Source organism: Porphyromonas somerae (assembly GCF_022845615.1).
Classification (GTDB): domain Bacteria; phylum Bacteroidota; class Bacteroidia; order Bacteroidales; family Porphyromonadaceae; genus Porphyromonas_A; species Porphyromonas_A somerae.
The window spans coordinates 1,267,905-1,383,247 of record NZ_AP025559.1; the positions used below are offsets into that span (position 1 = coordinate 1,267,905).

Sequence of the window (115,343 nt, forward strand, 5' to 3'; positions counted from 1 at the left end):
TCATAATGGTGGGGTGGATAGGCACGCTCGAGCTGGCAACGCACCAAATAGTCAACACAGTGAGTACCCTTGGCTTCCTGATGTTTTATGGAATGTCGGCAGCGGTGATGATCCGTGTAGGTCACTTCTATGAACTCAAGAAGAGTGACGAGATCAGAGGTGTGGTAAAATCGGGTTTTAAGATTCAGATAAGTATGGCACTGACACTCATTGTGCTACTACTCACTTTTCGCACCTACATTCCACACATATTCACCACAGATGAGTCAGTTATCAAGCTAGCATCAATCGTGATACTTCCACTAGCAGCCTACCAAGTGACAGATATGCTTCAAATCTTATTTTCCAATGCACTCAGAGGGATGCAGGATGTAAAGTTTACAGCGTGGGCAGCTTGTTTTTGCTACCTCGTCTTAACCATGTCAGCAGCTTATCTCTTTGGCTTTACTTTCGAGTGGGGAATCATAGGTATTTGGTGTGCCTTTTTTGTAGGCTTTACCTCCCTTGCCCTACTCCTCATCTCCCGATACTTTAGAGTACTTCGTCAGCTAGACAAGGACATCAAGAGCCAAGGTATAAAATGATACCGACTCTGCACCAGCATCAATTAGAGCTCTACCAGCATTGACTAGTGTAGCACCCGTGGTGAGCACATCATCTACCACGAGTATTCGCTTACCACTCACCTTACTCTTCTGCGGTGAGTAGAAAGCTCCTTGAATCTGTTGCCACCTTGCCTCTTTTCCCCTATGCGTTTGGGTACCACGCCTTCCACCTCTAGCTAGTAGAGTTTCATCAATAGATAAGGAGTAGACCTCAGCTAGTCCTTTGGCAATAAAGGTAGACTGATTGTAGCCACGTCTATGCAATCTCTTTTTGAGCAGAGGAACTGGCACAATTACGGTTACGTCCAAAAAGTGCCCTGCATCATAATGTTGCTGTGCGAAGTGCTTTGCAAGATAATAACCAGTTTTGGGGAAGCCATTATACTTTACATTGTGAATGAGTGTACGTACAACACTAGGATTGCTAAAGATAAGATCGGTTTGGAATTCAGTGAATGGCACCAGCCCTTCCAACCTCTCTTGTGCATCATAATAACTCTCCATGCCAAAGTACTTAGGAAGTGCATCGAAGCACTTTGGACACAAAAAGATATCCTTACCCTCTAACCGGCAACCACAATCCACACAATAGGCAGGATATATGAAATTGATGAGGTCATCAAAAAGCATATCACGAGATTTCAAGACGGTCAATCACCTCCTCGTATATATCCGATGGGTACCCTCTCCGATAGGCAGCATCCACAAGCCGCATCCGCAGGTCGTACTCATTTTTGGCCTTCGTTTTGTATCTTGCCAGTTTAGGGGACAGATACTCCTCTAAAGCCGAAAACCAATCGTCGTAAGGTATAGCACTGAGTGCTTTTTGGATCAGCGAAGAGGGAACTCCCCGCTCTTGAAGCTCAAATCGGATCAAGATGGGGCCCTTCTTGAGCATCGTTAGCTTATCCCTCACATATCGCTCGGCATACCGCTCTTCGTCGATAAACTTCTCACTCTTTAATTGGTCGATTATCCGCTCTATCTCCGAAGGCTCAATCTCACCATCGGACCAAGTCAATAGCTTTTCAGACACCTCCTTAGAGGTCTTTTCATATCTTGAAGTATATCTCCCCGCTTTTATCAATAGTTCTTTAAGCGCATCAGCCTCCATATCACGTCACAATCAAATATCGAGTTTTCCCATTAAAGTCCTCGATGAATTCAACTTTTCTATCACTGAACAGCTCCGTCAACTCCCTAACGCAGAGAGGATTGATTTCAAAGGCGAGTACCTTACTATTATTATATAGCTCATGAATCCGTCTATAAAAGAGAATCGGATCGTCATCGGGCACAAATAGAGCCATCTCAGGCTCTGTATCAAGCACATGCGGCTCCATTTCCATACGCTCCTTATTGAGTACATAGGGAGGGTTGCTCACCACCAAGTCGTACTGTTGGTGCTTAGGACTAAAGTGGCCATCAAACAGATCGGCTCGCTGTAAATCAATCTCCAAGCCATAGCGATGAATGTTTTTCTCTGCCACAGAGAGGGCATGGGGACTTAGTTCAATAGCCTCCACCTTGGCACCACTCTTCGCCATAAAGAGGGCGATCGCACCACTACCAGTACACAAATCTATGGAGGTAGCACCAGAGAATAGAAATCCCCTACTCCTTATTATATAGCATAGCTCTTCCGTCTCTGGCCTAGGTATCAGTACGCCACTACTCACATAGAGATCCATTCCGCAGAACGAGGTGTGTCCGAGTACATACTGCAGGGGTTCGTGAGCCAATAATCTGGAAAGCCAACCCATGAGCAAATCAATCTTTTGATTAACTTTGCCATCACTAACCACGAGCATAGGATAGGGTTGCCCAAAAGCCTCTTCGAGAAGGATACGTGCGATATACTCCGCCTCCTCCTGAGAGTAGTAGCTACCCAGTTCCGTAGCTAGCCATTGCTTGGTGGTTTGAAACTCATTCATTGGCACAAAGATAGCAGAAAAAAGTGGAAGATATACAATATATGCAGTTGGCGATCTACCTAGCCAGCAGAGGTGAAAACTTTAAGGTGAATAGTAATCCAAAGGTGGGTGCCGTATTGGTATACAATGATACAGTTATTGGTCAGGGCTACCACATCAGGCAGGGCGATAACCACGCAGAAGTAAATTGCATCGCTAGTGTGCCCCAACGACTGCGGAACTTGATTTCCCAAAGCACCATGTATGTAACACTAGAGCCCTGTGCCCACCAAGGCCGTACCCCCTCTTGTGCTAAGATGCTAGTGGAGCAAAAGGTAAAAAAAGTAGTGGTGGGTACCCTTGACCCCTTCCCAAAAGTTGCTGGAAAGGGGTGTGAAATACTGAGAGAAGGTGGAGTGGAGGTCTCTGTAGGATTACTAGAGGAGCAGTGCAAAGCGGTTGCTAAGATATTTATGACCAATCAACTACTCAGAAGACCGTACATCACCCTCAAGTGGGCTGAGAGTAGTGATGGCTATATTGACTACCATCGAAGTGCAAGTGAACCAGCAGCCAAGATATCCACTCCATACATTCAGCTACTTACGCACAAGTTGCGTGGCGAGCACGATGCGATACTTATTGGGAGGGGAACAGCAATTATGGACCAGCCTAGGCTGAACAACCGACTATACCCTGGGCTTCCTTCGCCCAAAGTGTATGTCATAGACAGCCATAGAGAAAGTGATGCTTTACTCACGCCCAAAAGTGATTGGCATTTGATAAAAGGCACCGATGATCTCAGCCAAGTGGTAAGTAGTCTCTACGACCAAGGGATTACATCGCTCTTGGTAGAGGGAGGGGCTAAGATCATACAGTCATTTTTACGTGCCAACCTTTGGGATACCATCCGAAGAGAGGTAGGAACCATTCAACTGGGGGCTGGAGTAAAAGCCCCCCAACTACCCTCTAGCCTATCTCCCAGTCACATAGATTATATAGATCGCCACCAGTTAATATACTATACCAAATAACGATAGAAAATGGTATCTTTGCAGATAGGATAAAGCGGAGGTGAAGTTGAGTGTAATAAATACGAAGTGGACGAATGATAAATAGATTACTAATAAGGATAAAGGTTTTGCAAGTGCTATACAACTATTATCAAGTGAAGCACATTGGTATACCAGGGGCTATTGGATTGCTGAGGTATGCATTAGACCAGTCTTACAACCTTTACCTCTACCTCACTGGACTCCCTTATGACTTGAAAGAAGCTGCCGCCTTCAGGCTGGCGAAGGAGGAGGATAAGTTTGGCAAAGACGAGAGCGTGGTGAAGTTGCTCAATCACATTATTGACAATCCTGTCACACAGGTGATTGGTAGCGACCTAGACTATATCCAAGCTCGTGAACAGGCATTTACGCCCAACCATAGCGTAGAGGACTTTATCAAAAAGCTACTCAACACTCTTATTGACCAGCGTGAAGAGCTACTTCAGATCAACTGGGATAACTTTGACGAAGTAAAGAAAGCGTGGAGAGCCTTTTATGGTGAAAACATCCTTCAGAGCGAGCTATTTGCAGATATTCTAGAGGAGACGGATACCTTTAGAAACGACGATATAGCCATTGTATTTACCTTCGTTACTAAAGTATATAATGGTCTTTCGGAGAAAAAAGCCTACTCCGAACAGCTGAGACCCCCTTACGCCTCTGAGGATGATGAGGACTTTGGTCCAACGCTCTTGGAGCACGCCATTGTACATGGGGAGGAGTACCGCGAGCTACTTAGCAAGTACTTCAAGAATTGGGACAAGGAGCGGGTAAGTGAAATTGACTACATTATCTTACAGCTTGCAGTGAGCGAGGCGATAAAGTTCCCCACAATAGATACCAGTATCATTCTCAATGAATACCTCAATCTAGCTCACTACTACAGTTCTGAAATCAGCCATACATTTATCAATGGCATCCTTCATGAGCTATTTACCGACTTGAAGAATGAGGGAAAAATACTAGGCAATTAACTATAAAACAAAGGAAAATATGAAACTAATGACATTACTACAAGCACCAGCTGGTGCAATGGGTGGAGGAATGAGCACCATCGTCATGATCGTGCTGATGATCGCAATCTTCTACTTCTTGATTATACGCCCTCAAAGCAAGCAACAGAAAAAGCTGGAGGCAGCCCGTAAGGCCATGAAGCCTGGCGATAAGATTATGACCTCTGGTGGTATCTATGGCATCATCAGGGAGATCAACCCTGAAAATGGACAGGTAACCATTGAGGTGTGGGAAGGTGTGAAGATGAAGGTGGATATCAACCAAGTATTTGCTCTCCCTGATAATAGCACCAACAAAAAGTAAATAACCTTGAGCTTTTGATGGCTCATTTAGCAATTCCAATCAATAATGGGATTTTGGAATAGTATCAAGTCACTGAAACCTGTCTCCTACTTCTCAAGAGGTAGGAGATGGGTGATTTTGCTTTTTTGCTTTCTACTCTCATTTATCCTTTGGTTATTTCAAGCGCTAAATGACAACTATACTAAGCGGGTTACGATGGCTGTAGAAGCCCCGACCCTTCCCCTGAGGTATGCTCTAGATGAGACCAAGGGTATTCCCAAGGAGATTGAGATAGCTATTACAGCTTGTGGCAATGAGCTAATGAGCTATACTTTTAGGCAATGGTTTGCCGCCAAGCCGATCCTTAAGTTGGCTATTGACACGCTCCAAATTTTGCCCGAGGGCGGATATATCAGTATCGGCAGGGAAGAATTGATCCGCCAGATTAAAAACACCAACGATGTTTTTAATGAGCACTTCAACAACTCAAATGACGCTCACATTGCCCTCTTCCCTGACTATATCTCATTTTCATATGCTCCTCTTATTGAGGAAAAGGTAGGCGTCTTCTTTGGTGGTCAAGTAGACCTTGGTGAGGAGAGTAATAGGGTATTGGTTTCCTTAACTATGGAGCCAGAGGAGGTAAGTGCCTTTGGGCTGAACACTTCCATTGATAGCCTAAGGATGACTCAGGGATTGATCAGTACAGAGCAGTCTCCTCTAGCAGTAACAAAAGAAGGAATTAGTAGCTATCGGGTAGCCTTAATAGCACCCAATGGAGTGAGGCTAACCCCTGACTCTGTAACGGTAACCACTGAGGTGGCACCGCTTAAATACAATTCTTTTATTGCCACCAATATTATGGTTCGTAATCTAGAAGAGGGCTATAATATTCGACTATTCCCATCTAGCATCAAGGTATCTTACCTAGCATTAGATGACGTAAAACTATCGGATATATCTGCACAGATTCACCCATATGTGGATGTAGATGAGATTACGGAAGGGACTAAAAAGCTAAAGGTGAGGCTTCCAATGGTACCTAAAGAGCTACATATGATACAATTGGAGCCAGATGCGGTGGAGTATATAATTGAAAAAGAGTGATGCCAAAGGTCATTGGAATAGCGGGGCAAGTAGGTGCTGGAAAAAGCCTTGTGCTACAAACACTTAATGTGCTGTATGGGATCCCCCTATTTGATTGTGATAAAATAGCTAAGGAAAGCTACTTTATCCCCTCAGTAAGAGAGGAGATAATTGACCGCTTTGGGGTGGATCCGATTAAGGGAAATGGGAAACTGGCAAAGGAAGGAATAAGCAAACTTCTGGCTAATAAACAGACAAAGGAGGACCTGGAAAGGATTGTTCACGGCACCGTAAGGGAGCAATTTGGACTCTGGAAAGGCCAGCAAGCAAGCAAGTGGGTAGCCCTAGAGAGTGCCATACTTTTCACCTCCAACATGTACCAGCTTTGTGACGTAACGATTGCTGTAAAAGCCGAAACGCCCATTCGAATGAGCAGGCTACTAAAGAGAGATCCCTTTCGGAGCGAAAAAGGGTTTGAGCTACTAGAAAACCTACAGAGGAAGGAGACGACAAGACAAAATGATGAAGCGGATTGGCACATTGATAATAGTGGCAACACCTCAATCATAAGAGAATTAGAAGTAATTTACCATCAACTTGATAATATAATTCAACATAAACAATGAAGCTAACAGACATTATTTCTATATCAGGAAAATCGGGATTGTATAAGCTGATTAATCGCACTCGAATGCCTTTCACTGCGGAAGACTTGGAAAGTGGTCGGAGAATGCCTCTCTTTGCTAGAGACAACATCGTTTCCCTAGCCGATATTTCAATTTATACCGAAGAGGGCGAGAAGCCACTAGGAGAGGTATTTGAGGAGATAAAGAGCAAGCACCCCGAGACCATAGAGAATGAATCGGAAGTACTAGGAAGCTCTAGTAACTTACGTAGCTTTATGGAGGAGGTGCTTCCAATCTACGACAAAGAGAAGGTTCACGATAGCGATATTAAGAAGCTGATAAAGTGGTATAACCTTCTTAGAAAAGCTGGCATGGAGACTTTTGTACCTAAAGAGGATCAGGACTCATCTGAGAATAAAGAATAATAATCTAAAGGAAGTCAGTCTCTAGTCGATCAGAGACTGGCTTCTTTCAGAATTAAAAACAAGGCAAGGCACAAATGGAGGAACTGAAGCACGAGTGTGGTATAGCAATGGTGAGGCTACGCAAGCCATTGACCTACTATCAAGAGAAATATGGCACGTGGAGGTATGGACTAAATAAGATGTACCTCTTAATGGAGAAGCAACATAATAGAGGACAAGATGGAGCAGGTATCTCTTGCGTAAAGCTCACTGCTCCAACGGGTGAGGAGTATATGTACCGAGAAAGAGCTCTGGGAAATACAGCCATCACCGAGATTTTTGCCTCTGTAGAGCGACAAATCCAATCGTTCGGTAAGGAGAAGCAGGGAGACCCCAACTTCGCTCAGGCACACATCCCTTATGCTGCTGAATGCTATATGGGTCATCTGAGGTATGCCACACAAGGCAAGCAAGAGATACAATACGTTCACCCAATGCTTCGAAGAAGTAATTGGAGAGCAAAGAGCTTGTCACTATGTGGTAACTTCACGCTCACCAGTGTGGACGATATATTTGACTCAATCACTTCAGTAGGGCAACACCCAAGAAGCAACTCCGATACCCATATTCTGCTTGAACAACTAGGGCACCGTCTGGATCGAGAGGTAGAGCATAAGTTTAGGGAAAGTAAGGCAAAGGGACTAACAGGGATGGATATCACTCACGATATTGAATCCCGCCTTGACACGACTATCCCCCTTAAGGAGTGTGCCCCTCTTTGGGATGGGGGCTATACTATGTGTGGACTCACGGGTAGTGGGGAGATGTTTATGCTCCGCGACCCTTGGGGCATTCGTCCTGCCTTTTACTACTATGATGATGAAATTGTAGTATGTGCTTCGGAGAGAGCTGTGATACAAACGGTCTTGAATGTCTCTGCAGATTCGGTTCATGAGCTAGAGCGTGGCAACGCCCTTACCATCAATAAGACGGGCTCTGAGATCAAGGTCTCCAACATACTTCCGCCTAAGGAAAATAAAGCTTGTTCTTTTGAGAGGATATACTTCTCAAGAGGGTCGGACAAGGATATCTATAAGGAGCGTAAAAAACTTGGCGAACAGCTTATTCCAGATGTGCTTAAGGCTATAGATAATGATATTGACCACTCAGTCTTTTCTTTCATACCAAATACGGCAGAGACCTGTTATTATGGCATGATTGAGGGTATGGAGCGTCACTTCAATCATTGGAAAGCGGAGGAAATACTAGCCAATCCTCAGATGACTAAAGAGGAGATATACGAGCTTCTAGACAAACGAGTTCGGGCTGAGAAAGTGGTGATCAAAGATATCAAACTCCGCACATTCATTTCGGAGGGGGCGAGTCGTACAGACTTGGCACAGCACGTCTATGATATTACCTACGACACCGTAGAAAAGGGCGTGGACAACCTGGTGGTCATTGATGACAGTGTTGTCCGTGGTACCACACTCAAGGAAAGTATTATTCGTATCCTTGACCGACTTCACCCTAAGAAGATAGTGGTGGTATCCTCAGCACCTCAGATTCGATACCCAGACCACTATGGTATTGATATGAGTAGGATGCGAGAGTTTGTTGCTTTCTTGGCGGCAATTGACTTGCTTCTCGAAAGAGGTATGGCATATATTATACACGATACCTACCGCTCTATCATAGAGAGTATTCACTCACCACTGATTGAGGAGCGAAACTTTGTGAAGGATATTTATGCGCCATTTACGGTTGAAGAGATCAACACAAAGATCGTTGAGCGGCTTCGTCCTTCCGATATCAATGCCGAAGTTGAATTGGTTTTTCAGTCTCTTGAAGGGTTGCACAAGGCAATTCCGAATCACCCAGGAGATTGGTATTTCAGTGGTGACTACCCCACTCCAGGTGGCGTGAAGCTAACGAATATGGCTTACAAAGCATTTTACGAAGAAGATTTCAGGAAACAATAAAATAAGACTATGGAACGAAAAGGTATACTCCTACTAAGCGATGGTAGCAAGTACGAAGGCACGGTAATAGGGGCAGAGGTCCAAGCTAGTGGCGAGGTGGTATTCAGCACAGCGATGACTGGTTACACCGAGAGCCTCACTGACCCATCGTACTCTGGACAAATATTGGTCACCACTTATCCTGTCATAGGAAATTATGGGTTTCCCTCTGAGGAAAAAGACCCAGAGACAGGTCTTACTAAGTTTCTTGAAAGTGATAAAATACATCCTGCGGCTCTGATTATGCACGACTATACGGATGAGTATAGTCATTGGAATGCTGTTGAAAGCCTTGATAGTGCCTTAGCACGACATGGAGTGGTAGGACTTACAGGTATTGATACAAGAGAGCTAACCATAAAGCTACGTAACAGCGGGCCACTTCTGGGCAAAGTGCTTCTTGATGAAGTTAGAAAGGATAATAGCGAGTTTATTAGTACCGATGAGATCAACTTAGTAGATAAGGTTTCTACTAAGGAGGTCAAGGAATTTACCAGTTTCGGAAGTAAAAAGGTGGTATTGGTAGACTGCGGCGTAAAGGAGAATATTATTCGTCACCTGATTAAACGAGGTCTTAACGTCACACTAGTGCCATGGGACTACGACTTTACCCAGTTGCAATACGATGGGCTATTTATCAGTAATGGTCCAGGAAATCCACTACTCTGTACCACCCTTGTAGAAAGGGTTCGAGACATTCTCAACAAGGGAGATAAGCCAGTGGCTGGCATCTGTATGGGCAACCAAATCATTGCCCAGGCCATTGGTGCTAAGGTGGCAAAGATGCCCTTCGGACATCGGTCTGTCAACCAACCTGTACAGCTTTGTGGTACAAATAAATGCTATATCACTAGCCAAAATCACGGCTTTGCTGTAGATGATAGTTCGCTACCTGAGGGATGGCACACTTATTTTAGGAACCTCAATGACGGCTCTAATGAAGGACTTATCCACGAGTCTGGGAAGTACTTTTCCACACAATTCCACCCCGAGGCTAATGGAGGTCCAGAGGATACGGTATTTATTTTCGATCAGTTTGCCGACTTAATCAATCATGGGAAGTTGGTTACTCCTACTTCGGAGGAAACAAAACCAATTAATAAGTATTCTAAGATCCTTGTACTCGGCTCGGGTGCTCTGAAGATTGGAGAGGCGGGAGAGTTTGACTACTCTGGTTCGCAAGCTCTAAAGGCATTGAGAGAGGAGGGCATACACACCGTTTTGGTCAACCCCAACATTGCAACGGTACAAACCTCAAAAGGGGTAGCCGATACTGTATACTTCCTACCTGTGACCCCCTACTTCCTTGAAAAGGTCATTGAGAAAGAACGTCCTGATGGTATACTACTCGCCTTTGGTGGGCAAACCGCTCTCAATTGTGGAGTGGCACTCTACAATAGCGGTATTTTAGAGAAGTACAATATTCAAGTTGTTGGAACTCCCGTCCAAGCCATTATGGACACGGAGGATCGTGAACTATTTGTAAAGAAGCTGGACCAAATCAAGGTCAAAACAATCCAAAGTGAAGCTGTAGAGACTATTGAGGCAGCTCGAAAGGCAGCACTACATGTGGGATATCCCGTTATTATACGTGCTGCCTACGCATTAGGGGGTCTTGGTAGTGGCTTCTGTGACAATGAGGAAGAACTAAACGCCTTGTGTGAAAAAGCCTTCTCCTTCTCTCCTCAAGTGTTGGTGGAGAAGAGCTTACGCGGGTGGAAAGAGATTGAGTATGAGGTGGTAAGAGATAGATACGACAATTGTATCACCGTCTGCAACATGGAGAACTTTGACCCCCTTGGCATTCACACTGGGGAGAGTATAGTATTAGCTCCTTCACAGACCCTCACCAATTCTGAGCATCAAAAGCTAAGAAGCATTGCTATTCAGATCGTACGCCATATCGGCATTGTCGGTGAGTGCAATGTGCAGTATGCTTTGGATCCTGATAGCGAAGACTATAGAGTAATTGAGGTCAATGCACGTCTGAGCCGTTCTTCGGCACTCGCCTCGAAAGCAACAGGGTACCCCCTAGCATTTGTTGCAGCAAAGCTAGGCCTTGGCTACGGCCTTTTCCAGCTTAAAAATGCAGTAACTACCACGACCTCAGCCTTCTTTGAGCCAGCATTGGACTATGTAGTCTGCAAGATGCCAAGATGGGACTTGAGCAAGTTCCATGGTGTATCTCGTGAGATCGGTAGTAGCATGAAGTCCGTAGGAGAGATCATGAGTGTCGGTCGCACGATTGAAGAGGTCATCCAAAAGGGACTTCGCATGATCGGCCAAGGGATGCATGGCTTTGTTGAGAATAAAGAGTTGGTCATTCCCGACATTCCTAAAGCTCTTAGCCAGCCTACAGATAGGCGTATATTTGTCATCAGTAAAGCTTTCAGACTTGGATATACGGTAGAAGAGATCCATGACCTCACTAAGATTGACCTATTCTTCCTCTATAAGCTTCGAAAGATTATGGATACTGCAGAGCAACTTGAGGCTCTGTCAGGCATAGCTGAAATATCTCCTGAGCTATTGAGGAGAGCTAAAGTGCAGGGCTTCTCTGATTTCCAAATTGCAAGAGCTCTATTTGGCACGGATATAGATGATATTGAGGTAAAGCAGGCTGCCGTAAGGGAATACCGCAAAAAGCTAAACATCTTGCCTGTAGTAAGGCAAATCGACACGCTTGCTGGTGAGTATCCTGCTCAGACCAACTATCTCTATATGACCTACGACGGAAAACAGCACGATGTCACCTTTGAAAATGGTGAAAATAGCATCGTTGTGCTAGGGTCAGGAGCATATAGGATAGGTAGTTCAGTAGAATTTGACTGGTGTGGTGTTTCAGCACTGAATACGATTCGTAAAGAAGGGCTACACTCCATCATGATCAATTACAATCCAGAGACGGTTAGTACCGACTACGACCTCTCTGATCGCCTATACTTTGACGAGCTTACATTTGAGAGAGTGCAAGATATTTTGGACCTTGAGCGACCACGAGGCACCATTCTATCTACTGGTGGGCAGATCCCTAATAATCTAGCGATGAAGCTAGATGCTATTCAAGCTCCAATCCTAGGCACTCAAGCAAAATATATCGACAATGCCGAAGATCGTCACAAGTTCTCTGCGATGCTGGATCGACTTGGCATAGACCAGCCAGCTTGGAAAGAGCTCACCACTCTTGAGGATGTTGAGTCCTTCGTAAAAGAGGTCGGGTATCCTGTGCTGGTTCGCCCATCTTATGTACTCAGTGGAGCTGCGATGAATGTCTGCTCCAACGATGAGGAGCTAGAGCGCTTCCTAAAGCTTGCTGCAAATGTATCGCAAAAGCACCCTGTTGTGATCTCCAGCTTTATTGAAAACGCTAAAGAGATTGAGCTAGACGCCGTGGCAGATAAGGGAGAACTCATTGCCTATGCCATTAGTGAGCACATTGAATTTGCTGGAGTCCACTCGGGAGATGCTACCATTCAATTCCCTGCTCAAAAGCTCTATATTGAGACCATCCGACGCATTAAGCGGATTGTGCGGATGATAGCTCAAGAGCTACATATCTCAGGGCCATTTAATATCCAATTCCTAGCAAAGGAAAATGATATTAAAGTAATTGAGTGTAATCTTAGAGCCTCCCGAAGTTTCCCATTCGTGAGCAAGGTTTCCAACTACAATATGATTGAGTTGGCAACTAAGATAATGATTGGCTCACCATACGAAGCTCCTCTTAAGAATGCTTTCGACTTAGATCACGTTGGTATCAAAGCCTCTCAATTCTCCTTTACTAGGTTGCAAAAAGCCGACCCTGTACTAGGAGTGGATATGACTTCTACTGGCGAAGTAGGATGTATTGCACGTTCTTCCGACGAAGCGATACTACAAGCAATGCTCTCTGTGGGTCATCGGATCCCTAAAAAGGGAGTACTGATGAGTACTGGTGGCGTAAAACAAAAAGTGATGCTACTAGACTCAGCTAAACTTCTAAGAGATAAAGGCTATATCATCTACGCAACAGAAGGCACCCATCGTTTCTTGATGGAAAATGGAGTGGAGAGTACATTGTGCTACTGGCCTAGCGAAGAGGGTACCCCTCAGGCTCTAGAATTACTCCATAGTGGAGATGTAGACTTGGTGATCAACATCAATAAAAACCTTACTCCTGGAGAGTTAACCAATGGTTATAAATTGCGTCGTGCCGCTATTGACCACAATATTCCGCTCATTACTAATGCCCGACTTGCTAGTGCTTACATACACTCATTCTGCACCATTGAAGAAGATAGCATTAGCATCTCACCATGGTCAAGCTTTGTGCAGTGATGAACTTCACTATACGACGAAAAGGGTCTCGCCAATAGCGAGACCCTTTTTTTTCAATGGTAATGCAACTAATTAACAGTCACATCACTTGAAGTTATCAGCCACCTCAGTAGCCAACTCTTCATCGATCAAAACACGACCACAGTACTCGCAGGCAATAATCTTCTTATGCGAACGAACATCTATCTCGCGCTGTGGAGGAATCAGATTAAAGCAACCAGAGCAAGCATCACGCTGAATGGGGGCAACAGCGACCCCATTGTGTGTAGATTTGCGGGTTCGCTTAAAAGCAGCGAGCAATTGAGGGTCAATCAACTCTTCTAATGACTTAGCATTAATTCTAAGCTTCTCTTCCTCTGCCTTAGTATCGGCGATGATAGCGTCTAGCTCCTTCTTCTTTACTTGAAAAACCTCCTGGACCTCCTTGATATCTGCAGTTAGTGCGCCGATATCCTCTTTGATATACTGGTTATCCTCTTGATATTCACGGATAGCTTTTTCGTACTTAAGAATATCTAGCTCCAGGTTTTCGAGTTCCTTAGAGATGGCATCATACTCCTTGTCGTTACGTACATCATTAAGATGCTGCTTGTACTTCTCGACCATTCCTTCGGCAGTCCTGATGCTCTCCTTAGCCTTCTCAATATTATGCTTATTTTGATCTATTTGATCTTCATAGCGCTCCTTTCTTTTGTGCTTGCCCTCTAAGTCATCAGCAAGCTCTTCCACTTCCATTGGAAGCTCTCCTCGCATCGTTCGGATACGATCAATTTCAGAGGAGACAATTTGCAACTGATATAGAGCCTTTAGGCGCTCCTCCACCGATATTTCCTTTGGACTTTCTTCTTTTTTCTTAGCCATAACTATTACCACATTATTATGAGATATAATGCACGGGATTGACACACGATTCTGCACTATAGATTGCAAAGTTACCTTTTTTTTCAGACATAATCTCTTTTAGCAACTCTTTCGTCAACAATTCCGATTCATAGTGCCCAATAGTCATAAGGAGTATCTCCCCCTCCGCATCATAATAATCATTATACTTCGCCTCCCCAGTAATAAAGATATCGGCTTTTTCTTCGATGGACACAGGCATCAAAAAGTTTCCAGAGCCCCCACAGTATGCCACTCTCTTTATCTTTTCGGTCAGAGGCTTGCTATGAGCCACATGAGTAATTGGCTGGAAAGCCTTCATCAGCTCTACCACTTCACCTATTGAGCGTGGACTAGGCAAATCACCAATCACCCCTGCACCCACGTTAGGATATCCCTCGATAGGTGACAAAATCTTTACATTTTGAAGCCCCATCTTACGCGCCCAAAATATATTCACCCCCTCATCATCATTATCCAATGAAGTATGTGAGGCATAGAGCACGATGTCATGCTTAATTGCCTTAATGACTACACGATTGATGTAGTAATCTGGAGTAATACTTTTCACGCCACGAAATAGTGCTGGATGATGCGTCACAATAAGATTACACCCTTTTGCAATAGCTTCGTCCACTACAGCTTCAGTCGTGTCAATTGCCACCAACACCGCCCGGAGTTCCTGAGACGTATCGCCACATTGCACGCCACTATTATCATACCCTTCCTGCTGAGATAAGGGTACCCTCTCCTCCAAATAATCTAGTAATTCTCTTATCTTCATTTTATTCCTCTTTCATTTAAGGCCGCCACATATTTCCTAGCATTCTTCTGATGCTCAGGGTACGTAGAAGCAAAGCTATGATACCCACTAAAATCCTCCTTCGCACACATATATAGATAGCTATGGTCCGATGCCTTCAATACACCGTCAATAGCCTCCATCGTAGGAATACGTATCGGCCCTATAGGCAATCCCTTATGGAGATAGGTATTGTAAGGACTATCCACCTTTAGATGCTTATGTAAGATGCGACGGAGGCTAAACTCTTGCAGTGCAAATTTTATCGTTGGGTCAGCTTGCAAAGGCATCCCCACCCTCAACCTATTAATGTATAGACCAGCGATCATTGGGTACTCGTCCACCTTAGCACTTTCTTCCTGTACGATCGAAGCAAGAGTGATCACCTCATACGGAGTAAGCCCCAGTGAGTCGGCTTCGGCTCTACGCTGGGCATTCCAAAACTTCTGGCTCTCCTCAGCCATACGCTTTGTGAGGTCTGCTGGCGTGATATCCCAATACAGCTCATAGGTATTTGGAACTAAGTAATAAACCAACGTAGTATCAGGGATATTCAAGCTACGAAGCAAAAGGGTATCATTCATCGCCCGTGCCACCTCCAAGCTATCTATCATTAGCTGACTTCCCATCCTCCGATACAATTGACTTGGCAATCGATACGAATTGAAGTAAAGCGAAATAGGCGTCTGCATACCATGTACCAAGCGGTTATAAAGTGCTTGCACCGTCATCTTTGGTTCAATCGTATAGCTCCCCACCTTAGGGGCATTACTAGCACGCAACCCTAGATGTAGCTTTAGATCCTCCAAGAGCGGGGCATCTGTAGCAGCCGCAATGGTATCTAGTACATCACTCCATTGAGCATCGGGGTATACAAATATCCGTACCGCTTTGTCGCTAGAAGTATTGAAAGCTGGTTGCCTAGTAAAGCGATAATAGGCGGTGCAGAGACCTACCACTATCAATAAGAATAGGGCTCCAATCCCCAAAAGCAGCTTATGAGGCTTCTTCATCCCCTACCTTATCTGCTAAATAGACTAAAGAAACCACCACCTTTCTCATTATCCTCGTCCTGCTCTGCTAGAGAGTTATGATGAGCAATCGCCTCCTCAATAGTCATCTTAGTTTTGCACAAGTGGAGATTATCCGCCTCCACCTCAAGCCCCTGATTTGCAGCATCGAGTGCTTTATCCAGTTCATTTCTCCTTAGATAGCTTTGAGCTGCCTTATTGAGATAAAAAACATACTGTGCTAAGTCTCCATTCTTACCACTATCTGCTATGATATCCTCTACCACTTCAATATGCTTCTCATAATCTCCAAGGGCAAAATAGATGTTTTCTAGGCTAAACTTAGTGCTTGGCTTCTCTGGCAATTCATTTATGTGTGCCTCTATAAATTCAAGGCCCCTCTTTCTATACAACTCTTTTTGCGCCTCATCCTTTTCTTGCGAATGTAGAGAGATATAGACCTGTGCTAGCTCTTTGATGCTATTCACTTTGCGGATACCCTTTTCAATACACTCCCGATAAAGCTTTTCCGCCAAGTCATAATTTTTCATTTCCAGAGCTTTCCTAGCTTGGATATAGAGGCCGTTATTGTGGCTTGTTGCTCCTGGCACGCCATTATCCATCTGTGCCGATAACTCCTCCAGCATAGCAGTAGCTGAATGGCTACTAGGGTAAGCATAAAGAATATTCTGAAGCACCATCTTGGCCCTTATAAAGTCTTCTTCATTCACCAAGTCCATAGCGATAGCCAATAGACCACCAATGGTATTAGGCCTGTGAATGCTCTTCGCGGCAGGACCTTTGTGATTTGAGCCCCTAAAATAGACCACCTTAATCCCTTCTCCAACCATATTAAGCAGATCCCTATCCACGATATCTCCACGATTATAGAAATACCGCTCTCCAGTCTCCACATCATCAATAAAACCAAATTGATAGCTTGGCTTCAGATCCACAATCGCTCCAATCGCAGGCACCTCCTGATCCAAGTCTTGACCCTCGCTCATGATCTCATCAAAGACCGATTGTACCTTCTCCCTCAACGCACGCAATCTTAGCCTATCTTCCTCCGATCTGCGCCAAGTATTGGCCAATGAGGGGTCTCGCTTCGCTAGAGACTCTATCGGGATCTTATCGCCAGGCTTATATTGTCTGAATGATCGCTTGCTAACCTTCTGAGAATCGACTGAAGCCCCCTTTTCAAAAGGTAGCACACGCTTCCAAGACCCCTGCTCAGACTTCATTGAGGGGTAGCCCTCTGAATGAGTAGACGCCCGAGGGGTTGATAGACTCTTTACCGGCTCCTTCGAAAAACTTCTAATAGCCTCATCGCGCACCCCAATCACATTCCCATCCTCACTCTCAATAACAATAAAGTCATTATTAAGCTTAACTATTTTACCACCAATTTCCACGTCATTACTCTGCGTGAGGTAAATGGTCTGACCAACACTAAATAAATCACTAATAAAATCAATCATCCTACTTATTATTCTACTAAATTCAAAAACACTATAAAATCAGCTAGATTGACAAATATAGCGATTCACCGTGGCGAAACAAAAATATTTCAAGTTAAACCTAGTTAAAGTGTACAGAAACAGGGGTTACGCATTAGAAAAGACTTACCACATGGTTTTTATCGGGGGGGGCTATGTGTAGGGACCTCGGCAGAGGTCCGACCTAAATAGGCACAGGTCAAGGCACATTGTGCCGAAGACCTGTGTATAGATAGATGTAAAATACCCTTACGACCCTGGCCGAGGGGTCGGACAACCCCATCTCTAGGTCTGACCCCTCAACCGGGGCGTGGAGGTGGTGAATATGCTCTCGCACATTTGATCAAATGTGTTGAGACTTTAAACGAAGGATGAGATGCAAGGCCTGAGCATGAGGGCAAGGTGCACGCAGGGCACCAAGGCCCCACCAAGGGCGCTGGGAGCGTACTCACGTACGTGACTTAGCCCGAATCCCGAAAGCAACACCGCAGATCGCCTTCGTGCAACTGTCTTGTCCTAGAAAAAGTTGACTCATAGATAGATTTTTATGAGTAAGTTTGTAAAAAGGAGTCAACTCCAGAAGATTTATTTTGACCGAGTTATTCACCTCTATTTTGAGGAAAACTTAGGTTATACCCAGATTTCACACCTTGTCCCTATTGGAAGGACTACGATCCTGGAGTGGGTTCATAGGTACCTAGATTCTGGGTTAGACGAAGTTATAGAGATGAAGGCGAAGAAAAAGAAGAAACAAGAAGAGCACCGCGGATATCGCAGGTATTATTATTCGGATGTGGCGTCAGGCGGGGCGTCAGGCGGGGCGCCTGAGAAAAGCTCAGTTGATTTAGAAAGAAGGGTTCAAGAGCTTGAAAAACAGCTTTTTAGGCAGACTGTTTTGACAGATGCATTGAATGAATTAATCAATGTGGCAGAAGAGAATTTCCGCATCCAAATAAGAAAAAAAGCTGGCACCAAACGGTAGATCGCTTGCACGCACAGGATCTGAAGAAATATACAATACAGCTCCTTTGCGACCTGTTTGGTGTAAGTAAGCAAGCCTATTACAAGCGAAAAAAGTCAAAACTTCATGCCAATATGGCACTTGAAGAGATGGCTGTTGAGTACGTTCTTGAGACCCGAGAGAAAGCCCCTGGCATGGGCGGTAAGAAGCTGTGGCATATGTATAAGCGAGAGTTTAAGGAGGGGACTCCACTAGGGAGAGACCGTTTTCTTGACACTCTAGACAAGCACGGCTTGAAGCTAAGGCAACGTAAAAGAAAGCCGAGAACCACCAACTCCAATCACGGTTTTAAGCTCTATGGTAACCTCGTAAAAGATATGATACCAGAAAGAGCTAATCAGGTATGGGTGAGCGACATAACGTATATCCCCATCCATTATGACGGAGTACATCATAAGTTTAGCTACCTATCCGTGATCTTAGACTCATACTCAAAAGAAATTGTCGGGTGGAGCCTAGGCGATAGCCTAGACACTAAGTACCCTATTGAAGCTCTAAATCAGGCACTTAAGAAACTTAAATCGAATGGTAAAGCTAACGATAAGCTCATTCATCACTCAGACAGAGGCTGCCAGTATGCCAGCCACCAGTATGTGGATATTCTTAAAAAGAATGACATAGATATAAGTATGACAGAAACCCCAGATCCCAAAGATAATGCACAAGCAGAGAGGATCAATAACACTATAAAGAATGAGCTCTTAAAAGGCAAACGTTTTAAAACCATCAAAGAGGCAAAGGCTGAATTAACCTCAGTCATAGAGTTTTACAACACAAAAAGGCCTCACATGAGTCTCGACTATATGACACCTGTTGAAGCCTCAAAGTGCAAAGGGAAAATCCCCAAGAGGTGGAAAAGCTATAGAGAGGAGTACCTTGAAAATCAAAAAATAGGATAGGTGCCCAAGTTTTGGTACCTTTAGTCCTGTGAGGGGTTTCCTTACGGGCTACGCCCTCCAGTCAACCCCTCACAGGACTAAAGGCTAGAAAGTCAACATAAAGCAGGATTAATAACAACGTAACATTAACCGAGTCAACCTTTTTCAGGAAACCACAAACACTCTCAATATAATCAATCGACCCTTGTGGTCGCACAAGCTCATCCAAGTGCGACCACAAGGGTCGAATAATATTTACCGACACCTATCCCGCCGGTCATCGGCTCTGCGAGCCTCGACCAGGGGCTAGCTGAGTGGCACCCTGCTGGGTGCTCCGCTACTCCACTTTCAGTTGCTCAATCGCATCACCGATGGCCTGCTTTACTTCAGGTTCGGATTCCACATTGTACGCCACCTCTAGGTCGGGAAGATAGGTACGGTACATCGCCCAACTTATCCACTCTGCAGCACGCTTCCGCACAGCCAGAGAGGCATCGAATATCAAGCCTTGGATCCACCGCTTAGCATCCCAAGAGTTGTGCTGCATTAGCCAATTGATCGCTGCTAGCTTTGCCTCCTCATCGCCATAAAGGAAGGTTTGAAAAGCCTCCCCCTCAGCCTGACGACGCTCCTCAGTCATCAATAGCTCCTTGCCGAACTTGCTTGGGTCTATAAACTTAGCTGGAAGCTCCGATGCCATCTGCCTTGGCGAAACCTTATGAACCAACCGAGAGAGCATCCACTGCATTCCAGGAGTTGCCTCAGGGTGCCCCACCACCGAAGCAGTCCACCCCTTACCATACTGTGCAATATAGAGGAAACTCTTGCCATTAGTCATATCGCTAGGAGCATTTCCCTCCACATGCACATCACTCTCCATCGTTGCATAAGAGTGATAAGTAACTTCACTTCCTTCACGAGGTAGCACCACTGGGCCTTCATAATACATTATATATAAGGTGTCTTGCTCCGCCACCTCAGGGAATAACTTCTTTCCCTCATCCGTCAGCGTCACCTTTGCAATCCCCCGACCCCGATTGTCGTGCTCAATATCGTGTGCCTCAGCACCACTCATCGCCAGACAAGCGTAGTTAGGCGTCTCCGTGATCAGGTAAGCGCCAGCACAAATCCCCACATAGCCACCGCCATTGGCCACAAACTCCTGCACCATTCGAAGGCCCTCACCACCCATGTTGAGATACTGACGGCTACCCCCTCCACCAGGCACCACCAACACATCCACATCGGCAAGAGCCCCCTCATTGATCTGCTTAGTGGTCAGCAAACGGCACTCCAGCGAAGGGTCCATCTCCACCGCTGCCTTTGCCTCCCAGACACAGGTTTCCGAACCTCCATGCCCCTGAAAAACCGCTACCCGAATCACCTCCTTCGGAGCAGCCTCCTTTTCCACATCACTACCACACGACAGCAGACATAAGCAAGCTATCACAGCCAAGAGAGAATAAAGTCTTTTCATATCTTCATATTTTAGTTCAATAAAGTTACTACGCAAATGTAACTAAATCCCCCTCCACCACAAAACCAATACCTCCCTCCAAACTCATCTTAGTTTTAAGAGAATGGCACTTCGTGCAACATTCTCGATAAGGCACCCCGATAAAGAACCTCCGCGAGGAGGTCCTTTACGCCTTATCCAAAACGCCTTATCGGACAAGTCGGACAGGTCGGACAAGTCGAGAATGTTGCACGAAGTGCCATTCTCAAGATGAGTTTGAAAAAGAATTGATCCGACTCGTCTGACCTGTCCGACTCGTCTGACCTGTCCGATGAGGTACCCCAAAAGAAACTGTGAAATAAAGTGAAAAACTACCCAAAATAGGGCTTCGCAACCACCCCCTCACAACCCACTGATTTCCAACACCCTACAAGAGCCTCCATTGAGATGCAACAAAGCAATCGCTTAGTTGCAACAAACCGATCGCTTAGTTGCAACTCGCCGATCGCTTAGATACGGTCTCAGCAAACGCTTTGATACGGTCTCAACCACCACCCTCCTAACCCATTGGTTTATAACACTATACAACAACCTCCTCATTTCACCCCACCTTCCCCTCTCTCCCGACAAATATTAACCTATTTTAAGCACTCAAGCACTTTATCCGCGTCGCTAACGAAATACAAGAGACTGTTGCACGAAGTGCCATTCTCGATAAGGCACCCCAAAGAGAATACCCCGAAGGGGTTACACGGTCTAATAACCCAAGCTTCCCCCGAAGGCGAGCGGCAGCGAGCCTGAAGGAGAAGCTTGGGCATCGAAGACGCCACAACCAATCTACCCCGAAGGGGTTGCATATCCACATTATCGTATGGAAGTGCAACCCCTTCGGGGTAGTTAACTTTGGTCTATTCCTCTACCCAACCTTCTCCACGGCAGGTACGCTTCGCATACCTGCCGTGGGGGAAGGCTGGGTTAATACACCATGAAAGCCCTTCGGGCTACCTTCATTTGGCGCCCCCCAAAAAAAAGGACCTAGCAGAGGTCCTTCACGCCTTATCCAAAACGCCTTATCAGACAGGTCGGACAAGTCGAGGCTGTTGCACGAATGATTTATACAAGCTATTGAGGATAATGGGGTAAGGACCTCGGCAGAGGTCCGTGTTAAATAGGCACAGGTCGGAGGGGCAAAGCCCCGAACGACCTGTGTGTAAGAGCATATTCACCACCTCCTTGACCCCGGCTGAGGGGTCAGACCTAGATAAGATTGTCCGACCCCTCAACCGGGGTCGAAGGGGTGTTTTGCACATCGTTATACACAGGTCTTCGGCACTACGTTCCTCGACCTGTGCCTATTTAACACGGACCCCTCAGCCGGGGTCCTCCCCTATAGACACACCTATGAAAGCCCTACGGTAAGGCTTTCCTAATGCGTAACCCCTGAGGAATTCATTAATATTTAGGTAGTGGATGGACAAAAAAAAGGGTATATTTGTGAAGTGGAGGGTGTGTGCAGTGTTTTTATAATGAGACTTTGAGGAGATGCAGTATCCCAATCTATCTGAGTATGTGAAGGCCATCGCCAATGCAGGCGATAATCTGGCAGAGTTGAAGCATCTGGTGCCAGTGCCCGATGAACATGGAGAGCCCTACAGAAGTAGCGGTGCCTTTGCCGTGGTCTTTAAGATGAAAGACCCCAAGACGGGCCAATTCTATGCCCTCAAGTGCTTCACCGAAGAGCAGGAGGGGCGTGCCGAGGCTTACCAAAAAATAGGTGCTGAACTGGAGGGCATGCGGAGTGGCTACTTCACCTCAATAAGGTACTACGAGCGAGAGCTCTTTGTGGATAGCAGCGTCTCGAGTGAAAGTGAGTTTCCAGTCCTCCTGATGGAGTGGGTCGAGGGGCAGACGATGGAGAACTACATCGCTAAGTACTACCAAGATAGTTACAAGATGGGGCTCCTTTGCCACCTCTTCTGCAAGATGGCATCCTGGCTACGGAGCCAACCCTTTGCCCACGGAGACATCAAGCCCGATAACATCATGGTGGGAGAGAAGGGGGAGCTCACCCTGATCGATTACGATGGTATGTTTGTTCCGAGTATGGCGGGGCAGAGTTCACCGACACTGGGGACACAGGACTTCCGGCATCCCTTGCGAAAGGCTAAAGACTTTGATGCCACCATCGATGACTTCGCTCTCGCCTCCATCGCACTCTCTCTCAAAGCGATCACCTTGAATCCCAACCTGCTTGATCGTTTTGGTGCTCCCGACCGTCTTCTCTTTAGTGCCAATGACTATTTGGATCTCTCTGCGAGCGACGCCCTGAGTGCCGTTTGGCAGTTAGTTGCAGACCAAGAGCTAAGCAAGCTACTCTCCCTCTTTCTATTGGCTCATACCGAACAAAACCTCGCTGCCACCTCCTTTTCGCTATTCTCCACCACCAGACCGGAGGAACCTGTCATCGAAATCCTTTCAACCAAGGTAACCTACCAAGACCTGAAAGAAGCCTATACCGATGAGTATGGCGTAAAATTCAGCTCAGATAGGAAAAGACTACTCAGAGCACCATACGGCGACAAGATTGAATCATACGTAGTCCCTAATATCGTAACAGTCATCTGTGATAGTGCGTTTGAAATGTGCGAGAGCCTAACTTCCATAACACTACCAGAGGGACTGAAGACAATTGGAGGCGCCGCGTTCTGGAATTGTAAATGCCTGACATCCATAACACTACCAAAGTCTCTCACCAATATTGGGGAGAACCCATTTTTGTGTTTACAACTAAAAATCAACAATCTTTCCCCCCACTTCTGTATAGAAAACGATGTCTTATTCACAGCAGATAAGACTCACCTTATTTCCTACTGCTCCTCCAAGACCATTTACTCTGTCCCAAGTACTGTGGAAACAATTGGAAACGAAGCGTTCAGCTGGTGCGAGAGCCTAACTTCCATAATACTGCCAGAGGGGCTAGAAGCAATTGGAGATGGTGCGTTCAACAGGTGCGAGAGCCTCTTTTCCATAACACTACCAGAAGGACTAAAAACGATTGGAACTAGTGCGTTCGACGGATGCGATAGCCTCACTTCAATAATACTAACAGATGGGCTGGAAACAATTGGGGAACAGGCGTTTGCACGGTGCAGTAGCCTCACTTCCATAACACTACCAAAAGGACTAATAACAATTGGAAATAGTGCGTTCCAATGGTGCAGTAGCCTCACTTCCATAACACTACCAGAAGGGCTAAAAACAATTGGAAATAGGGCGTTTTCTGAGTGCAAAAGCCTCACTTCCATAACACTACCAGAGGAACTAAAAACAATTGGGGAACAGACGTTTGCACGGTGCAGTAGCCTCACTACAATAACACTACCAGAAGGGCTGAAAACAATTGGAAAATGGGCGTTTTCTGAGTGCAAAAGCCTCACTTCCATAACACTACCAAAGTCTCTTATCAATATTATAGGGGATCCGTTCAATGATTTACAACTGAAAATCAACAATCTTTCCCCCCACTTCTGTATAGAAAACGATGTCTTATTCACAGCAGATAAGACTCACCTTATTTCCTACTGCTCCTCTAAGACCATTTACTCTGTCCCAAGTACTGTGGAGACAATTGGAGACAATGCGTTCCGTGGGTGCGAGAGACTAACTTCTATTACACTGCCAGAGGGGCTAAAGACAATTGGAGACAGTGCGTTCAGTGGGTGCGAGAGCGTGACTTCCATTACACTGCCAGAGGGGTTGAAAACAATTGGAATGAGTGCGTTCGAAGGGTGCAAGAGACTGACTTCAATAATACTACCAGAGGGACTGAAAACAATTGGAATGAGTGCGTTCGAAGGGTGCAAGAGACTGACTTCAATAATACTACCAGAGGGGCTGGAAACAATTGAACACGGTGCGTTTGAAGGGTGCAAGAGCCTCAAATCCATAACACTACCAAACGGGCTAAAAACAATAAAAAACGGCGTGTTCTACGGGTGCGAGAGCCTGACATCTATAACACTACCAGACGGGCTGGAAACAATAAAATACAGGACGTTTGAAGGGTGCAAGAGCCTTAAATCCATAACACTACCAAACGGGCTAAAAACAATAAAAAACGGCGTGTTCTACGGGTGCGAGAGCCTGACATCTATAACACTACCAGACGGGCTGGAAACAATTGGGGAACAGACGTTCTATGAGTGCAAAAGCCTCACTTCAATAACACTACCAGAAGGGCTGAAGACAATTGAACGCATTGCATTCTTGGGGTGCGAGAGCCTCACTTCAATAACACTACCAGAGGGGCTGGAAACAATTGGGGAACAGGCGTTCTCTGAGTGCAAAAGCCTCACTTCAATAACACTACCAGAGGGGCTGAAGACAATTGAACGCAGTGCATTCTGGGGGTGCGAGAGCCTCTCTTCAATAACACTACCTGAGGGGCTGGAAACAATTGGGGAACAGGCGTTCTATGAGTGCAAAAGCCTCACTTCAATAACACTACCAGAGGGGCTGAAGACAATTGAACGCAGTGCATTCTGGGAGTGCGAGAGCCTCTCTTCAATAACACTACCAGACGGACTAGAAGCAATTGGAGATAATGTATTCAAATGGTGCAGAAGCCTCACTTCAATAACACTACCAGAGGGGCTAAAAACAATAAAAGGCGGAGTGTTCTGTGGGTGCGAGAGCCTGACATCTATAACACTACCAGATAGGCTGGAAACAATTGGACATAGTGCGTTTGCAGGGTGCAAAAGCCTCACTTCAATAATACTACCAGAGGGACTAAAAACAATTGGGGAACAGGCGTTTGCAGGGTGCAAAAGCCTCACTTCAATAATACTACCAGAGGGACTAAAAACAATTGGGGAACAGGCGTTTGCACGGTGCAGTAGCCTCACTTCCATAACACTACCAAAAGGACTAATAACAATTGGAAATAGTGCGTTCAAAGAGTGCAGTAGCCTCACTTCCTTAACACTACCAGAGGGACTGGAAACAATTGGAGACCGGGCGTTCAACGAGTGCAAAAACCTCACTTCAACAACACTACCAAAAGGACTAAAAACGATTGGAAACTTTGCGTTCTTTGCATGCAATAGTCTCACTTCCATAACACTACCAGAGGGACTAAAAATAATTGGAAGCCACGCATTCTATAACTGCGAGAGTCTCACTTCAATAACACTACCAGAGGGACTGGGAACAGTTGGAAAAAGTGCATTTTATGATTGTACCAATCTAGATGATTCAACACGTGAAGAATTGAGAGCGCGCTTTGGAGACAGAATTTTTGAATGGTAGTAATATGATTATTATAGCGAATAAACGAAGGAAAACAGAGGGGTTGCTGAAGGAGTACCCCTATGCAATCATTGCCGATGTGACCAGCAAGGCGGAGGGAGAGTTGGTACACCTTAGCCCTTTCTATCCATACGGGGATATTCCAATCCCCTTCTCCGCCCCTGAGACAGGGGCTTCAGTGGAGGGAATTTGGCAAGGGCTCAAGGTCTTTGAAAATGCTGGCATTGACCTTGAGGTGATCCACAATATGAGTATGAAGGGATTGAAGCGGACAGTACGCCGATTCGGTCCTCCCTTAGGACATCAAAAGGGGCTACACAGCGACGAACTGCTGGACTATATGACTGCACGGCGAGAGATCTATCTACCGACCTATCGCTGGATGTTGGAGCATAAGGTGATGCACATTATCGAGCGACTAAGGAAAGCTAATCAAGCCGGCAAGAGCATTATCCTACTGGACTACAATAGTAGTACCGATGTGGACAACCCCAAGAAACCTTTATCTCACGCCTACTTAGTAAAGGCGTATGTAGAGGGGCTCTACCCCTATGAGGATGCTTTGGGCATAGACAAAGCGGCACCAACCAAACCTACACAAAGACAGATAATACAACGCTCCCTATTTGAGGATAACCAAGAAGAATAATAATTTATGAATAAGCGAAGCAACTGGAGGGATTTTAAGGCGGTTTTGGACCAGTATGGGATTACAAAATTGTATCACTTTACCGACCGAGATAACCTAGACTCGATCATCCAAAATGGAGGTTTGTACTCGTGGAAGGATTGCGAGGAGAAGGATATCAATATCCCCAAATCGGGAGGTGGCGGACAGGGGTCGATCTCCTGGCAATTGGATGCTCGTAAGGGTCTGGAGCACTATGTGCGTGTGAGCTTTACGAAGGAGCACCCAATGATGTATGTGGCGATGAATGAAGGACGAATCTCCAACCCTGTCATTCTAGAGATTGATCCAGAGGTGATCTATGATGCCAACACTCTTTATGCCAACCGAAATGCAGCAAGTAATGGGGTCCACTATGGTGGCTCTCTAGAAGACTTTAAGGAGATCCACTTCAACTCGATCAAGGCAAGAAAGCACTTTGACCTTCCCATCGATGAACAACCCTACTTTCAGGCGGAAATATTGGTGAAGAACTTTATCCCGATCAAATACATCACCAACATATCCAACTTTGGTATCCCAATACCAGCACAGCCCAAGAAGCTCCAAAGCAAGAATGCCTATACGGCACGTATTACACGCGAGAATCCATCGGCCTTTATATTCCTCGTGGACCACAGTGTATCAATGCGATGCATTACCACATTCAATGGTGAAGAGATGACACTCTCGGAGGCGGTAGCTCGTATCGTGAATAACCAGATCAATGAGTTGGTGGAGCGGTGTGTCCGTGCCAATGAGACACGGCACTATTTCGACATCGCTGTAGTGGGATATGGCGAAGAGGCTTATAGCGGTTGGAATGGCGCCCTTGCCGGAAGGGGATTTGTCACCCCCGAGGAGGTGCGATTCAATGAGTATAAGAAAATAATGGTGAAGGAGAGTGTCCGCACCAGAGGGGGAATGAAGGAGATAGAGGTGGAGAAGAAGCAGTGGATGGAGGCACGCCACGATGGTCATTGGACTCGCATGGATAAGGCCTTTAAGCACGCTGAAGGGCTATTGGATGATTGGCTGGCACAGCACCAGACGGAAGATTGCTACCCCCCTATCATCATCAACATCACTGATGGTGAATACAATGGTGCTTCGCGAGACGAAATGCAACAACTTGCCAATCAACTGAAGTCGAAATTTACCAACGATGGCAACGTGCTACTGTTCAATATCCATATTGTTTCGGGAAGAAGTGAAGCCATCATGTTCCCTGCTACGATCGGCGAAATGCGTGGAAATGGGTATGGGGAGTCGCTATTTGAGATGTCGAGCCTCCTTCCTCTGAACTACAATGAGCAGATCCGACAGCTATTCCAAGATAAGGATGAAGATATTCGCTACCGCGCAATGGGAGTGAATGCGGGAATGGAACAGCTGGTGAAAATGATGAAAATAGGCACGCTCTCTAGTGCTATGGTACAGCAATCTCTATGAAAAAGGATAAAAGAGCCGAGCAGAAAAGACGACTGAGACGGAGAAGAAATTTAGAACGTTGGAGGTACAGGACATTGGTTAGCTCAGCCCCTAGCTTACGCCTAGCTACGGTGGCGAAGTTTAATGAGCAATCCCCCAATGAAGACTTCGCAACTAGTGGGAAGGGCTTCATCGCACTCTCGGATGGAGCTGGCGGTTGTGGTCTTTATGCCGATAAGTGGTCGCAATATCTAGTTGGAGAACTGAGTAGAAAGCAGCCGATTACTAGCTTTGAGCAATTGGATAATTGGGTGGAAGGTATCTGGGAGCCGTTTTATAATAGGTATGAGGCAAAGGCTAAGGAGGGCGACGCGATGTTGCTCAATAAGTTTTACAGCGAGGGGTCATGCGCCACACTGGTGGCAGCATGGCTCGTGGATAAAAAGAAGTGCCACTGGATGGCTTATGGCGATAGCCTCCTATTTCACTACGATAAAAGCTGTGGAGAGCTTTGGCACTCCTTCACAAAGCTGGGAGACTTTGATCGCCCACCCTACCTAATCAGTTGTAAAGACCCATTGGTGGCAGAGGGCTTCAAACATGGCGTGATTGAGGTAAAAGAGGAAAGCCTCATCTTTGCTTGTAGCGATGCCCTTTCGGAATTGGTGCTGATGATGTACCAAGTCTCAAAGTGGGATGAGTATCAAACGGAGCTGGAGGCATTGGTGAATGAGCAGACTTCGGTCAGCCCGATGGTACAGGTGGCTAGAGAGATGAAATTGGACTTCTGGAAGGATCTGCTGGAACCTCTCTATGAGTCTGCTAGATCCAATAATTCATTTGCCCAACTGATGAGGAGGTGGTATGACCAAGGGCTGGTGGAACTGGACGACTACACGGTGGTATTTATGACGCCAATGACACCTCTCTAAAGTCTACATAAATTAGGTGTGTGCAGTGTTTATATAATGAGAGTTTTAGGAGGTGCAGTATCCCAATCTATCTGAGTAGCCACCATTCGAGGATCGCAGAGCCGATGAATGGTGGTAAATAAGGCATCCAAAACCCTTGACCCCGGCTGAGGGGTCTGACCTAGATAAGGTTGTCCGACCCCTCAACCGGGGTCGCAAGGGTATTTTACGCATCGTTACACACAGGTCTTCGGCACTGCGTGCCTTGACCTGTGCCTATTTAGCACGGACCCCTCAGCCGGGGTCCCTTTTCATAGACACCCGACTAAAAACCATATGGTAAGGCCTTTCTAATGCGTAACCCCTATAATATCTGGGTGGAGGGGTGGTTAATCTTGTGGCTATTTGGTACCTTTGTTGAGAGTAGTAACGCAATAAATAAAAACTATATGAGCTATCAACACCCCGAAAACTCTGGTGATTACAAAGGGCTACAGGTGAATAGTGGTGTGAACCATGCCCCGATTGTCAACCCCTATTTCAAACCACGCCGTCGCCGTCTGCTCTCTACAGATGAGTATGTGGAGGGCATTTTGGCGGGCGATAGAGCGATGCTTTCGCAAGCGGTGACGCTGGTGGAGAGTCGTTTGCCCGAACATCGACAAAAGGCACAGGAGGTGATTGAGCGATGCCTCCCTTATTCTGGAAAGTCGGTACGCATTGGCATCACAGGCGTTCCAGGAGCCGGTAAGAGTACCTCTATTGATGCCTTCGGGATGCATGTGGTAAAAGGAGGACATAAGTTGGCAGTACTTGCCATTGACCCCTCGAGCGAGCGCTCCAAGGGGAGTATCCTAGGTGATAAGACGCGTATGGAGCGACTTTCGAAGGAGGAGGATGCCTTTATCCGCCCTAGCCCTTCGGCTGGCTCGCTAGGCGGTGTAGCACGTAAGACTCGCGAGAGCATTATCCTCTGCGAGGCGGCTGGCTTTGATACCATCTTTGTGGAGACGGTGGGTGTAGGTCAGTCGGAGACGGCGGTGCACTCGATGGTCGACTTTTTCCTATTGATACAGCTGGCTGGCACTGGCGATGAACTACAAGGGATTAAGCGTGGAATTATGGAGATGGCCGATGGCATTGTGATCAACAAGGCTGATGGCGACAATATTAAGCCGGCAGAGCTAGCGGCACAGCACTTCCGCAATGCACTGCACCTCTTTCCACCAGCAGAGAGTGGTTGGACACCCGAGGTGCTCACCTACTCTGGGTTTTACGACCTACGGATCGACGAGGTGTGGAGCATGATCGATCGCTTCATAGCCTTTGTAAAGGATAATGGCTACTTCTACCGCCACCGCAATGAGCAGACAAAGTACTGGATGTACGAAAGTATCAATGAAGCCCTTAAAAACAGCTTCTACTCCAATCCTGCAATCCAAGAGGAGCTTCCTAGGGTGGAGCGTGCGATTTTGGAGGATAAAATGAGTTCGTTTGTGGGGGCTAATAAGCTACTCAATCTATTTTACGAAGGTCTGAAACTAGAAGATGAATAATAAGTCACTTTACCTGGTATTTGCCTTATCGGCATTGGTGTTGCTCTTCATTGAGCGGATTCACATTCCCTTCCTTGAGAGTGTTTGCCAAGTATTCATCTGCGGTGGTGCTTTTTACTATGTATTCCGCAGCTATCGCGAGAAAAAGGCGGTGACCCTCTTGATGTGCCTCATGGCACTGGTTGGTCTGCTCTACAATCCCGTGGTGCCTATCAGAGTGGACCATGTCTACTGGATCGTGGCACATATCATCACCATGGCGCTCTTCTACTTTATTTCGCTCAAAACGCCTATTGATGATACTATTATCACCCGAAAAGAGGAGGACGAGGTACCAAAGGAGTAACTTTGGGAGGAAAATGTGTATCTTTGTAGTTGGTAAAAGAATAAGAAACAAATATTTATTAGGTGACAATGGCACAGAAAGAGATTGACAATATATTTAAGAAGATTATATCGCACTGCAAGGAGTATGGTTTTGTATTCCCCTCATCGGAGATATATGATGGTCTAGGGGCAGTATACGACTATGGTCAGAATGGTGTAGAACTCAAAAACAATCTCAAGAGGTACTGGTGGGATGCCATGACCCTACTCAATGACAATGTAGTAGGTATTGACTCGGCCATCTTTATGCACCCAACGATCTGGAAAGCCTCGGGACACGTGGATGCTTTTAACGACCCACTGATTGACAATAAGGTGTCGAAGAAGCGGTATCGTGCTGATGTGCTGATTGAGGAGCATCTAGATAAGATTGAGGTGAAGATCAATAAGGAGATTGAGAAGGCTCGCAAGCGTTTTGGCGATGCCTTTGATGAGGCTCAATACCGTGCAACGAACGCAAGGGTAATCAGATACCAAGAGGAGTATGATGGGGTGCACAGCAGGTATGTAAAGTCAATGGAGGATAACGACCTCGCAGCCCTCAAGCAATTGATTGTGGATTGTGAGATTGTGGATCCTATTAGTGGCTCTAAGGAGTGGACCGATGTACGTCAGTTCAACCTAATGTTTGCCACAGAGATGGGCTCTACGTCGGAGGGTGCTATGAAGGTATATTTACGTCCGGAGACAGCTCAGGGTATCTTTGTCAACTTTCTCAATGTGCAGAAGAGTGGCCGCATGAAGGTGCCTTTTGGTATTGCACAGATTGGTAAGGCCTTCCGTAATGAAATTGTGGCTCGCCAATTTATCTTCCGTATGCGTGAGTTTGAGCAGATGGAGATGCAGTTCTTTGTAGCCCCAGGTACGGAACTTGAGTGGTACGAGAAGTGGAAGGAGCGTCGACTACGCTGGCACAAGGCTCTTGGCTTGGGGGATAACAAGTATCGTTTCCACGATCATGAGAAGCTAGCTCACTATGCTAATGCTGCAACAGATATTGAGTTCGAGATGTCTTTTGGCTTTAAGGAGGTGGAGGGTATTCACTCACGCACTGACTTTGACCTGAAGCGTCATGAGGAGTTCTCGGGTAAGAAGATGCGTTACTTCGATCCTGAGCTTAATGGGAGCTATGTACCCTATGTAGTGGAGACCTCTATCGGTGTGGACCGACTTTTCCTCAGTATTCTATTTGGTTGCTACGATGAGGAGCAGCTAGAGAATGGTGAGGTACGTGTGGTACTTCGTTTGCCAGCTGCTTTGGCGCCTAAGAAGGTAGCGGTACTACCATTGGTACGCAAGGATGGTCTTCCAGAACTAGCACAGCAGATCGTTGACGACCTGAAGTTTCACTTCCCTTGTGATTATGATGAGAAGGACTCTATCGGAAAGCGTTACCGTAGACAGGATGCACTCGGTACTCCATTCTGCGTGACCGTGGATCACGAGAGTATCGAGGATGGCAAGGTGACTATCCGCCACCGCGACTCTATGGAGCAGGAGCGTGTGGAGATCGGTGAACTTCGCCACATCATCGAGGAGAGTGTGAGTATGCAGTCATTGCTCAAGAAAATATAAATAGATTATGAAGAGAGTACTGAATCTCACCCTTGTACAGCTATGGACTGTGGCATTGGGCGCCCTACTCCTCTCGCTTTCTAGCTGCAATGTAGAGCAGCCAATGGAGGAGAGTAACTACAAGAAGGAGAATGATGCTTTCATAGAGAAAGCGGTGGAAAAGGGGTATACGGAGAGTAACTTCCTCAATACAAATTACCATATCTACTACAAGGTTCTTGAAGGCTCGAAGGAGCAGAATCCTAGCTATCCATATCAGGAGAGTACGGTGAAGATGGAGCTGAGTGGTCGCTTTATTTCAGGTGAGATATTTCAGGAGAAGGGGGAGATTACTAGCCCTGTCAACAAACTAGTACTTGGGGTGCAGTATGCCCTACAGATGATGAATGTAGGGGATCATTGGGAGGTGGTAGTGCCTTACCAGCTAGGCTATGGTGCCTATACCCAATACAATAAGATCCCTGGCTACTCTACGCTGATTTTTGATATCAAACTACTAGAGATACCAGTACAATGATTAGCAAAAGGCCTCTGATACTGGTGAGTAATGACGACGGGGTATTTGCCAAGGGGCTTGAGGAGCTCTATACCGCGTTGAGAGACCTCGGGGATATCGTGGTGGTGGCACCCGATGGTCCTCGGAGTGGTACCTCTAGCGCCATCACCTCCTCGATACCAATCCACTTCAATATGGTGGAGACGGAGCCAGGTCTGACGATTTACAGCTGCAGTGGCACGCCAGCTGACTGTGTGAAGCTCGCCTTGAATGAGATCCTCCCCACCCTCCCCGATCTAGTGGTAGCGGGCATCAATCATGGTGGAAATGAGGGTATTGCCGTGAACTACTCTGGTACCCTAGGTGCGGCGATTGAGGGAACTATTTTCAACATTCCCTCCTTTGCTATCTCGCTTTTACAAGGAGATCAGGAGAGTGATTACTTGGACTGTTGTCGCTTTGCCCGCACGATTGCTCGTAAGATATTGAAGGAGGGGATCCCGAAGGGGGTCTACCTCAATGTGAATGTCCCCAATGTGCCTGAGGTGAGGGGGCTAAAGGTTTGCAGCCAAGCCGATGGTAAGTATGTCAATGAATATGTCTGCCAAACCACTCCGACAGGTAGAGATGTCTACTGGCTGTCGGGAAGTATTAAACTGGCGGAGCCGATCAATCAAAACTGGGATATCCAGCTCCTGAAGAAGGGGTATGCCACGATCGTTCCTTGCAATATTGATGTGACGGACTACGAATTTATCCAACAAATAAAGCACTGGGACGAGTAATGAACTACTTTCTGGTCGCAGGTGAGGCTAGTGGAGACCTCCACACATCAAGATTAATGAAAGAGCTGAGGAGTCTAGACCCCTCAGCCTCTTTTACTTTTATGGGAGGCCCACGTATGAGAGAGGTGGGTGGTGAGTGTGTGATCGCTTCGGAGCACCTCGCCTTTATGGGCTTTGTGGATGTAGCAAAGAATATCGGCACCATCCGCGAGGCGGGGAAGGCACTCCAAACGGCACTGATCAACACCCGTCCAGATGTGGTTATCTGCACCGACTATGCCAGTTTCTGCTTTCAGTATGTATTGCCCTTTGTACGCAAACAGCTTCCACAGACAAAAATCGTCTATTTCATCCCTCCAAAGGTATGGGCGTGGAAGAAGGGACGAATCAAGAGACTTCGTACAGATACAGACCTTATTCTCTCCATTTTTCCCTTTGAGATACCTTTCTTCCAGCAACAGCAGTTGGACCAGGTAAAGTATATTGGCAATCCTACCTTAGAGCAAGTTCAGCAGTTTTTGAGCAGTTACGAAGCCACTGACTGCCCTCCTTACGTTGCTCTATTGCCAGGTAGTCGACGCTCGGAGGTGAATCAGAACCTACCAACGATGCTACAGGTAGCTAACTCTTTTCCCGACCTTCATATCAAGATAGCTGGCACGAGTAGCTTGCCTAGAGAGGTCTATGCACCCCTTCTAGAGGGAGTGAAGGAGGTGGAGCTGGTCTTTGACGATACCTATCGGGTAGTGAAAGGGGCAAGGGTTGCTCTGGTCACAAGTGGCACTGCCACGCTTGAGACAGCACTTCTTGGCACGCCTCAGGTGGTTTGCTATGCCCAAAGGGCGGGTTACCTAGCCAATTTTATCTTTAAGCATCTATTTACAACCCCCTATATTTCACTCGTAAATCTTGTGGCCGATGAGCCTGTGGTGCAGGAGCTATTTGGCGGTTTATTTAAGGAGGATAAGATCTGGAATGCCCTTGCCCCATTGACTATGGAGGGTGAGAAGCGAAGCAAGATGCTGGAGCAGTACCAGGAGATAAAAGAAAAGCTTCAGACAGCTCAACCATCATCGAGGTTGGCTGCTGAAGCCATTCTAGAATTGGCAAGAGCTCGCTAAACTTATATGATCAAATGTCCCACTACTGATACCAGTAGTGCCAATACCCACCCCACAGAGATGGAGTAGAGAGTACTATAGAGGGCATATCTCCATCGCCCACTCTCCCGACCAATGGCTACTACCGTGCTGATACAAGGGATATAGACCAGCACAAATATCATAAACGAAAGGGCTATCACAGGGTCTAAGACTTTGGACCCATCGGGGTAAGTGGCATTCTGTAGTTTACTCGAAAGGAGTGCCTCATTATCGCCATCACCAGTAAATAGTACGCCCATGGTACTCACTACGATCTCCTTTGCAGCCACACCTGTGAGGAGCGAAACGCTCATTCTCCAATCGTACCCATGCCACTTAAAGACAGGCTGGATGGCGTGTCCTAAGCGACCAATGAGTGAGTACTCTTGCTGTACCATGGTGAGCTGATGGTCACGATCCATCGCCTCGAAATCGGTCTGCTCTTGTGCCCTAACCTTCTCAATATGTTGGGCAATAAGAGCATCTTGCTGCGGCTCCTCTAGTTTATGAACATTGGGGAAGTAGCTCAACGCCCAAATAGCGATAGAGGCGACTAGAATCACGGTTCCCATCTTCTGCAGGTATTGCTTTGCCCGCTCCCACATATGCAGTAATACACTTTTGAGCGTAGGAATACGGTAAGGCGGTAGCTCCATCACAAAGGGGGTCTCTTTAGCAGTATTGAAGCGTCGCTTAAATATCAATGCACTCAGCACCGCCACCAAGATACCAGAGAAGTATAGCACGAAGAGCACCAAACCTGCATTGTGGGGGAAGAAAGCCCCAGCAAGTAATAGGTAGACTGGCAGCTTGGCACTACAACTCATAAAGGGGATAATCAGCATCGTCACGAGACGATTATTACGATTCTCTATGGTACGTGTAGCCATCACCGCTGGAACGTTACAACCAAAACCCATCACAAGCGGGATAAAGGACTTTCCATGCAATCCTATCAGGTGCATCAGCCGGTCCATAATAAAGGCGGCCCTAGCCATATAGCCGGTATCCTCGATAATGGCAAGGCATAGATACAGAATCACGATATTAGGCAGGAAGACGAGCACACCCCCTACTCCAGCAATTACACCATCTACTAATAGGTCCTTGAGCATCCCCTCTGGCATCAGCTCGCCAATCCATTGGCCTAACCACGCCACTCCCGACTCTATCCAATTCATTGGATATTCGCCGAGTATAAAGGTGAGCTGGAACATCAAGAATATAACCGCAATAAAGATGGGGAAGCCCCAAATCTTGTGGGTCAATATATGGTCGATCTTACGATTACGCTCGGTAATGGAGTCGTAATTGGTACGGTAAGTCTCTTGCAAGGCGCCACGTACAAAGCCGTAACGACCATTGGTGATATCGTGCTGGATATCATTATCTGTATGCTTGGCGTACTGCTCATTCAGCTCTGCCACCTGGTGCAGCAAGGCTACACCTCTATCGGGTAGCATGGCAACTACCTCTTGCATCGCCTCATCCTCCTCCAGCAACTTGATAGCCATATAGCGTGGCCTCAACTCTTGTACCACTTGGGGGAACTGCTGCCAATGCTCTCTAAGTGACTCGCTCAGCTCTGCAATTGCTGTCTCCACCTCTTGGCGATAACGAATATCTACCACTCGAAGCTCCTGAGAACGGTTGTTATAGATCGTAGCTACATGCTCAAAGAGGTTCTTTATACCACGCCCCGTTCGGCCATTGGTAGGACAGAGAGGTACTCCAATCAGACGAGTCAACTGCTCGGTATCTAATTCACTGCTAGAGGCTTCCAACTCGTCCCACATATTGAGTGCCACCACTACTGGGATACTGGTCTCAAGTAGCTGGGCGGTCATATAGAGGTGGCGCTCCAAGTTGGTCGAGTCCACCACGTTGACCACCACATCTGGTCGCTCATCGCCCATCAAGTACTGGCTAATGTACTTCTCTTCTGGACTATACGAGCTGATAGAGTAAGCCCCTGGCAGGTCGATCAGATCAAAGGTATAGCCACCCTGTCGGTATGTAGCCGTCTTGGCTTCTACCGTCACGCCACTATAGTTGCCCACATGCTCGTGAGCTCCACTCGCCGCATTGAAGAGGGAGGTCTTACCGCAATTTGGATTGCCCACAAAGGCGACACGAATTCGTTGCTCCGGACGTTGCTTTTCACCGGAATTGTGATGCCCCTTAGATAGATAAAACGAAGAAGTAGCACTTTCGCCTTGCTGTCGCCTATGAGCCGCGGTAGTATGAAGCGGATCCACTTCAATCAGCTTGGCTTCACTCCGTCGGAGCGTCACATCATAATTGAGAATACGATACTCTACAGGGTCCTTTAGCGGGGCATTCTTCACCACTAAAATCTCCTCTCCCGGTATAAACCCCATCTCCATCAACCGCTTTCGAAACGCCTTATCGGTATGATGTTTTAGAATAATTGCCCTCTCACCCGTATGTAGTTCAGATAGTCTCATTGATCAGTATTTAATTAGACACAAAAGTAACCTCTTTATCAGAGATCCTCAATACCTAATTGTAGGTATTTTTGCACTCCTTATATACCTACGTGCCAGAAGAGAAAATGGGAATTTAAGAGTAAATATTTGGCACAGTCCTCAAAAGAGGTTACCTTTGCAGCAGTTAACTAATTGAGAGAACGTAGTAATATAAGATTAGAGAGAAGAGATTACTTTAACCCTTGATAGGGTCTTTGTAGTAGCGATTCCATGTTAGGCGGACAAGAGTGCCCCTTGCTTGGAGTTGTTGTTTTTTACCATTAGAGGGACTAAGAAATAGAGATACTTATGGATTACATCTATATGACTGAGGAGGGATACCAAAACCTCCTTGAAGAGATCAGAAAGCTAGAGGAGATAGAACGACCAGAGGTGATACAGGCTATTGCCGAAGCACGCGACAAGGGTGACCTCTCTGAAAATGCAGAGTATTCTGCCGCTAAGGAGAAGCAGGCACTTCTAGAAGATAGGATTGCACAGCTGAGAATGCAGCTACAGAATATCCGTATCATTGACACCAAAAAGATAGGCACGGAGACGGTACAGATGCTCAACACCGTAACCATTCGTAATATGAGCAATAATCAGGTGAAGACCTATACCATTGTCTCCGACACCGAAAGCGATATCCGCAAGGGAAAGATGGCTATCTCTACCCCGATAGCTAAGGGATTGATCGGCAAAAAGGTGGGAGATGTGGTAGAGATACAAGTGCCCGCAGGTATTGTGACGTTTAAGATTGAAGAGATTACCATATAAGCTAATTGATCTATGGCAACGATATTCACGAAAATTATCCAAGGAGAGATTCCTGGCTACATTATAGCGGAGGACGAGCACTTCTGTGCCTTCCTAGACGCCTTCCCCGTACAATACGGACACACTCTAGTGGTGCCAAAGCGAGAGGAGAATTACCTCTTTGACCTAGAGGATGCAGAGCTATCGGAAATGATACTCTTTGCAAAGAAGGTGGCGGCTGCGATTAAGAAGGCAACTAGCTGCAATCGCGTCGGGATGGCAGTAATGGGGTTGGAGGTGCCTCACGCACACATACACTTGATCCCAATACAGAAGGAGAAGGATATGGACTTCAATCACAAAGTACCTAACCCCGATCCCGAAAAGATGAAGGAGATGGCTGCAGCAATCCAATCCAACCTATAAAGCCTCCCTAAGGACTAAACAAAAAGATGAGCTAAGAATGAGCTACTTGCCCACTCTCAGCTCATCTTTTATCTCTCAAACCCATCTTAGCACATCCACAATAGCACATTAAAGATAGCATCGCAACCTAAATGTTCATAGGCAAAACCAGATAGTTCAATAGCACCTCGTTAATAAGAAGGCATAAAAAAAAGCTCTGGGATGAAACATCTCAGAGCAACCAAAACCAAAAACTTACAATCTACTAAAACGTAAAAACAACACGTATAGTGTGCGGCTGAAGGGACTCGAACCCCCACGGATTGCTCCACTAGATCCTAAGTCTAGCGCGGCTACCAATTACGCCACAGCCGCAAAAAAGTCTATCTTTCAAAGAAAGCATCCTTTTGATTTTGCTTTGCAAAGGTAGCAATAAATTTTTAATCCACCAAATATCCACCATTATTTCTTGGCTAAAAGTCTCAACTTAATACTATTAATCATAAAAGGGGATAGGGGGTGTGCGAATAAATGGGTAGTTTTGTGAGTAGTAAGAAGATTTGGAGAATAATCAATTTAAGTGATATGGTGCAAACTCTCATTACATATATAATCATTGCCTTAGTGGCATTCTTAGTCTGTCGCCACCTTTGGAAAATGTTGAAGCCACCAAAAAAGGAGGTGCCAACAGCTTGTGCTGGATGCCCACTAGCAGAGGCTTGTCAGAAGAGCAAGATAGAACCAAGCAACGAGAAGAAAAGGAGCAAAGAAGCAAATTGTACTACCAAGAGGAGCGAAATCTAAAGAAAAAAAGTTATCTTTGATGCGAAGCTTAATTAATAATCTTATTCAGAGCCGGCAGTTCATCTAAATTAGAGTGCGATGGACGAGGCTTTTCAATTAAAGGATATGAATAAAGAGAGATTTAAGGGGAGGGTAGATGGTAAGGAGGTAGCACTTTACACCCTCAGCAATGCCAATGGGATAGAGATAGATATCCTCAACCTTGGTGCTAAGATAGTAGCCATAAGGGTACCGGACCGAGAGGGAAAGAAAGTAGACATTCTGCTAGGGCACGACTGTCTGCAAGATTATATTGAGAGCGAAGAGGCCTACTTTGGTGCTATCTGCGGGCGGTATGCCAATAGAATTGCCAAGGGAAAGTTTGCCATCGATGGTGAGGAGTACTCATTGCTCATCAATAATGGACCTAATGCCCTCCATGGTGGCAAGAAGGGATTTAATAGCGTGGTTTGGACGGTGGAACAGGCATCGGCTTCAGAGCTGGTCCTCACCTACATATCGAAAGATGGAGAGGAGGGGTATCCAGGCGAACTCAAGGTACAGGTGACCTATGGTCTCTGCCCTGTCACCAACAACTTTGCTATCGCTTACGAAGCAACGACCGACAAGGCAACAGTGCTCAACCTCACCAATCACGCCTACTTCAACCTCTCTGGAGAGGGCGATCCTTCAGTACACGATCACACACTCTTGATCAATGCAAAGGAGTACCTACCAACCGATGAGACGGCTATTCCCTACGGAAAGCCTGAAGCGGTAGCCGGCACTCCTTTTGATTTTATAGAGCCCCGCCTTATTGGTGAGCGGATAGATACCGATATAGATCAGCTCAATTGGGCAAGGGGTTACGACCACACCTTTATCCTAGATAAACCGCTAGGTGAAATGGGACTTTGTGCCGTCTGCTCTAGTCCTAAGAGTGGCATAGAGATGAAGATTAAGACCGACCAACCAGGAATGCAGCTCTATACAGGCAACTGGATGAGCGGAAATATGCGTGGCAAGGGCGACAGCAGATACCCAGCACGCTCAGCAGTCTGCTTTGAGACACAACACTATCCCGATAGTCCCAATAAGCCAGAGTACCCCTCTACTCTACTCCGGTCAGGCGAGACCTTTAGAAGCCAAACTATCTTTAGCTTCAATACCATCGAGTAATATATTTATACTTTAATAAGAGACTAATTCCAATGACAACAACAACTAAACAGACACAGCAAAACTACCTGGTGCCTTTTATCATCATGGTAGTTTTGATGGCATTGGTGGGATTGATTACCAATCTCAATCAGCAGTTCCAAGCCCCTATGAAGGCTGCTTACCTACTGCTAGGTGGTGCCAATGCCGACACACTAGCGACTTCTCTCAACTTCGCCTTTTTCCTTGCTTACCTAGTGATGGGACCAGCGAGTGCCAATTATATTGGCAAGAAAGGCTACAAGCCTGCCCTTCTACTAGGGCTGAGCATCCTCTGCATCTCATTTCTAATCTACATGAGCTCTGCATGGGTATTTGACAATGTAGATATCAATAAATTCCAAGGATTTATTGATGAGGCAAGAGGCATTGAAGACCTCACAAAGCAAGAGGGCATAGCTCCTGGTGACGCACTTCAGGCAGCCCAGGCTCAAGCAGCTCTGACTGGCAACTTCCAAGTCCAAGAGGTGAATGGAGAGTACAATGGACTACTCTACACCAAGGGAATGGTGATTCCAGTGGCCTACTGGGTATTCCTACTAGGCTCCTTTGTGGCTGGTACGGCACTCACCTATCTACAGGCGGTGATCAATCCTTACATCGTTGCATGCGATGTAAAAGGCACTACAGGTGTTCAGCGCCAGAGCATTGCAGGTACTGGTAATTCATTGATGACCACACTAGGGCCAATCTTTGTAGCTTATGTGATCTTTAGTGGCAAGGACGGGCTAGATATTAGCCTCAATAGCCTATACATCCCCTTCCTAGTTCTCCTAGTGCTCGTAGCAGCATTGGCCTTCTCACTCACCAAGATTCACCTACCAGAGGTAGCTGGTGGAGGTGGCAAGAGTGAGCATCTGCCAGAGAGTGTTTGGAGCTTTAGTCACCTCAAACTAGGTCTGATTGCTCTATTCTGCTACGTAGGAGTAGAGGTGTGCGTTGGTGCCAACGTGGTACTATTTGCTCAGGGCGACCTCGGCTTTGCCCTTAAGGATGCTGCCTTGATGGCTTCACTCTACTGGGGTGGCCTATTGGTTGGCCGATTTGCAAGTAGCTTCCTCAACAAGGTGAGTGCACAGCTTCAACTATTGGTTGCAGCGTCGGGTGCCATCCTTCTAATTGTGCTAGCAATGATCACCAAGATACCTTGGTTCCTCTGCGGAGTGGGTATCTTCCACTCCATCATGTGGCCTGCTATCTTTGCACTTGCTATCGATGGTCTAGGCAGATACACCTCCAAAGCGTCTGGTGTGCTGATGATGGGATGCTTCGGTGGAGCTCTATTCCCAGTAATTCAGGGAATCCTCAAGTCTGCTATCGGAAGCTGGAACCCCACTTGGCTCTTTGTAGTGCTGGGTGAGCTATTTATCCTTTACTACGCTATCTCCGGACACAAGGTAAAGAAAACAGATACAGGTGTCACCACTGAAATGTAATGAATATATGAGAGATATAGAATTTGTAAGGAGCCGTTTTATCAAGCACTTTGATGGCTCTACAGGATACATTTACTTTGCCCCAGGGCGAATCAATCTGATCGGTGAGCATACCGATTACAATGGAGGCTTTGTATTTCCAGGAGCGGTAGAGAAAGGTATTTTGGCAGAGATCAAGCCCAATGGTACCCAAAAGGTAAGGGCCTACGCCATTGACCTCAAGGACTATGTAGAGTTTGATCTCACCGATACCGAGGCCCCCACCGCCAGTTGGGCAAAGTACATTTACGGCGTTTGCAAAGAAATGGAGAAGCTAGGGGTAGAGGTAAAAGGCTTCAACACCGCCTTCTCTGGCGATGTGCCTCTAGGGGCAGGAATGTCTTCATCAGCAGCATTGGAAAGCTGCTATGCTACTGCGATCAACGAACTATTTGGTGAGAAGAAGATCGAAAAGATGGAGCTTGCCAAAGTGGGTCAGCGTACCGAGCACCACTACGTAGGGGTAAAGTGTGGCATCATGGATCAATTTGCCTCTATCCACGGCAAGGAGGGGGCACTGATGCGTCTTGACTGCCGCAGCATGGAGTATAAGTACTTTCCTTTCCACCCAGATGGGTATAAGTTGGTGCTACTCGATACTGTAGTGAAGCACAATCTTGCTGATAGTGCCTACAACGACCGCCGCCACTCTTGCGAGCGTGTGGTAGAGGTAATCCAGAAGGATCACCCCGAGGTAACCTTCCTAAGAGATGTATCTATGGAGCTACTTGAGAGCTACAAGGGAAAGGTATCGGACGAAGATTATATGCGTGCAGAGTATGTGGTGGAGGAGATCCAACGCGTACTGGACGTTTCGGAAGCCCTTGAGAAGGACGATTACGAGACAGTGGGCAAGAAGATGTACGAAACGCACAAAGGTATGAGCCAACTCTATGAGGTGAGCTGCGAAGAGCTTAACTACCTCAATGAGATAGCCATGGAGTGCGGAGTAACTGGCTCGAGAGTGATGGGTGGTGGCTTCGGTGGTTGCACCATCAACTTAGTAAAGGAAGAGCTTCAAGACCTCTTTATAGAGACTGCCAAGGAGCGCTTTGCCAAGAAGTTTGGCCACGAACCTAAGGTATACAACGTGGTCATCTCTGACGGTGCCCGTCGCATCGAGTAACCCTTACCCCACGATCATTAGTATAAGGGCTTGCCAATCGCTGATTTGGCAAGCCCTTATTAGTAAATAATGCAAGTGTCCATAAGAAACTTCAATTACTAGAAAAAAATTATCAAATCAACAATGATTTCAAGTTTAGTTGAAATCATTATCTCGTAAAAATTGATTAAACTTACAACATTGAACTTATTATCATTCGAATAATGGCGGGTATTTTGGTGTCTTACGCAATCACCATTATGAGTACATCATTAATTCCTTTTCCACAATAGGCAATGCTTCACCATACAACTTGTCTTATGACCTAGATTACCTCACCGATCGATTCATCTCCTCATCATGTGAAATAGGAGATATGAAGGAGATCGTCAACGAGATAGATAAGCTATAATCTCCTATATCTCTTGAATCATTACCAGCATAGTAACTACCAGGTGTAGCTAAAGAATAAGAAGAAACCGCTCAAAGCCATTAGGCTCTGAGCGGTCTCTTTTAGTGGAGATGGAGGGATTCGAACCCTCGTCCAAACACGGAACTAATCCGCTTTCTACACGTTTAGCTTTGCTTTGGTTGTCGGCGAATAGGTTTGGCCAAAGCGACCCTCCTACTTGCTTAGTCTCTTAAATGTCGTCGATAGTGAAAGACGCACTACCAACCCTTCCCGATATTCCGGCACCACTATATCCGACCACCTCGAGATCACGGTATCGGAGTGATGTCTTGCCGCGAGCCTATGCTCAAGCGCAAGAGCAGTAACCTACTAAACTTCGGTTACGCTGCAAGAGCGTAAGAATTATTTTCGCCACTTAAAAGCTTTGAGGACTATGATTAAAGTGCCAGTCAACGATGCACTACGTGCTTACGCATCACCTCTACATGCTGTCAAAACCAGTCATCCCCGCTAGGATTACACTGCAAAGTTACCAATAATATCCCAACACAAAAAGTTTCATGCACAAAACGTTTTTGTTTCACACCCAAAACATTTCCGTTTGATACCTAAAACATTTCTACTTTATACACCAAACATTTCAGTTTTACACACCATTTTTTTGCTCTATTTATCCTTCTATAAATCAGTTAGTTAGGAAGGCGTATTTTTAGTTGCAACTAAGCAATCGGCGAGATGCAACTAAGCAATCGGTGAGATGCAACTAAGCAAATGCTTTGTTGCATCTCAACAAACGCTTACTTATAACTCTGAATATTGTCGGCTATCTGTCCACCCTCAACGACTTTCTATTTGCTTCTTACGCATGATAAAGAGAGATATTATTGCTCTTGTGTAGCAAGAAATTATTAAATTTGTAGCAAACGATTAATGCACATAAATATATTGGCGATGAATAATATACAAAATCACTATCCAATAGCGATCATCGGTGGTGGTATAACTGGTCTTTCGCTTGCTGCAGAGCTTGAGAAAGAGGGCAAGTCCTTTATCCTACTCGAAGCAAAGGATAGGCTTGGCGGGCAGATAAAGACTCTTAAGGAGAATGGGTTTACGTATGAAGTGGGTCCCAATACTGGCACCGTCTCTTCTCCCGAGGTGGCAGAGCTATTTGAGTATGCGGCACCTGATGCCCTGCTTGAGGAGGCTTGTGCCAATGCCAACGATCGATGGATTTGGAAGGGGGATCGCTTTCACTCTATTCCTAATGGCCCATGGAGTGGGCTCACCACCCCACTCTACAGTCTAAAAGATAAGTTGGGACTACCCTTTGAACCTTTTAGAAAAAAAGGAACCAACCCCAATGAGACGGTGGGTGAACTTGCAGAGCGTAGGCTAGGAAAAACGATTGTAGATTATACCATTGACCCCTTTATTGGGGGGATCTATGCGGGCGACCCTTATCAATTAGTGACCCGACTAGCACTGCCCAAACTCTATAATCTGGAGCAAAACTACGGTAGTTTTATCAGAGGTGCCATTAAAAAGGCATCCGAGCCAAAGAGCGACCGCGACCGCAAAGCAACGAAAAAGATCTTTTCGGCTGTTGGGGGTCTAGAAGAACTAGTCAAGGCCATCGGCAAAAAGATAAGCAGAACTGGTGAGGTGGTTCTCGAAGCTCAGGATATCCGTATCACCCCGACAGAAAATAGTTGGCAAACCACCTTTGTAGATAAGAGTGGCGACCAACACACCATTTCATCCACTAAAGTGGTCACCACTGTGAGAGCCGATATTCTTCCAAAGTTATTCAGAGAGGAGATCGCTAGCAAGATGACCCGTATCGCCACCCTTCCCTACGCTCCTATCACGGAAGTCTGTGTAGGCTTTAACCATCTGCCCGATATTCCGAGAGCCGCCTTTGGTGCTTTGGTTCCCAGCAAGGAGCAACGAAAGGTGCTGGGGATCCTCTTCCCAAGTTCTTGCTTCAAGGATCGAACCCCCTACCCTGATGGAGCCTTATTTACCATCTTTATGGGTGGCCTAAGGAATAAAAGATTGGTGCTAGACACTCCACTTGAGGAGCAGAAGCAGGTGGGACTCAATGAACTTTATGATATGATGAAGATACCTCGGTCTATTACCCCCGACATGGTGCACATTGCTCACTATCCAAAGGCGATCCCTCAGTACGACCTAGCGACAGAAGAGCGACAGAAGGATATGAAGGCCATTGAAAAAGAGTATCCAGGACTGCACATAGCAGGGGGTGTGATTGATGGCATAGGAATGGCCAACCGTATCACCCAAGGCATGAATCTAGCACAACAACTTATTAAGGAAATCGAGTAACTTATGGAAGAGTTGAAAAATAGAGGAGGACTAGTTGAGGTGCTCAATTCGTACGACGAAAGCTACGTAAACCTAGCATACACTCTACTACAGGATAGAGGTTTTTTTGTGAGAGTAGAGAATGCACTTACTAATGCCATACCGGGAATGTCGGTGGGGGTATCTCTCATGGTGAGAGAAGAGGATGCAGCTGAAGCCATAAAAGCACTTGTAGAGGCAGATATACTCCCTTCGCAAGAGGGGTCTCTAGAGGATATAACGCAAAGAGATAGCAAAAAGCGATGGCGTAAATTACTGCTTCTACTCGTGGCATTGATCGCAGCCTTAGCTCTTATGGCTATTTGGATCTCTATTGTACAAAAGCAGGGATGATACAAGTATATACTGGCAATGGAAAGGGCAAAAGCACTGCAGCTTTTGGTATGGCTTTAAGGGCATTGGGTGCGGGCAAAAGGGTATATATAGCTCAGTTCGTTAAGGATATGAGATATAGCGAATGCTTTATTGAAGATTACTTTCAAGACCGCCTCAAGATAGAGCAATGGGGTGCTAGCTGTCTCCTCAATCGTGAGGCTACTGATGAAGACTATGCTATGGCGGAGAGAGGGCTTGAGCGGTGTGCTACACTTTTGCGAAACAGAGAGGGGGAGATGTACGACCTCATCATCTTAGACGAGCTCAATATCGCTCTTTACATGAAGCTACTACCACTGGAAAAAGTATTGGAAGCTCTTAAGAGTATTGAGGGTGACCGTGAAGTGATCATCACTGGTCGGTATGCACCTAGTGAGTTATTGGCACTCGCAGATCTTGTAACAGATATGCAAGAGGTAAAGCACTACTATCAAAAAGGAGTGCTCAGTCGAAAGGGGTTTGATTGCTAAGGCTAGAGGATTCCTAAGCTGGCAAATAATCGCTCTTCGTGTGCCATCCAAATTTGCTCTAGCGACTCCGTCTCTAATCCCTTGTCGTGATCATCAACCATTAGAGAGGTGCTATTGGATAGCTCTGAGGTGACAATCTCCATACGTATATAGCTTTCGGGGTCGTCGTTCCACCTCCATTCTATCAACTTATTAGGTATACGTTTATTGATTGTTGCCACCCTATCATCCCCTTGGTCGTCCCAAAATATATGGATGAGGTCCTGAGTGATATCTACTTTAGGTGCAAACCACTCCGATAACCCCCTTGCTGTGGAAATCTGGTTCCAAATGCTATGGGCCGATGCTGTATTAAGAAAGTACTCTTTCTGGAAGCCAACCGACTTACCCTCTAATACTTTATGTGCCATAATATTTACATAAATCATTTTTACTCTTCTTCTGCCCTCAAGATACCAATAATCTCGGTTATTGTAGGTAAATTTGTGGATAATAAATAATTAAGAAATCTATATTGATTGATATAATGAAGACATTAGTCGTTGTAGGACACCCTGACTTAGCAAGCTCTGTAGTAAATAAAGCTTGGGTGGAGGCTCTAAGACCTTATGAAGGAGAGCAACTAAAGATACACAACCTTGGTGATGTGATAAGGGAGGATGGCACCTTTGATCTTAAAAGCGAACAAAGGTTATTGGAGCAGTACGATCGGATCGTCCTCCAATTTCCACTCTACTGGTATATGCCGCCAGCCATCTTAAAGCTATGGATGGATACTGTTTGGGCCGAAGGCTGGGCATGGGGCGATTGCCCTCACGCTCTTGAAGGGAAGCTTATTGAGGCTGCCACCTCTTGCGGGGCACCCGAAGTAGCTTTTAACCAAACTCCTCTAAGCACCTACCTCTCTTTCGTACAAGGGTCGGCAGGCTTTGTAAAAGCTCGTGGTGGGGATTACTTTGCCTTTTATGGAGCAGAAGGAGAGGGATCTGCTGAGCGACTAAAAACTAACTGCAAGGAATACATCAAATTTATTTGCAATAAATAATTATGAGAAATCTAAACGTAAAAGACGAGACAAGCACCCTGAAATCTGTAATAGTAGGTCTAGGAACCAATCCTGGACCTGTGCCCACATTGGATGAGGCGTACGATGCCAAGAGCTATAGCACGCTGATTGCAGGCACCTATCCGACTGATGAAGCGCTGGAGAGGGAAGTTGAGGGTCTAGCGAAAGCCTTGAAAGAGGCTGGTGTGGAGGTGCTGAGACCACAAGAGCTACCTGGAGTAAATCAGATATTTGCCCGAGATGTCGCTTTTGTGATTGAGGACAAGATGATTCGTGCCAATATCATTCCCGACCGCGAGGCTGAAATGAGGGCATACGATAAGATCTATGAAGATCTAGATCAAAGCAAGATTATTGTGCCCCCAGAGCATGTACATATAGAGGGTGGTGATGTGATCTTGATGCACGATAAGATATTTTTGGGTACTTACTTAAGCCCAAACTATAGCAATTACAAAATGGCAAGGACCAATAAGTATGCTATAGGCTTTCTTAAAGACCTATTCCCTCAAAAGGACATTATTCCTATTGAGCTAATCAAGCACGATACCGATCCATACACTGGCGTATTGCACCTAGATTGTTGCTTCCAGCCTATTGGTCAGGATAAGTGTATTCTATTCCCTGGTGCCTTTAGACATGTGGAGGATTGGGAGTACATTATGTCTATTTTCGGTCCTGAGAATACTTGTATTATCAGCCGTGAGGAGATGTACGAGATGAATCCTAATGTCTTTAGCATTGCCAATGATACAGTGATCATTGATAGCACCTTCAAGAGATTGCAAGGATGGCTCAATCGTAGAAACGTCAAGACCATTCCTATCCCTTACCGAGAGGTGAGCAAATTAGGTGGTCTATTACGCTGTACGACACAACCACTAGAGCGTGTCTACTAATAATAGATAATGAAGAAAGATAAGCTCGTATGGCTCTGCACTGACTGTGGTGCCGACTTTCCCAAGTGGGTAGGTAAGTGCCCCGCTTGTGGTGCGTGGAATACGCTGAAGGAGTACACAGTCAGAGCAGAGGAGCCAGGGCTAAGAATCCGAAAAGATAAGCCACTACAGGATAAATCTCCAGTACCACTAAGTTTGGTAGCTGGTGATACCGCCACACGTATGGACCTGCTGGATGGCGAGCTCAATAGGGTGTTGGGCGGTGGATTGGTTAAGGGCTCATTGGTTTTACTTGGTGGAGAGCCAGGTATTGGTAAGAGTACACTGATATTGCAAAGTGTGGTGAGGAATAGTAACCTCAAAACGCTTTATGTTAGTGGTGAAGAGAGTCCAGGTCAGATACGACTAAGGGCTGAGCGCCTGACCGATGCCGATACCGTGGAGCACTGCCTACTTTATGGCGAGACTCAATTGGAGACGATTATGGAGACAGCACTAGAAGTAGAGCCAGACCTCCTAGTAATCGACTCCATCCAGACTATACAGACCAGTCGTAGCGACTCCTCTGCTGGATCACTTTCACAAGTTAGGGAGTGCACAGCTGCCCTACTCTCCTTTGCAAAAGAATATGAGTTACCCATCATATTGATTGGGCATATTACAAAGGAAGGAAGTATTGCGGGGCCAAAAGTGTTGGAGCACTTAGTAGATACAGTCATAAGATTTGAGGGTGATCAAAACCATCAGTACAGAATATTGAGAGCCCTTAAGAATCGATTTGGCAATACCGCTGAAATCGGACTATATGAGATGAAAAGCGACGGACTCAGACAGGTAACTAACCCCTCTGAGATGCTACTCTCAGGGACTCAGGGTGACCTATCTGGCAGTTGCGTTGGAGTGACGATTGAGGGAATTCGTCCACTACTTGTAGAGGTACAAGCCCTTGTGAGCTCGGCAGTCTATGCTAATCCTCAACGCTCCTCTACCGGCATTGATTATAGGCGCACAAATATGTTGCTAGCTGTGCTGGAGAAGCGTGCTGGCTTCAAGTTGGTGCAAAAGGATGTCTTTCTTAATATCGCTGGTGGACTTACCATTCAAGACCCTGCTCTTGACCTAGCTGTTTTATCGGCAGTATTATCAAGCAACCTAGACCTTCCTATCTCCAGAGAGACTTGTGTCACTGGAGAGGTAGGGCTAAGTGGTGAAATACGTGCAGTATCTCGTATACAGCAACGCATCACAGAGGCTGAGAAGATTGGTTTTAAGTCAATGATACTCCCCGCTGATAACCTTCATGGATTAGAGACGGATAAGTTGAATATCCGATTAATTCCTGTAAAGCAAGTGGGCGAAGCCTTTCGAGTGCTCTTCTCTTAAATAAGATCAATTTGAAGCAGCACCCCGCTACTAGATATAAAAAAAAGAAGAGAGGGATACTAGTATTCCTCTCTTCTTTTTGTCGGGGTGGTGGGATTCGAACTCACGACCCCCTGGTCCCAAACCAGGTGCGCTAACCGGACTACGCTACACCCCGATAAGTCCTACACCCGAGAGCTCGATAGATTATCTTATCTTTCTCTCAAATGCTCTGCAAAGGTACCTACAATAATTCAAACTACCAAACTAATCGACTCTTTTTTGTGTTAAAGTAGGGAAGAAAGGGGTGAAAAAGCTATTTCAGTAGCTTAAGTAAATAGGCAGCGTAGTCACTTCCTTTGTATTGACTGGCCACATTCATTACTTCCTCGCGAGAGATCCACCCTTTGTTGTACCCTATCTCCTCTAGGTTTGCGACCTGTAACCCTTGGCGCTTTTCAATAGCCCTAATGAATTCACCAGCTTCGTGTAGCGATTCAAAAGTACCAGTATCGAGCCATGCGAATCCTCTGCCGAGAGTTTGAACAGAAAGACGGCTTTGCTCTAAATAGAGTTGGTTAAGAGTGGTTATCTCCAACTCTCCTCGAGCCGAAGGCTTTACCCTACAAGTTTGGTCGACCACATCACTCGGATAGAAATAAAGTCCCACCACAGCATAATTGCTCTTAGGGGTTTTAGGCTTTTCTTCAATAGAGATCACCTTATGCTCTGCATCAAATTCTACCACTCCATATCGCTCTGGGTCACGAACATAGTATGAAAATACTACCGCCTCATTTTTCTCCTCCACAGTTTGGATCGCATGCCGTAGAATGCGGTCAAACGATTGACCATAAAACACATTGTCGCCCAAAATTAAGCATGCATCATCACCCTGCAAAAACTCTTCAGCTAGGAGAAAAGCTTGTGCAATCCCCTCAGGACGTTCCTGTATTTTGTACGATAGCTGGATGCCTAACTGACGACCATCTCCCAATAGTTTCTTAAAAAGGGGCTGGTCATCTGGCGTGGTAATGATCATAATCTCACGAATGCCTGCAAGCATCAAGACCGAGATAGGGTAGTAGACCATTGGCTTACCATACAAGGGTATCAATTGCTTCGAAAAAGCTTTAGTCGCTGGATATAAGCGGGTACCAGCCCCACCTGCAAGCACTATTCCTTTCATTTTATCGACAAATAATTAATGTTAATAGCAGATATGCTCCTCAATCTCATTAAGGACGGAATCATCAAGAATCACATCCTTCATAAGTACGCGACAATTCTCGTCTAGAAGGTAGATCGTAGGTAGGGCTTTGAGGTCGTAAAGACTTTCACTCAAAATCACCCTTTTTTTATCCATACCAGCAGTAGCAAACGGCGGCAATTCAGAAAGGTGATGACGCCAAGACTCCTCATCTCCAAAAGCATAAATACAGAGTATATGGAGACCATTATCCACCAGCTCTTTCACCTTAAGATCACTAGATAGAGCATATAATGTACTGTGACATGCATCGCATTCTGGATCATAAAAGAGCAAAAGAGTAAGCCCAGAGACACTATTGTATAGGGATGTTTCGCGACCATTAGCCAAAACATAGTCGAAGTTCTCTGCCTTCTCACCTACTCTATTTCGATTGAATAAAGCCTTGCGATCCGCCAATCTAATTTGCTCCGACTCATCCAGTAGTCCAGCTTTTTCTGCCTCCTCAGTCATCAGTAAATAACTTGCCTCATCGAAAAAGGGCGAATTTGGCTCACCGTAATACTTACTAACGAGTCTCATCCCAATAGAATCCATCGCAGGTGTAGCCAATTGATAGTACTGGCGAATCGTCTCCCTTTGAGCCTGTTCATTAGCATTAAGGTTAATGGCAAAAAAATTGGCGAAAAACTGCTCTCTCTCATCCGAAGAGCCCATTAGCACAGTATCTATTTCCGTCACACCATCAAAGAGGTGTGTGAGAATATAATCTGCTCTATCCATAGGCTCGGTAATCAAAGCAGGTGGGTTAGGGAACTCTATCCCCTTTGACTCCGTCTTTTGATCCTCCTTCTTGGATTGAGAACACGCTCCTAGTAGCACTATGGCTACTAGAAGCGTGATAGGATATATTCTTCTTATAAGTCTCATTTCTTATAAGGGGAGAAGTCGGCATTCTTCATTGACCCAGTCTCTTGGAACTTGCGATGGAATTCAAAGCAAGCATCCAAATTAACCTTGGTCTGACCCTGTTTCGAAACAGCTAGATAGTCACGCAACAGTTGGCGATAATCGGGATGCACCACATTATTGATGATCTCCTCAGCACGCTGACGAGGTGACTTGCCACGAAGATCAGCAATACCATACTCACTAATGATGATCTTCACAGAGTGCTCCGAGTGGTCAAGGTGCGAAACCATAGGCACGAAGCAGCTAATATCTCCATTCTTTGCTACCGAAGGAGTGGTGAATATTGAAAGATAGCCTGAGCGAGTGAAGTCACCCGATCCTCCAATGCCATTCATCATTTTGGTGCCCATCACATGAGTAGAATTGATATTGCCATAAATATCAGCTTCCAATGCAGTATTAATCGCAATCACTCCGATACGGCGGGCTACTTCAGGGTTATTGGAGTACTCAAGAGGACGTAGAAGTAGCTTATCTTTGAAGAAATCAAGGTGAGCATAAATATCTTGGATCACCTCTCTCGAAACTGATAGAGAGCATCCAGAAGCAAACTTCACCTTACCCTTCTTCATCAGCTTAATCACTGAATCCTGAATCACCTCAGTGTAAACATTGAAAGCAGGGATCTGCTCACTATCGCCCATAGCACCCAAAACAGCATTAGCCACATTACCTACCCCACTTTGTACAGGCAAAAACTCCTTTGGTAGTCTACCAGCCGCCATCTCTTGCTCAAAGAACTTAGCCACATTTGCACCAATCGCCTTAGTGACTTCATCAAGTGGAGCAAAGGCAGAATCATCGTTAGGCTCTGAAGTCTTCACGACTGCTACAATCTTTGCAGGATCTACCTTGATACAATCAGTTCCTACTCTATCGTGAGGGTCAACAATATCAATCGTACCTCTGTGAGGAGGGTCTTGAAGCTCCGCAATATCGTGCATTCCACGAATCTCCTTTGGGTGCTTATCATTGAGCTCCACAATAATCTTATCTGCTAATCGGCAAATCGTAGGTGCGATACCCACTCCAGTGGTAGGAACTATTTCACCGTCTTCGGTCACATCGGCCGCTTCCACAATAGCGATATCAATCTTACCTAAAAAACCATAGCGAATCTCCTGTGCAAGCATTGAAAGATGCATATCATTATAGTCCACCTTTCCAGCATTAATAAGGGCACGCAAATCTTTATTAGATTGATAAGGGGTTCTAAACTTGATAGCCTCTGCACGAGCCAGCTCACCATCAAGCCTATCCCCAGTTGATGCACCAGTAAAAACACCTATCTGGAAAGGACGTCCAGCTTCATGCTCGGACTTTGCATGACGTGCAATAGCCGCAGGAATTACCTTTGGACATCCAGCAGGTGTAAATCCACTGAACCCCACATTGTCATTGTGGTGTACAAACTTTGCTGCTTCATCAGCAGTCATAAACTTAAGAGCCATAGGGTCAATTATTATTTAATGATTAATTAAAGATTTTATACCACAAATGTAGCCAATCTTTACGAGACAACATAATAAAACCAAGCGACAAAACAAGTCTATCAAGTCAATAATCTCTATCAAGGAGACATAAAAGCTATCATATTATGCTTCTCAATAAGAAATGGGACAGATACGAGTTACACACTCAGTCATTGAAATAGGGTCAGAGTATATGCAATTATTTGCTTAACTTGCACTCGCATATAAATCATATCAATAGGCAACAGTAATGACTAAAAGATTTGCACTCCTCCTTTGTAGCCTTCTTGTGGCACTCCAGGCACTCGCTCAGGAGCATATCCTATGGTACGATCACCCAGCAACTAGATGGGAGGAGCGACTTCCGCTAGGTAATGGACGGCTCGGTATGATGCCCGATGGAGGTATCGCCAATGAGCGAATTATCCTCAATGATATCAGTATGTGGAGCGGTAGCTACGACCCCACTCAGTGGAAAGAAGGGGCAAGCAACTATCTCCCCAGTATCCGTGAGGCACTCTTAAAGGGTGATAGCCAGTTGGCCCAAGACCTCGTCTATCAGCACTTTGTCTGCGGGGGGAAAGGAAGCAACCATGGCCAATCGGCCACCACCCCCTACGGCTCTTTCCAGATGCTCGGCTGGCTCAATCTACAGCATCAGTTACCCGATAGCTCTTACAGTGACTACCGCTTCCAGCTAGATCTAGATGAAGCACTACTCACTACTTCTTTCAAAATGGGAGAGGTGGAGTATCGCCGCGAATACATTGCCAGCCATGGCAAGGAGGACGTACTAGCCATTCGGCTCACTGCAAGTCAAAAGGGTAAGATCTCCTTCACCACGCAGCTTTGGCGACCAAGTCAATATCAACTTTCAATCGCACCCGATGAGATAACTCTTGAAGGGCAATTGGAAGATGGTTGGGGAACCGACAAAGGAGTCACCTACAAAGCACAGCTCAAGATATACCCCATAGGTGGTGAGGTCTCTATCTCCGAGGGAGGGCTGAAGGTGATGAATGCCGATGAGGTGCTTCTGCTAATCGGCAATACCACCTCTCTATTGCCAGGCAAAAGCGACCTATCTCACGGAAATTGGCAAGAGCTGCTTTTCCACCACCTCCAAAGCTACCAAGAGAAGTACCACCGAGTAGCTATCCACCTTGATAGCAAAGTAGACCATCAGTCGCTCACCACCGACGAGCGACTGCAACGCTTCCAAAAGGATGAGGACCCTGCTTTCGTAGAGCTTTACTACAACTTCGGTCGCTACCTTATGATTTCAGGCACTCGCCCCGATGCTCTACCCCTCAACCTACAAGGAATGTGGGCAGGTGGCACTCAACTCCCTTGGAATGGCGACTATCATCTCAACATCAACCTACAGATGAATTACTGGCCAGCTGAAGTGGCAGGACTAGGCGACCACACCTTGCCCCTCTATCGACTGGCAGAGTCTCTCGTGGAGAGTGGAACCAAAACCGCCAAGACCTACTACAATGCCGAGGGGTGGACAGCTCATATGATGACCAACCCCTGGAGTTTTACCGCTCCTGGCGAGAGTGCATCATGGGGTGACACTAATACGGGCGGTGCCTGGTTGATGCAACACGTTTGGGATCACTACGCGTTTACACATGATCGTGAGTTTCTGCGGAGGTACTACCCTATGCTCGAGGGGGCGGCAAAGTTTTTCATCACTTCCCTTATTGAGGAGCCGTCGCACGGTTGGCTAGTCACAGCTCCTACCTCTTCGCCCGAAAATGGATACTTATTGCCTGGTAGCACGTCCCCACTCTATATCTGTATGGGGGCGACTATGGACAACCAAATTGTAAGAGAGCTACTTACCAACCTCATCACTTCGGCCGCTATTCTTGGGATAGAAAACGAGTGGACAGCCAAGGCTAAGGCGATCTTACCACGATTAGCGCCCAACCAGATAAGTCCCAAAGGATATCTGCAAGAGTGGCTGGAGGACTATCAAGAGGTTGAGCCACACCACCGGCACGTTTCGCATCTCTATGCTCTCTACCCTGGCAATGCTATTTCTACTAATAGTACTCCCCACCTAGCTAAGGGTGCGATGGAGACTCTCAACCGTCGTGGCGATGGGGGAACAGGTTGGTCAAGAGCATGGAAAATCAACTTTTGGGCTAGGCTCAAAGATGGAGCACGAGCACATAAGCTACTGAAGAGCCTACTACAACCAGCAGAAAATAGCGGAGGTACCTATCCCAATCTATTCTGTGCCCACCCACCCTTTCAGATTGATGGTAACTTCGGTGGTATCGCGGCTATTTCGGAGATGCTCGTACAAAGTCAAGATGGCTTTGTGGAGCTATTGCCAGCCCTACCCCCAACTTGGCAAAGTGGCAACTTCCGTCAGCTCAGAGTGAGAGGAGGTGCCATGGTAGACCTCACTTGGAGCAATGGCAAACCGAAACAGGTGACCCTCTCTTCTCAACTCAATCGCACCACTATCCGACTAAAGCACCCCACTACTGGAGCCATCAAGAGCTACACCATCTCCAAGGGACATCCTAAGACCATCCGCTTCTAATCCTTACATAAGAAGGTCGTTTGGCAAGGGGCTGTTAAGACTAAATTTAATTGGGGAAGACGACCTAGCAGCCTGCCCAGAGGTAATGCATTGGAAAGTTCTTACCGTATGGATTTTAGCGGGGTGTCTATGAGTAAGGACCTCGGCAGAGGTCCGTGCTAAATAGGCACAGGTCAAGGCACGGAGTGCCGAAGACCTGTGTATTGATACGTGTAAAACACCCTTACGACCCCGGCCGAGGGGTCGGACAATCCTATCTCTAGGTATGACCCCTCAACCGGGGTCAAGGAGGTGGTGAATATGCTCTTGCACACAGGTCGTTCGGGGCTAACGCCCCTCCGACCTGTGCCTATTTAAGAGGGACCTCTACCGAGGTCCTTACGCCATTATACTCAATAGCTTGTATAAGATCATTGTTACAACAGCTAAGTGGTCAAAAGTTTAGTTGCAACTAAGCATTTGCTTTGTTGCAACTCGACATTTGCTTAGTTGCAACTCGCCGATCGCTTAGTTGCAACTAAGTTTTCGCTTTTATATAGTGTTGAATATCATATTGTTATAAATGGGCTTTTTTGCCACTACTTTCCACTATTTATAGAGTCATTAACTTATGCATATACTCCTAATACGTAACCCCTGAACCCCTGTAGCCTACCCCAATTATTTCATATACAAAGCCATTCTATTTCACGTATAAAACATTTTTGTTTTATACATCAAACATCTTGGCTTGATATAGGGAATATTATGATGATCAACGCTGTCTCGTCTTGAAAGGTCTATATACAAAATGGGCTAGCGTCATTACTGACCCTAGCCCATTTTTTGATATGCTATTATCTAATTAGATAACGCCTTGCTCAAGCATAGCCTGTGCTACCTTCATGAAGCCTGCGATATTAGCACCCTTCACGTAGTCTACAGAACCATCAGGTTGAGTACCATACTTCACGCACTGCTCGTGGATCGACTTCATGATCCAGTGTAGCTTCTCATTAACCTCCTCAGCAGGCCAATTGAGGTGAGCAGCATTCTGAGTCATCTCAAGACCAGAAGTAGCCACACCACCAGCATTCACAGCCTTACCAGGGGCAAAGAGCATACCACTGCTTTGGAAGAAGTGGATAGCCTCAGGGGTACAACCCATATTCGAAACCTCGCAGCAGCACCAGCAACCATTATCCTTCAACTCCTTAGCGTCATCGCCATTCAGCTCATTCTGGAAAGCACAAGGAAGAGCGATATCACAAGGGATGCTCCAAGCCTTCTTACCAGGGGTAAACTTAGTTTGTCCTGGGAACTTATCAGCCATATCCTGTACCTTGTTGCGGTTTGAGCTACGCATTACAGGCATATAGTCGATCATCTCCTCAGTGATACCATTAGGAATCTCGCAAACACCGTCAGGACCAGAGATAGCGATCACCTTACCACCTAGCTCAGTGGTCTTCTTAGCAGCACCCCAAGCTACGTTACCGAAGCCAGAGATAGCTACCTTCTTACCCTTGATATCCTTACCTGCCTTAGCAAGAAGGTGCTCAGTGAAGTAAAGTGCACCAAAACCAGTAGCCTCTGGACGGAATTCTGAACCGCCCCAAGTCATACCCTTACCAGTAAGTACACCAGTGTGATACTCACGAGTAAGCTTTTGGTACATGCCATTCATATAACCGATCTCACGGGTACCAACGCCTACGTCACCGGCTGGAATATCCTGATCAGGACCGATGCAGTGAACTAGCTCTAGCATAAAGGCTTGGCAGAAACGCATGATCTCAGCCTCTGACTTACCTACTGGATCAAAGTCCGAACCACCCTTACCACCGCCCATAGGCAAAGTAGTTAGTGCATTCTTGAAAGTCTGCTCAAAGCCGAGGAACTTAAGCATAGAAGGGGTCACGGCTTTGTGGAAGCGGATACCACCCTTGTATGGGCCAATTGCCGAGTTAAACTGTACACGATAACCGATGTTGGTCTGCACCTCACCCTTATCGTCTACCCAATTCACACGGAACGTAAAGATACGGTCTGGCTCCACCATCCGCTCTACGATCTTGTTTTTGTCGTATTCAGGGTGTGCATTGTATAGGTCCTCAATAGACTCAAGAACTTCTTGCACTGCCTGGATATACTCAGCCTCGCCTGGGTGCTTAGCTTCCAGATTCTTAATAATCTCTGCTACTTTCATAATGCAATAGATAATAAATGTATAGATTAGTAAATCGTTAATATTATTCTGTTATCAGCCAATGGTTTTCTAGACCCTTAGGTTACAACATCACAAACTTAAGAAATAAATAGATACCAAACACCTTTTACCCCAAAAGTATGCTATAAAACAATACTTCCAACCCACTTTTCTGCTGTTCCTCACCTCATATCCGATGGAGGATTGAAGGGGGCGGGGTGATTATCACCGTGTGCGTACACTTTTTGGTATCTTTGTGCCGACAAAAGTAAATACAAGGAGATTAGATGCAAAAGATTAGAAACATTGCGATTATTGCACACGTGGACCACGGTAAGACTTCGCTCGTGGACCGTATGCTACAGGCTGGGAAGCTATTTAGGGAAGAGAGTGCAGAGCTCACACAGATGCTAGATAATAATGACCTAGAGCGTGAGCGAGGAATCACGATCCTCTCCAAAAATGTCTCCATCAGATATCAGGACTACAAAATTAATATCATAGACACTCCAGGGCACGCCGACTTTGGTGGTGAAGTGGAGCGTGTACTCAATATGGCTGATGGCTGTCTGCTGATTGTCGATGCCTTTGAGGGGCCGATGCCTCAGACTCGTTTTGTGCTGAGCAAGGCGATTGAGATGGGGCTGAAGCCTATTGTGGTGATTAATAAGGTGGATAAAGAGAACTGTCGGCCCGATGAGGTGCAGGAGATGGTCTTTGACCTAATGTTCAACCTCAATGCGACAGAGGATCAATTGGACTTCCCCACCTTCTTTGGTTCGGCAAAACAAGGTTGGATGTCGACCGATTGGAAGAAACCGACCGATGACATTCATCAGCTTCTCGATGCCATCATCAAGTATATCCCCGAGCCACCGATGCTAGAGGGGGCAAGCCAAATGCTCATCACCTCCCTCGACTACTCTAGTTTTGTAGGGCGTATTGCTGTGGGACGTATCCATCGTGGCACCCTCAAGGTAGGTCAGAACATCGTCTTGATGAAGCGCGATGGTACCCAGCAGCAGAGCAAGATCAAAGAGCTTAATATATTTGAGGGACTTGGTCGTCGCAAGGTAGACGAGGTTTCTTGTGGTGATATTTGTGCTGTGGTTGGGCTCGACAACTTTGAGATCGGCGAGACGATTTGCGACGTCTCCACTCCAGAGGCTCTACCAAGTATTGCGATTGATGAGCCGACAATGAGCATGCGCTTCATGATCAATAACTCCCCCTTCTATGGTCGCGAGGGAAAATATGTCACCTCACGCCATATCTATGACCGTCTCCAGAGGGAGCTAGACAAAAACCTAGCGCTACGAGTAGAGGAGACAGACAGTGCTGATAGCTGGATTGTCTACGGTCGAGGAGTGCTACACTTATCCATCCTGATTGAGACCATGCGCCGTGAGGGGTACGAGCTACAGGTGGGGCAGCCCCAAGTCATCATCAAGGAGATTGATGGGGTAAAGCATGAGCCAATTGAGGAGCTAACAGTGAACCTTCCCGAGGAGGTAGCGAGCAAAATCATCGACCTCGTGACCCGTCGTAAGGGCGAGATGACCGAGATGGAGCAGAAAAACGACCGCACCTTCCTCAAGTTCCGCATCCCCTCTCGAGGCATCATCGGGTTGAATAATCAGGTATTAACCGCTTCGAGTGGTGAGGCAATTATGGCACATAGGTTCCTAGACTTTGAGCCTTGGAAGGGCGATATCGAGACCCGCAACAATGGCTCCATCGTGGCACTAGAGAGTGGTACCGCCTACGCCTATGCCCTGAATAACCTGCAGAGCCGTGGTCGATTCTTCATTGACCCACAAGAAGAGGTATATGCTGGTCAAGTGGTAGGAGAAAACACCCGTGACGAAGACCTCAACGTGAATGTCTGCAAATCCAAAAAGCTAACCAACATGCGTGCTTCGGGTTCGGACGACAAGGTGCAACTCGCTCCTCCAATCCGCTTCTCGCTCGAAGATGCTCTAGAGTATATCAAGGCCGACGAATTGGTGGAGGTGACCCCTAAGTCAATGCGTATGCGTAAGATCATACTCGATGAGACCGAACGCAAGCGTAGCCAACGCAATAAATAATACCTTGGCGATATGATTCTGATCGCCATAGTCACCTACAATGGGCTGAAGTGGATAGATAGTCTACTTCAGCCCTTTCTGTATGACCGCGACCAGCTAGAGATCGCAGTAGTAGACAATGCCTCTACCGATGGCACTCCCGATGAGATTGAAAAGCGCTATCCCTTTGTAAGGGTACTCCGCCGTCCCTCCAATCTCGGGTTTGGGGCTGCCAATAACCTCCTAATGGAGGAGGTGCAAGCCAAGGAGCGGTATAAGGGAATCTTTCTACTCAATCAAGATGCCAGCATCTCAGCCGAAACGATACGAGCCTTAGCCGATCACTGCCAACAATATCCCGAGATAGGCATCCTCTCCCCACTCCACCTCGGTAGCAACGGAGCGGTAGAGCAAGGATTGGCCCACTATCTACCAGAGCCACCCTATCACGGATTTACCGAACTCTCCTTTATCAATGCGGCACTTTGGTATTTACCACGGCAGACACTCCTAAAGGTGGGTCTCTTCTCACCTCTTTTCCACCACTATGGCGAGGACCTAGATTATGCCCATCGAGTAAGGTTTGCTGGATTAAAAATCGGCTTCCTTCCGCACCTCACGGGACAGCACTTCCGTCCTTCTACCGCCATTTCAGACGAGAAAACCCTTCGGCTAAAGCAGGCCTACCACCTCGCAGAGGCGATCAATCCGTTGCTTTCCCCTTTTGCACAATTCTACAGAGGGCACCTAGCTCCATTTGGCGAAGCACTTCTCTCAAGAGGAAATCGCCGACGATCGCTCCTTAAGATGGCTAGAAATCTTTGGCAGATGCGACCAATGATGAAGCTTTGGCGGCAACGACCACCACTAGACTTAGAGGGACTTCAACGGGCATTGGACCGAAAAGAATTGGCCCCACTGCTCCTATTTGTCTACAACCGTCCAAAGCACACAGCACGAATCCTACAGAACTTACTACAGCAACCAGAGATTACCCATACTCCTATGTATATATGGAGTGATGGGGCAAAAAGTGCAGACGACCAACAAGCGGTGGAAGAGGTGCGTGCACTCTGCCGACAATTCCCCAAGTCACAGCTCCACTGCCAGCCCACTAACAGAGGGCTCGCCCATAACATTGTGGAGGGGGTGACTAAGCTACTTCAGACACACGACCGTGTGATTGTGCTGGAGGATGACCTGATTCTCTCTCCCTACTTCTTGCGTTGGATGAATGATGCACTCTCACTTTATGCCGAGGAGAAGAGAATCGCCCACTTACATGCTGGCACATTTTACACCTCTTCAAAGCTCCGAAATAACCACCCACTTTACTTTGTAGGGAGCTGGGGCTGGGCAACTTGGCAAGACCGTTGGCAAAAACTTTGGGAGCCAGATGGGAAGCAGTTGCTACAACAGTTAGAGCGAGCCCCAAAGCTCTACCAACGATTTAGATATGGTGGATTTATGGACTTTCCACGGATGCTACGCCGACAGATTGCTGGAGAAAACAACTCCTGGGCGATCCGTTGGCACGTCTCGCTACTCCTTCATCAAAAGCTGAGCATCAATAGCAATCCTCCCTTGGTCACCAATGATGGGTTTGATGGTAGTGGTACCCACTCTGGTGGCGGAGGTCGGTACCACACAGCGATAGCTCCCTATCCGCTCTATGCCGATCCTATTGCCCCTACTTCAGAGGATCCAGAAGCCTATCATATCTTGCGGAGATACTATGCCCGCACCAATAATAAGGTGATGAAAGGGTGGTACAAGCTCAAGGAACTATGGCAAAGATATTTCGGCTAAAGCAATTTGAGATACGCCAAGAGGAGTCGGCCCTCAAAGTAGGTACCGACGGCATGCTCCTCGGTGGCTACATCGCCCACCATTTCCAAGAGTATCAGCCGAAAACGGTATTGGATGTCGGTACCGGCACAGGGATTATTGCCCTTATGCTGGCACAAGCTTTTCCTACCACCCATATCACAGGCATAGAGCTAGATAGTGCCAGTGCCAAAGAAGCGAGCTACAATGCAAGTCACTCTCGCTTTGCTGATAGAGTTACCATTTTAGAGCAAGACTACCGAGACTACCGAGGTGCAACGCACTACGACCTTATCCTCAGCAACCCGCCCTACTACACTCCAACACACCAAAACAACGATCAACGAGAGACCGTAGCAAAGCATTCGATTACCCTCTCCCCCAACCAATTCTTTGCAACCAGCCTCCACCACCTAGCCCCCCAAGGGCAGATTGCTACCATACTAGCCACTACCGCACAGAGTGACTACCTAAAGGCAGCTAAAGAATACAATATCCACCCCCAACACCACCTCTACATACAGACCACCCAAAATAAAACCCCAAAGCGGGTCCTCACCCTATGGAGCCAAGAGCTCACCCCCTGCACCACTAGCCACCTCACCATACTAGCAGGTGCTGGCACACACAACTACACCCCCGAATACACCCAACTCCTCCGCCCCTACCTCACCATCCTTTAATGAGAATATTGCACGAAGTGCCATTCTCCTCTATGGGGGGTAAAAGTTGAGATGCAACTAAGCAATCGGCGAGTTGCAACTCGGCAAATGCTTAGTTGCAACTCGCCGATTGCTTAGTTGCATCTCGGCAAACGCTTATGTACAATATTGAATTACAGCTGGTTACAAAGGAGGACTCTGCACCCTATTTCAACCAGCTTTTCACTTAGCACCTCTAATGCGTAACAGGGATTACGCATTAGAGGTTGATGTGGTGTTTTGTAATTATGGTAGGACCACTCGATCAAGTATGCCTAGCAACTGAGCGATGGCGATACCATAATTGGTCATCGGCACTTGCTGGCGGGTTGCTTCCTCCTGTCGAGTAAGGAGATGATTGCGATTCATCATACAAGCTCCACAGTGAATCACCAATTGATATCCACTCAGATCTGTAGGAAAGTCATCTCCATTAACATGAGTAATCACCAGCTCATCGCCTAGCTTCTTACGTAGCAACTTTGGCAACTTCACCCGACCAATATCCTCGTTAGTTGGCACGTGGCTACAAGCCTCTGCTATTAAGATATGGGCATTGGGCGGTAGCTGAGAGAGCACTTTTGCACCTGCCACTAAACGGTGGATATCCCCTTTATAAGCACTCATCAATACTGAAAAAGAGGTAAGTGGTACTTCGCGAGGCAATTGCTTCTCCACCTCTTGGAAAATAGAAGAGTCGGTGATGACTAAGTCGGGCATCGCACGTAGCTTGGAAAGGGTCGAGCCGAGCTCCTCAGGTTGAATGGCTACTACCATACAGTGCTTATCTAGCAACTCTCGTATCATCTGCACCTGTGGCAAGATTAGTCGTCCTTTAGGAGCCGCCTTATCCTGTGGCATCACTAGAAGTACCAAGTCGCCCGGTTTTGCAAGGTTTCCCGAGAGGGTCTCCTGACGATATAATTTCCTACCATTAAGCGTTTTAGCAATCAGTGCCATAACTCGCTCTCGCAATGCTTCTCTGTCCTCAGAAAAGGGTAACTTAAAGGGTAAAAAGATAGCATTCGGGTAGTCCTTTACCAACTGCGGGTCTAGCGACTCTTCCCTCTCATCTTGAAGGACTAGCACAATATCTGCACGCCTCAAAGCCACACGAGTGGCAGCCATTCTCTGTGCCCCCAGTGGAGAAGTATCTCCTACCCCTGGGGTATCTCCTAGCACCACAGGCCCTACTTCAGGTAGTTCAATACGCTTATATAGCACATCGGTGGTGGTGCCAGCGATAGGCGATGTAATGGCATACTCCTGCCCAACCAGCAGGTTGAATAGCGTTGACTTGCCACTATTTACTGAGCCATAGATAAGGATATGTGGCAATTCGGATTGAGGGGTAGCTACCGACTTCATATTTGCTATAGTCTAAAATCTCGCTCTCCCTCTTTTATCCTCTGGATTCGCTCTCGAGCAATTGCCTGCACCTTTGGATTGGGGATCAGTGCTAGTTCACGCTGGATCACAGGTTCCGCCAATTGGCGTGTATGCGGCGATGCATAGTCCGAGATATACTCCTCTAGTGTCATCAGTGCATTGGGTCCACAGCAATTGGCAATCTGACCATTCTTGCAAAGTTGCATAAAGCGGTCACCCGTTCGCCCCTCTCTATAGCAAGCGGTACAGAAACTTGGGATATGCCCCTCTTCAAGGAGCCAAGCCACCACTTCATCAAGAGTGCGCTGGTCACTCACATCAAACTGTGCGGAGTCCTTGGCATCTGCTTCGTTGGCATAGCCTCCTACAGTGGTCTTAGAGCCACCACTGACCTGAGACACCCCAAGGTGAAGTGCCGCACTACGCACAGAAGCCCGTTCCCTTGTAGACATAATAATACCTGTATAAGGAACGGCAATGCGAGCCACTGCCACAATATGCAAAAAAATATCATCGGGTACTGCATTGGGGAAGTCTCCTAAAGAAATATCATCGGCAGGACAAATTCGGGGGACACTGATGGTGTGGGGACCCACTCCAAACCGAGCTTCGAGGTGCTCCGCATGCATCAAAAGCCCTATGAAGTCGTAGAGATAAGTATTGAGACCAAAGAGTACTCCACAGCCCACATCGTCAATTCCGCCCTCCATAGCTCTATCCATCGCCTCAGTGTGATAGGCGTAGTCGCTCTTAGGTCCAGTCGGGTGAAGTGCTTCATAATTGCTCTTATGATAGGTCTCTTGGAAGAGAATATAGGTGCCGATGCCTGCTTCATGTAGTCGACGATAATTCTCCACGGTTGTGGCAGCGATATTGACATTCACCCTTCGGATAGCTCCATTTTTATGGTGAATAGAGTAGATCGTCTCTATCGACTCAAGCAGATACTCCATCGTATTATGCACAGGGTGCTCCCCCGTCTCTAGTGCCAACCGTTTATGCCCCATATCTTGCAGTGCTATCACCTCCTGCCGGATTTCCTCTTGGGTTAACTTACGTCGTGGAATCTGCTTATTCTTCAAGTGATAAGGGCAATAGGTACAGCCATTAACGCAGTAATTAGAGAGGTAAAGCGGAGCAAATAGCACTATCCTTCGTCCATAGAAGCGATGCTTCAATTCGCCTGCCAGCTCAGCAGTCGCTTGCCTAATATCCTCATCTGTGGCGAGTAGCAAAAGCGCTGCCTCTCTGTGATCTAAGCCTTTTGCCTCACGCCCCTTCTCTAGGATAGCTCTCTGCAGCTCCTTATTGTCTTTATTCGCCTTTACATAGGCGATGGTATCAAGTATCTCTTGATGATTTATAAATTCCTCGGCCCGTGCCGAATACTTATCGTATTTCATTATCTTATTATTTTGCTGTAAAGCCATACAACGCTAGCTCTGATCGCAATAATTCTATTCCTTCTGCCGCTTCACTTCCAAAGCTCGCCTTATGATCATAAAGTTGATACAACTGCCGAAAGCGAGGCGGTGAGAGATTGGGCATTACTACATTTGCACCCGCTTCAATAGCCCTCCGACGTCCCTCATTGGAGAGTGACGCAACAGCTGTAGTAGCTGGTATATTAGCAGTCGGGCAGATCAAGCGGCAAAGAGCCACCATGCGTACCGTGAGGTCTAGCGAACCACTCGGGTAACTTCTAAATGGAGTATCGTGGTGTGGCAGAAAAGGACCAATCCCAATCATTGCAGGCTGAAACCTTTGGATAAAGGCTAAGTCGCGTGCCAGATGACAAAGCTCTTGACCTGGCGAACCGACCATACCTCCTACTCCTGTCTCAAAGCCAATCCCTTTGAGAGCATTAAGTGCCGCCACACGACTCTCAATACGCTGACGCGGAGGATGAAGTTGCTGGAAGTGAAGCGGGTCTATCGTCTCGTGACGCAATAGATAACGTCTAGCTCCCGCATCATAAAGCTCTTGATATTCAGGTTGACTCATTTCGCCAAGCGAGAGGGTCAATACCACATTGGGATACTTCCGATGTAGCTCACGCACCAACTCTACCAAGCGGTTGCCTCTCCAGTAGAGGTCTTCACCACCTTGGAGTACAAACGTACCGAGACCTAAAGTGTTTCCTATACTGCAGACCTCAAGAATCTCCTCCTCTGTTAGTCGATACCTATCAACCGCTCTATTAGAAGCACGAATACCACAATAGTAGCAGTCGGAACGACAATAATTGGAAATTTCAATGAGCCCACGAAGCTTTATCTCACGGCCGAAGTGCTCCTTCGCAACCGCTCCTGCTACCTTCTCCACCTCATTCCCTTCACAGCTGAGCAACTCAAGGAATTGTTTTTCCTCAAGATGCTCTCCTTGTAAAAGCCTAGCGAGGGAGGTCGGCATAAGTGAGTGGAATCGTTGAGATCTCTTGAGCCAATTGCTTACGACCTGCCACAATATGATTGTGGGCACTCGGTCCATTGACACACCCACCAGGGCAACACATCACCTCAATAAACTGAGCTGGAGCAGTGCCTCGTACCGCATACCCTTTGAGCTTCGCAAGTGTCTTCTTGTCTATATTGCAAATCATCTCCGTAGTGATCTTATCCACCTTATCCGCAGTCTCAGGCTGGCATCTTAGATAGCTCTGAACAGCACCCATCACGCCTCCATTCTGGGCAAAGCCGTGTGCCTCGCGTACAGAAGTAACCTCTGGGAGGTAGCTCTCCTCATTCTTCAAATCGATCTCAAGGGCAGAAAAGATTGAGGCAATCTCTTCAAAGGTCATCACATAGTCCACCTCCTGACCTTCACGACGCGCCTCTTTGCGCTTCGCCACGCAAGGGCCAATAAATACGATTTTGCCATTGGGGTACTTAGCTCGAGCCCGCTCAGCAGTGTAGTACATAGGCGACTTAGAGTCGGAGACAAAGTCATGCAACTTAGGAATATGCTTGTCAATCGCTTCATAGAATGAAGGACAACAAGAGGTAGTCATAAAGGACTGCCCAGCCTCCAACTTCTCCAAAAGCTCGTGGCCTTCGTGGTGCACAGTGTCCATAGCACCCTGAGCCACCTCAATCACGTCGGAGAAGCCGATACGCTTCAATGCCCCATACACCTGAGCATGAGGAGCATCGTACTGGGCCAAAATAGCAGGAGCCACAATAGCTATCACCTTTTCACCCGCCTTAATCTCCCGAAGCACATCAAAAACCTGAGAGACTTCAAAGATAGCACCAAATGGACAAGCATTGATACAAGAACCGCAGTAGATACAGCGACTTTCATCAATGTGCTCAATACCACGCTCATCCTTCTTAATAGCACCAACTGGGCAAGAAGCCTCACAGGGCACAGGGATATATACAATAGCATGGTAGGGGCAAGCTCCATGGCAACGACCGCAACTAATGCAGTCATCATGATCAATCTCCGCCTGACCATTTTTCTTAAAACTAATGCACTTCTTAGGGCAGGCATTGTAACATGCCTTACTCACACAGCCACGGCAGAGGTTGGAAACCTCATAATTGATTTCCACGCAACTGGTGCAAGCCTCATCAACAACACAGAGAAGATTGTCTTTCTTCTGACGTTCCTCGAGTGCCTGCTTAGCGTAGTATGAGAGTGGGGTCACTTCATCTACCTCATCCGTCATATCTAGTCCCAATAGCGGGAACATCTTATATCGTAGCACTGCACGCTCTTTATGGCGACAGCAACGAATACGTTCTTTGCGATGCCGTGGGATCATCTCTATGGGTACAGAATCTATTTTCTCTGCCAATTCACCATCATACCAAAGTCGCACAAGCTTTGAAAGTAGCTCATGGCGAATAATCATCACATTGTTGGAGTAAGCCATATCTGTCCTATTAAAAATATCTAGCCATATATACTATATTGTACATAAAGCGGTTAGAATTACAATACAAAGATAACACTTTTTACGCACAATTGATACCTCCTCATTGCAAAATCTGAAGCACCAACTACTCATTTGATAAAGAATAGGGAGCATCGCTTGGCATAGTCCCTCGCTGATAGTTGGGTTGGGGACCCATCTCAAATGTTATTTCATCACTATTCCTCAACTGGTCAAACGTTAAGTAGTTCCTACTCCACTGCTTTCCATCAATATAGATAGACTGTATGTAGCGATTATCTCTGTTATTATCCGTTGATTTCAACTTGATAGGTTGCATACCCGGACGCTTCACTACCACTTCGTCAAATAGAGGCGAACCAATCACATACTGTTGCGACCCGGGGCAGACAGGATAGAAACCCATGGCCGAAAAGACATACCACGCAGAAGTCTGTCCATTATCCTCATCACCACAATACCCATCAGGCGTAGGTGCGTAAAGGCGATTCATCACCTCACGTACACGGTACTGAGCCTTCCAAGGCTCCCCAGCATAATTATAGAGATAGATAGCGTGCTGAATTGGCTGATTACCGTGAGCATAATTGCCCATATTCATAATTTGCATCTCTCGTATCTCATGAATGGTAAATCCGTAGTAGCTATCATCAAAAAGCGGAGGTACATTAAAGATACTATCCATCATCTGTACGAATGTACTGGTGCCGCCCATTAAGTTGATCAACCCTTGTGGGTCGTGGAATACAGACCAAGTATAATGCCAACTATTTCCCTCAGTAAAGGCATCACCCCACTTAAGTGGATTAAATGGAGCTTGCCACTCCCCATTTTGTAGTTTTCCTCGCATCAAGCGGTGGCTTGGATCAAAGAGATGGCGGTAGTTCATGGCCCTCTCGCGATAAATAGCAATCTCCGACTCAGGTTTATTAAGTGCCTTTCCAAATTGGTAGATGCACCAATCGTCATAAGCATACTCTAGGGTACGAGCAGCACTCTCATTAATACCCACATCGCAAGGCACATATCCTAGCTTATTGTAATACTCAAATCCAGCACGCCCAGTAGCACTCACTTCAGGGTGGCGGCTATGGGCACCGTGCACCACAGCCTCCCATAGCACCTCAGCATCCTTCTTGGGGGTAAGTCCCATAATATAACCATCTGCCACTACCGAGGCACTATTATTCCCCACCATTATATCACGGTGCCCAGGGCTAGCCCATTCAGGCAAGAACCCACTCTCACGATAGGCATTGGCAAGACCCTCTTGCATCTTACTCGCCTCTTCGGGATAGCAAAGATTGAGCAGTGGGAATAGACTTCTAAAGGTATCCCAAAAGCCAGTATCGGTATACATATACCCAGGTAACACCTTGCCATTATATGGGCTGTAGTGCAAGACCTTACCAGATGCATCTACCTCATAAAAACGTCGTGGAAAGAGTAGCGAACGATAGAGTGTAGAGTAGAAGGTGCGGATATCATCGAGGTCGGTCCCCTTCACTTGTAGCCGTCCAAGCAAACGGTCCCATTCAGCACGCCCCTCCTCTGCCACTTCGCTTAGAGAGCGACCAGCTACCTCCTCCAGATTCTGCCAAGCCTGCTCTGTGCTGATAAAGGAGCTAGCCACCCTTAGGGTCACTTTGCTACCTCTAGGGAAACCAATCGCTAGAGTGGTGCTATCGGAAGAGACCAGTTCAAATGGCACATCACTAGTCAGTACAAAGTAATTGCAAAAGTTATCAGGCACTCCACCACTATTCTTAGTGGTATATCCTGTAACCACTCCCCGAGATTCATCTGCAGAGATCTTACAGGGAGCCTCCATCGCATCTATCACCAGATAATTATCTAGATAGTCGGGGTAGTGAATATCGAATACCACGGCACGCTCAGTAGGTGCCAATTCCACCTCGGTATCATGGTCGGCCAAGTAGACACTATAATAATATGGTTTCGCCACTTCCGCTTTGTGCGAAAACCAACTCGCCCGCTCTACCTCCTTTGTACGCAAGTCTCCCGTGACTGGCATAATGGAGAACTGACCGTAGTCGTTCATCCAAGGGCTTGGCTGGTGCGTCTGCTTAAAACCCTGAATCTTATTAGCGGTATAGGTGTACTGCCAACCATCGCCATTCTTCCCCGTCTGAGGAGTCCAAAAGTTCATCCCCCACGGCCGAGCTATGGCGGGATAGGTATTGCCCGACGAAAGCTCATAGGTCGACATTGTGCCCATCAGCACTTCAACATGATCAACAGGCTGTACTTGGGCATTCAAATTCAATAAGCTAGCCACACCGACTAGGCATAAAAAAAGTATTTTTCGCATCATGGTAATGAGATTGTAGCTCTTTGCTCTCTGTAAGATTCAAACTTTCGATTTTGGATAATGGTCTCCCACGCTTTCGCCTCTTGGATCGCCTCAAGAGAATCCTTTCTGAGATCGTAGCATTCAAGCGAAGGAACCATTAGAGTCTGCCCATAACGCAGATTGTTAGGATCAGGGATACTATCTTTATTCGCCATATAGATATAGACCCAGTAATAGACATTGCCGTAATACCGACGAGCAATCTGTGCCAAGGAGCCTCCCCTACTTACCTGAATGGTATCTATTGCAATAGGGTTTTCTGGCGTGAGTACAAGGGTATCTTTCACCACTAGAATAGTATCTTTCACCACAGCCACCTGCTTACTCTCTTCGGGCAGAGGTGCTGGAGACTTAGGGACTAGCCACCACACGACTAATACGAATAGTGCCACCACTGCCAAGGAGGTCCAAAGGATTGGGGCAGTGTTGCGGGATTTTTTCTCTGGAGATGCAACTGAGGTCGCCTCAACCGGCACAGCTTCTGCTTGAATCGGTTGCTCAATAACCTCCGGCTTCTCTAGCTCATCACTAGCGGTGATACTATCAGTAATGGCAAATTGAGCCACAGTCGCCCCCTCAGCTACCGTAGAGGTTGTTTGAAGCTCTGGAAATTGTACGCCCTCCCGAAGCAACGTAGGCTTGTAGACAGAAAAAGGTTGATTAAGCAGCTCAATCACCGCACTAGAGGGGACAAAGTTCAACAACAATACCCCCTCAATCTCCTCCGTCACATAAAAGTCACCCAACCCAAATAGAGAGACCCTTCGTCCCCTAAACAAACCATCTAAGAACTCCTTTATCTCAGCAGCAAGAGCTCTAGAGACCTCTTCCTCATCTAAGTTGTGAAGCAGGGCTAATGACTCAATAAACTCTTGTGTTACATATGAAGTAGGTGCATCATAATCCAATTGAGTATAACGCTGCGCCTCCAACAGGTATTCAGCGGGAATAAACTCCAAAGCGATATGTGGAGGCATCAACATCCGACCTCGTTCCTCGGTCAAAATGTACTCTTCGCAAAACCGAGCTCTAAATAGGCCAATGCATGGCAATACGAGGTCACTTTGCTCCACCAACCTCGCCTGCATAAGAGCCTGCGCCTGCCTCAAGATATCGCTATTAACACTCATACCAATCTCCCAATGGTATCAAAGCCATCTGCCTCTACAATCTCCACATCATAGAAGTCCCCAATGGTCAGTTCCTCATCCGTCACTACTAACACCTCGGGGTCCACATCTGGTGAGTCGTACTGGCTACGTCCAATATAGTAGCCCTCCGAAGCCCGATCAATGATCACTTTCTGAATGGTACCCACCAATTCCTCAGCCTTCTCAAAAGCAATCTCCTCTTGGAGCGCCATCAAGCGATCCAGTCTCTCTTGCTTCACTTCGGCTGGCACCTCATCTTCATAATGCTGATAAGCATAGGTCCCCTCCTCGTGAGAGTAGCTAAAGGCACCCATTCGCTCAAAGCGGACTGTTCGCACAAAGTCCATCAACTCCTCAAAGGCCTCCTCACTCTCCCCAGGGTGCCCCACCATCAAAGTGGTCCGCAAATAAATACCTGGCACCCGCTCCCGAATAGTCGAGATAAGTGCTAGCGTCTCCTCCCTCGTCACGAAGCGTCGCATAGAGCTCAGCACCTCATCATTGATGTGCTGTAGGGCGATATCTAAGTATTTGCACACCTTCGGCTCCTCCCTAATCGCATCTAGCAGTTCCATGGGGAAGTGATTGGGGTAAGCGTAGTGTAGTCGCACCCACTCAATGCCATCAATCTTACAGAGCTCCCTCACCAATTGTGGTAGCTTTGCTTCTTTGTAGAGGTCTATCCCATAATAGGTCAGATCCTGAGCAATCAACTGAAGCTCCTTCACCCCTTGTGTGGCAAGGCTCTTAGCCTCCTGAAGAATCTCCTCCATCTGCCGAGATTGGTACTTTCCCGTCATCAGTGGAATAGAGCAGTAGGCACAAGTACGGTCGCACCCCTCAGCAATCTTGAGGTAGGCATAATGGTCGGGAGTTGATAGGAGCCTCAAATCGGCTGGAGTGGTGTGGTATGCCTTTCCAATATCAGCCAACAACTCCTTCCAATTAAATTTACCATAAAACCTATCCACCTCTGGGATCTCCGCCTGAAGCTCCTCCATATACCGCTCACTCAGACAGCCCATTACAAATAGCTTGCCGATCCGCCCCTCCTTTTTCCCCTCTACCAATTGCAGAATGGCATTGATCGACTCCTCTCGTGCACTCTCTATAAAGCCACAAGTATTGATCACCACAATCTCCCCTTCAGGAATCTCGGCATCATGAACCACTTGGTAGCCATAGCTAGCAAATTGCTTCATCAGATGCTCCGAATCAACCAAATTCTTGGAGCACCCCATGGTGATCACATCTACTCTATTCTTCTTCACTACTCACCAAATAAAGAATCCACAAACTCCTGCTTATTAAATAGCTGTAGGTCAGTCATCTGCTCACCCAGACCTATGTACTTCACAGGGATCTTAAATTGGTCAGAAATTCCAAGAACCACGCCACCCTTTGCAGTTCCATCAAGCTTCGTCACAGCTAGAGCGGTTACATCAGTAGCAGCGGTAAATTCCTTTGCCTGCTCAAAGGCATTCTGCCCCGTAGAGCCATCCAATACCAGCAACACCTCTTGTGGTGCTTCAGGCAGTACCTTCTTCATCACATTCTTGATCTTGGTTAGCTCATTCATTAGCCCCACTTTATTGTGTAGCCTTCCAGCGGTATCAATCAGCACCACATCGGCACCTTGCGCCTTGGCATGAGCCACCGTATCATAAGCGACCGAAGCTGGGTCACTCCCCATCTCCTGCTTGATGACAGGCACCCCTACTCTCTCGCCCCATATCACTAATTGGTCTACCGCCGCCGCTCTAAAGGTATCGGCAGCCCCGAGCACCACTTTATATCCTGAGCTCTTGAATTGATAGGCGAGCTTGCCAATGGTGGTCGTTTTGCCCACACCATTCACCCCTACCACTAGTATTACGTAGGGCTTTTCCTGCTCTTTGATCGAGAAGTCGGTACCATCACTGGTATTATTCTCTTCCAACATAGCAGCCACTTCACTACGCAAGATTTGCTGTAGCTCACCAGTCCCCACATACTTATCTCTAGCTACACGCTCCTCAATCCGCTTGATGATTTTGAGCGTGGTAGGCACTCCGACATCGCTACTCACCAGCGTCATCTCCAGCTCATCGAGTACCTCATCATCCACCTTGGTCTTTCCGACCACACTTCTAGATAGCTTCCCAAAGAAAGAGGATTTGGTCTTCTCCAATCCACTATCCAGCGTCTCCTTTTTCTCCTTCGAAAACAGTCCAAAAAAAGCCATTATCTTCTCCAAATATAAGTATCCAAAGCCCTCAAAAAGGGCAACGATACCCTCGGTTAATCCATTCTACTCAAATAATCCTCCACCCCATATTCTCTTAGCAACTCTAGCTGCCCATCCAATCGCTCCACACAGATAGAAGGGTGCTTAATGCCATTAAACATCGTAGTCTTAACACTGGTGTAGTGCAGCATATCCTCAAAGATGAGGAGATCGCCTACCTTGGGTTCATTAGCAAAGTACCAATCGCCCATCACATCGCCACTCAGACAGCTATTACCTCCGATACGATATTGGTGCGTATGGGTAGCCGTGGGTGCCATCTCTGCACCCCTCACACGTGGCTGGTAAGGCATCTCAAGACAATCAGGCATATGGCAGGTAAAAGAGGCATCCATCATCAGTGTTCTTATACCATGATTCTCCACAATATCCTCAATCGTGGCAACTAAGTAGCCAGTCTCCCAAGCAAAAGCACTCCCTGGCTCCAAGATAATATGGAGATGAGGATACTTAGCCTTAAAACTGAGCAAAAGCCCGATCAAGTGCTCCACATCATACTCCTGATGCGTCATCAAGTGGCCACCTCCTAGATTGAGCCACTTTGCCTGCTTCAATAGATGGTCACACTTCTCCTCTATTACCTTGAGTGACCGCTCCAATTGATAGGAATTGCTCTCACAGTGCGTATGGATATGAATACCCATCAAGCCCTGAGGAAGTTTCTCAGGGATCTGCGACACAATCGTTCCCATACGGCTACCTGGAGCCGCAGGATTGTAGAGCTCTGTACCCACCTCGCTATACTCGGGGTTGATTCGAATACCACACTCTATCGGGTGACCTTGATAGCCCCGCACCCTAGGGTAGTCCCGCTCAAATTGCGATAAGGAGTTAAAGACAATATGGGTGCTACACTCCATAATCTCCTCAAATTCCTCCGATTTATAAACGGGGGCATAGGTATGCGTGAGGCTACCCATCTTGTCCCTACCCATTCGTGCCTCAGCCAATGAACTAGCAGTAGAAGCCGAAATATACTCTCTAAAGATAGGAAACAACTTCCATAGAGCATACGCCTTAAAGGCCAAGATAATTTCCACACCTGTGCGGTCCGAGACCTGCTTTATACGCTCCAAGTTGGCCCTCAGCTGAGCCTCCACTTGCACATAAGCAGGTGTGGATAACTGCTGTGGAAAATACTCATGCGGATCTCTCCCCATCATCGCCTTGCTCCGAAAGTCAAACTGCGTACCCATATCTACTTCATTACATCTTTAGAGAACCAAAGATACCAAAAAAGTTGGGGATAGAGCCTAAAGAGTGAGGGTTTGCAGGGGTTACGCATTAGAATAGTCTTGTAAGTGGTAGTTATCGGGGTATCTATGAATAAGGAGATTGTTACTCTGAGTTCATAATTAACATCCTCGGATAAATCCATACCACAAATAAGGGGGCTGATGGTCTTCGTACAACTGCCTAAAAAAGCAACAGCTAAGTGGCCAAAAGTTTAGTTGCAACTAAGCAATTGCTTTGTTGCATCTCGGCATTTGCTTAGTTGCAACTCGCCGATCGCTTAGTTGCAACTCAGTTTCCTCTTTTATATAGCATTGAATATCAGTTTGTTATAAATGGGCTTTTTGGGCCACTACTTCCTCCTATTTTATAGGGTCATTAACTTATGCATTTGCTCCTAATGCGTAACCCCTGGGAGGGTTTGCGAGTAATGAGTAAATTATACAACCCCTTGTGGGTCAGACAAGCTCAACTTGTCCGATCCACAAGGGGTTATACATACAGTTCGGGCTTTATCAGTCCAAATTAGAGTTGGTCGAGTGCTTGCTTAAGGTCGGCAATGATATCCTCAACAGACTCTAGACCTACGGAGAGTCGAACAAGTCCTTGCGAGATTCCAGCTGCGGCACACTCCTCCTCGGTGTAGGGTGAGTGAGTCATACTGGCAGGGTGCTGAATAAGTGTCTCAGTATCTCCTAGGCTCACTGCAATAGAGCAGAGTTGGCATGAATTGATCAGCTTTTGTCCAGCTGGTTTGCCCCCTTTGACTTCAAAAGAGATCATTCCACCAGGGAGACGCATATATTTATCGGCAATCGCCTTGTACTTAAAACTAGCTAAACCAGGATACTGAACACTCTCCACCTTAGGGTGCGCCTCCAAAAACTCCGCCACCTTCTGTGCATTACTAGAGTGGCGATCCATACGGAGGGAGAGGGTCTTCATACCTCGCTCAATGAGGAACGCCTCGAGGGGGCCTAGGCAGGCGCCTGTGAGGTCCTTCACTCCTAGCAACCTTACTTGGGTGATATACTCTGTACTTCCCACTACAAATCCGGCAATCACATCACCGTGGCCATTGAGGTACTTAGTGGCAGAGTGAACCACCACATCTACTCCATACTCAATGGGTCGGCAGAGGTAAGGGGTACAATAGGTATTATCGGCCACCACGGTGATCCCTTCATGCTCGTGGGCAATCTTTGCGATCTGCTCAATATCCACCATATCCATAGTAGGATTGGCTGGGCTCTCAAAGTAAACCACCTTGGTATTGGGTCGGATCGCCTTCCGAAGCTCCTCGGGATTGGTCATATCCACAAAGGTCACCTCGATGCCATAACGACTGAGACCGTGAGAGAAGTAGGCATAAGTACATCCATAGAGCGTCTTGTGTGCCACCATATGATCCCCCTGCTGTAGCAGCACCCAAAGGGCGGAGGTGATAGCACCCATTCCCGAAGCACAGGAGATGGCAGCCTCGGCCCCCTCCAAAAGGGCGAGCTTCTCCTCTACCCGAGTGCAAGTAGGATTGCCCAATCGGCTATAGATGTAGCCAGGCTCCTCAAGAGCAAAGCGAGCACCACCCTGCTCAGCACTATCAAAAACATAGGTAGAAGTTTGGTAAATAGGAGTAGCGAGTGTGCCGAATGGATTTTTCTGAGGCACCCCATGAATGGCTTTGGTATCAAAGCCGTAGGTAGTAATTTTCTGGTCTTCTTGATTCATAAGTTAGTACATTATTATAGGTTTTGAATTGTGTTCCCACAAATGTACTAAAAAATAGCTATCATAACACCATAAAGAAGTGTGTTCACAAAACTGATTTGGGCACCACCTGATATCCGACACGGCGGATCAAGCTTCAATGTGTCAGCCGATAGATAGCTTAGATATAGCCACGCTCTACCATCACACAGACCCGCTCAATTAGGGCATCTTTGCCTTCGGGATCGTAGTCGGTCTTAAGTGAGGCACCGAAGGCTCCCGCCATGGTGTTCCAAAAACCTGCGGAAAAGCGACCTAGGTAGGCATCAATTAGTCCATAACTACTAGACCCTGTTTCTCGCCCTATCAGCTTGATCAGCAACTTTCCTTGATTGAGCGTCAGCTTCTTGAGTTGTGGTGTAAACTCCTTGAGGAGGTCCTTCTCCATCTGCTTGATATGCCTTCGCTTCTCTCGTTCTGTTGGTAGCGTTTCGAGATAGTCATAGGTCTCCATCAACGTAGCGGAGACCAGTTTGGCATAGGGGAGCGCTTTCTTTACATCACGTACCAACCGCCGATAGGCAAGCTGCTGCTCACGTGTATTGAGTCTGAGTGGCTTGAATATATGCACTACCGGCAGAGCGAAATTGGCAATAGTATCCCCCTCAAATATTGTAGCAGGGACTAAATAGCCCTCGGCCAATGGAGGTGGGATCTTGTCATCCTGAGCGAAAATTGAGAGACGCCCCCCCACAAGGAACCACAATAATAGTGGCACCTTGAACCGACTAAGTGTATGTATCATTTTGCCCAACATAATACGCTCTCTTTTTAATGCACACAAAGGTAATCTAAAAAGCAAGATACACTACCTATAAATAGGGCTCTTAGCTTTATTTATTACACATTAAGCATTTCTTAACCATAAAAATCCCCCTCACATCTATCAATTAGTGTGAGGGGGGCTCATCAATTGGGTGCCAATTAATAGAAACTAGTCAAGCACCTTGAGCAATTGCTCCACAGGCAACTTTTCCTTGAGTCCTGGCTCATCTAGAGCTTTACCAAAAGGCATTTGGGCTACTAGACGCCAGTTCTGAGGGGCTCCTACCTGATTGCGAATGGCATCATCGTCCATCCCGATATAGTGCTGAAGGCTAGCGCCAAATCCAAGTCCTACCAATCCTAGCCACACAGCCAATTGGTGCGACCCTTGCACCTGCTCTGCCCACTTAGGAAAGTTGTGGGCATAGAGTGGAAACTGCTTCATTAGTTGCTGGGTAGTCTCCTCTTCATCAAAGAAAAGGACGGTCCCTACTCCACTCATAAAAGCGGTATGGATCTTATCACGGGTACCACTATTATAAGCCTCCTCGCCAATATTCTGAATCAATACCTTCTCTATCAGCTGCCAGTGCTGCTTATGAGCCTCACCAGTGAGCAGTACCATTCGGACACCTTGTGAATTGAAGTGAGAAGGGATGAGTGCCAAAACCTCCTTAAGCATCTGCTCCACCTCTGCTTGTGGTGCCACCCACTCACCAGCCAATTGGTAGTGGCTATGGCGCTGATTCAATAATCTCTTTACGTTATCCAAATAATTCATTCTATCTATTCTTACCATGAAAAAGATCCAACCTCAGTACGGGGCACTTGTTGGACATAACAAAATAAGGGAGAGGGTGGCAAAGTGCACCTCTCTCCCTTATGCTTTTAAGTAATTACTTCCTAGGCTTTAGTTGCTTAAAGAAGTCATTGCCCTTATTATCAACCAAGATAAAGGCTGGGAAGTCCTCTACTTCAATCTTCCAAATCGCCTCCATTCCTAGCTCAGGGTACTCTAGCACCTCTACCTTTTTGATGCTATTCTGTGCCAAGATAGCAGCTGGGCCTCCGATACTTCCGAGGTAGAAGCCTCCATACTTGTGACACGCATCGGTCACCTGCTGACTACGATTACCCTTGGCAATCATAATCATACTACCGCCGTGGCTCTGGAAGAGATCCACATAAGGATCCATACGACCGGCAGTGGTAGGACCAAATGAACCAGAGGCCATTCCCTTAGGGGTTTTGGCAGGACCAGCGTAGTAGATAGGGTGATCCTTGATATACTGTGGCAAGCCCTCTCCCTTATCTATACGCTCCTTCAGCTTGGCGTGGGCAATATCGCGACCTACGATAATCGTACCGCTCAGTGATAGGCGGGTAGAGACAGGATACTGATCGAGCTGAGCCAATATCTCGCTCATAGGTCTATTGAGATCCACTTTGACCGATTCGCCCTCAAAGCCCTCACGATACTCCTCTGGAATAAGGCTAGCAGGGTTGGTCTCTAGTTTTTCAATCCAAATTCCCTCCTTATTGATCTTCGCCTTGATATTGCGGTCGGCCGAACAACTTACACCCATTCCAACTGGCACAGAGGCACCATGTCGGGGCAACCTAACGACACGCACGTCGTGAGCAAAGTACTTACCACCAAACTGAGCTCCAAGGCCAATCTTATGTGCCTCCTCTAGCAGCAGTTGCTCTAGCTCTAGGTCGCGGAAAGCTCTACCATACTCATTACCTGTCGTTGGCAGCTCATCGTAGTACTTGGTACTTGCCAGCTTTACCGTCTTAAGATTGGTCTCGGCCGAAGTTCCACCGATCACAAAGGCGAGATGGTATGGAGGACAAGCAGCTGTACCGAGAGTCTTCATCTTCTCCACCAAGAAAGGCACCAGTGTCTCGGGATTAAGGATCGCCTTAGTCTCCTGGTAGAGATAGGTCTTATTGGCCGATCCCCCACCCTTTGCCACGCAGAGGAACTTGTACTCATCGCCCTCCACAGCGAGTAGGTCGATCTGTGCTGGGAGGTTGGTCTTGGTATTCACCTCCTCATACATACTCAATGGCGCATTCTGAGAGTACCTCAGATTGTCTTCCGTATAAGTATCGTAGATACCGTGAGAGATAGCCTCCTCATCGGTAAAGTCGGTCCACACCCTTTGGCCCTTTTTACCCAATACGATCGCAGTACCAGTATCCTGGCAGAAAGGAAGCAGTCCCTTGGCACTTACCTCGGCATTTCTCAAAAAAGTAAGGGCAACGAACTTATCATTGTCAGACGACTCTGGGTCGGTAAGCACCTTCTGCACCATACGCTGATGATCGGGGCGGAGGTAGAAACTAACATCGTGAAAAGCTTGCCGCGCCATCTGGCGGATGCCTTCGTACTCCACCTTGAGGATGCTTTTACCCTCAAACTCAGCCGTACTTACATATTTATCGGTCAGTAAATAATATTCTGTCTTCTCCTTACCAAGTGGGAACATTTCCTGATAATGAAACTCTTTCTCTGCCATACTTCTTCTCAATTAGTTATATGTTTTAAATTATTGCTCATCTTCTCTATACAGCTCTAGCTTCATCGCTGCATCAATCAGCTCCAATGCTAGAAAGTGATTGGAGCCCATCACATCATAAATCCAATCTTCGGAGAGGACCCCCTGTGGCAAGTCACTAGGGAGCTTACCCTGATTGCTCAGCTCCACATCATCTCTCCACTCCTGACTGTAGTAATATTTGTGTACCTTCTGAAAGGCGGTTCGAGCTTTACGCCACTCCTCCAAAGTTGCTTGCAAAGCCTCATTAGCCGCATTCATACGATTGGTAGCCTCTTCCATTTGGGCAACCCTATTTATCACCTCTTTCATAAGCCTTGTATATTTAATCCCTCCCTATTCTACTCATCAAAGATACCAAAAGTTAGGTAATCACTTATAGTTATAGATAAAATAGGAGGGTACAGCATCAGTATGTGACGAAAAAGAGGTATATTTGCCGATAATTGTTTGGAGAATAAATAATCAACTATATAACAAGACTAAGGAGTAATGAATATCTCAATAGTAGAGCAAAAGGAGGGATTTGTAAGACTTCAAGTAGATGTTGAGAAAGACAACTACCAAGAGGCCTATAAGAAAGAGCTAAAGAAGGTAGCTCAGGGTGCCAATATCAAAGGCTTTAGAGCTGGTAAGGCACCTGTGGGGATGATTGAGAAGATGTTTGGCGAAGGAGTTCGCTTGGAAGCAATCAACCACCTTGTAGGTGACCTAGTAGATGGCTTCATCAAGGAAAAGGAGTTCAAGGTAATTGGTTGGGCGATTCCTGAGGAGAGCAATACCGAGGAGATGACCAAGGAGGATATGACGCTCTACTTCAAGCTAGCTCTCTATCCAAGTGAGTACGATTTTAATTTCGATGATAAGACGTTCACTAAGTACGAGGTAACAATCACCGACGAAGAGGTAGCAACAAGGTTGGAGGAGATGCAGAAAGCCAATGCCGACCTCCAAGAGACCGATACCGTAGTGGCCGATGCCATTGTAGGTGGCGACATCGCAGAGATCGAGGGCGACACCCGCAAGGAGGGTGGTATCCTCAAGGAGAATGTAACCATTTATCCTCAGTTCATGAAGGATGAGGAGGAGCAAAAGAAGTTCATCGATGCAGGCAAGGGCTCTGTAGTGGTATTCAACCCCTACAAGGCATTCGAGGGCAATGCAGCTGAGCTCACTAGCCTACTCGGCATAGAGAAGGATCATGTTGAGGAGCTGAAGGATAAGGAGTTTAGCTTCCAAATTGAGACCATTCGCCACATGGTACCAGCAGAACTTGATCAGAAGTTCTTTGACGCTGTCTTTGGCGAGGATAAGGTACACAATGAGGAGGAGGCCAAGACCAAGCTAAAGGAGTTTATGCAAAGCTCCGAGAATGGCAATGCTGAGTACAAGTTCACACAAGACTTTATGGAGTATGTGAAGGAGGAGAAAGCACCAAAGCTACAGCTAGCCGACGACCTGATCGTAGAGTGGTACACCGACAACCTCAAGAGAAACGACGAGGAGGAGAAGGCCGAAAAGGTAGATAAGGAGGCTCTTATCTCTAGCCTGAAGCGCGAAATGTACGTGAGAGAGCTCGCCAATCGTGAAGAGCTAAAGGTTAGCGACGAGGACATCAAGGGCTTTGCTTATGAGATGATCCGTAGCCAGTTTGCCCAGATGGGTTGGCACAATCCCGATCACGAGATCGTGGCTAAGTACGCTGAGCAACAGCTAAGCGATAGCAACTTCGCCTACTCTATTGAGATGAACATTCTAGAGCAAAAGGTAGGTAAAGCAATGCTCGATAAGGTAAAGCTAGAGACTAAGCAGGTAAATGCAGAGGAGCTGCATGAGATTCTCAATCCTAAGCAGGAGGAGGAGACAGCAACTGCCGAAGAGGAGAAGTAATTCCTCACAAGCGATTTCATAATAGCGGGGTCGACTATTTAGATAGTCGACCCCGCTATTTTATACTAGAGGCTATACTCTAAAGAGTATGAGCTCGATTACTTGGATTGATTTGTCTTTTCCTTGCTATACTTGTTGTAAGCTTGCGCCAAAATCACCCCACTCTCTGAAAGATGCTCCAAATAAAGGTCATAGGTTTTTCCGAACTCTGCTACGGTAGCATCGTAAGATTCTATAGTAATCCAGAGTAAATCTTTATCTACGATAGAGCACTTGATACAGCGATTGTCACGATTAGTTTCATTCATTGCTTTTAGCATCGCAACTTGGTCTGTATCCTCGTCCATTCCTAAATAATAGGAAAACTGCACATAAAAAGGAGCCTCATCATCTACAACTATAACAAAATAAGTGCTTCCCTCTTTCTTAAATTCAATGTCTCCATCCTCATCAATAGATGGGACATATCCCTCTAGCTTCAGAAAATTCGCAATGGAATCCCTAAATGCCACATTGGCAGCCGAACGCTGTACAGGTGGCTCCTGAGCAAAGCAGCTCAATGCTGACAGAGCAAAGGCAACGAATAAAATAAACTTCTTATACATAAACAAGTAATTAAATGTTGATAAATCTATCGCAAAGGTAATGAAAAAAGGAATTGAGTGTATTAGCGAACGACCTATTAACAGATGGATAGAAAGAAGTAATTCCTCACAAGCGATTTCATAATAGCGGGGTCGACTATCTAGTAGTCGACCCCGCTATTTTTTACACTGGAGGCTATACTCTAAAGAGTATGAGTTTGATTACTTTGATTGATTTTTCTTTTCAGAACTATACTTGTCATAGGCTTGCACCAAAATCACCTCACCCTGTGAAAGAAGACCCAAATAAATGTCATAGGTTTTTCCGAACTCGGTCACCGTTGTACAAAAAGATTCCACAGAAATCAAAAGCAATTCTTTATTTACGATAGAGCACTTGATACAGCGATTGTCACGATTAGTCTCATTCATGGCTTTTAGCATCGCAACTTGGTCTATATCATCGTCCATTCCTAAATAATAGGAAAACTGCAGATAAAAAGGAGCCTCATCGTCTAAGACACTAACAAAAAAAGTGCTTCCCTCCTTCTTAAATTCGATGTCCCCATCCTCATCAATAGATGGGACATATCCCTCTAACTTCAGAAAATTCTCAATGGAATCTCTAAATGCCACATTGGCAGCCGAACGCTGTACAGGTGGCTCCTGAGCGAAGCAGCTCAATGCTGACAGAGCAAAGGCAACGAATAAAATAAACTTCTTATACATAAACAAGTAATTAAATGTTGATAAATCTATCGCAAAGGTAATAAAAAAAGAAATTGCGTGTATTAGACCGATGACCTATTAACAGATGGATAGAAAGAAGCAATGTCTCACATTGTATAATTGAGAAATTTAGATTACCTTTGCAGAGCAATTAAGGATACGAGCCCGGATGGTGGAATCGGTAGACACGAAGGACTTAAACTCCTTTGGCCAGCAATGGCTGTGCGGGTTCAAGTCCCGCTTCGGGTACAAGATAAGCACTTGCGGTAGTAGCTCAGTTGGTAGAGCATTGGCTTCCCAAGCCAAAGGTCACGAGTTCGAACCTCGCCTACCGCTCTAAAGTAAACAAGAGAGTTGGATATACAATTTATCCAACTCTCTTTTTTCACATACAAGTAGCACCACTCCACTAATAAGAGGCTATTTAATATAGGCCTACAAAACACCCAATATTCTCTTCCTAGTAGGAGACTAAAAGGTGAGTTGCAACTAACCAATTGACGAGATGCAACTAAGCAAACGGCGAGATGCAACTAAGCAAACGGCGAGATGCAACTAAGTAATTGCTTAGTTGCATCTCAATTTTTGCTCAGATGAGGGCATTGAATATCAGAGGGTTAGAAAACGACCTACCCGATTGTTGTTTCAAGCATCCCCTACCTCACGTCCCTTTGTGGATCGGACAAATATATACCATCAACAAGATAGCAGATCGCCTTCAAGTAACTCTATAAATAAAATAGCCTCATCAGCATCAGAAAGATACTGATGAGGCGACCTAAACCTTTAGTGCCACGAATGGCTCACTGTGTGATTGGGATGGGATTCGAACCCATGACCGATAGCTTAGAAGGCTATTGCTCTATCCAGCTGAGCTACCCAACCAATCCATCTATTTAACCTAGATTGCTTCGAAAGAAGCTTTATAAAATAGTCGGGATGACTGGATTCGAACCAGCGACCCCACGCCCCCCAGACGTGTACTCTAAACCGGACTGAGCTACATCCCGAACTTTTACTGAGTGCAAAGATAACACAATAATTGCTATTTGCCACGAATTTGCAATAAGAAATTACTGTTTACTAAGGCAAAGAGGCGATAATTAGGGTAGAAACTCCTTGAGATGCTGATATAGATGAGCCGTAGGCAGCCCCATTACATTGTGGTAGGAGCCTTTGATCTCCTTTACTCCTATCAATCCTATCCAATCTTGAATACCATAAGCTCCAGCTTTATCCAAGACCTCATACCGATTTACATAGTAGCTAATCGCCTCTTCGGTCAAATGGTCAAAGAGTATATCGCTCGTCACACTCGCTCTGAACTGTCGATCTGACATCGTAAGGCAATAACCTGTAATTACCTGATGCCACTTTCCAGACAATCTATTGAGATAGGTGACCGCCTCGTCGAGACTGTGGGGTTTCTCAAGGATCTCTCCCTCCAAGACCACTATTGTATCTGCTGTAATCAGTAGATCATTGAGGTGTAATTGAGGGAGTAAGAACTCAGCCTTGCGCGTTGCCAATACCAATGGCACTTCATTCGGGTCCTGCACCTCAATATGATCCTCTGGTGCATGACTTGGACGCACTTCAAAGGTAAGGCCAAGCTGCTTCAGCAATTCTACTCTGCGAGGAGATTGAGAGCCAAGTATGATATGGAGCCCCTTTAGTTTCGACTCTAGCGGATGTGCCACCTTTTGTTCATTCATCATATCTACCAACCAAAAGCGTGCTCATCATTGAGCCATAATCCTTTCATTTTTAGCACCTCTTCGAGCACAGCACGTGCTACCCCTTCGCCCCCATTAATAGGGACAATGTGGCTAGCAATTGCTTTGGTCTCTGGTGAAGCGTCCTTAGGAGCCACCGAAAAACCACAAGCTTTCATCACGGGGATATCAGGGATATCATCACCACAAAACAGGCATTGGGATGCTTTAAGACCAGTCTTCTGCAAGAAGTCATTAAGGGCATCGATTTTAAGACCAGCCCCCATATAGATATGTTGGATGCCCAGCCCTTTGTATCGTTTTGGCACACTCTCTGAATAGCCTCCGGAGATAATCCCGAGTACAAGCCCCTGCCTACAGGCTTCTCGTATCGCATAACCATCTCGTACATTGACAGTTCGCTCTGGCACCCCCTCGCTATTGATATGGGTGGTGACTCTCGAGAGCACCCCATCGACATCAAATAAAACTCCTTTGATATGGTTTAGATCCGTTGGAAAAGAACTCATATTTAAGTAAATCAATGATTCATAATTGACTTAGTCAGCACCTCATAGATCTCACGTGATTGCCCTTGAAGAAGTGCCAAATGGCGATCGATAGTCCGATAGTCGTGCCGAATAGCGGGCCCTGTTTGTACCTCCTTGGGCGAAGCTGATAACGCTTTATTTAAGGTCTCCTTGACTAAAGGACCCAGCAACTGAAAGTCTAGTCCAATATCGTGTAACACTTCATCGGAAATGGAGTAGAGATGATTAACAAAATTGCACGCAAAGACAGAGGCTAAATGCAGCTTCACTCTCTCCTTACTAGACAGATAATGTACTTGTCTGCTGCATAACGCATTCGTGATTTTGCCGATGACCTCTTGACATTTCTGGGTATTGGCTTCTGGAAAAATAGGGATCTCGGAAATCACCAGCTCTCTATTTTCAGAGAAGGTCTGCATCGGATAGAGTACTCCACGATTATTGATGGGCGTCAAGGCATCTATTGAAGTTCCGCCTGAGGTATGCAACACTACACCGTTATAATCACTAGGGAAATGACTTGCTACTTCACCAATCGCATCATCTTTGACTGCAATCAAGACAAAATCAACTGGCAAGTCAGCTAGCTGATCAATGGAGTCAACAGTTTCGGCTCCTATCTTCTGTGCCAATGCGGTCGCGTGTGACTTGGTAGGGCTGTATAGTTCCGAGCAAGTTACCCCACCCTTCACTAACGCTTCCGCCAAGTGAGTAGCCACTCTGCCGCTACCCACTAAGGCGAAATTAAAGCTCTCTTTCCTCATACCTTCCTACGAAAAGACGCTCCCACTCCACCTCTCGTTCACGTGGCTTAAGCATATCGGCTTTTGCCACCTCCCCTATGCCTATAATGCAGAGTACTTTATAGCTATCGGGCAAATCTAGCTTGTACTTGATATACTCCTCGGCAGTAGCTCCTTTGGGCGAAGGGCTGTCCTCGATATGGCACCAGCAAGAGCCAAGGTCGTGATCGGTCACTGCTAGCTGAATAAAGGAGGCAGCTATAGCACAATCCGAATAAGGGCGCTTGCTCTTATTGCTATCGCTACACACCACAATGGCAACTGGAGCACCAGCCAAAAACTGGCTCCCGCGCTCACGGCATTCACTAAAGTCTTTGAGCAGCTGCTTATCCTCAACCACAAAGAATCGAGTGCTTCTGCTATTCTTAGATGTAGGTGCCCTTAGCCCCGCCTCCAATATATCCTTTAGCACTTCCGAATCGATAGGTTGGTTGGCATACTCGCGTACGCTCCTTCTCTTTCGAGATAAAAAAGTCAAATGTGAAAACATATTCCTTATATCATTAAAGATTAACGTTCATAAAAAAAGCAATTGTCTAGTCATTCATCGCCAACTCCAATAGTACTCTATCGGCGAAGTCCCAGCCCTTATCAGTAAGAGCAAAGCGATCGCCCCATTGCTTTAGGAGTTCTTCATTTACTAGCCTGAACAGTGACTTTTCTGGAATAGCAAAGTTTTTTTTCTCCATCTCTGCAATAGATATTCCCTCAGCGGTTCGTAAGCGTGTTAGGAGATACTCTTCATACTCCATCTCTGGGGTAATATACTCAATCTCACGGGATAAAAAACCTGCACCTGTAAGCAATTGATCAGTATATAGTGGCAAGGAACTAGCATTCCACGAGCGCCAAGGAGCTACATAACTATGAGCGGAAGGACCTAATCCGATATAGGGCACCCCACTCCAATAGTTGCTATTGTGCCTAGAACGAAAAGAGGGTTTTGCGAAGTTGGATATCTCGTAGTGCTGATAGCCCGCCTCGGTTAGCACCTGCCTCACAGTATGTGCCATCTCTATAGAAACCTCCTCACTCAGCTCGTTGATTTCTCCCTTACTACGCATCTCATAAAGTGGAGTTCCCTCCTCATAGATAAGATCATAAGTAGAAATATGCTCTGGAGAAAGTGAGACCAATTGGTCTAAATCCTCCCCTAGCTCTTTGAGCTCCTCTGTAGGAATGCTGTATATTAAGTCAAGAGAGATATTATTTACTCCTTCTTGGCGTAGACTCTCAAAGAGAGCAATGATCTCCTGATGGCTATGACGGCGACCTAGCTTTTGAAGCAACCGATCGTGGAAAGACTGAGCCCCGATACTAAAACGATTGACACCATAGGAGAGCAGATGCTCAATATCTACCTTTCCAACGTCACCAGGGTTACACTCAAATGATATCTCAGCCGATGGTGAAACGTTGTAATGGCTTCGCAATACTCCTATTATCTCTCCGATATAATGGTGTGGCAATAAAGAAGGGGTTCCACCGCCAAAGTAGATGGTCTCAATGTCCATTCCTCCGAGCTCATAAGCTCGCTTTTGTGCCTCAATCTTTAACGCCTTTACATAGCGAACGACCTCACGGCTGTTGGCCACAGAGTAAAAATCACAGTACAGGCACTTTTTCTGACAAAAAGGAACGTGAACATAAATACCAGCCATAGTCGCACTATATGTGATCCTTCACATCGTCAAGCGTTACCAATTTATTCATTATGGCATAAATTGTGAGACCAGAAGGGCTATGAATATTGAGTTTGCGTGCTATATTGCGCCGGTGGGTAATGATCGTATGGGTAGAGAGAAAAAACTTCTCGGCTATCTCCTTATTAGTAAGCCCCTTCACCACTGCTACCACTACCTCTTGCTCCCTAGGTGTCAGCACCATCTCCTCTGCATTGCTTCCATCCACCTCTAGTACACTCTCAAGCATATTAGAGACTTCATTCCCCCCATCTGTTGAGAGGATTTTTCCATCAAAATTCTTTGAGAGCTCTGCTTCAGCCAATGTGGTACAATAAGATACGATCCTCAGCTCATCATTTCCAAGTGCTTCCTTCAAGATAGGCACCATTGGATCAGAAACCACGTCGGGAGATACAATCAGCAAGTCAGGCAACACCTCCTTACAACTCTCTAGTAGCCTATAGGGATCTGCTAGCATATTTAACCCCAAATGGAAGGTCGTCTGCCTTTGGAGCAAATGCTCAATATAATGTGCACGCCCAGCATCCCCCACAGCCACCAATACCGAATATCTCATATACAGAATGCTCTATTTTAGCTTGTCTTCCTCCATTTCTCTTACACAAGGAATGAGGATATGATCTTCCACATCATTATGAATGTGAAGCTCCTCACTACAGGTAAAGAGATCATGAAGCACATTATTGACCTTGAAGTCCATCTCCATCGGATAGTACTTAATAAATATATTCTTAAGCTCCAGCATTTTTAGCTCCACTTGGTCGTGGCGCTTCTCAAAAGTTCGGATAGAATACTCTAGGTCATTAGCTCCCTCCAGAAGTGACTCAACGTATGGGAAAACCACCTCATCCTCATACTTCATATGCTGAAACACTTCCTTTTCATAATTATCAAAGTACTTCTGAATCACAAACCTTATATCCTCAGGGGCCTGCTCAATAGCTTCCAACATATTTCTTCGGATCTCAGGAAGCCTGAAATCAAGGAAGTAGCTGTGGCTATTTCTAAGGAAACGAATTAGTAGAGGTATTGATAGTTTTTTGTACAACCCTTTCTGCCCTACCCCCTCATCAAAGAGAATAAAATGGACCACGAAAAGGAAAGTATCCACATCAACACCATGTTCATCACAAATCTCTTTGATCGTCCGCTCACCGACTCCCAATGGGATATCAAATCTATAGATAAGTAGCAGGATATTATAGTGTTCACTCACCAAATCCGCCATCTTACTGTGCGAGGAATAATGTCTATTCTTCATGTGTTATTCTTATCTCCCTTGTCATTAATAATAACTACCTACCTTGTTACCTTCACCATCAAAGCCTACAATAAAGCAATCTTTATACTTCCGTCTCAAATCACGCTGATAGCCTTTTGCCTCATCTAGACTAGTGGTATCATAAAAGGTGTACTTGTAATACTTACCCTCCTTAGTTACTTTTACTACATCCCTATATGAGCCGAAATAACTTGGTTTTAGCTTTCTTGTATCTGCCATTACCTGTACTCGATAATGTATTTCTCCGGCAACGGCCTTACCATCGGATTTGGTCATTACTGACTGCGAGGCAACCTCGGGTGCATTCTCAGCCACTACCTCCTTACCCTTAGTGTTTCCGCCTCCACGACCAGATATCTTAGCTTCGTAGTCGACTACTGCCTGTGCGATACTTTGGGCTAGTTTTCTCGACCCATTCTTCGACAACATATACTCTTCATCAGAAGGATTAGAGATAAAGCCAAGCTCCACCAGCACACTAGGCATAGCGACTTCCCTCAGCACCAAAAAACCAGCTTGTTTCACTCCGCGGTTACCTAACCCCCCATTGACCATACCACCTTGTATCAACTCTGCTAAGTCGATACTAGAGGAGAGATGCTTATTTTGAATAAAGTTGAATATGATATAGCTTTCCGATTCATTAGGGTCAAAACCTTTATAGATAGCTCCATGGTCTTTCTCATAGAGGATCACAGAGTTCTCCTTCATTGCCACATCAAGGTTATCTTGAGTTCGGTGCAATCCAAGCACATAAGTCTCGGAGCCATGAGGACGAGAAGTTTTATGCGAATTGGCATGAACGGATACAAATAAGTCTGCTTTCTTTTTATTGGCAAAGTCTGCTCGCTGCTGGAGACCAATAAATCGGTCATCCTTTCGAGTGTAATAGACCACGATATTGGGGTTTAGTACATTGATACGCTCACCCACCTTTAGAGCTACGTCTAGGACTATGTTTTTCTCCTTTGAGCGTTTACCCACGGCCCCGCTATCCTTACCACCATGACCGGCATCAACAACAACCACAAAACGCCCTTTGCCATCTCTAGCTTGGCTCATCGTGCCTAGAGAGGGCAGAGAAAGCAAAACGAGCAAAATCAAAGCTCTATAAAATATCCTCATACCTAGCGAAACCGAATCATACTTACTTATCACTGCGAAATTAACTAATTCTACGGATATCTCCAAATATGAGTATCTCCAAATTCCATACAATGTTAAGACATTATAGGCATTTCTCATTGAGACACACCCAATAATTGTAATGGGAGGAAGCGATTATCTTGGTAGTATTGGATATTCTTTGTAAATTTGCCATCGCACTCAAATGAGTACAACAATTAATGGATTACTAACAACATTTACAGGAGTTTATGATTATTGTAGAAGTAAAACAAGGCGAGAACATCGAGAGAGCACTGAAGAGATTCAAGAGAAAGTTTGACCGCACTGGTACAATGCGTCAGCTTCGCACTCGTCGGGAGTTCCAAAAGCCATCGGCAGTAAAGCGCCGCAAGATGGAAAAGGCTCGCTACGTGCAGCAACTTCGCCAGATGGAGGATTAGTCTGAATACTACCACTCATAGGTGGATGCTAGACGACGAAGTTAGAAGAAGAATAATAATAAATCATTTTCACCAAGGAGGTGTTGTTTAATAAATAAAGGGATGGCTAAAGCTCACTGAGCAGTAGTCATCCTCTTTTTATCATATAATAGTGATGCTAAAAACATACAAGGAGGTACTCACTCAGATGAATAAAGCTGGTAAAGCTGGTGTACCATTTTTATTCGTACTAGACTATGAAAAGAGTGAAGGAGCCATTGTGACCAATCCACAGGAGCAGAGCGATGTGCTTTTTAAAGTCGGGAGTGTCTCAAACTTCAAGGCGCAACCCATCAAAAATGCTAACGAACACATCACCAAACAGCCTGAAAGCCTAGATCAGTATGGCCAACGCTTCAAAGTCATTCAACAAGGAATGAAGGAGGGGCGCTCGGTTCTTGCCAACCTCACCGTATGCACTCCCATATCCACTCCCCTTACCCTAAAGGAAATCCTATACACCACCAGTGCTAAATACCAGATCTATCTGCCCGAGGCTCGCTTTGTCTGCTTCTCTCCAGAGAGATTTGTACGAGTAACTAACGAAGGCATCATTTCCACAGATCCGATGAAAGGGACTATCACTAGCGATGTCCCAGGGGCTCCAGAAGTCATACTCAATGACTACAAAGAGACCTCAGAGCACTGTGCCGTAGTAGACCTCTTAAGAAAGGACCTTTCTACCGTAGCGACTGATATTGAAGTCTCTCAATTCAGATATTTCACAGAAATCAAAGCTCCGGAGCACACAATCTTCCAAGTTAGCTCGGAGATCAAAGGGCAACTCCCCACGGATTGGACATCACATATAGGAGATATTTTTGACCACCTTCTTCCAGCAGGTTCAATCCTTGGGGCTCCTCGTGAAAGTACTCGCACGCTCATCTCAGAGGCCGAAGGAAGCCACACAAGGGGCTATTACTGTGGCGTCTTTGGCTACTTCGATGGCAAAGAGCTAGACTCCTCCGTTCTTATTCGCTTTATCAGGGAAGATAAAGAGGGTCAAAAGTATTACCACTCAGGTGGCGGAATCACCATTAATAGTATACTAGATCACGAGTACCAAGAGGTGATAGACAAAATCTACCTACCACTTCACTGAATATGGAACCTCTCTTAGAGACCTTTTGCTTAGAGAATAAACAACTTTTCAACCTCAAATACCATCAAGATAGAGTGAGATGGTCAACTGGTCAAGAGATAGATATATCGCTCTTTACAGAAGCGATAAAATCGGATCCCTCTTATACTCTTGCTCAGAAAGGAAAGTGGAGGGTAAGCGTCACCTATTCTCCCAGTAGCATACTTTCCATACGCTTTGTGCCCTACCAAGTGCCAGAAATAGGATTACTGAAGCCCACCACAATCAAAGAGAACTTTTACTCATACAAATGGGCTGATCGCTCTCAATTTGAAAGCATCAAAAAGGAGCTTCCTCGTGGCACAGAGCCTCTGTTCATCTTGGACGGCTTGGTTACCGACACCTCATTCACGAATGTAGTACTCGAGAAAGATGGGCAATTATTCACGCCCAAAAGCTACCTACTTAAAGGGACTAAAAGGTGCTACCTTTTGTATAAAGGGATAATACATGAGTGCGATATAACGCTTGAAGATTTAAGACATTATGATACCATACACCTTGTCAATGCAATGCTTTCACCCCACCAACTGACACTCCCCATTGAAGCAGTGCTCTAGTAGGGAGAAACTAATTCAGCAATATTCCATAAAAGATCGTAGCGGAGTAAGAACACTTACCCCGCTACGTTCAATTTGAAAAGTTACAGCCTATATACAGTATATAGGTGATACTAAGTCAATGGTGATCAATCATTGTTGTTGTGGCGATTGTGGTTGCGATTACCACGGTTTGGTCGGTCGCCATTATTGCGAGGGCGATCATTGCGTGGACGCTCAGGACGCTCTACATATCCCTCAGGCTTTTCAATAGCAGCCTTACGAGATAGACGGAACTTGCCAGTCTTAGGATCCACTTCAAGAAGAACCACATTGATCTTCTGGCCTTCCGCTACACCAGTCTCCTCAATGGTCTCAAACCTACGCCAATCCCACTCAGAGATATGGAGAAGTCCCTCTTTGCCAGGCAAGAACTCTACGAATGCACCGTAAGGCATCACACTCTTAACGGTTCCCTCGTACACCTTACCTACCTCAGGAATTACCACAATGGCATTGATCATCTCGAGTGCCTTATCGATTGGCTCCTTACCAGCAGCAGCCACTTCGATAATACCTTCGTTCTCTACCTCCTCAATATTTACAGAGGCACCACTCTCCTCTTGGATACTCTGAATAATCTTACCACCAGGGCCAATCACAGCACCAATAAACTCCTTAGGAATGCGCATAGTAACGATTCGTGGAGTCTGTGGCTTAAAGTCGGCACGAGGCGCAGGAAGAGTCTCCTCAATCTTGCCAAGGATATGGAGGCGTCCCTCCTTAGCTTGTGCAAGAGCTCTCTCTAGGATTTCGTAGCTAAGTCCATCCACCTTGATATCCATCTGGGTAGCAGTGATTCCATCCCGAGTACCAGTCACTTTGAAGTCCATATCACCGAGGTGGTCCTCATCGCCCAAGATATCTGAAAGGATCGCGTAATTCTGTCCTTTATTCTCAGAAATCAGTCCCATGGCGATACCGCTCACTGGCTTTTTGATCTGCACACCAGCATCCATCAATGCTAGAGTACCAGCACAAACGGTAGCCATTGAAGAAGATCCATTACTCTCCAATATATCACTCACGATACGCACTACATAAGGATAATCCTCAGGGATCATAGACTTAAGTGCTCGCTGAGCCAAGTTGCCATGACCAATCTCACGACGTCCTACTCCACGCTGTGGCTTAGCCTCACCAGTAGAGAAGGGAGGGAAGTTGTAGTGCAATAGGAAACGATCCTTACCATGATTAAGCACATCATCTACTAGCTTCTCATCGCTCTTGGTACCAAGGGTCACCGTTGCTAGTGCTTGAGTCTCACCACGTGTAAAGATAGAGGAACCGTGAGGTGCTGGCAATGGGCTTACCTCGCACCAGATTGGTCGAATGGTCTTGGTATCACGACCATCAAGGCGCTTTCCTTCGTCCAAAATCATCCGACGCATCGCCTCCTTCTCCACATCGTGGTAGTAGCGATCAATCATCGGACCCTTCTCCTCTAGCTCCTCCTCAGTATATTGAGCCTTAAACTCCTCCACAATATTAGCAAAGGCATCTGTACGCTCGTGCTTTGAAGTGCCTGAGGTAGCTACTGCATATGCCTTATCATAGCATACATCGTGTACCTTTTGGCGAAGCTCCTCATCATTCACCTCGTGGCAATAAGTACGCTTTTCCACAGTGCCACACTCTTCCATTAGCTCCAACTGTACCTGGCATTGCTTCTTGATAGCTTCGTGAGCTACCTTAATAGCTTCAAGCATATCCGACTCCTGTACCTCCTTCATCTCGCCCTCTACCATCATGATATTATCCATTGAGGCCGCTACCATCAGGTCCAAATCGGCACGCTCTAGTTGCTCCTTGGTTGGATTTACTAGATACTCACCATCCAATCTAATCACTCTTACCTCAGAGATAGGACCGTGGAAAGGCACTGTACTTACAGCAAGTGCCGCAGAAGCTGCCAGCCCAGCCAACTGATCTGGGAGCTCGTTTTCATCACCACTATATAGAGTGATATTAACAAACACCTCTGCATGATAATCATCAGGGAAAAGTGGTCGCAGTGCCCTATCAACTAGTCGACAAATCAAAATCTCGTAGTCCGAAGCCCTACCCTCTCTACGGGTAAAGCCACCTGGGAAACGACCCACGGCTGAAAACTTCTCTTTGTACTCTACCTGTAAAGGCATAAAATCCACACCAGGATTAGCATCCTGTGCAGCAGTAACTGTTGCCAACAATACGGTGTTGCCCATGCGAACAGTCACAGCACCATCGGCCTGCTTAGCTAGCTTGCCAGTCTCAATTGTAATGGTGCTTCCATCACCCATTGTGATGGTCTTAGTGATTACATTCATGATAAAAAATTCTATATAAAAACAGCTTAATTCTCAGTTAACTAATGGTTAGGAGAGCAGTTTCCTAACAATCTGGGAGATCAACTTGCCATCAGCCGAAGCGCCTAGCTCCTTTGTAGCCACTCCCATCACCTGTCCCATCCCCTTGATATCCGTGACACCAAGCTTAGAGATCATCTCTTTCACCTTTTCAGTGATCTCCTCTTCCGACAATTGTGCAGGGAGAAAACTCCTATATACCTCTGCCTCCGCTTCCTCTGCTTCGGCAAGGTCTAGGCGGTCAGCATCGCGATAGAGACTTGCACTCTCCTCACGCTGCTTTACTAGCTTTGAAATGATTTTCAGTGCGTGATCATCATCCAACTCACCAGCAGCTCCTTTGGCAGTCATTGCCTCTAGGAACTCCTTCTTAATACCGCGAAGTGCTTCCAATCTCACCTTATCACGGCTCAGCATCGCCTGCTTTATTCCCTCATTTACTTGCTCTAAAAGTGCCATATCTATTATTATTTAATCGTCTCCAAAAGTTATTGTTCTTCCAATTGAATTACCACTTGTCTCAACAGAGTCACGGCTGGAAAAGCTAGAGTGATTTACAGAAACCGTAGGCTGACTATTCCAAGACTGCATAGGTCGCTCCTCAATAAATTGCTTGATGGTATCTAGTTGCTCCTTAGACCGTGTAAGTGTAGGCCTTTGGTTGACCAAAGAGATGAACCCATTATTCGTCATCAATTCCTCTGTAAATACCACCGTTTCATACTCCTTATAGCTATTTCCTTGAGCCAATTCACTACCGTAGTAGTCGCTAATCTTGGTATCCTCCTCCTCTTTTGTTGCCTTCGGACGCTCGTCGCTGTATTCATCAGCAAACATCACGCTGTCGTCAAATCCTGAGGCTAGAAGCACAAAACCGAGGTCGTCCTCCATACCATCGTCCTCCCGAGGCGACATGCCCCAAATGAAGTCAAAGGAGCCCTTGATCTTGGCCGTCATATCCCTCAACTTCTCACTCATACGAGTGGTTGGCTCATGCTCGGGCTTATAAATAACCTGCACCAGCAGACGGGTAGCTAGATTGAAGTTGGAAGTATTCAACAATGGCGAAGACAACGCCCGCTCCATCGCCTTTTCCAAACCTTCCTCGCCACTTGCAAAGCCACGAGTAATGATGGAGACTCCCCCCGATTGAAGCGTCCGCTTCACATCGTTAAAGTCCAGATTCACACCACTAGGGATAGTGATCAGCTCCGAGATCGAGCGCGTACTGGTGGTCAGCGTTTCGTCGGCCTTCCTAAAAGCTTCAGAAATCTTCAGGTCGGGATAGATCTTATTCAGTAGCTCATTATTAACGACCAAAATAGCGTCCACATTCTTCTTCAGCTCCTCCACCCCATCAATTGCCTGAAGAATCTTCGTCCTCCCTTCAAATAGGAAAGGAATGGTCACAATCCCCACCGTCAGAATCCCCATATCCTTAGCGATACGAGCAATTACAGGGGCAGCACCTGTACCAGTACCACCGCCCATACCAGCAGTGATAAAGACCATTTCTGTGCCATCATTCAGTGCTTCACGCACCTCCGCCTCACTCTCCTCGGCAGCTTCCTGAGCTAGCCGTGGGTTATTTCCGGCACCCAGACCTTTTGTCGTTTTAGTACCTAGGCAAATAGTCTGTGGCACATCACATACATTGAGATGCTGTCGGTCGGTATTGCACAGAAGGAATGAGACGTGGCTCACATTCTGATTATACATATAATTGACCGCATTGCCACCGCCTCCACCTACACCAATCACCTTAATGATTGTTGGCTGATCGTTTATCTCCTTCTTAATAGGCAATATATTCCTCTCCATAACCTCCATCATTAATCCTCGTCATCCGAAAAGTTAGAGTCGTCATCAGACATCGCAAAAAGGTCCTTCAGCCTTCCCATAAATGAGCTTTTACTGCTCTTTTCCTTTTTAGGCTTAGGTGTACGCTCTCTTCGTGGCTTCACTCTTGGTGCTGGGTCTGCTTGAGGCTTCAGATCCTCTTCGTCAAAAGGCAATACCCCCGGCTGAGACATTATATCAGCTTCACCCTCCACAATATGAATTGCTGACTCCTCATGCTGTTCTTCGTGCTGTTCCACCACACTAGGCTCCTCCTCAGTCCTAGCCACATCCACATTTGCCGCATAAAGCATCGCATATAAGCTGTGGAATTCAGGGTTAGCGGTCAGCTCCTGATTACCACCATCCGAGAAGAATGCAGGGCTCACCTGCTTCACACTCAGCTCCCCACCAAACTTATCCTTGAGATACTCAGGCAAACCAGCTAGCTTCGACGCCCCGCCAGTAATCACCATTCCCCCAGGCACCTTATAGTCACCTTCAGAGCCCTTAGCACGAGCAATAATTGCCTTGATATTATCCACTATCTCGTGGGTACGTGCCTCAATATATTGGTTCACATTGTAGCGAGAAATACGCTTATCCGTCCGCATATCGGGAGCTTTCACGATCAGCTCCTCCTTGTCACTCGTATCTAGAGACAATGAAGCGTGCGCTATTTTCACCCTCTCCGCCTCTTCAGGACTAATATCCAGATCCGTAAGGTCATAAGTGATTTGATTGCCCCCCATAGGGATCACCCTCAGCGACTCCAGCACTCCGTGATTAAAGTAAGCCACCGTAGTAGTCTCCGCACCGAAGTCCACCAATGCCGAACCTATTCTCTTTTGCTCGGGCGTCAGGACACGCTTACTGAGCTCCACCACTCCAACTAAATAAGGCTCTACCTCTAGATCTAGTTTGTGAGCCAAGACCTCCTCCACATTATCCGTCACCATACGATCAGTGACCACCGTCTGGATACTCACCTGTAGCTTCATCGCCTTCACCCCCACTGGGCGAAGCACCGAGCTACCATTCACAGAGAAGCGAGCAAAGTCAGCATTCAAGAAAAACTTTCCATCCGGCTCTTCAATCTTTCCCCATAGACGCTCAATATCGGCCTGAGTGATCTCATGAGGGGCATCATACTCCTCCACCTGCTTTATCAGTAGGCTGTGTAGCCCCTGTCCCGAAATACTCGCATATAGGTGGTCTATCTCTATACCTAGATCAGCCTCGGCACGTGATAAAAGTTTGCGCACCTTTTCCGACGTTTCGGATAAGTTAAATACTACGCCCCTCTGCACGGCACCCTCCGATGGCTCACTATCCAGATAGACCGTCCTAAAGAGCTCATCACTCGGGGCCATCTTCTCTGCCACCGCTAGCTTTATGGCACTACTACCAAAGTCTAGGATAGCCACATTTATCTTATCTTCTCTGTGCTCTCTCATCAATATAATATTTGCTTCATTTATGGTTGCCAAGAGCTAAAAAACTCCCTAGCACACTAATTCCCACAAACTTACCAAATTCTATCTTACCCACCTACCCTTTTGAGAAAATATTACCGTCTTTTACGCTTATGCCGAGTGACCCGAAGAGGCTGTTTATGGTACTGAAAAACATTCAAAGCCTCCTGCACCTCTTCCGACTCACCACGAGCCACCTCAAAAGTGGCATTTCTGTCAAAAATAGTAATCTTCCCCACTGGCACCTTTCTACCCGTGCAATACTCAATCATCTCAATCAGTTTATTGGGATAGAGTTTATTTCGCTTTCCCACATTGATTTGAAGTAAATCCATCCCCTCCGAGGTTCTCTCCTCCTCTTCGCGGGAAGCCTTTCGTTTTTTGGAGCTTTTCTTCTCCGCCTCAGGGATCTCCTCCACCACGGCTGCATTCTTGTAGTAATCCAGCATTCGCTGAATCTCTAGATAAATAAGCCGTTGTATCAATTCGTCGCTATCTAGCCAGGAGAGCCTATTCACCACACTATCCATATAAGGGGCAATCGCATCCAGGTCAGGCACCGTATGCTCCATACGATGCACCAGCTGCAATAGTTGTTTCTCACAGATCATCTCGGCCGTTGGGAGCATTGCACGCTCGATAGTGATACCACTCTCCTTTTCGATTCGCCTAATCTGCCCTCGCTCCCTGGCATGGCAAATAGCGATCGAAATTCCCTTCTTTCCCGCTCTCGCGGTGCGACCACTTCTGTGCGTGTAGCTCTCCACATCGGCAGGCAGACCGAAGTGGATCACGTGCGATAGATTATCCACATCAAGCCCTCGTGCTGCCACATCGGTTGCCACAAGGAGCTGGATCGTTCCATTCCGGAAGCGTCCCATCACATTATCTCTCTGTGCTTGGCTTAGCTCTCCATGGAGAGCATCGGCACTATACCCATCAGCGATCAATTGCGCTGCCACCTCTTGAGTACTACGCCTCGTTTTACAGAATATAATGCCATAGATATTGGGGTAATAGTCGGCAATACGCTTCAGCGCCAAATAGCGGTCGTTAGCACTCACTACATAGTAAATATGCTGAATGTTACGATTGATCCGCTGTTTATTTCCTACCGAAACCTCAGTGGGCTCTTGCATAAACTTTCGCACAATAGATCGGATCTCCTGAGGCATTGTGGCAGAAAAAAGGAGCAGATGACGCTCCTCAGGGATATAAGAGAGGATCTCCTCAATATCATCGATAAAGCCCATATTGAGCATCTCATCGGCCTCATCCAGCACCACATCTTTGATTTCATTGAGTGCGATAGCCCCTCTACGGATCAAGTCCAAAAGCCGTCCAGGTGTCGCTACCACCACCTGTGTGCCCCTCCGTATATGCTGTATCTGCTCCTCAATAGATGCCCCACCATAGACCGCCACGATACTAAAGTCGTCCATATGGATAGCATAGCTAGCCATATCCCTCGTGATCTGCATACAGAGCTCACGAGTAGGGGCGATGATCAAGGCCTGTGGACGTTTGAGGTCACTGGTGATATTCTGAATAATAGGCAATCCAAAAGCAGCTGTCTTGCCACTCCCCGTCTGAGCCAATGCCATAATATCCTTCAGCTCCCCTAGAAGCAAAGGGATCACCGCCTCTTGTATCGGCGTAGGAGTCTGAAAGCCCATCTTCTCGATCGCTTTCAGTAGGGGCTTGGCAAGCCCTAGTTCTTCAAAAGTCATAAATAATGATTAGTTGATACTGCTTGACCCCTCCCCTTCAGGCTTCCTCTCACTATTTGGTCGAGGAACAAAAGTTCTAGCGGTCTTCTCTCGTTTCCGCATACGCACTTCTCCAGCTGGAGATGCACTTTCTTCGCTTCTGGTGCGTGATTGGTTACGAGGTCTCGACTTAGAAGCCACCTTGCGGTCACCAAAATCACGTGCGCCACCAGTCCGTCGCTCACGTTCACCATAGCCACCCTCACGCTCGTTTCTATCTCCACTGCCAGCACGTTGCCTACGATTTTTCATTCTAAAAGCTCGCTGCTCCTGCTTCATCGCTTCACGCTGTTGGTAGTACTTTTCCCTCTCCTCACGTGAGGGGAGTAGCCCCTGCTGACGAAGCTCCTCCAGGTGCTCATCACGCTTTCCTTCAAAGAGCTCATACCCTCTCAGCTCACACTCTATCATACCATTGTAGAGCTTTTCTCGCTGAAAGTGCTTCAATCCGATTGCATTAAAGCCCTCCTCCAAACTGCCACTGATGATCCAAGCCTTCCAACCCGAGAATACATGCTTCAGCGTACTCCCGATAGAGTTATATAGCTTCTCCAGATCCATCGGCTTCAGGCGCTCGCCATAAGGCGGGTTCATCACCAGAATCCCCTCACCTCCAGGTCTATTCTCCTCCGAATACTCCTCAAAGGGCTTTACCTCTAGCTCCACATACCTACTAATACCAGTATTCTTCACATTGGCACGAGTGATCGCAATCGCCTTCGGATGGATATCCGAACCATAGAGCTTGTGATCAAAAGGCTGCTCCTCCCAATCCTCCAGCACCTCACTCAGCAGGTCGGCATCAAAGTCCATCCACCGCTCAAAGGCATAACTCTGGCGGAAAATACCAGGCGGAATGCCTAGCGCAATCAAGGCCGCTTCGGTAATAAAGGTACCACTGCCACACATCGGGTCCAGAAAGTTGCACTGACCGTGCCAACCGATCTTCAGCAAAATACCTGCCGCCAACACTTCACTCAGAGGGGCATCATTCTGACCCACCCTGTAGCCACGCTTGTGTAGGCTCTCCCCACTCGAATCAAGGGCTAGCGTCACCACACTATCGGCAATATGGATATGAAAAAGCAGGTCTGGATCCACCACCGACACATTCGGCCTACGACCACCACGATCGGTAAAGTAGTCGGCAATCGCATCCTTGGCACGATACGCCACAAACTTACTATGGGTAAACTGCTCCGAGTAGACCACCGTATCAATCGCGAAGGTGCTCCGTGGCGTCAGATAACGATCCCACTCAATATGCTCATACAGATACTCATACACCTCATCGGGGCTATGAGCTTCAAACTGTGCCACCGGCACCAATACCTTTAGCGCCGTCCGAAGGTGGATATTGGCCCGGTACAGCATCCGTCGGTCACCCCTAAAGGCCACCATCCTACGCCCCGGCACCACCTCATTAGCCCCAAGCTCACGAAGCTCCTCCGCCAATACATCCTCCAACCCATACAGCGTCTTGGCTAGCAGATCCATCTCACCTTCCTCACGCTCTCGACCCTCCCATTTCAATTCTTGCTCCATTGCCAACTTCCTAGATCTCGCTACTTTCACTCTTAAATTTACATTTCAACACGCAAAGGTAACTATAATCAGCCAAAGTCAGTGAAAGTAAACCAATACACACAGGGGTTACGCATTAGGAAGTTCACGCCGTATGGTTTTTAGCGGGGTGTCTATGAGTAAGGACCTCCGAGGGGAGGTCATTCATGGTAAGACTCCTTCTAATGCGTAACCACTGCCAATACACACTAAAAGAAAAACTATAGTGACAAACATAGGAGTCTATCTCTATAAAACCTCTGTACTAGTAGAGTAAAAGTCGAGATGCAACTAAGCAATCGGCGAGTTGCAACTAAGCATTTGCCGAGTTGCATCTCGCCGATTGCTTAGTTGCATCTCAGCGAACGATTTAGTATGACATTGAATTTCAATTGATTAAAAAGCAGGTCTCTGAAACCCCATTTCAGTTTTTTCACATTGGTTCTGCAGTTTAAAATTCTGGAAGACTGAGTGGCTTGTGGTGGGAAAACAGGTTCAGTACTAGTCGGGTTCCGATAAATAGAAGCCAAAGCAGTTGACACCTCTAATGCACAATCCATAAGTATAGGTCGGAGTGGTAGGTAGGTATGAATAATAATGAGTAAATTTGCAGAGTGAGCGATGGGCGATAGGGAGGAGAGGAGAGTGTCCATTAGTTCAATTTATACGAGACATACACATTATATAGATAGCGTACCTACGATGAAGCGAACCGAGGAAAGGGAGTCACAATCCACCCAGCTGTCCACTGTAGCGACCAGCACCGAAGCCTCTTCGGCAGAGACCACTCTGTCCAATAACGAGGGCGGTGATGAACCACAGGGAGCGGACGGGGAGGAACCTTCGCCTAAGGCCTATAGAAACTGGTGGCGGCGAGGGCTACGGTGGCTTGGCATCGGTATAGCTACGGTGTTTGCAATACTCATACTAGGTACGGCACTCCTCTACCTACCTGTGGTGCAGGGGTGGCTCTTGGGTTTGGTTCGGACCGAGGTAGCAGAGCGCGCTGGCATTGCGCTGGAGTGGGAGCGTGTGGGGGTAGCCTTTCCACTGAAGCTGCGACTGGAAGAGGTTCGGGCTACAGAGATCGCAAGTGGGGATGAACTGGGGTCGGTAGGTTTGCTCACCGCGGATGTACGATTGCTCCCTCTATTGCGTGGTGGGCGCCTGCCGATTGGTGGGGTGGTACTGGAACGAGGACGGGCTCGCTTTTCTCTCAGTAATGATTCGATCCAAGTAGCAGGGGCCATTGGTCGGCTCGCTTTGGATCACATTGATCTAGACCTCTCAATGGAACGAATAGAGGCGGGAAATCTGGGGCTTTACGATACCGACCTTTACCTTACAATCATCACGGCTGGGGATTCGGTCAAGGAACCGGAGAAAGATCCTTCTCACTTACTGGTAGAGCTCTCTCGTGGGGAGCTACGCAATGTGGCGGCCTATATCACCCTTCTCTCCCCACCTACCATCTCAGACACCCTCCCCACCCCCTTCCCCCTTCCCCTTGATTCGCTCACTCCGATGCGGATTAATAGCTACATCACGAGGGGCGATCTCCGGGGTGTGCAGGTGGACCTTGGAAGCGGTCGATATGGTGCGTCGGCGGTGGATCTAGCGGCAGGATTGACTGCATTAGGTGACAGCACTGCTTTTGCGTCGCCTTCGCCTTTGCCCCTACCATGGTATGCCGAGCTAAAGGGGCATGAGGTATGGTATGGCGGTGTAGAGGAGCTACGGGGTGATCTGGAGCATCTACACTATGCGGTAGGCGATGGAGTGGTGCTGCAGGAGGGGCGGCTCTCGCTACGAAAGGAAGGGGATCGCTTGGTGGCGAAGGGGCTGGAGCTATCGGTGGGGGATACCCAATTGAAGGGCTCGGCTTCGCTACCATTTAAGGGCTGGCTACCGGATAGTGTGGGGGTGGCAGATCTCCGACTGGGGGGGGTGCTTTCCCCAAAGGATGTTGGTCGCTTTTTGGGGGACCGTCTGGCAAGGGTCTCTAAGCCACTGGAGGTGTCACTAGAGGCTAATGGGACCATGGAGGATCAGCTCACCTATGCTCTTCGGCTGAAGGGGGAGGAGGTAGCGGAGCTCTCGCTGAAGGGGGTGGCAAAGCAACCACTTACAGAGGGTCGGAAAGTGGATGCTACTCTGGAGCTACAGACGGGTATTGAGCTACGGGAGTGGTTGCTCATGCTAATGGAGGGTAAAGAAGGAAGAAAGTTGCCTAGCTGGGATATCCCAGAGGGGGTACAGCTACGAGGGTCGGCACGCTACTCAGCAGAGGAAATGGGGGCAGATCTACAGCTACGACAGGCAGCGGATATGGGAGGAGGCGACCTCACTCTCCATGCCTTTTACCACCCACGGCGGGAGGAATATTTTGCCGACCTTAGGGTACGAGATCTAGCGCTACAGCCTTTTTTGCCGAATGATACGATCGGCCCCCTTTCGGCAACGATTAATCTAGAGGGACGTGGTACTGACCCCTTTGACCAGCACTCGAGGGGCATCCTCTACGTGGATGTGGATAGTGTGAGCTACCGTGGCTATCGTCTGCAACAAATGACGCTCCTCTCACAGCTCAAGGATCATCAGCTCTTTGCGGCACTCAGCACTGATAGTGAGGGGCTTCGGCTGGCGGCACAATCGGATATCATGATGCGGCGGGATAGTCTCTCGGGGAGTATCAATATACTGGTGGATACGGTGGTCCCCTCGGCGATTGGGGTGGATCTGCCGATCCTGCAAGCGGGTAAGCTGGAGCTGAGAAGTAATGTGATGAGCGACCTGAAGCAGCGGTACCAATGGGAGGGTGAGATCGAAAACTTTGTGCTGGTGACGGATAAGGGAACGATCTACCCGAAGAATACTTATCTCACGCTCCACACCTCAGAAAGGGATCTTGGGGCGGAGGTGGCGTCGGGTGATCTCTCGCTCCACTTTGCGGCTAAGAATGGTCTGAATGACTTTACTACTCGCCTACAAAAGGTGATGGAGGAAGCACAGAAGTCGCTCGCCGACTCAGTGGGGCAGGTAAATATGGCGCCGTGGATACATTATTACCCAGATATGGAGCTGCGATTTGAGATGGGTCGGGACAACCTCTTGAGGGCCTACCTTGATGAGCACCGCATAGGGGCTACCTCGGTGTCGCTGGATCTGCAGACAGTAGCAGGGGAGGGGCTCTCGGGACTGGGAGTGGTGAGCCATTTTCAGTCGGATACCTTTAGAATCGATAATATCGACTTGGTGCTTCGGCAAGACTCGGCTTTCTTTACGGCTATGGGGACGGTACACAAGGAGCCCTTCCTCAATCAACCGGCATTTGATATGATTCTCTCGCTCTCATCTAATGTACACCGCAGTGAGGCGTATATCAATTGGCTGGATTCGAAACAGGAGCCATTTGTACAGATGGGTTTGGAGCTAATGAACAGGCCGAATGGTGACCTGACGCTAGGATTTACCCCCGATCCAGTGGTGCTCGCCTACAATAGATTTGAGGTGGTGGGGGAAGACTTCGTGACGCTTCCTAAAGAGGATCGCAACAAGATCCTTGCCCAGCTGGAGCTGGCGACAGCGGAGGGGACTTGGATCAAGATACATAACCTGCCGGATGAGCGGGGTCACTTGCTGAGGGCAACGATCAGCGACCTTCGCCTTGCCGACCTAGGTGCGGTGCCTTGGGTGCCTGACCTCTCGGGCAGACTGAATGCGACGGTGGATTGGCTACAGCTACCGAAGGGGGGCAGTGAGATGAAGGGTGTGCTGAAGGCGGAGAATCTTTTTTACCAAAAGAGGGAAGTGGGCCAAGTGGAGGCTTCGGGTAATATGGTGGACGGTACGTCGGGGAGCCACCTATCTGGTGAGGTGGCTCTAGGGGGGCAGTCGGTGCTATGGGCTGAGGCCTTTGCGCCGAAGAGCTCATCGAAGGAGACGAAGGAGGCTCTGAGGTACCACCTAACGGTGAAGGAGCTACCGCTGGAGAGGAGTAATCCTTTTCTCCCAGCAAAGTATGCTAAGCTGAAGGGGCGGATGAGCGGAAGTGTGAGCAACTATGCTCTAGGAGAGAATATTGAGCGTGCTAAGGTGGTGCCACTGAGTGGACAGATCACCTTTGAGGAGGCGAGTCTCTATACCCCTTTTGCCAATGAAACTTATCACCTGGATTCGAAACCAATACGAGTGGTAGACGGGCGCATTTTGCTAGAAGAGTATGCCCTCAGCGCTAATACGGGCAGGCTCACCACTCAAGGATATGTATCGGTGGCAAATGGGCTGAAGAGTGACCTCCGTATAGTGGGTAGGGATATGATGCTTCTGGATTCTGATGCAACGAGTGAGACGCTCCTCTATGGCAAGGTGAATACCGATGCGGATCTAAGGATCAAGGGGCCTCTGAGTGCCTTTAAGCTCTCGGGTTCGCTCTCTATTAAGGGGGATACGGATGTCACTTATCAGTCGCAGACAGGGGAGCTACAGAGCAGGGCTGGGTACAAGGGGTTGGTGACATTTACCGACTTTTCGGATACGCTCTTTGTGAAGCAAAAAAGCACGGTGGATAGCCTTTCTCTCGGTGGTATGGATATCAAACTGGCGCTCCACATAGACCCTGCCGCTAAGGTGAATGCCATTCTTACTACAGATGGTAATAATAAGGTGGCGCTCCAAGGGGGTGGTGACTTTAATCTCTCTATCCCACCGTATGGGGCGATGACGCTGAATGGGGCGTACAATATCCATGAGGGGGATATCCACTTGTACGTATCACCACTAAAGCGGAAGTTTAAGGTACAGCAGGGGAGTAAGGTAACGTGGAATGGGCTACTAATGGAGCCAGACATTGATGTGAAGGCGACGGCTAGGATACGCAGTAATGTATCGCTAGCAGGGGAGCCGGATAGACAGGTGGACTTTGACGTGCATGTGATCGCGGAGGATAGGCTGGACAACCTGAAACTGCGATTTGAAATGGAGGCACCGCAAGACCTGACGATCCGAAATATGCTGGCACGCCTGAGTCCTGAGGAGCAGAATAGGCAATCAATAATGCTTCTGGCTTCGGGGCACTACTTTGGTGGTGGGGGCTCTTCGAATACCAAGGGATTTAATGTGAATGGGGCACTCACTTCGTTCCTGGCTAGTCAGATTAATTCGCTCGCTGGGGAGGCTCTTGATGCGGAGATCAATCTAGGTATTACCGACGGTACAAATGCGTATGGTGTGGGGACTAACTACTCGTACAGCATTACTAAGCGCCTCTTTAACAACCGAATCAGCGTGCAGGTGGGCGGTAAGATGGTGACGGGTGCTGCGGCTACGGGATTACAGCAGACGTTTATAGATAATATGTCGCTGGACTATCAGCTGGATCAAGCGGGGACGCACTATCTGAGGCTTTTCCACAATAAAAACTATGAAAATCTCCTGGATGGTGAGGTGATTGAGACGGGAATTGGCTATGTGATCCGGAGGAAGATGAATAAGCTGAATGAGCTATTTAAGTTCTCCAACCCACTGAAATCTAATGCCCCTACGCCCAGAGCTATATGGGAGATAAAAGCTTTGCCAAGAAGGGAGGAGGTGACGACAAATGATAAAGAGGATGAAGGGAATAAATAAATGGTGTGGGCTTTGGCTCTCTCTGCTACTGCTGGGGGGCTGCTCGGTAGCTAAGTATATCCCCGAGGGGGAGCAGTTTTATGCTGGCGTGGGGAAAATTGAGTATGCCGATAAGGGGACGGGCTTTTCGGACAATAGTAAATTGGCACGCAACGAGCTGGAGAGAGTGCTTAACTATAAGCCAAATAATAGTTTGCTAGGGTCGGCAAAGCATCGATTGCCCTTTTCATATCCTTTTTTCTTTGATAAGTACTATGCTCACTCCAATAATTTCTTCGGGAGGTGGCTCTATAAGACTTTTGGGGAGAAGCCGATTCTCCTCTCGGAGGTAAACCCTGAGCTGAGGGCGACTGTGGCGGAGCAGGTGCTGAGGGAGTATGGCTATTTCCACAGCTCAGTAACACCTGAGGTTACGATCGTGGGCAAGGACTCAATTAGTGCCAGGCCAAGCTACCACATTGCGATGGGAGCACCGCACGTGCTGGATAGTATCAACTATCAATTGGAAGCTCTGCCTCTGCAAGAACTGGATTCTCTGGTACATTCAAAACGGGGTTTTCTACACCGTGGGGAACCTTTTGGGGTGTTGGCTTTGGAGAATGAGCGGACTAGGATCAGCAACTTTCTAAGGGATCGGGGGTATTACTTTTTTCAACCCAATCATATCGTCTATGAGGCGGATACGGTACAGGTGCCTAGAAAGGTGCAGCTGAGGGTGTTGCTTTCGGAAAAGATGCTCCCCGAGGCATACCGTCCGTGGCATATCGGCTCTATTACCTATGAGGTGCGGGATGGGCAGAATAGTGCCCTCACTGATAGTTTGATGGTGGAGGGGGTGCTATTTAAGTACCATAAAAGGTCGCCGGTGAAGTTTTCATCGCTCTTGCCACGCATAGGATTTGAGTCGGGGACTCTCTACAATCAGGAGAGCCAGATCAAGACGCTCCGCTCTATGGCGGATCTGAATGCTTTTGCCTATACCGATGTGGCTTTTAACCGTTCTTCTAATGATAGCATTAATAATGCGCTTGATATTATTATTACTTCGCAACTGGATAAGCCTTATAGCACGGAGCTGGAGGGGGTTTTTAGGTTTAAGAGTAATAATCAGGTGGGGCCGGGGCTCAACTTTTCGGTCAATAGGAAGAATATATTTAGGGGCGGTGAAATGCTCACGGTGACGGCGAGAGGGAGCTATGAATGGGAGACGAAGCACAATACGAAGGGGAGAAGCTGGGACATTAATAGCTATGAACTAGGGGTCACGACGTCGCTCACTTTTCCAAGGCTATTGCTGCCGGTGTTGAATCACGAACCGCTTTCGTTTCCGGCTTCTACGCTGATTTCACTGAATGGTACGTTTCTGAACCGTGCCCGCTTCTACAAACAGGCACAATTTGGAGCTGACCTCACATATCGTCTCGAACCGAATGCCAATATGCGGCATTCTATCACGCCCCTAAGCCTGAGTTACAATCACCTACTCTCTAAGACGGACCGTTTTGAGGAGGTGATCGCAAAGAATCCGATCATTGGGCTCTCTTTTAGGAATCAATTTATTCCGCAGGCTAATTATCTCTTTGGTTATGAATTGAAGGGAAGGCATGGATTTAGCATCCAGACTTATATTGCTGAGGCGGGAAATGTGCTTTCGCTTTTCTATAAGGGGAAGAAGCGAGAGGGCACGGAACCTTATAAGTTTCTGGGTGCCCCTTTTGCGCAATTTGTGAAGGGGACGCTGGAGCTACGATACAACTACAAGTTTAGTCCAAAACTCCAATTGGCTAGTCGAGCTTATGCTGGTGCGGTCTACAGCTATGGAAATATGACGGTGGCGCCCTACTCTGAGCAGTTTTATGCGGGTGGAGCTAATAGTATCAGAGGATTTAATGTGCGTACGCTAGGACCAGGAGGATATAATCCAGCGATGGAGGATCCGCTGAGTTTTATGGATCGCACGGGGGATATTCGTTTTGAGACGAACCTAGAGATACGGTACAAGGTTTTTGGGGCGATTGAACTGGCGACTTTTATTGATGCCGGTAATATTTGGCTGATGAGGGAGGATGCAAATAGACCTAATGGACAGCTGACCAAAGAGTATTTCCTAAACGATATCGCACTGGGAACGGGACTAGGAGTGAGGTATGACCTTGATTTCTTGGTATTGCGTCTGGATATCGGAATAGGCCTTCATAAGCCCACTAGAAGAGCGGAAAAGTATTTCAACACCTTCGAAAATGGCTTCCCAACAGTATTTCACCTAGCTATCGGCTACCCTTTCTAGAGAATGTTGCACGAAGTGCCATTCTCACACATTTGCAGACAAATGTGTCAAGACTTTGCACGAAGGATGAAATGCAAGGCATTGAGGATGAGGGCAAGGTGCACGTAGGGCACCAAGGCCCCACCAGGGCCGAAGGGAGCGTACTCACGTACGTGACCGAGCTCGAATTCCGATAGCAATGCAGCAGTTCGCCTTCGTGCAAAGTCTCTTCTAATCGAAGCGGAGGGTGCGGGAAGGGTTGATGCCACCGATGATACGGGTGGGAAGAAGCACGAAAAGAAAGACAACGATAAATACCGCCAAATTGGTTACGAGAAGTACCCACCAATCAATACTGATGGGGACGTAGCTCATGTAGTACTGGCTAGAATCAAGGGAAATCACTCTAAAGTGCTTCTGTAGGAAGGCGAGTGCCAAGGCAATCGCATTGGCGTACAATATTCCCCTAAGGAGGATATGGCTCGCCATAATCCAAAATATCCGCTGTAGTGAGCGTTTACGCTGGCCCAATGCTTTGAGGGTGGCAATGGCTCTGACTCTTTCGAGGATCAGCACCACAACTCCAGTGACAATGGTCATGGCAGCCACTGCAATCATTAGGATAAGGATGAGTAGCACATTGGCATCCAAAAGGTTGAGCCAGCCAAAATAGTTGTAGTTCAGCTCCTCTACGGTAAACATGGCATACCGCTCTCCATATTTCTCACTACGGTCGGCAAGTAAGTCAAAAAGAAGGTCGTAGAGTTGGCTTGCCCCACTCCTTGATTTTAGAGTAACGGTAAGCCCCCCAACCTGATGCTCGCTCCAGTCATTGACCCTCTGTAGGTCGGAAAGGGAGGTGAGTGCCAGGGAATGATCAAAGGTATCGAAACCGGTCTCAATAAGCCCTACAATATGATACTTTCGTACTTTGGTGCGGTCGCCATTGCTGTAGTAAGCAAGGAAATCATCGCCCACATTAAGTCCTAAAAACTGTGCCACTTTATTGGAAAGTAGCAACTCCCCTTGCTTGTGCAAGTCTGGGAGCCTTCCCGCCACAAGGTACTCTTCGTAAAACGCTTGGTTGTACCCTTCGCTCAGCCCATGCATCATCACAGCGCGGAATGAGGAGTCTACTTTTACCAAGGCCATCTGGTCAATAAAGGCCTCTACCCTAGCCTCAGGAAAGGTGCTCTGACTAGTTCTCTCTATCTCGGTAAGTAGGTCCTCACTAATAGTGAGGGGCAGGGCGTAGGCATCATAATTATTATCGGGATTGGAGATCCGAATAGTGCCGACAAAGTTATTGAGCTTCTTCTCTATCTCTTGTTTGAAACCTCGTACTACGAAAAGAGACAGCAATATCAACGAAACACCCAATGAGATACCTATGGACGATATTCGCACTGCAGGCCGGTATTTCCCGCTCTCCGAAAATAGGAACTTCTCGGCAAGAGTACGCTCTAATTCCATAGGTAGAAATACTTAATACTCAAACTTGATATGTCCGCCCTCTATCAGTGCTTGGTGTGTAATGCGGTGCGACTTGAGCTTCCGCCCACCCAACTTAATAGACTTGATGTACTGCCCTTTGTGGGAAGGAGCACCCTCAATCACCAGTTCGCTTTTTCCAAAGTACTTGGGGTCTAAGGTAATCACCACCTTATCAAATACTGGGGCAGTGAGGGTGTACTCTGGCACGCCAGGGCAATCGGGGTACAATCCCATCATACTCATCAGAGCCCAACAACTCATCGTACCGGTATCATCATTTCCAGGAAGACCATCTGGCTGAGTAGTGAAGTGCTTTTCAAGTAGCTCTGTCACCAGCTTTTGAGTCCGCCACTCCTCGCCTCTAAAGTAGCTAAAGAGGTAAGGATACGCAATGTTTGGCTCATTGGTTGGGTCGTAGTGACCTTCATCAAATATCGCCTGTAAGTTATTGATAAAGGCACGCTTTCCACCCATTAACCTAGTTAGGCCTTTGATATCATGAGGAACAAAGAAAGTATAATTGTAGGCACTTCCTTCATGGAATCCTGGGTTGGGTTCAAAGTTTTCGCCAAGTTTTGGATTGAACGGAGTGAGGAAGGTACCATCAGGTAGTTTAGGGCGGAAGGTCTTGAATTCAGGACTATAATAGTGCTTATAGCCTAGACTTTGATGTCTAAATCTACGAGCATCTGCCTTGTACCCTAACTCCTGAGCCAAAATAGAGAGGGCATTATCTGCGACGTAATACTCCAAGGCATGAGATACCGAATTATCAAACTCCCCTCTTAATGGCACATATCCTAGCGATAAATAGTCGTCGTTATCTGGTCTGAGTAAGTTCTCACTACCGTTGGTAGTCGCGGACTTATACATCGCTTTGTAGACTGTTTGAATATCAAAATCCCGAAGCCCTTTGAGGTAACTATCTACAAATACAGGAATAGCAGGGTCACCCTCCATCGTAAGTGTCTCGCGTCCATAAAGCTCCCACTTAGGGAACCAACCGTGCTCTTGATACATTCCCAGCATGCTCTTCAGCATATCCATCTGCCGCTCGGGATATACCAATGTGAGGAATTGGTGCACATTGCGATACGTATCCCATAGAGAGAATACGGTATATCTATTTCCTCCTCCAGTATTGAGGATCGCTCCGCCCTCCATCTGAGGGTAGTCTCCATTGACATCTTGTAGGATATTAGGGTGAAGAAGTATATGGTAGAGTGCGGTATAGAATATCTGCTTCTGCTCTAAGGTTCCCCCTTCTACTCTGATACGGCTAAGGTCTTTCTCCCAAAGGTTCTCTGCTTCAGTACGCACTTCATCAAAGCTCTTCCCCGCCACCTCTTGCCGTAGATTTTCCCTCGCATTCTCAATGCTTACAAATGACACGCCCATCTGGACTTCTATCGTTTCATCGGCTTCGGTATCAAAGGTAAAGTATGCACCTACATCATCACCAGCCAACTCCTTAGTATACTTGGTATATAGCTTATATTTACCTTGATCTGGATCCCATTCTGCCTCTACACCTTTCATTGGGCGTTGCAACTTCCAATACCCTTGTTGGCTAGGGGTTTTGCTCAATCTCATCACAAAGTAAATCGGAAAGACTGCCTGAGGATTGTAGCAGAAAGTACCTAGTAGCTTTACCCCTTCAACCTCTACATCACTCACGCGCCTAAGCATCGCTCCAGACTCATTAGTAAGCCCCTCGCCTAGATTGAGGAGGATGTGGCTTTGCCCTTTAGGAAAGGTAAAGCGGGTCACGCCACCTCTTACCGTAGCCGTTGCTTCAGTTTTGATATCGTACTTGGTAAGGTGATTGCTATAATATCCTGGAGAGGCCACTTCATCTTTGTAGGCACTTCCATATTCTCTATAATCCACAGAGAGCTTCCCCGTGGTAGGCATCACCAGCAGCGAACCAAGCTCTGGACACCCTACCCCGCTGAGATTAACATGGCTGAAACCTGTGAAATAAGAATTGGTATATTCGTAAGGAGTACTCCACCATCTAGAGTCTTTATCGTATCTATTTTGATCACTTCCCATCACGTTGAAAGGCACCACACTCATCATACCATGAGGCACCACAGCACCCGGATTGGTCGTCCCAAAGTTGGTCGTCCCCACAAATGGACGTACATAATCAATTAATCGCTCCTGTGCACTCGCTCCCACAGTAAATAGGAGTACCACACCAACTACATACCAAGATAATCTTCGCATACTCATCATTTATATATTTCCTTACGCAAAACTACCTAAATTATTCCACTTGAGTTGGAATATTGGGCTAAGGGCAAAAGATATGGCGACTACCGGATTGGGTAGCCGCCATATTTTATGTATGTAGGGGGTTTACTCTACGAAAGTAACCCAACCATGCTTATCCTCAATGTCGCCATACTGGATAGCTCTTAGGGTATTATAGAGCTTGGTACTCTTAGGCCCAGCCTCGCCATTGGTAGAATAGGTATAGACCTTACCAGTATCAAGGTCGTCAATATGAGAGATTGGAGAGATTACCGCTGCAGTACCGCAAGCACCAGCCTCCTCAAACTCAGCGAGCTCCTCCTCAGGTACATGACGCCGCTCAACGGTCATACCGAGATCTTTAGCGATCTGAGTCAAACTCATATTGGTGATAGAAGGTAGGATTGAGGTGCTCTCTGGAGTGATATAGCTATTGCCCTTGATGCCAAAGAAGTTGGCAGGACCGCACTCATCGATATATTTCTTCTCCTTCGCATCTAGGTAAATCACTGCAGAGTAGCCCTTCTCGTGAGCGATCATACCGCTCTTAAGACTTGCTGCATAGTTACCACCCACCTTGAAGGTACCTGTACCAAGAGGTGCAGCACGGTCATAACCACGCATAATGGCCATAGCTGTAGGCTTGAAACCTTCTTTGAAATATGGACCTACTGGAGATACAAATACTAGGAATAGATACTCATTAGCTGGCTTCACACCCACCTGCTCACCAAGACCGATGATAATCGGACGAATATAAAGGCTAGCACCACTCTCGTAAGTAGGTACATAGTCGATATTCTTCTTTACAACAAGGTCAATAGCTTGTAGGAAAAGCTCCTCTGGCATAGGTGCCATCATAATTCCCTCACAAGAGCGACGCATACGCTTGGCATTTTCCTCAGCACGGAATAGGCGCACCTTACCGTCTTTGCCTCTGAAGGCTTTCATTCCCTCAAAAGCCTCTTGTCCATAGTGAAGACAAGTAGCTGCCATGTGAATATTAATAGTAGTTTCAGAAGAAACCTCTAGCTCACCCCACTTACCATCTCTGTAGTAGCAGCGAACGTTGTAGTCAGTTGGAAAATATCCAAACCCTAGATTTGACCAGTCAATTTGTTTCATGTTGATAGTGTTTTGTATGGTTATTTACTGTATTTGATATAGGTAACCAATATTCAAAAGGACATAAATTACCTCTATACTATTTTCTCTTCTTTTGCTCCTTTAATTCCTTAATCTCCTCTTGTAACTTCTGGATTTCGTCTCCCTGATTTTGAATTGTTGTCAGCAAGGCATTGAGTTCCTCATTTTCAATACTACTA

The 115,343-nt window shown here is 46.8% G+C and carries 90 protein-coding genes, 6 tRNA genes and 1 other RNA gene (2 of these 97 cut by a window edge); 44 read left to right on the top strand and 53 right to left on the bottom strand.

Annotation, left to right across the window (positions count from 1 at the left end; translation table 11 throughout):
* Window positions 1–584, top strand: the 3' end of a protein-coding gene (locus MWL85_RS05570) for an MATE family efflux transporter (protein WP_244401778.1). The gene continues 775 nt to the left of window position 1, outside the view; only the last 584 of its 1,359 coding nucleotides appear in the window; its start codon lies off the left edge, out of view; its stop codon occupies window positions 582–584.
* Here MWL85_RS05570 and MWL85_RS05575 read toward each other — a convergent pair.
* Genes MWL85_RS05575 through MWL85_RS05585 form a run of 3 tightly spaced genes read right to left on the bottom strand, consistent with a single transcriptional unit; the run spans window position 549 to window position 2,539 of the window.
* Entirely contained in the window at window positions 549–1,235 is a 687-nt protein-coding gene (locus MWL85_RS05575) for a ComF family protein (RefSeq protein ID WP_244401779.1), read from the bottom strand. The genes MWL85_RS05570 and MWL85_RS05575 overlap by 36 nt on opposite strands.
* A 1-nt stretch (window position 1,236) precedes the next feature.
* Window positions 1,237–1,719 (bottom strand): regulatory protein RecX, encoded by a 483-nt coding sequence (locus MWL85_RS05580; protein ID WP_244401780.1) that lies wholly within the window; start codon window positions 1,717–1,719, stop codon window positions 1,237–1,239.
* 1 nt (window position 1,720) lies between these two features.
* Window positions 1,721–2,539 (bottom strand): N5-glutamine methyltransferase family protein, encoded by an 819-nt coding sequence (locus tag MWL85_RS05585; RefSeq protein WP_244401781.1) that lies wholly within the window; start codon window positions 2,537–2,539, stop codon window positions 1,721–1,723.
* A gap of 23 nt (window positions 2,540–2,562) precedes the next feature.
* Between MWL85_RS05585 and ribD the strand changes: the two genes are divergently transcribed.
* From ribD to carB, 8 genes are all read left to right on the top strand, one after another.
* The gene (ribD, locus tag MWL85_RS05590; RefSeq protein ID WP_244401782.1) at window positions 2,563–3,552 is read left to right on the top strand and encodes a bifunctional diaminohydroxyphosphoribosylaminopyrimidine deaminase/5-amino-6-(5-phosphoribosylamino)uracil reductase RibD; all 990 of its coding nucleotides are present in this window, start codon (window positions 2,563–2,565) and stop codon (window positions 3,550–3,552) included.
* Between the two features lie 74 nt (window positions 3,553–3,626).
* Complete coding sequence (locus MWL85_RS05595) at window positions 3,627–4,547, top strand: transcription antitermination factor NusB (RefSeq protein WP_040576055.1); 921 nt, start codon at window positions 3,627–3,629, stop codon at window positions 4,545–4,547.
* Between the two features lie 19 nt (window positions 4,548–4,566).
* Complete coding sequence (gene yajC, locus MWL85_RS05600; RefSeq protein WP_244401783.1) at window positions 4,567–4,890, top strand: preprotein translocase subunit YajC; 324 nt, start codon at window positions 4,567–4,569, stop codon at window positions 4,888–4,890.
* A 195-nt stretch (window positions 4,891–5,085) separates the two neighbouring features.
* A complete protein-coding gene (locus tag MWL85_RS05605) occupies window positions 5,086–5,976 on the top strand; it encodes a YbbR-like domain-containing protein (RefSeq protein ID WP_244401784.1) in 891 nt (296 codons plus the stop codon).
* A complete protein-coding gene (coaE, locus tag MWL85_RS05610) occupies window positions 5,976–6,581 on the top strand; it encodes a dephospho-CoA kinase (RefSeq protein ID WP_244401785.1) in 606 nt (201 codons plus the stop codon). Before MWL85_RS05605 ends, coaE begins: the two co-directional genes overlap by 1 nt.
* On the top strand, window positions 6,578–7,006 hold the full coding sequence (locus MWL85_RS05615) for a DUF5606 family protein (protein ID WP_021903075.1): 429 nt from the start codon (window positions 6,578–6,580) through the stop codon (window positions 7,004–7,006). Before coaE ends, MWL85_RS05615 begins: the two co-directional genes overlap by 4 nt.
* A 74-nt stretch (window positions 7,007–7,080) precedes the next feature.
* The gene (locus tag MWL85_RS05620) at window positions 7,081–8,967 is read left to right on the top strand and encodes an amidophosphoribosyltransferase (RefSeq protein ID WP_018028753.1); all 1,887 of its coding nucleotides are present in this window, start codon (window positions 7,081–7,083) and stop codon (window positions 8,965–8,967) included.
* 9 nt (window positions 8,968–8,976) lie between these two features.
* Window positions 8,977–13,323 carry a carbamoyl-phosphate synthase (glutamine-hydrolyzing) large subunit gene (gene carB, locus MWL85_RS05625; RefSeq protein WP_244401786.1) on the top strand — a complete coding sequence of 1,449 codons (4,347 nt, stop codon included), beginning with the start codon at window positions 8,977–8,979 and terminating at the stop codon, window positions 13,321–13,323.
* Window positions 13,324–13,407: 84 nt separating this feature from the next.
* Here carB and MWL85_RS05630 read toward each other — a convergent pair whose 3' ends face one another.
* The 4 genes from MWL85_RS05630 to MWL85_RS05645 are packed head-to-tail and all read right to left on the bottom strand — an operon-like array spanning window position 13,408 to window position 17,495.
* Complete coding sequence (locus tag MWL85_RS05630; RefSeq protein WP_244401787.1) at window positions 13,408–14,184, bottom strand: zinc ribbon domain-containing protein; 777 nt, start codon at window positions 14,182–14,184, stop codon at window positions 13,408–13,410.
* Between the two features lie 16 nt (window positions 14,185–14,200).
* On the bottom strand, window positions 14,201–14,986 hold the full coding sequence (locus MWL85_RS05635; RefSeq protein ID WP_244401788.1) for a Nif3-like dinuclear metal center hexameric protein: 786 nt from the start codon (window positions 14,984–14,986) through the stop codon (window positions 14,201–14,203).
* The gene (gene mltG / locus MWL85_RS05640; RefSeq protein WP_244401789.1) at window positions 14,983–16,017 is read right to left on the bottom strand and encodes an endolytic transglycosylase MltG; all 1,035 of its coding nucleotides are present in this window, start codon (window positions 16,015–16,017) and stop codon (window positions 14,983–14,985) included. Before mltG ends, MWL85_RS05635 begins: the two co-directional genes overlap by 4 nt.
* Window positions 16,018–16,025: 8 nt before the next feature.
* Entirely contained in the window at window positions 16,026–17,495 is a 1,470-nt protein-coding gene (locus MWL85_RS05645) for a hypothetical protein (protein WP_244401790.1), read from the bottom strand.
* A gap of 565 nt (window positions 17,496–18,060) precedes the next feature.
* On the opposite strand from MWL85_RS05645, the gene MWL85_RS05650 reads away from it, so the two are divergent.
* Entirely contained in the window at window positions 18,061–18,495 is a 435-nt protein-coding gene (locus MWL85_RS05650) for a hypothetical protein (RefSeq protein ID WP_244400172.1), read from the top strand.
* A 5-nt stretch (window positions 18,496–18,500) separates the two neighbouring features.
* The gene (locus tag MWL85_RS05655; protein ID WP_244400171.1) at window positions 18,501–19,433 is read left to right on the top strand and encodes an IS3 family transposase; all 933 of its coding nucleotides are present in this window, start codon (window positions 18,501–18,503) and stop codon (window positions 19,431–19,433) included.
* A 316-nt stretch (window positions 19,434–19,749) separates the two neighbouring features.
* On the opposite strand, the gene MWL85_RS05660 is transcribed toward MWL85_RS05655, so the two are convergent.
* Window positions 19,750–20,889, bottom strand: a complete 1,140-nt coding sequence (locus MWL85_RS05660; protein ID WP_244401791.1) for a BPL-N domain-containing protein — start codon at window positions 20,887–20,889, stop codon at window positions 19,750–19,752.
* A 1,521-nt stretch (window positions 20,890–22,410) separates the two neighbouring features.
* Here MWL85_RS05660 and MWL85_RS05665 point away from each other — a divergent pair.
* From MWL85_RS05665 to lpxB, 10 genes are all read left to right on the top strand, one after another.
* Window positions 22,411–26,178: a leucine-rich repeat protein gene (locus tag MWL85_RS05665; RefSeq protein ID WP_244401792.1), complete on the top strand. Its 3,768-nt coding sequence runs from the start codon at window positions 22,411–22,413 to the stop codon at window positions 26,176–26,178.
* A 4-nt stretch (window positions 26,179–26,182) separates the two neighbouring features.
* Window positions 26,183–26,827: a DUF6939 family protein gene (locus MWL85_RS05670; RefSeq protein WP_244401793.1), complete on the top strand. Its 645-nt coding sequence runs from the start codon at window positions 26,183–26,185 to the stop codon at window positions 26,825–26,827.
* Between the two features lie 6 nt (window positions 26,828–26,833).
* Window positions 26,834–28,297 carry a DarT ssDNA thymidine ADP-ribosyltransferase family protein gene (locus MWL85_RS05675; RefSeq protein ID WP_244401794.1) on the top strand — a complete coding sequence of 488 codons (1,464 nt, stop codon included), beginning with the start codon at window positions 26,834–26,836 and terminating at the stop codon, window positions 28,295–28,297.
* Complete coding sequence (locus tag MWL85_RS05680; RefSeq protein ID WP_244401795.1) at window positions 28,294–29,208, top strand: hypothetical protein; 915 nt, start codon at window positions 28,294–28,296, stop codon at window positions 29,206–29,208. Before MWL85_RS05675 ends, MWL85_RS05680 begins: the two co-directional genes overlap by 4 nt.
* 428 nt (window positions 29,209–29,636) lie before the next feature.
* Window positions 29,637–30,743 (top strand): methylmalonyl Co-A mutase-associated GTPase MeaB, encoded by a 1,107-nt coding sequence (meaB, locus tag MWL85_RS05685; protein WP_070707689.1) that lies wholly within the window; start codon window positions 29,637–29,639, stop codon window positions 30,741–30,743.
* On the top strand, window positions 30,736–31,089 hold the full coding sequence (locus MWL85_RS05690) for a DUF6804 family protein (protein ID WP_021902694.1): 354 nt from the start codon (window positions 30,736–30,738) through the stop codon (window positions 31,087–31,089). Before meaB ends, MWL85_RS05690 begins: the two co-directional genes overlap by 8 nt.
* Window positions 31,090–31,157: 68 nt before the next feature.
* Entirely contained in the window at window positions 31,158–32,705 is a 1,548-nt protein-coding gene (locus MWL85_RS05695) for a glycine--tRNA ligase (RefSeq protein WP_244401796.1), read from the top strand.
* Between the two features lie 7 nt (window positions 32,706–32,712).
* A complete protein-coding gene (locus MWL85_RS05700; RefSeq protein WP_021902692.1) occupies window positions 32,713–33,222 on the top strand; it encodes an FKBP-type peptidyl-prolyl cis-trans isomerase in 510 nt (169 codons plus the stop codon).
* Window positions 33,219–33,986, top strand: coding sequence for a 5'/3'-nucleotidase SurE (gene surE / locus MWL85_RS05705; protein ID WP_070707659.1), 768 nt, complete (start codon window positions 33,219–33,221; stop codon window positions 33,984–33,986). Before MWL85_RS05700 ends, surE begins: the two co-directional genes overlap by 4 nt.
* Window positions 33,986–35,107, top strand: coding sequence for a lipid-A-disaccharide synthase (gene lpxB, locus MWL85_RS05710; protein WP_070707658.1), 1,122 nt, complete (start codon window positions 33,986–33,988; stop codon window positions 35,105–35,107). The genes surE and lpxB overlap by 1 nt, the downstream gene beginning before the upstream one ends.
* A 2-nt stretch (window positions 35,108–35,109) precedes the next feature.
* Here lpxB and feoB read toward each other — a convergent pair whose 3' ends face one another.
* Entirely contained in the window at window positions 35,110–37,596 is a 2,487-nt protein-coding gene (feoB, locus tag MWL85_RS05715) for a ferrous iron transport protein B (protein WP_244401797.1), read from the bottom strand.
* A gap of 330 nt (window positions 37,597–37,926) precedes the next feature.
* On the opposite strand from feoB, the gene greA reads away from it, so the two are divergent.
* Together greA and MWL85_RS05725 are read left to right on the top strand one after the other, a co-directional pair.
* Entirely contained in the window at window positions 37,927–38,397 is a 471-nt protein-coding gene (gene greA, locus MWL85_RS05720; protein ID WP_018029134.1) for a transcription elongation factor GreA, read from the top strand.
* Between the two features lie 12 nt (window positions 38,398–38,409).
* Window positions 38,410–38,802 carry an HIT family protein gene (locus MWL85_RS05725; RefSeq protein ID WP_018029135.1) on the top strand — a complete coding sequence of 131 codons (393 nt, stop codon included), beginning with the start codon at window positions 38,410–38,412 and terminating at the stop codon, window positions 38,800–38,802.
* A gap of 272 nt (window positions 38,803–39,074) precedes the next feature.
* Here the strand turns inward: MWL85_RS05725 and MWL85_RS05730 are convergent.
* Window positions 39,075–39,156 (bottom strand) — tRNA-Leu (locus MWL85_RS05730).
* Between the two features lie 534 nt (window positions 39,157–39,690).
* Between MWL85_RS05730 and MWL85_RS05735 the strand changes: the two genes are divergently transcribed.
* From MWL85_RS05735 to galK, 3 genes are read left to right on the top strand one after another with little or no spacing between them, the layout of a single operon-like run.
* Window positions 39,691–40,743, top strand: a complete 1,053-nt coding sequence (locus MWL85_RS05735; RefSeq protein WP_244401798.1) for an aldose epimerase family protein — start codon at window positions 39,691–39,693, stop codon at window positions 40,741–40,743.
* A gap of 32 nt (window positions 40,744–40,775) precedes the next feature.
* Window positions 40,776–42,218 (top strand): MFS transporter, encoded by a 1,443-nt coding sequence (locus MWL85_RS05740; protein ID WP_018029295.1) that lies wholly within the window; start codon window positions 40,776–40,778, stop codon window positions 42,216–42,218.
* 7 nt (window positions 42,219–42,225) lie between these two features.
* The gene (gene galK, locus MWL85_RS05745; RefSeq protein ID WP_244401799.1) at window positions 42,226–43,383 is read left to right on the top strand and encodes a galactokinase; all 1,158 of its coding nucleotides are present in this window, start codon (window positions 42,226–42,228) and stop codon (window positions 43,381–43,383) included.
* A gap of 493 nt (window positions 43,384–43,876) precedes the next feature.
* Here galK and ssrA read toward each other — a convergent pair.
* Window positions 43,877–44,283, bottom strand: a transfer-messenger RNA (tmRNA) gene (gene ssrA, locus MWL85_RS05750).
* 442 nt (window positions 44,284–44,725) lie between these two features.
* On the opposite strand from ssrA, the gene hemG reads away from it, so the two are divergent.
* The 3 genes from hemG to MWL85_RS05765 are packed head-to-tail and all read left to right on the top strand — an operon-like array spanning window position 44,726 to window position 47,010.
* Window positions 44,726–46,126, top strand: a complete 1,401-nt coding sequence (gene hemG / locus MWL85_RS05755; RefSeq protein ID WP_244401800.1) for a protoporphyrinogen oxidase — start codon at window positions 44,726–44,728, stop codon at window positions 46,124–46,126.
* A gap of 3 nt (window positions 46,127–46,129) precedes the next feature.
* A complete protein-coding gene (locus tag MWL85_RS05760) occupies window positions 46,130–46,498 on the top strand; it encodes a DUF2007 domain-containing protein (protein WP_018028691.1) in 369 nt (122 codons plus the stop codon).
* A complete protein-coding gene (locus MWL85_RS05765) occupies window positions 46,495–47,010 on the top strand; it encodes a cob(I)yrinic acid a,c-diamide adenosyltransferase (protein ID WP_244401801.1) in 516 nt (171 codons plus the stop codon). The genes MWL85_RS05760 and MWL85_RS05765 overlap by 4 nt, the downstream gene beginning before the upstream one ends.
* A gap of 2 nt (window positions 47,011–47,012) precedes the next feature.
* Here the strand turns inward: MWL85_RS05765 and MWL85_RS05770 are convergent, their stop codons facing one another.
* Window positions 47,013–47,420, bottom strand: coding sequence for an START-like domain-containing protein (locus MWL85_RS05770; protein WP_244401802.1), 408 nt, complete (start codon window positions 47,418–47,420; stop codon window positions 47,013–47,015).
* 116 nt (window positions 47,421–47,536) lie between these two features.
* On the opposite strand from MWL85_RS05770, the gene MWL85_RS05775 reads away from it, so the two are divergent.
* The 3 genes from MWL85_RS05775 to radA are packed head-to-tail and all read left to right on the top strand — an operon-like array spanning window position 47,537 to window position 50,358.
* Window positions 47,537–48,055, top strand: a complete 519-nt coding sequence (locus MWL85_RS05775; RefSeq protein WP_018028688.1) for an NAD(P)H-dependent oxidoreductase — start codon at window positions 47,537–47,539, stop codon at window positions 48,053–48,055.
* A gap of 2 nt (window positions 48,056–48,057) precedes the next feature.
* Window positions 48,058–48,975 (top strand): dimethylarginine dimethylaminohydrolase family protein, encoded by a 918-nt coding sequence (locus MWL85_RS05780; protein ID WP_018028687.1) that lies wholly within the window; start codon window positions 48,058–48,060, stop codon window positions 48,973–48,975.
* A 9-nt stretch (window positions 48,976–48,984) separates the two neighbouring features.
* Window positions 48,985–50,358, top strand: coding sequence for a DNA repair protein RadA (gene radA, locus MWL85_RS05785; protein ID WP_244401803.1), 1,374 nt, complete (start codon window positions 48,985–48,987; stop codon window positions 50,356–50,358).
* An 82-nt stretch (window positions 50,359–50,440) separates the two neighbouring features.
* On the opposite strand, the gene MWL85_RS05790 is transcribed toward radA, so the two are convergent.
* The 4 genes from MWL85_RS05790 to MWL85_RS05805 all read right to left on the bottom strand — a co-directional run bounded on the left by MWL85_RS05790 (window position 50,441) and on the right by MWL85_RS05805 (window position 53,970).
* A tRNA-Pro gene (locus tag MWL85_RS05790) sits at window positions 50,441–50,515 on the bottom strand.
* Between the two features lie 138 nt (window positions 50,516–50,653).
* Entirely contained in the window at window positions 50,654–51,526 is an 873-nt protein-coding gene (gene rfbA / locus MWL85_RS05795) for a glucose-1-phosphate thymidylyltransferase RfbA (RefSeq protein ID WP_244401804.1), read from the bottom strand.
* 21 nt (window positions 51,527–51,547) lie between these two features.
* Window positions 51,548–52,477, bottom strand: a complete 930-nt coding sequence (locus MWL85_RS05800) for a DUF5106 domain-containing protein (RefSeq protein ID WP_244401805.1) — start codon at window positions 52,475–52,477, stop codon at window positions 51,548–51,550.
* Window positions 52,474–53,970 (bottom strand): butyryl-CoA:acetate CoA transferase, encoded by a 1,497-nt coding sequence (locus MWL85_RS05805; protein ID WP_018028683.1) that lies wholly within the window; start codon window positions 53,968–53,970, stop codon window positions 52,474–52,476. The genes MWL85_RS05800 and MWL85_RS05805 overlap by 4 nt, the downstream gene beginning before the upstream one ends.
* A 271-nt stretch (window positions 53,971–54,241) precedes the next feature.
* Here MWL85_RS05805 and MWL85_RS05810 point away from each other — a divergent pair, with 271 nt between their 5' ends.
* Complete coding sequence (locus MWL85_RS05810) at window positions 54,242–56,554, top strand: glycoside hydrolase family 95 protein (RefSeq protein ID WP_244401806.1); 2,313 nt, start codon at window positions 54,242–54,244, stop codon at window positions 56,552–56,554.
* Between the two features lie 844 nt (window positions 56,555–57,398).
* Here MWL85_RS05810 and gdhA read toward each other — a convergent pair.
* Window positions 57,399–58,742, bottom strand: coding sequence for an NADP-specific glutamate dehydrogenase (gdhA, locus tag MWL85_RS05815; RefSeq protein WP_244401807.1), 1,344 nt, complete (start codon window positions 58,740–58,742; stop codon window positions 57,399–57,401).
* A 287-nt stretch (window positions 58,743–59,029) separates the two neighbouring features.
* Between gdhA and typA the strand changes: the two genes are divergently transcribed.
* Genes typA through MWL85_RS05830 form a run of 3 tightly spaced genes read left to right on the top strand, consistent with a single transcriptional unit; the run spans window position 59,030 to window position 63,321 of the window.
* Entirely contained in the window at window positions 59,030–60,832 is a 1,803-nt protein-coding gene (typA, locus tag MWL85_RS05820; protein ID WP_244401808.1) for a translational GTPase TypA, read from the top strand.
* Window positions 60,833–60,844: 12 nt separating this feature from the next.
* Window positions 60,845–62,620: a glycosyltransferase family 2 protein gene (locus MWL85_RS05825; RefSeq protein WP_244401809.1), complete on the top strand. Its 1,776-nt coding sequence runs from the start codon at window positions 60,845–60,847 to the stop codon at window positions 62,618–62,620.
* A complete protein-coding gene (locus MWL85_RS05830; protein ID WP_244401810.1) occupies window positions 62,599–63,321 on the top strand; it encodes a tRNA1(Val) (adenine(37)-N6)-methyltransferase in 723 nt (240 codons plus the stop codon). Before MWL85_RS05825 ends, MWL85_RS05830 begins: the two co-directional genes overlap by 22 nt.
* 264 nt (window positions 63,322–63,585) lie before the next feature.
* On the opposite strand, the gene MWL85_RS05835 is transcribed toward MWL85_RS05830, so the two are convergent.
* The 14 genes from MWL85_RS05835 to MWL85_RS05900 form a co-directional block, all read right to left on the bottom strand.
* Window positions 63,586–64,707 carry a GTPase gene (locus MWL85_RS05835; RefSeq protein ID WP_244401811.1) on the bottom strand — a complete coding sequence of 374 codons (1,122 nt, stop codon included), beginning with the start codon at window positions 64,705–64,707 and terminating at the stop codon, window positions 63,586–63,588.
* A gap of 5 nt (window positions 64,708–64,712) precedes the next feature.
* The gene (gene hydG, locus MWL85_RS05840) at window positions 64,713–66,131 is read right to left on the bottom strand and encodes a [FeFe] hydrogenase H-cluster radical SAM maturase HydG (RefSeq protein WP_244401857.1); all 1,419 of its coding nucleotides are present in this window, start codon (window positions 66,129–66,131) and stop codon (window positions 64,713–64,715) included.
* A 7-nt stretch (window positions 66,132–66,138) separates the two neighbouring features.
* Window positions 66,139–67,140 carry a [FeFe] hydrogenase H-cluster radical SAM maturase HydE gene (gene hydE, locus MWL85_RS05845; protein WP_244401812.1) on the bottom strand — a complete coding sequence of 334 codons (1,002 nt, stop codon included), beginning with the start codon at window positions 67,138–67,140 and terminating at the stop codon, window positions 66,139–66,141.
* On the bottom strand, window positions 67,121–68,608 hold the full coding sequence (locus MWL85_RS05850; RefSeq protein ID WP_244401813.1) for a monomeric [FeFe] hydrogenase: 1,488 nt from the start codon (window positions 68,606–68,608) through the stop codon (window positions 67,121–67,123). The genes hydE and MWL85_RS05850 overlap by 20 nt, the downstream gene beginning before the upstream one ends.
* Window positions 68,609–68,735: 127 nt before the next feature.
* Window positions 68,736–70,961, bottom strand: a complete 2,226-nt coding sequence (locus MWL85_RS05855; protein WP_244401858.1) for a GH92 family glycosyl hydrolase — start codon at window positions 70,959–70,961, stop codon at window positions 68,736–68,738.
* Window positions 70,961–72,133 carry a hypothetical protein gene (locus MWL85_RS05860; RefSeq protein WP_244401814.1) on the bottom strand — a complete coding sequence of 391 codons (1,173 nt, stop codon included), beginning with the start codon at window positions 72,131–72,133 and terminating at the stop codon, window positions 70,961–70,963. The genes MWL85_RS05855 and MWL85_RS05860 overlap by 1 nt, the downstream gene beginning before the upstream one ends.
* Window positions 72,130–73,425, bottom strand: a complete 1,296-nt coding sequence (gene rimO, locus MWL85_RS05865; protein ID WP_244401815.1) for a 30S ribosomal protein S12 methylthiotransferase RimO — start codon at window positions 73,423–73,425, stop codon at window positions 72,130–72,132. The genes MWL85_RS05860 and rimO overlap by 4 nt, the downstream gene beginning before the upstream one ends.
* Entirely contained in the window at window positions 73,425–74,378 is a 954-nt protein-coding gene (gene ftsY / locus MWL85_RS05870; protein ID WP_018028670.1) for a signal recognition particle-docking protein FtsY, read from the bottom strand. The genes rimO and ftsY overlap by 1 nt, the downstream gene beginning before the upstream one ends.
* Before the next feature lie 56 nt (window positions 74,379–74,434).
* Window positions 74,435–75,637: a carboxynorspermidine decarboxylase gene (gene nspC / locus MWL85_RS05875; RefSeq protein ID WP_244401816.1), complete on the bottom strand. Its 1,203-nt coding sequence runs from the start codon at window positions 75,635–75,637 to the stop codon at window positions 74,435–74,437.
* A 562-nt stretch (window positions 75,638–76,199) separates the two neighbouring features.
* Window positions 76,200–77,402 (bottom strand): methionine gamma-lyase, encoded by a 1,203-nt coding sequence (gene megL / locus MWL85_RS05880; RefSeq protein ID WP_244401817.1) that lies wholly within the window; start codon window positions 77,400–77,402, stop codon window positions 76,200–76,202.
* Window positions 77,403–77,562: 160 nt separating this feature from the next.
* A complete protein-coding gene (locus MWL85_RS05885; RefSeq protein WP_018028134.1) occupies window positions 77,563–78,198 on the bottom strand; it encodes a DUF4294 domain-containing protein in 636 nt (211 codons plus the stop codon).
* 177 nt (window positions 78,199–78,375) lie between these two features.
* Complete coding sequence (locus tag MWL85_RS05890; RefSeq protein ID WP_244401818.1) at window positions 78,376–78,987, bottom strand: nitroreductase family protein; 612 nt, start codon at window positions 78,985–78,987, stop codon at window positions 78,376–78,378.
* A gap of 115 nt (window positions 78,988–79,102) precedes the next feature.
* Window positions 79,103–80,731 carry a fumarate hydratase gene (locus MWL85_RS05895; protein ID WP_021903461.1) on the bottom strand — a complete coding sequence of 543 codons (1,629 nt, stop codon included), beginning with the start codon at window positions 80,729–80,731 and terminating at the stop codon, window positions 79,103–79,105.
* Window positions 80,732–80,761: 30 nt separating this feature from the next.
* On the bottom strand, window positions 80,762–81,082 hold the full coding sequence (locus tag MWL85_RS05900) for a DUF4298 domain-containing protein (RefSeq protein WP_021903460.1): 321 nt from the start codon (window positions 81,080–81,082) through the stop codon (window positions 80,762–80,764).
* A 180-nt stretch (window positions 81,083–81,262) separates the two neighbouring features.
* Here MWL85_RS05900 and MWL85_RS05905 point away from each other — a divergent pair, with 180 nt between their 5' ends.
* Window positions 81,263–82,660, top strand: coding sequence for a trigger factor (locus MWL85_RS05905; protein WP_244401819.1), 1,398 nt, complete (start codon window positions 81,263–81,265; stop codon window positions 82,658–82,660).
* Between the two features lie 98 nt (window positions 82,661–82,758).
* On the opposite strand, the gene MWL85_RS05910 is transcribed toward MWL85_RS05905, so the two are convergent.
* Window positions 82,759–83,265, bottom strand: a complete 507-nt coding sequence (locus MWL85_RS05910; RefSeq protein WP_244401820.1) for a YbjN domain-containing protein — start codon at window positions 83,263–83,265, stop codon at window positions 82,759–82,761.
* A 201-nt stretch (window positions 83,266–83,466) separates the two neighbouring features.
* Entirely contained in the window at window positions 83,467–83,973 is a 507-nt protein-coding gene (locus MWL85_RS05915; RefSeq protein WP_244401821.1) for a YbjN domain-containing protein, read from the bottom strand.
* 163 nt (window positions 83,974–84,136) lie between these two features.
* On the opposite strand from MWL85_RS05915, the gene MWL85_RS05920 reads away from it, so the two are divergent.
* A tRNA-Leu gene (locus tag MWL85_RS05920) sits at window positions 84,137–84,222 on the top strand.
* 14 nt (window positions 84,223–84,236) lie between these two features.
* Window positions 84,237–84,309, top strand: a tRNA-Gly gene (locus MWL85_RS05925).
* A gap of 475 nt (window positions 84,310–84,784) precedes the next feature.
* Here the strand turns inward: MWL85_RS05925 and MWL85_RS05930 are convergent.
* From MWL85_RS05930 to MWL85_RS05975, 10 genes are all read right to left on the bottom strand, one after another.
* A tRNA-Arg gene (locus MWL85_RS05930) sits at window positions 84,785–84,858 on the bottom strand.
* Window positions 84,859–84,907: 49 nt separating this feature from the next.
* Window positions 84,908–84,983 (bottom strand) — tRNA-Pro (locus MWL85_RS05935).
* Between the two features lie 93 nt (window positions 84,984–85,076).
* Window positions 85,077–85,691: a Maf family nucleotide pyrophosphatase gene (locus tag MWL85_RS05940; RefSeq protein WP_244401822.1), complete on the bottom strand. Its 615-nt coding sequence runs from the start codon at window positions 85,689–85,691 to the stop codon at window positions 85,077–85,079.
* A 2-nt stretch (window positions 85,692–85,693) separates the two neighbouring features.
* Window positions 85,694–86,218: a KdsC family phosphatase gene (locus MWL85_RS05945; RefSeq protein WP_244401823.1), complete on the bottom strand. Its 525-nt coding sequence runs from the start codon at window positions 86,216–86,218 to the stop codon at window positions 85,694–85,696.
* An 11-nt stretch (window positions 86,219–86,229) separates the two neighbouring features.
* Window positions 86,230–87,003 carry a Rossmann-like and DUF2520 domain-containing protein gene (locus tag MWL85_RS05950; RefSeq protein WP_244401824.1) on the bottom strand — a complete coding sequence of 258 codons (774 nt, stop codon included), beginning with the start codon at window positions 87,001–87,003 and terminating at the stop codon, window positions 86,230–86,232.
* A complete protein-coding gene (locus tag MWL85_RS05955) occupies window positions 86,984–87,532 on the bottom strand; it encodes a nitroreductase family protein (RefSeq protein WP_244401825.1) in 549 nt (182 codons plus the stop codon). Before MWL85_RS05955 ends, MWL85_RS05950 begins: the two co-directional genes overlap by 20 nt.
* Window positions 87,533–87,578: 46 nt before the next feature.
* The gene (hemW, locus tag MWL85_RS05960; protein ID WP_244401826.1) at window positions 87,579–88,703 is read right to left on the bottom strand and encodes a radical SAM family heme chaperone HemW; all 1,125 of its coding nucleotides are present in this window, start codon (window positions 88,701–88,703) and stop codon (window positions 87,579–87,581) included.
* Window positions 88,704–88,710: 7 nt separating this feature from the next.
* Window positions 88,711–89,304 carry a response regulator transcription factor gene (locus MWL85_RS05965; protein WP_244401827.1) on the bottom strand — a complete coding sequence of 198 codons (594 nt, stop codon included), beginning with the start codon at window positions 89,302–89,304 and terminating at the stop codon, window positions 88,711–88,713.
* Between the two features lie 12 nt (window positions 89,305–89,316).
* Window positions 89,317–90,009 (bottom strand): hemerythrin domain-containing protein, encoded by a 693-nt coding sequence (locus MWL85_RS05970; RefSeq protein WP_244401828.1) that lies wholly within the window; start codon window positions 90,007–90,009, stop codon window positions 89,317–89,319.
* A gap of 24 nt (window positions 90,010–90,033) precedes the next feature.
* A complete protein-coding gene (locus tag MWL85_RS05975; RefSeq protein ID WP_026161691.1) occupies window positions 90,034–91,155 on the bottom strand; it encodes an N-acetylmuramoyl-L-alanine amidase family protein in 1,122 nt (373 codons plus the stop codon).
* Window positions 91,156–91,406: 251 nt separating this feature from the next.
* On the opposite strand from MWL85_RS05975, the gene rpsU reads away from it, so the two are divergent.
* The 3 genes from rpsU to MWL85_RS05990 all read left to right on the top strand — a co-directional run bounded on the left by rpsU (window position 91,407) and on the right by MWL85_RS05990 (window position 93,338).
* Window positions 91,407–91,598: a 30S ribosomal protein S21 gene (gene rpsU / locus MWL85_RS05980; RefSeq protein ID WP_018028120.1), complete on the top strand. Its 192-nt coding sequence runs from the start codon at window positions 91,407–91,409 to the stop codon at window positions 91,596–91,598.
* Window positions 91,599–91,752: 154 nt separating this feature from the next.
* Window positions 91,753–92,739: an aminodeoxychorismate synthase component I gene (locus tag MWL85_RS05985; RefSeq protein WP_244401829.1), complete on the top strand. Its 987-nt coding sequence runs from the start codon at window positions 91,753–91,755 to the stop codon at window positions 92,737–92,739.
* Between the two features lie 2 nt (window positions 92,740–92,741).
* Window positions 92,742–93,338, top strand: a complete 597-nt coding sequence (locus MWL85_RS05990; protein WP_244401830.1) for an aminotransferase class IV — start codon at window positions 92,742–92,744, stop codon at window positions 93,336–93,338.
* Between the two features lie 128 nt (window positions 93,339–93,466).
* On the opposite strand, the gene pnp is transcribed toward MWL85_RS05990, so the two are convergent.
* The 6 genes from pnp to MWL85_RS06020 form a co-directional block, all read right to left on the bottom strand.
* Window positions 93,467–95,689 carry a polyribonucleotide nucleotidyltransferase gene (gene pnp, locus MWL85_RS05995; protein ID WP_244401859.1) on the bottom strand — a complete coding sequence of 741 codons (2,223 nt, stop codon included), beginning with the start codon at window positions 95,687–95,689 and terminating at the stop codon, window positions 93,467–93,469.
* Between the two features lie 45 nt (window positions 95,690–95,734).
* Entirely contained in the window at window positions 95,735–96,184 is a 450-nt protein-coding gene (locus MWL85_RS06000) for a GatB/YqeY domain-containing protein (RefSeq protein ID WP_244401831.1), read from the bottom strand.
* Between the two features lie 12 nt (window positions 96,185–96,196).
* The gene (gene ftsZ, locus MWL85_RS06005; RefSeq protein WP_021903447.1) at window positions 96,197–97,546 is read right to left on the bottom strand and encodes a cell division protein FtsZ; all 1,350 of its coding nucleotides are present in this window, start codon (window positions 97,544–97,546) and stop codon (window positions 96,197–96,199) included.
* An 11-nt stretch (window positions 97,547–97,557) separates the two neighbouring features.
* A complete protein-coding gene (gene ftsA / locus MWL85_RS06010) occupies window positions 97,558–99,021 on the bottom strand; it encodes a cell division protein FtsA (protein WP_244400057.1) in 1,464 nt (487 codons plus the stop codon).
* A 113-nt stretch (window positions 99,022–99,134) separates the two neighbouring features.
* Entirely contained in the window at window positions 99,135–100,769 is a 1,635-nt protein-coding gene (locus tag MWL85_RS06015; protein ID WP_244400058.1) for a DEAD/DEAH box helicase, read from the bottom strand.
* Window positions 100,770–100,778: 9 nt separating this feature from the next.
* Window positions 100,779–102,383 (bottom strand): THUMP domain-containing class I SAM-dependent RNA methyltransferase, encoded by a 1,605-nt coding sequence (locus MWL85_RS06020; protein ID WP_244400059.1) that lies wholly within the window; start codon window positions 102,381–102,383, stop codon window positions 100,779–100,781.
* Window positions 102,384–103,073: 690 nt separating this feature from the next.
* On the opposite strand from MWL85_RS06020, the gene MWL85_RS06025 reads away from it, so the two are divergent.
* Both MWL85_RS06025 and tamL read left to right on the top strand, forming a co-directional pair.
* Window positions 103,074–107,999: a translocation/assembly module TamB domain-containing protein gene (locus MWL85_RS06025; RefSeq protein WP_244400060.1), complete on the top strand. Its 4,926-nt coding sequence runs from the start codon at window positions 103,074–103,076 to the stop codon at window positions 107,997–107,999.
* On the top strand, window positions 107,983–110,286 hold the full coding sequence (gene tamL, locus MWL85_RS06030) for a translocation and assembly module lipoprotein TamL (protein WP_244400061.1): 2,304 nt from the start codon (window positions 107,983–107,985) through the stop codon (window positions 110,284–110,286). Before MWL85_RS06025 ends, tamL begins: the two co-directional genes overlap by 17 nt.
* A gap of 210 nt (window positions 110,287–110,496) precedes the next feature.
* On the opposite strand, the gene MWL85_RS06035 is transcribed toward tamL, so the two are convergent.
* The 4 genes from MWL85_RS06035 to MWL85_RS06050 form a co-directional block, all read right to left on the bottom strand.
* The gene (locus MWL85_RS06035; protein ID WP_244400062.1) at window positions 110,497–111,738 is read right to left on the bottom strand and encodes an ABC transporter permease; all 1,242 of its coding nucleotides are present in this window, start codon (window positions 111,736–111,738) and stop codon (window positions 110,497–110,499) included.
* A gap of 12 nt (window positions 111,739–111,750) precedes the next feature.
* The gene (locus tag MWL85_RS06040) at window positions 111,751–113,991 is read right to left on the bottom strand and encodes a GH92 family glycosyl hydrolase (RefSeq protein WP_244400063.1); all 2,241 of its coding nucleotides are present in this window, start codon (window positions 113,989–113,991) and stop codon (window positions 111,751–111,753) included.
* A gap of 132 nt (window positions 113,992–114,123) precedes the next feature.
* Window positions 114,124–115,143 carry a branched-chain amino acid aminotransferase gene (locus tag MWL85_RS06045; RefSeq protein ID WP_244400064.1) on the bottom strand — a complete coding sequence of 340 codons (1,020 nt, stop codon included), beginning with the start codon at window positions 115,141–115,143 and terminating at the stop codon, window positions 114,124–114,126.
* 79 nt (window positions 115,144–115,222) lie between these two features.
* Window positions 115,223–115,343 carry the 3' portion of a glycoside hydrolase family 57 protein gene (locus MWL85_RS06050; protein ID WP_244400065.1) on the bottom strand. Its footprint extends 1,178 nt past the window's final position, so only the last 121 of its 1,299 coding nucleotides appear in the window; its start codon lies beyond the right edge, outside the window — the gene reads right to left on this strand; it ends in the stop codon at window positions 115,223–115,225.

Coding starts and splice junctions, on each gene's coding strand:
- MWL85_RS06015 (WP_244400058.1), bottom strand. CDS start 100,769: ATGACTTTTGAAGAACTAGGGCTTGCCAAGCCCCTACTGAAAGCGATC.
- meaB (WP_070707689.1), top strand. CDS start 29,637: ATGAGCTATCAACACCCCGAAAACTCTGGTGATTACAAAGGGCTACAG.
- MWL85_RS05915 (WP_244401821.1), bottom strand. CDS start 83,973: ATGTATAAGAAGTTTATTTTATTCGTTGCCTTTGCTCTGTCAGCATTG.
- nspC (WP_244401816.1), bottom strand. CDS start 75,637: ATGGGTACGCAGTTTGACTTTCGGAGCAAGGCGATGATGGGGAGAGAT.
- MWL85_RS05810 (WP_244401806.1), top strand. CDS start 54,242: ATGACTAAAAGATTTGCACTCCTCCTTTGTAGCCTTCTTGTGGCACTC.
- rpsU (WP_018028120.1), top strand. CDS start 91,407: ATGATTATTGTAGAAGTAAAACAAGGCGAGAACATCGAGAGAGCACTG.
- MWL85_RS05805 (WP_018028683.1), bottom strand. CDS start 53,970: ATGGCTCTTAAGTTTATGACTGCTGATGAAGCAGCAAAGTTTGTACAC.
- greA (WP_018029134.1), top strand. CDS start 37,927: ATGGATTACATCTATATGACTGAGGAGGGATACCAAAACCTCCTTGAA.
- MWL85_RS05605 (WP_244401784.1), top strand. CDS start 5,086: ATGGCTGTAGAAGCCCCGACCCTTCCCCTGAGGTATGCTCTAGATGAG.
- MWL85_RS06045 (WP_244400064.1), bottom strand. CDS start 115,143: ATGAAACAAATTGACTGGTCAAATCTAGGGTTTGGATATTTTCCAACT.
- MWL85_RS05775 (WP_018028688.1), top strand. CDS start 47,537: ATGAAGACATTAGTCGTTGTAGGACACCCTGACTTAGCAAGCTCTGTA.
- hydE (WP_244401812.1), bottom strand. CDS start 67,140: ATGCCGACCTCCCTCGCTAGGCTTTTACAAGGAGAGCATCTTGAGGAA.
- MWL85_RS05970 (WP_244401828.1), bottom strand. CDS start 90,009: ATGAAGAATAGACATTATTCCTCGCACAGTAAGATGGCGGATTTGGTG.
- MWL85_RS05900 (WP_021903460.1), bottom strand. CDS start 81,082: ATGAAAGAGGTGATAAATAGGGTTGCCCAAATGGAAGAGGCTACCAAT.
- MWL85_RS05650 (WP_244400172.1), top strand. CDS start 18,061: ATGAGTAAGTTTGTAAAAAGGAGTCAACTCCAGAAGATTTATTTTGAC.
- MWL85_RS05735 (WP_244401798.1), top strand. CDS start 39,691: ATGAATAAAGAGAGATTTAAGGGGAGGGTAGATGGTAAGGAGGTAGCA.
- MWL85_RS06035 (WP_244400062.1), bottom strand. CDS start 111,738: ATGGAATTAGAGCGTACTCTTGCCGAGAAGTTCCTATTTTCGGAGAGC.
- MWL85_RS05695 (WP_244401796.1), top strand. CDS start 31,158: ATGGCACAGAAAGAGATTGACAATATATTTAAGAAGATTATATCGCAC.
- lpxB (WP_070707658.1), top strand. CDS start 33,986: ATGAACTACTTTCTGGTCGCAGGTGAGGCTAGTGGAGACCTCCACACA.
- MWL85_RS05595 (WP_040576055.1), top strand. CDS start 3,627: ATGATAAATAGATTACTAATAAGGATAAAGGTTTTGCAAGTGCTATAC.
- rfbA (WP_244401804.1), bottom strand. CDS start 51,526: ATGAAAGGAATAGTGCTTGCAGGTGGGGCTGGTACCCGCTTATATCCA.
- MWL85_RS05740 (WP_018029295.1), top strand. CDS start 40,776: ATGACAACAACAACTAAACAGACACAGCAAAACTACCTGGTGCCTTTT.
- MWL85_RS05765 (WP_244401801.1), top strand. CDS start 46,495: ATGATACAAGTATATACTGGCAATGGAAAGGGCAAAAGCACTGCAGCT.
- surE (WP_070707659.1), top strand. CDS start 33,219: ATGATTAGCAAAAGGCCTCTGATACTGGTGAGTAATGACGACGGGGTA.
- MWL85_RS05905 (WP_244401819.1), top strand. CDS start 81,263: ATGAATATCTCAATAGTAGAGCAAAAGGAGGGATTTGTAAGACTTCAA.
- MWL85_RS05670 (WP_244401793.1), top strand. CDS start 26,183: ATGATTATTATAGCGAATAAACGAAGGAAAACAGAGGGGTTGCTGAAG.
- megL (WP_244401817.1), bottom strand. CDS start 77,402: ATGAATCAAGAAGACCAGAAAATTACTACCTACGGCTTTGATACCAAA.
- ftsA (WP_244400057.1), bottom strand. CDS start 99,021: ATGAGAGAGCACAGAGAAGATAAGATAAATGTGGCTATCCTAGACTTT.
- MWL85_RS05890 (WP_244401818.1), bottom strand. CDS start 78,987: ATGAATTATTTGGATAACGTAAAGAGATTATTGAATCAGCGCCATAGC.
- carB (WP_244401786.1), top strand. CDS start 8,977: ATGGAACGAAAAGGTATACTCCTACTAAGCGATGGTAGCAAGTACGAA.
- MWL85_RS05690 (WP_021902694.1), top strand. CDS start 30,736: ATGAATAATAAGTCACTTTACCTGGTATTTGCCTTATCGGCATTGGTG.
- tamL (WP_244400061.1), top strand. CDS start 107,983: ATGAAGGGAATAAATAAATGGTGTGGGCTTTGGCTCTCTCTGCTACTG.
- MWL85_RS05620 (WP_018028753.1), top strand. CDS start 7,081: ATGGAGGAACTGAAGCACGAGTGTGGTATAGCAATGGTGAGGCTACGC.
- MWL85_RS05675 (WP_244401794.1), top strand. CDS start 26,834: ATGAATAAGCGAAGCAACTGGAGGGATTTTAAGGCGGTTTTGGACCAG.
- MWL85_RS05630 (WP_244401787.1), bottom strand. CDS start 14,184: ATGGCTAAGAAAAAAGAAGAAAGTCCAAAGGAAATATCGGTGGAGGAG.
- MWL85_RS05975 (WP_026161691.1), bottom strand. CDS start 91,155: ATGAGGATATTTTATAGAGCTTTGATTTTGCTCGTTTTGCTTTCTCTG.
- MWL85_RS05615 (WP_021903075.1), top strand. CDS start 6,578: ATGAAGCTAACAGACATTATTTCTATATCAGGAAAATCGGGATTGTAT.
- hemG (WP_244401800.1), top strand. CDS start 44,726: ATGAATAATATACAAAATCACTATCCAATAGCGATCATCGGTGGTGGT.
- feoB (WP_244401797.1), bottom strand. CDS start 37,596: ATGAGACTATCTGAACTACATACGGGTGAGAGGGCAATTATTCTAAAA.
- galK (WP_244401799.1), top strand. CDS start 42,226: ATGAGAGATATAGAATTTGTAAGGAGCCGTTTTATCAAGCACTTTGAT.
- MWL85_RS05955 (WP_244401825.1), bottom strand. CDS start 87,532: ATGTTTTCACATTTGACTTTTTTATCTCGAAAGAGAAGGAGCGTACGC.
- MWL85_RS05830 (WP_244401810.1), top strand. CDS start 62,599: ATGGCAAAGATATTTCGGCTAAAGCAATTTGAGATACGCCAAGAGGAG.
- MWL85_RS05585 (WP_244401781.1), bottom strand. CDS start 2,539: ATGAATGAGTTTCAAACCACCAAGCAATGGCTAGCTACGGAACTGGGT.
- ftsZ (WP_021903447.1), bottom strand. CDS start 97,546: ATGGAGAGGAATATATTGCCTATTAAGAAGGAGATAAACGATCAGCCA.
- yajC (WP_244401783.1), top strand. CDS start 4,567: ATGAAACTAATGACATTACTACAAGCACCAGCTGGTGCAATGGGTGGA.
- MWL85_RS06000 (WP_244401831.1), bottom strand. CDS start 96,184: ATGGCACTTTTAGAGCAAGTAAATGAGGGAATAAAGCAGGCGATGCTG.
- MWL85_RS05985 (WP_244401829.1), top strand. CDS start 91,753: ATGCTAAAAACATACAAGGAGGTACTCACTCAGATGAATAAAGCTGGT.
- MWL85_RS05680 (WP_244401795.1), top strand. CDS start 28,294: ATGAAAAAGGATAAAAGAGCCGAGCAGAAAAGACGACTGAGACGGAGA.
- MWL85_RS05660 (WP_244401791.1), bottom strand. CDS start 20,889: ATGAAAAGACTTTATTCTCTCTTGGCTGTGATAGCTTGCTTATGTCTG.
- MWL85_RS05825 (WP_244401809.1), top strand. CDS start 60,845: ATGATTCTGATCGCCATAGTCACCTACAATGGGCTGAAGTGGATAGAT.
- ftsY (WP_018028670.1), bottom strand. CDS start 74,378: ATGGCTTTTTTTGGACTGTTTTCGAAGGAGAAAAAGGAGACGCTGGAT.
- gdhA (WP_244401807.1), bottom strand. CDS start 58,742: ATGAAAGTAGCAGAGATTATTAAGAATCTGGAAGCTAAGCACCCAGGC.
- MWL85_RS05575 (WP_244401779.1), bottom strand. CDS start 1,235: ATGCTTTTTGATGACCTCATCAATTTCATATATCCTGCCTATTGTGTG.
- MWL85_RS05950 (WP_244401824.1), bottom strand. CDS start 87,003: ATGAGGAAAGAGAGCTTTAATTTCGCCTTAGTGGGTAGCGGCAGAGTG.
- MWL85_RS05580 (WP_244401780.1), bottom strand. CDS start 1,719: ATGGAGGCTGATGCGCTTAAAGAACTATTGATAAAAGCGGGGAGATAT.
- MWL85_RS05940 (WP_244401822.1), bottom strand. CDS start 85,691: ATGATGAATGAACAAAAGGTGGCACATCCGCTAGAGTCGAAACTAAAG.
- MWL85_RS05855 (WP_244401858.1), bottom strand. CDS start 70,961: ATGCGAAAAATACTTTTTTTATGCCTAGTCGGTGTGGCTAGCTTATTG.
- MWL85_RS05910 (WP_244401820.1), bottom strand. CDS start 83,265: ATGTATAAGAAGTTTATTTTATTCGTTGCCTTTGCTCTGTCAGCATTG.
- MWL85_RS05635 (WP_244401788.1), bottom strand. CDS start 14,986: ATGAAGATAAGAGAATTACTAGATTATTTGGAGGAGAGGGTACCCTTA.
- MWL85_RS05800 (WP_244401805.1), bottom strand. CDS start 52,477: ATGAGACTTATAAGAAGAATATATCCTATCACGCTTCTAGTAGCCATA.
- MWL85_RS05835 (WP_244401811.1), bottom strand. CDS start 64,707: ATGAAGTCGGTAGCTACCCCTCAATCCGAATTGCCACATATCCTTATC.
- MWL85_RS05945 (WP_244401823.1), bottom strand. CDS start 86,218: ATGAGTTCTTTTCCAACGGATCTAAACCATATCAAAGGAGTTTTATTT.
- coaE (WP_244401785.1), top strand. CDS start 5,976: ATGCCAAAGGTCATTGGAATAGCGGGGCAAGTAGGTGCTGGAAAAAGC.
- mltG (WP_244401789.1), bottom strand. CDS start 16,017: ATGAAGAAGCCTCATAAGCTGCTTTTGGGGATTGGAGCCCTATTCTTA.
- MWL85_RS05850 (WP_244401813.1), bottom strand. CDS start 68,608: ATGGCTTACTCCAACAATGTGATGATTATTCGCCATGAGCTACTTTCA.
- MWL85_RS06025 (WP_244400060.1), top strand. CDS start 103,074: ATGAAGCGAACCGAGGAAAGGGAGTCACAATCCACCCAGCTGTCCACT.
- MWL85_RS05700 (WP_021902692.1), top strand. CDS start 32,713: ATGAAGAGAGTACTGAATCTCACCCTTGTACAGCTATGGACTGTGGCA.
- hemW (WP_244401826.1), bottom strand. CDS start 88,703: ATGGCTGGTATTTATGTTCACGTTCCTTTTTGTCAGAAAAAGTGCCTG.
- MWL85_RS05885 (WP_018028134.1), bottom strand. CDS start 78,198: ATGTTGGGCAAAATGATACATACACTTAGTCGGTTCAAGGTGCCACTA.
- MWL85_RS05990 (WP_244401830.1), top strand. CDS start 92,742: ATGGAACCTCTCTTAGAGACCTTTTGCTTAGAGAATAAACAACTTTTC.
- MWL85_RS05965 (WP_244401827.1), bottom strand. CDS start 89,304: ATGAGATATTCGGTATTGGTGGCTGTGGGGGATGCTGGGCGTGCACAT.
- MWL85_RS05725 (WP_018029135.1), top strand. CDS start 38,410: ATGGCAACGATATTCACGAAAATTATCCAAGGAGAGATTCCTGGCTAC.
- MWL85_RS05895 (WP_021903461.1), bottom strand. CDS start 80,731: ATGGCAGAGAAAGAGTTTCATTATCAGGAAATGTTCCCACTTGGTAAG.
- MWL85_RS05665 (WP_244401792.1), top strand. CDS start 22,411: ATGCAGTATCCCAATCTATCTGAGTATGTGAAGGCCATCGCCAATGCA.
- MWL85_RS05760 (WP_018028691.1), top strand. CDS start 46,130: ATGGAAGAGTTGAAAAATAGAGGAGGACTAGTTGAGGTGCTCAATTCG.
- hydG (WP_244401857.1), bottom strand. CDS start 66,131: ATGAAATACGATAAGTATTCGGCACGGGCCGAGGAATTTATAAATCAT.
- MWL85_RS06040 (WP_244400063.1), bottom strand. CDS start 113,991: ATGCGAAGATTATCTTGGTATGTAGTTGGTGTGGTACTCCTATTTACT.
- MWL85_RS05645 (WP_244401790.1), bottom strand. CDS start 17,495: ATGATTGATTTTATTAGTGATTTATTTAGTGTTGGTCAGACCATTTAC.
- radA (WP_244401803.1), top strand. CDS start 48,985: ATGAAGAAAGATAAGCTCGTATGGCTCTGCACTGACTGTGGTGCCGAC.
- MWL85_RS05860 (WP_244401814.1), bottom strand. CDS start 72,133: ATGAGTGTTAATAGCGATATCTTGAGGCAGGCGCAGGCTCTTATGCAG.
- typA (WP_244401808.1), top strand. CDS start 59,030: ATGCAAAAGATTAGAAACATTGCGATTATTGCACACGTGGACCACGGT.
- MWL85_RS05770 (WP_244401802.1), bottom strand. CDS start 47,420: ATGGCACATAAAGTATTAGAGGGTAAGTCGGTTGGCTTCCAGAAAGAG.
- MWL85_RS05780 (WP_018028687.1), top strand. CDS start 48,058: ATGAGAAATCTAAACGTAAAAGACGAGACAAGCACCCTGAAATCTGTA.